The sequence below is a fragment of the Blastococcus sp. SYSU DS0619 genome (assembly GCF_054051035.1).
In genome coordinates, this window is record NZ_JBJHAM010000012.1 from 1 (window position 1) to 114149 (window position 114149).

Consider the following 114149-nt stretch of genomic DNA (forward strand, 5'->3'; position numbering starts at 1 on the left):
CCCCCCCCCCCCCCCCCCCCCCCCCCCCCCCCCCCCCCCCCCCCCCCCCCACCCCCCCCCCCCCCCCCCCCCCCCCCCCCCCCCCCCCCCCCCCCCAGGACCCGGAACGATCAGGTCACCTGATCATCATGGGGCGGGCAGGGACGCCACCCCGCGCGGCAGGAACCGGGAGCCGGTGACCTCCTCGGAGACCCCGGTGCGGTCCAGGTAGGCGGAGATGCCGCCCAGCCAGAACGGCCAGCCGGCGCCGAGGATCATGGCCAGGTCGATGTCCTGGACCGCCTGCACGACGCCCTCGTCCAGCATCAGCCGGATCTCCTGCGCCAGCGCCTCGACCGCGCGGTCGTGCACCTGCTGCTCGGTCAGCGGCTCCGCGCCGGTGAAGGCGTCCGCGAGCTCGGGGTCGACCACGCCCGGCTCGACGAACACGCTGGTCTTCCCCAGCTCGACGATGCGCCGGAGGCCCTCGCCGACGGCGAACCGGTCGGGGAACGCCTCGTGCATGCGCTCGGCCACGTGCAGGGCGACCGCAGGGCCGACGAGCGAGAGCAGCTCGAACGGCGTCATCGGCAGGCCCAGCGGGTCCAGCGCCTTCTCCGCGACGGCCACCGGGGTGCCCTGCTCGACGGCGGCGGTCACCTCACCCAGGAAGCGGGTGAGCAGCCGGTTGACGACGAACGCCGGGGCGTCGGCCACCAGCACGCACGACTTCTTCAGCGACTTGCCGACGGCGAAGGCGGTGGCCAGCGTGGCGTCGTCGGTCTGCTCGGCGCGCACGACCTCCAGCAGGGGGAGGACGGCGACCGGGTTGAAGAAGTGCAGGCCGACGACCCGCTCCGGGTGCTCGAGCTTCGAGGCCATCTCGGTCACCGACAGCGCCGAGGTGTTGGTCGCCAGCACGCACGTCTCGGACACCACCGCCTCGACTTCACGGAACACCTGCTGCTTGACCGACATCTCCTCGAACACGGCCTCGATGACGAGGTCGGCGTCGGCGAAGACGTCCTTGGACAGCGAGCCGGTGACCAGGCCCTTGAGCTGGTTGAGCTTGTCGGCGGTCAGCCGGCCGCGCTGCGCGAGCTTGTCCAGCTCGCCGTGCACGTAGGCCACGCCCTTGTCCACGCGCGCCTGGTCGATGTCGGTGAGGACCACCGGCACCTTCAGCTGGCGGACGAACAGCATCGCCAGCTGGCTGGCCATGAGCCCGGCGCCCACGACGCCGACCTTGGTGACCGTGCGGGCCAGCGACTTGTCCGGCGCGCCGGCCGGCCGCTTCGCCCGCTTGTTGACCAGGTCGAACGAGTAGAGCGAGGCCCGCAGCGGGTCGCTCATCAGCAGCTCGGTGAGGGCGTCGTCCTCGGCGGCGGTGCCGGCGGTGAACGCCTCGCCGTCGACACCGTTGCGCGCCAGGTCGAGCAGGTCCACCGAGCGGACGGCGCCGGGGGAGGCGTTCCGGGTGCGGGCGGCGACGACGCCGCGGGCCCGGGCGATCGCGTCGTCCCACGCCGCGCGGTCCACCTCGGGACGGGAGACCGGCACCGACCCGCCGAGCACGCCGACCGCCCACTCCAGCGAGCGCTCCAGGAAGTCGGCCGGCTCGAACAGCGCGTCGGCGATGCCGAGCGTCGCGGCCTTCGGCGCGGGCGTCATCTTGTTCTGCGCCAGGGCGTTCTCGACGACGACGGTGACCGCGGCGTCGATGCCGATCAGGTTCGGCAGCAGCTGCGTGCCGCCCCAGCCGGGAACCAGCCCGAGGAAGGCCTCGGGGAAGCCGACCGCGGCGCCGGCGCTGATCGTCCGGTAGTGGCAGTGCAGCGCCAGCTCCAGGCCGCCGCCCAGCGCGACGCCGTTGACGAACGCGAAGGTCGGGACGGTCGAGTCCTTGAGCCGCCGGAACACCCGGTGGCCGGTCTCGGCGATCTCCCGCGCGGCAGCGGCGTCGGTCACCGACGGGACGCCGGAGAGGTCGGCGCCCACCGCGAAGATGAACGGCTTGCCGGTCACCCCGATCGCCACGGGGGCGGGGGAGCGGGCGGCGATCTCGTCCAGGGCGGCGTCCAGCGACGCGAGCCCACCGGGGCCGAACGTCGACGGGCGGGTGTGGTCGTGCCCGTTGTCGATCGTGATCAGGGCGAACTCGCCCGAGAGGCCCGGCAGGGTCAGGAACCGCACCTTGGCGTCGGTCACGACCTCGTTCTCGAAGACCGCGCTCACTTGGCCACCCCTTCCCAGTTCGGGTTCTCCCAGATCACGGTGGCGCCCATGCCGAGGCCCACGCACATGGCGGTGAGGCCGTACCGGACGTCGGGTCGCTCGGCGAACTGCCGCGACAGCTGGGTCATCAGGCGGACGCCGGAGGAGGCCAGCGGGTGGCCGACGGCGATGGCGCCGCCCCACGGGTTGACGCGCTCGTCGTCGTCGGCGATGCCGAAGTGGTCGAGGAAGGCCAGGACCTGGATCGCGAAGGCCTCGTTCAGCTCGAACAGGCCGATGTCGGTGATGGACAGGCCGGTGCGGGCGAGCGCCTTCTCGGTGGAGGGCACCGGGCCGATGCCCATGACCTCCGGCTCCACGCCGGCGAAGCCGTAGCCGACCAGCCGCATGCCGACGTCCAGCCCGAGCTCCTCGGCGACGTCCTCGGCGGCGAGGAGGCAGCCGGTGGCCCCGTCGTTGAGCCCGGCTGCGTTGCCGGCGGTCACGTGGCCGTGCGGGCGGAACGGCGTCTTCAGCGTCCCCAGCCCCTCGAGGGTGGTCTGGGGGCGCGGCGGCTCGTCGACGGTGGCGACGCCCCAGCCGTGCTCGGCCGAGCGGGTGGCCACGGTGACCAGCTCCGGGCCGATCTGCCCGTTCGCGACGGCCTTGGCGTACTTCTGCTGGCTGGCCAGCGCGAAGGCGTCGGCGCGCTCCTTGGTCAGGTGCGGGAAGCGGTCGTGCAGGTTCTCGGCGGTGGAGCCCATGACCAGCGCGGAGGGGTCGACCAGCTTCTCGCTGACGATCCGCGGGTTGGGGTCGACGCCCTCGCCCATGGGGTGGTGGCCCATGTGCTCGACGCCGCCGGCGATCGCGACGTCGTAGGCGCCGAAGGCGATGCCGGACGCGGTGGTGGTCACCGCGGTCATCGCGCCGGCGCACATCCGGTCGATCGAGTACCCGGGGACGGTCTTCGGCAGCCCGGCCAGCAGCGCGGCGGTGCGGCCCAGCGTCAGGCCCTGGTCACCGATCTGGGTGGTGGCGGCGATGGCCACCTCGTCCACCCGGTCGGCGGGCAGCGCCGGGTTGCGGCGCAGCAGCTCGCGGATGCAGCGCACGACGAGGTCGTCGGCGCGCGTCTCGGCGTAGATGCCCTTCGGGCCGGCCTTGCCGAAGGGAGTGCGTACGCCGTCGACGAAGACGACCTCACGCAGCGAGCGGGACATGAGACCTCCGCAGAGTTCGGACCCGGACCCGGAAGGGGCCGGCAGGCATGAAGTTACCCGCCGGTAACCTCCTCGCCAAGCGCGCCACGGCACCCCATCGGGGGGTCCGTCGGTCACGGTCCGGCAACGGCATGGGCCTGTGCTTGCAGTCACAAGGGTCGTACGCGCAAGATGACCCGCCGGAATTTCTCTGTAACCCCAACGAAATAGAGGTCCCCCTCATGGCGCGACGGCGCACGGTGACGACGGCGATCGCGGCGGCTCTGGTCTTCGGCCTGGCCGCCTGTGGTGGCGGCGACGACGACAGCGGCAGCAACGGCGGCAGCAGCAGCGGTGGCGGTGAGGCTGCGGGCAAGATCGGCGTGATCCTCCCCGACACCGCGTCCTCGGCCCGCTGGGAGTCGGCCGACCGTCCGCTCCTCGAGGCGGCCTTCGAGGAGGCCGGTGTCGAGTACGAGATCGACAACGCGCAGGGCGACGCCCAGCGGATGGCGACCATCGCCGAGCAGATGATCACCGGTGGCGTGACCGTCCTGGCGATCACGAACCTCGACTCGGCGTCCGGCGCGGCGATCCAGCGCCAGGCCGAGCAGCAGGGCGTGCAGACCATCGACTACGACCGGCTGACCCTGGGCGGCGAGAGCGACTACTACGTCTCGTTCGACAACACCGAGGTCGGGCGCCTGCAGGGCGAGGGCCTGGCCCAGTGCCTCGGCGACGAGCCGGCGAACATCGCCTACCTGAACGGCTCGCCCGACGACAACAACGCCACGCTGTTCTCCTCGGGTGCCCACGAGGTCCTCGACCCGATGGACCAGTACACGGTCGTCGCCGAGCAGGCCGTCCCCGAGTGGGACAACCAGCAGGCCGCCACCATCTTCGAGCAGATGTACACCCAGGCCGGCGGTGACATCCAGGGCGTCGTGGCCGCCAACGACGGCCTGGCCAACGCGGTCGTGTCGATCCTCGGTCGCAACAACGCCGCGGGTCAGGTGCCCGTCACCGGCCAGGACGCGACCGTCGAGGGCCTGCAGAACATCCTCGCCGGCAACCAGTGCATGACGGTCTACAAGCCGATCGAGGAGGAGGCCAGCGCGCTGGCCGAGCTGGCCGTGGCGCTGGTCAACGGCGAGGAGCCCGAGGTCGACGGCTCGGTCGAGGACCCCGAGGGTGGCCGCGAGGTCCCGTCGGTGCTCCTGGAGCCGGTCTCGATCTTCCGGGACAACGTCTCGCAGGTCATCGAGGACGGCTACCAGTCCGCCGCCGACGTCTGCACCGGTGAGTTCGCCGCAGCCTGCACCGAGCTCGGCATCTCCTAGAGGCATCCGGCCGGGGCACCCGTTCGCGGGTGCCCCGGCCGCGTGCTCCCCGCCCTGCGGGTCCCGGGTCCACCGGGGCCCGCAGGGCGTCACACTGTCGCACCACGGTCCGCCCCGGGCCGATCCCATGCAGGAAGGACGCAGCGGTGTCCGCACCCGTAGAGAGCACGACCACCCCGACCCTGGAGCGACCCACGCTGAGCCTGCGGGGGGTCCAGAAGAGCTTCGGGGCCGTCCAGGTCCTGCACGACGTCCACCTGGACGTCTACCCCGGCAAGGTCACCGCGCTGGTCGGTGACAACGGCGCCGGCAAGAGCACGCTGATCAAGGCCATCGCCGGAATCCACCCGATCGACTCCGGCACCGTGGAGTTCGAGGGCGAGCCGGTGCAGCTGACCGGGCCCCGCGACGCCGCCCGGCTGGGCATCGAGGTCGTCTACCAGGACCTCGCGCTCGCCGACAACCTCGACGTCGTCCAGAACATGTTCCTGGGCCGTGAGCGCAAGCGCGGCATCGTCCTGGACGAGGCCTCGATGGAGGAGGCCGCGCGCGACACGCTGGCCAAGCTGTCGGTGCGCACGCTGAAGTCGGTCCGCCAGCTGGTGTCCAGCCTGTCCGGTGGCCAGCGGCAGACCGTCGCGATCGCCAAGGCGGTTCTCTGGGAGTCCAAGCTGGTCATCCTGGACGAGCCGACCGCGGCCCTGGGCGTCGCCCAGACCCGCCAGGTGCTCGACCTGGTCCGCCGGCTGGCCGACACCGGTCACGCCGTCGTCTTCATCACCCACAACATGGTCGACGTCTTCGAGGTGGCCGACCGCGTGGCCGCCCTGTACCTGGGCCGGATCGCCGCCGACGTCCCCATCTCCGAGGTCGACCGCACCCAGGTCATCGAGCTGATCACCTCCGGCCGTTCCGGTGAGCTCGGGCTCTCGCCGGACGCGCTCGAGGACTGAGAGGACTGCCATGTCGAGCAACACCCTGACCGCCGCCGAGGCGAGCGGGCCGCACAAGCCGGCCGCCGGCTTCGAGGGCGACCGCCAGGACAACACCGTCGGCGGCGCCGTCCGCGGCTACCTGAACAAGCTGCGGGCCGGTGACCTGGGCGCGCTGCCCGCCGTCCTGGGCATCGTCGTCCTGGGCATCCTCTTCACGGTGCTCCGGCCGGGGACGTTCCTGACGCCGCTGAACCTCTCCAACCTGCTGGTGCAGTCGACGCCGATCATCGTGCTCGCGATGGGCCTGGTCTTCGTCCTGCTGCTGGGCGAGATCGACCTGTCCGCGGGTGTGGTGAGCGGCGTCTGCTCGGCGGTGCTCGCCCAGCTGCTGGTGCAGGCCGGCGTCGCCTGGCCGATCGCCGTGCTGGCCGCGATCGCCACCGGTGCCGTGATCGGCGTGTTCACCGGCAGCCTCGTCGGGATGGTCGGCATCCCGTCGTTCGTCGTCACGCTGGCCCTGTTCCTCGGTTTCCAGGGCGTCACGCTGTGGATCATCGGGCAGGGCGGCACCGTGCCGGTGCGCGAGCCGGTCATCCGCGCCCTGACCAACGAGAACGTGCCGGTCACGCTGGGCTGGATCCTCGCCGCGGTCGTCGCGGTGGCCTACGCGGCGTTCGAGCTGTGGCGCTGGCGCTCGCAGAAGGCCCGCGGCCTGGCGCACCAGCCCCTCGTGCTGGTGCTCGCCCGCATCGCGCTCATCGCCGTGGTGGTGTTCGGCGTGACCGCCATCCTCAGCGTCGACCGGGCGCTGGCCGCCGCGATCGACCTCGCCGGCATCCCGTACGCGGTGCCGCTGGTCGTCATCCTGCTGCTGGTGCTCACCTTCGTGCTCTCGCGCACCACGTTCGGGCGGCACATCTACGCCGTCGGCGGCAACGCCGAGGCCGCGCGTCGGGCGGGCATCAACGTCACCCGGATCCGGGTGCTGGCGTTCGTGATCTCGTCCAGCCTGGCGGCGGTCAGCGGCATCCTGGCCACCTCGCGGCTGAGCTCGGTCACGCCGGACGCCGGTGCGGGCAACACGCTGCTCTACGCGGTCGGCGCCGCGGTCATCGGTGGCACCAGCCTCTTCGGCGGCCGGGGCAAGGCCCGGGACGCCGTCCTGGGTGGTCTGGTGATCGCGATCATCGCCAACGGGCTGGGCCTGCTGGGCGTGGCGGCCTACCTGAACTTCGTGATCACCGGTGGCGTGCTGCTGCTGGCGGCCAGCGTGGACGCGCTGGCCCGGCGCCGGGCGGCCACGGCCCGACGATGACCCCTGCCGCCCGCCGTGCTCAGCGCCGGCGGGCGGCAGGTGACCACGCCGACGCCGGCGTCCTCCGCTCCGTGCGGAGGGCGCCGGCGTTCGTCGTCCGTGGGCACCCGCGAGGCCGGCACGGGCCCGTGCGTCTCGTCACCGACGCCGGCTCCGGGGGTGCAACTCGCGCCAGGGGAGTCCGGCAGGCCCCTCGGAGCAGGAGGAACACCCCCCGGAGCGCCGTGTGGGCGCCTGAGGGTCAGGCGCGGGAGATCGCGTCGGTCAGCACGTCGAGGGTCAGCTCGACCTGCCACGCCCGCGCGCCCCCCGAGCGCAACGCCTCGGCGACCGACGCGGGCTCACGGGGCTCCGGCGGGCTCCACACGAGCCGCCGCACCAGGTCGGGGGAGAGGATGTTCTCCACCGGCACCGCGTGCTTCTCCGAGAGCTCGGCGAGCCCGGCCCGGGCGGCCTGCAGACGGGTGGCGGCGGCGGGGTCACGGTCGGCCCAGCGGTTCACCGGCGGCGGTCCGTCACCTGGCTTGCTGTGCAGCGGCAGCTCGTTCTCGGGCAGCGCCTTGCCCCGGGCCAGCGCGGTGAACCAGTGCGCGACCAGGCGCCGGTTGGCCCGGCCCCGGAAGACCGGAAGCTCCAGCAGCGCGCCCTCGTTCTTCGGGTCGGCCTGCACGGCGGCGACCATGGCGGAGTCGGGCAGCACCCGGCCGGGGGCGACGTCACGGCGCCGGGCCAGCTCGTCACGGGCCTCCCAGATGGCCTGCAGCATGCCCAGCTGGCGGCGGCTGCGCAGCCCGTGCACGCCCGACGTCCGCCGCCACGGGTCCTGCTTCGGGGCCGGCGGGCCGGCGGCGAGGATCGCCTCGAACTCCTGGCGGGCCCATTCGGTCTTGCCCTGCTCCTCGAGGATCGCGGCCAGGGCGTCGCGCAGGTCGACGAGCACCTCGACGTCGAGCGCCGCGTAGACCAGCCACTCCTCGGGCAGCGGGCGGGTGCTCCAGTCGGCGGCCGAGTGGCCCTTCTGCAGCGAGAAGCCCAGCAGCGACTCGACGACGGCGCCCAGGCCCACGCGCGGCAGCCCGGCCAGCCGGGCGGCCAGCTCGGTGTCGAACACGCGGGCCGGCGCGAGGCCGATCTCGGCGAGGCAGGGCAGGTCCTGGTTGGCGGCGTGCAGCACCCACTCGGCGTCGGCGATGGCCTCCTGGACCACCGACAGGTCCGGCAGCGGGATCGGGTCGAGCAGACCGGTGCCGGAGCCGTTGCGGCGCAGCTGCACCAGGTACGCGCGCTGCCCGTAGCGGTAGCCGGACGCACGCTCGGCGTCGACGGCGACCGGCCCGGTGCCGCCGCGCAGCGCCTCGGCGTACTCGACCAGCTGGGTCGAGGTCTCGATGACCGGCGGGAGCCCGTCGCGAGGGGCGAGGAGCGGGGTGGGCTCGGGAGCCGCGGCCGCTGCCACGTCCCCCGGCGCCTCGGGAGTGGGCTCGGTGCTCAGTTGCCGTCCACCTTCTTGCCGGTCCTCGTCTGGCGGTCCACCGGCGCCCGGCCGGGGTCCGCTGCGGCCGGCCGCGGGATCCAGGAGGAGGAGCACCGGCGCAACGAGCTCCGGGCCCGCTGTGCCGCACCGATGTTAGAGAGTCTCGCTACCGACCCGGTCGGAGGGACCCAGGAGGCGCACGCCCGGCGGCGGCAGACCGGCCGCGTTGCCCAGCACCTCGAGCCAGGCCAGCAGGTGGCGGCCGAGGTCGGTGCCCTCGGCGGTCCAGGAGGCGCGCATCTCGACGTCCACCGAGTGCTCGGGCCCGGCCAGCTCGCCGAACCGCGTGGAGGCGGTGCGGGTGACCGTGCCGCCGACCGTGTGGTGCGCCGCCCCGCAGTCGCCGAGCGCGTCGGTGAGCCAGCTCCACGCCACCTCGGAGAACATGGCGTCGTCGACCAGTTCCTCGTCGGTCTCCGCCGAGAGGTAGCCGACGCACCGCAGGGTGCCGTGCCAGGCCTCGTGCCCCTCGGGGTCGAACAGCACGATGAACCGGGCGCTGGCGATCTCGACGTCGTTCTCGTCGTCCGGGTCCGGTACCCGCGCGCCGATCGCGTGCGCGAACGGGGCCAGCCGCTGCGGGGCGGGGATGGAGCCGAGCTCGATCTCCGGGCGGGCGCGCACGCCGGCCAGGGACTCGAGGGCGGCGCGGAACACGGCAGGGACGGCGTCGGCGTCCCTGCTCTCGTTCCCGGCGCCGGCCAGGTTGCGTGGCTCCACGCCCGCAGCGTAGGCCGGTGACCGGGGCTGGCGTGCCGACGCGCCGCACACCGGCGGGACGCGCCGGGCCGGTCGTCGCCGGGCGTCTGGGAGGATCGACGCTCGTGAGTCCCGCTCCCGTGTCGGCGTCCCCGGCCGATTCCGATCTCGTCCGCGCCGCACGAGGCCTCCCGGTCGGTCGCACCCCGGTCTGGTTCATGCGCCAGGCCGGGCGTTCGCTCCCGGAATACCGGGCCCTGCGCGCCGGTACGGCGATGCTGGCGGCCTGCCAGGACCCCGACCTGGTCACCGAGATCACCCTGCAGCCGGTCCGCCGGCACCAGGTCGACGCGGCCATCCTGTTCTCCGACATCGTGCTGCCGCTGGTGGTGGCCGGCGTGGACATCGAGATCAAGCCCGGCATCGGCCCGGTCGTCGCGAACCCGGTCCGCACGGTCGCCGACGTGGACGCCCTGCCCGACCTGGCGCCCGAGCAGCTCGGCTTCCTGGAGACGGCGGTGCGCTCGCTGGTCGCCGAACTGGGCCCGACACCGCTCATCGGGTTCGCCGGCGCGCCGTTCACCCTGGCCACCTACCTGATCGAGGGCGGCCCCTCCAAGGAGCACGCCCGCACCAAGGCCTTCATGTACGCCGAGCCGGAGGCGTGGTCGCGGCTGCTGCAGCGGCTGTCCCTGTCGGCGGCGACGTTCCTGCGCGCCCAGGTCGACGCCGGCGCCTCCGCGGTGCAGCTGTTCGACTCGTGGGCCGGCGTGCTGTCGGCCGCCGACTACGCCGAGCGGGTGCTGCCGCACTCGCGGGCGGTCTTCGACGGGCTGGGGGAGCGGGACGTGCCGCGCATCCACTTCGGCGTGGGGACCGGCGAGCTGCTGCCGCTCATCGGCGACGCCGGCGCCGACGTCGTGGGCGTGGACTGGCGGCTGCCCCTGGACGAGGCCGCCCGCCGGGTGGGCCCCGGGCGCTCGCTGCAGGGCAACCTCGATCCGGCGGTCCTGCTCGCCGACCGCGACACCGTCGAGCGGGAGGTCCGCCGGGTCGTCCGCCAGGCGGAGGCCGCGCGCGGGCACATCTTCAACCTCGGCCACGGCGTGCTGCCCGACACCGACCCCGACGTGCTCACCCGCGTCGCCGCGCTGGTGCACGAGCTCACCGCGAAGTGAGCCAGTCCCGCCGGCTGGTGGTCGTCGGGGCCGGTATCACCGGCCTGGCCGCCGCCTTCGAGTGGCGCCGCCGCCGGCCCGACGACGAGATCGTCGTCCTGGAGGCCGGTGACCGGATCGGCGGGAAGCTGGACCGCGTCCAGCTCGCCGGCACCTGGTACGACACCGGCCCCGAGGCGCTGCTCGCCCGGGTTCCCGAAGCGGTGGCCCTGGTGGAGGCGCTCGGGTGGGGGGACCGGCTCGTCGCGCCGGCGACCACGCAGGCCTCCGTCGTGCTGCCCGACGGGCGGTACCCGCTGCCGGCCGGCACGGTTCTCGGCGTCCCCACCTCGGCCGACGGTCTGGACGGCGTCCTGACCCCGGCCGGTGTCGCCCGGGTCCGGGCGGAGGCCGAGCTGCCGCCGCTCGCGCTGCCCGACGGCGACGTCGCGGTCGGCGGTCTGCTCCGCGAGCGGCTCGGCGACGAGGTCGTCGACCGGCTGGTCGAACCGCTCCTCGGCGGCGTGTACGCGGGCCGGGCCGACGAGCTCTCGCTCGCCGCCACCATGCCGGCGCTGGCCGCCCGGGTCCGGGGTGCCCGGTCGGTGCTCGAGGCGGCCGCGGCCGCGCGCGACGCCGGGTCCCGCAGCCGCTTCGACGCCGACGGGCCGGTGTTCGTGACCGTCGACGTGGGGATCGGCGCGCTGCCGGCCGCGCTGGTCGAGGCGGCGGGCGCCCGGGTGCGGCTCCGCACGCCCGCGCACGGCCTGCGCCGGACCGCCGGGGGCTTCGAGATCTCGGTGGGGGCGGTGGCCGCCCCGGAGGTGCTGACCGCCGACGCGGTGATCGTCACCGCCCCGGCGCCCAAGGCCGCGCGGCTGCTCGGCGAGGCCGTCCCCGGCGCCGTCGCACCGCTGTCGGGCATCCCGTACGCGTCCATGGCGGTCGTCGCGATGGCGTTCCCGGCGCAGGACGTCCCGGCGGGCTCCGGCCTGCTGGTGCCGCCGGTGACCGGCCGGCTGGTCAAGGGCGTCACCGTCTCCTCGGCGAAGTGGCCGCACCTGGCCGGCGGGGAGGCGCTGCTCGTGCGTTCGTCGGTGGGGCGCTTCCGCGACGAGTCGCAGCTGCAGCGGCCCGATGACGAGCTGGCCGCCGACGTGGTCGCCGACGTCGCCGAGCTGCTGGGGCTGTCGCGCCCGGAACCGCTGGACACCCGCGTGGTGCGCTGGGGCGGTGGCCTGCCGCAGTACCTGGTGGGCCACCCCGGCCGGGTGGCGGCGGTCCGCGCGGCGGTGGGCGAGGTGCCCGGCCTGGCCGTGGCCGGCGCCGCCTACGAGGGGGTCGGCGTCCCCGCCTGCATCCGCGACGCGTACCGCGCGGTCGACGCCCTCGCCTGATCCGGCGCCGGCTCGGGTTGCCGGGAGCGGCCGGGATGCGCAGGGTCGGGACATGACCGGGTCCTTCGCACGTGGGCTGGCCGCCGGCGCGGCCGGCACCGTCGCGCTCAACACCGTCAGCTACCTCGACATGGTCCTGCGCGGCCGTCCGGCCAGCCGGGTGCCCGAGCGGCTGGTCGACGCCATGGCTGCGCAGGTGGGCCGGGACGTCCCCGGCACGCGGGCCGAACGCGACGCGCGACGGAGCGCGCTCGGTGCGCTGGCCGGCATCGCGAACGGCCTGGGCGTCGGCGTGCTGGCCAGCACGGTCCGCTCGCTGGGTGTCCGCTTCCCGGCGCCGGTGGGCGCGGTGCTGGCGGGCGCGGCCTCGGCGGCGGCGACCGACGGCGCGGTGGCGGCGCTGGGCATCGGGGATCCGCGGACCTGGTCGGCTGCGGACTGGGCGACCGACGCCGTGCCCCACCTCGCCTACGGCGCGGCCGTGCAGGGCGTGCTGGAGGCGGTGCCGACGCCCGCCGAGCGGACCACCCCCCGGGGCCCGGCCCGCGCCGGGCTCGTCGTCCGGTCGGCCGTCCTGGGGGTGGCTGCCGGCGGGCGCAGCTCCCTGGGCTTCGCCGGGCCGGTCCTCACCGCGCCGACGACGGCCGGGGCGCCGGGGCGGGTGTCCCGGAAGCACCAGGTGTTCAGCGCCCTGGGCGTCGTCGTCGAGCTGGTCGCCGACAAGCAGCCGGGGACGCCGCCGCGGACGGAGGGCGCCGTCCTGGTGCCACGGCTGCTGGCGGCAGCCGAAGGCGGCGGGCGGCTGGCCGTGCGGGAGCGCAGCAACGGCGCGCTCCCCGTGGTCGCGGGGTTCGCCGGGGCGCTGGCCGGCTCCTACGGGGGGCTGGGCTGGCGGCGCTGGGCTGCCGGGCGCATGCCCGACATCCGGGCCGCGCTGATCGAGGACGCCGTCGCGCTCGCGCTGGCCGCCCTCGCCTGCCTGCCGGGTCGCGACCGGGCGGGTGCGCCGGCCGGGCCGCCGCACCGCTGACCGGCCCGGGCTCCCCGTCCTCCGCCGCCCCGAGACGGGCGACACGGTCGGACCGGGGCATGGCCGGCCGGGTACCGCCGTTGCAGACGGTGTGACATCGGTGCACCACTCGACACGGAACCTCCCCGTCCACCCCCCGCCGTCCCGCTGCCTGCGCCACCACGTGTGGATGGCCGCCTGCGGCGACTGCCGCGCCGCGCACGGCGGCCGGCGGCGCGATCGCGAGGCGACGGCAAGCTGACAGAAAGGGCACGTCCGTGGCCGTCCCCGACCACGCCGAGGGCGCGATCGTGATCCCGCGCACCCGGCCGGAACCCGCCGCTCCCGCGGCGGGTCCCGGGAGGACAATGGCGGCATGAGCGAGCAGCAGGTCGAGGAACGCAGCATCGGCAAGCGCGCGAACGAGCTGAACTCCAGCATCCGCTACACGATGTGGTCGGTGTTCAAGCTGGCCCGGCCCTTCGGCGACGAGCAGCGCACCGCCGCGGCCGACGAGGCCGCCGCGCTGGTCGAGGAGCTGGCCGGCAAGGACGTCGTCGTCCGGGGGACCTACGACGTGAGCGGCCTGCGGGCCGACGCCGATCTCATGGTCTGGTGGCACTCCCCGTCGGCCGAGGCGCTGCAGGAGGCCTACACCCGCCTCCGCCGCACCGCGCTGGGCCGGCGGCTGGAGCCGGTGTGGTCGCAGATGGCGCTGCACCGGCCCGCGGAGTTCAACCGCAGCCACATCCCCGCGTTCCTGGCCGACGAGGAGCCGCGCCGGTTCGTCTGCGTCTACCCGTTCGTGCGGTCCTACGAGTGGTACCTGCTGCCCGACGACGAGCGGCGGGACATGCTCAAGGAGCACGGCATGCAGGCCCGGCCCTACCCCGACGTGCGGGCCAACACGGTCGCCTCGTTCGGGCTGGGCGACTACGAGTGGATGCTCGCCTTCGAGGCGGACGAGCTGCACCGCATCGTCGACCTGATGCGCGACCTGCGGGCCAGCCGGGCCCGGCGGCACGTGCGCGAGGAGGTGCCGTTCTACACCGGTACCCGCAAGCCGGTCGCGGAGCTGGTCCACGACCTGCCGTAGGGACGCCTCTGGGGTGTTCCTCGCGCTGCCGGGGTCCCGCAGGACACCCGGAGCACGAGGAACACCCCCAGAGCAGCGGGCTACTCGGCCGGGCTGAGCCGGATGCTGACGCTGTTGATGCAGTAGCGGTCGCCGGTTGGCGTCTGCGGGGCGTCGTCGAAGAGGTGGCCCAGGTGGCTGTGGCAGGTGCCGCACAGCACCTCGGTGCGGATCATGCCGAAGCTGCGGTCCTCGCGGAGGATCACGTTGTCCTCGGCGGCGGCCTCGTAGAACGACGGCCAGCCGCAGTGCGAGTCGAACTTGGTCTCCGAGCGGAACAGCTCGGCGCCGCAGGCACGGCACTCGTAGACGCCGACGGTCTTCGTGTCGACGTACTCGCCGGTCCACGCCCGCTCGGTCCCGGCCTGGCGGAGCACCGCGTACTCCTCCGGGGACAGCTGCGCCCGCCACTCCTCGTCGGTCTTGCTGACCTGGGGCTTCTGGGGAGAGGTCGTCATGCCACGGCCAACGAGCCGGAGCCGGCGGCGATTCCCGCCGCAGCGTCGCTCGGCGGAGCCGGGGCGCCGCCGTGCACGCGGGTACGGGGAGACTGGGGGCGTGACCTCCGCCCACCAGCCGCCCGACGGCCTCCTGCCCGACACCTGGTTCGCCCGCGACCTGCCCGTGCTGCGGGCGATCGCGCGGCTGGTCGACGAGCCGAAGCACGGCGGCGCCCCCTACCTGCTCGGCTCCGTGGTGCCCGGGAGCGGGCTGCCCAAGGCGGAGGTCATCGCCGCGGCGAAGGCGCTGGCGTCCGCCGGGTACATCGAGCCGCTGACCAACCACGCGGGGGACATCGTGCGCATCACGGCGATCTCGGCGGAGGCCCGGCGCCTGACCGGCCTCTGGCCGACCCCGCAGGGGGAGTGGGAACGGCTGCTGGAACAGCTGGCGGCGCGAGCCGAGAGAGCGCCCACCGACGTCGAGCGGCAGCGCTGGCGGGCCTTTGCCGACGCAGCGGCCTCGGTCGGCGAGCACGACGGGGCGCTGCTCATGTCGGCGCTGATCGGCGGGTACGTGCCCCGCGCCCGCTGACCGGCCGCACCGCAGGCGTCGTCAACGACAGCGCCTGAACGACAGCGCCTGAACGACAGCGCCCCCGCCCGGAGAACCGGGCGGGGGCGCTGTGCTGATCAGGCGATCAGAGCGGGGTGACGTTCGCAGCCTGCGGGCCCTTCTGGCCCTGCTCGATGTCGAACGCGATCCGCTGGCCTTCATCGAGCGAGCGGTACCCGCTGGACTGGATGGCCGAGTAGTGGACGAAGACGTCCGGTCCGCCGCCGTCGGGGGTGGCGAAGCCGAACCCCTTCTCCGCGTTGAACCACTTGACAGTTCCTTCGGGCATTGCTCGCTCCTAGCTGAGGTGCTGCATCGGGGTCCTGCCATAGCGCAGGGCCTTCCCGACGGCACAACCCTAGCCAAAGATCGCCAGAAGGGAACACAGGAGCAGCAGAACTGTGACCTGGGACTCTCCGGCAGAGCGCTCGGGCGCTCACAGCAGACGACCGGGCTCCTCCGGGAACGACGGTGCGACGCGGCGTCCTCGCCGGCCCCAGCCGGGCCCGTAGGCCCCCACCGCGTAGGGGCTGCGCGCCGGCGCCGCGGGCGGCAGGGCGAGCGGCGCCGCCCGCCACGAGCGCACCCCGAGGGGTGGCTCGACGGAGAACTGCGGCGGCGCCGGGGAGCGTGGCCGGACGGATCCGGCCGGCCCCCAGCGCCGCAGGCTCAGCTGGCCGGCGAGGAGGAGGGCCAGGCCGACCGAGACGGTGAGGAACGCGTCGGTGACCGCCGTCGCCACGTCGAGGGCGGTGATCTGCGGCCAGCCGATGGTCTCGAGCGAGTGGCCGACCAGCTCGATGACGACGTACAGCACGCCGTACGCCAGCAACCAGATCCTCACCCGTTCTCCTCCACCGTGGTCGACAGCTGCATCGACCACCGCTACCCGCGGCTGGAGCACCGGCCGGTGTGCGGGCCCTCGGCCTCACCCGTCCGGGGCAGCGGTGCGACCGTCCGGGGGAGCGAGGTGCCGGCGTCGTCACGCTGCGGTCGGCGTCGCGGGCGGTCTTGCGGATTTCCTGCGCTTGTCTCCGCAGCACCCTGCGGTGCGCCACCGACGGTGGGATCGAGCCGGACGGATCCGGCGTCCCACCCAGCCAGGAGAACCTCATGCAGCCGCTCGCCGCCTCGTCCACCCCCGCCGTCTTCCTGCGCGACATCGAGGACCTGCACGACGCCGACCTGGACCAGGTGCTCGCCGACCGGCTGGCCGAGTCGGCCGACGCCCTCCGCGCCGCGGTGGTGGCGGCGGAGCTGGCCCGTCAGGTCCGGCTGCCGGCCGCGCTGCGGGCGCACGCGCTGGGCGCATCCGCCCAGCGGCTGGCCGGCTGAGCCGCCGAGCACGCCTGCGAGGCGGTCCCACTCACCCCTCCGGGTGGCCGGTGGGCCCGCCGGGGTGCGGAGAACCCGCGCGGGTGCCGATCAGCTCCCCGCGTCATCGACGGCCCGGGTGGGCGGCCGATCGGCGGGACTCCCCATCGTGCCGTGCGGTCTCCGCAGGTCGGCGCGGTGACTCCGCCGGGACGCAGCGATGCCCACACGTCTCGTTCCCGCAGTGGAGGACCGTCATGACCGACCCGAAGGGCGACCGGCCCGAGGAGAGCACCCAGGCCGATGTCACGCTCGTGGCGCGCGGGCTGACCGTGGCGGCGCGGGTGGAGATCTCGAACGAGAACGCGATCGTGGTCAGCCCGCTCGGCGAGGGCGCCGGGTGGAAGCAGGCGGTCGAGCCCGGGAACCCGGTCGCGATCTACTGGGTGGACGGGTACGAAGAGCGCACCCTCCCCGCGAGGATCACCAGCGTCGAGGTCGCCGAGGAGCCGCTCTGGCACCTCGTCGCCACCGGACCGGCCGAGCGCAGCCAGCGCCGCCGGACGGTGCGGGCGCGCGTCGAGCTCCCGGTGGTCATGCCCTGGCTCGACGGGCTGCTCGTGGGCACCACCGTCGACCTCAGCGAGGCCGGCATGCGGGCGCTCGTAGACGGCTGGGGGCTGGCGCCGGAGGCGGGGACGCCCGCGCAGGTGAGCATCACGCTCGACGACGACACGGTCCACGTCCCCGGCCACATCGTCCGGCAGCAGGTGGCCGGTCCGCGCTGGCTGCTGTCGATGCAGTTCCACGAGCTGCCCGAGCGGGAGGCGGACCTGCTCCGTCGCCGGGTCTTCCGGGCGCTGCGCGAGGAGCGCGCGCTGGCCGACTAGGGCGGGCTCACTGCTCGCCGGCGTCGTGCTTCCGACCGCCACGGATCGAGGCGCACGCCATGACTGCATCCGGGCGCCCGGCAGGACCGGACCGGATGGCGGGTGCGTCTCCTCGGGAGGACGCGGCCCGGGTGTCCCGAGCCGGACAGGAGAAGTTCCACCAGAGGCCGACAGAGGTCTGCGAGCGCGTCGCCCGGTCGCGCAACCGTGCTCGGCCATGGGATTCACTCGCCGAACACTGACCCTGATCGTCGCCACCGCAGCCGCCCTCACGGCTCCTACCATCAGCCCGGCCGCTGCCGGGCCTCCCACATCCGCCGTCGAGCCCCTCGAGCGGGCTCACGCCCACAACGACTACGAGCACGACCGTCCACTGGCGGATGCGCTCGAGCACGGCTTCACCAGCGTGGAGGCCGATGTGTGGCTGGTGGACGGCGAGCTGCGGGTCGCACACGACCTCGAGGACACCCAGCCCGGGGTGACCCTGCAGTCGCTGTACCTGGACCCGTTGCGCGACCGCTACCGGGCGAACCGTGGCTCGATCCACCACCGCTGGGACGGGTCGCTGCAGCTGCTCATCGACATCAAGAGCGACGGCCCGGCCACGTACGCCGCCATCGACCGGGCGCTGCGCGCATATGCGCCACTGATGACCCGCTGGAGCAACGGGCGGATGAAGGAGGGGGCGGTGACCGCGGTGATCAGCGGTAACCGCCCCTTGGCGGACATGGCTGCGCAACGGATCAGGTTTGCCGGCTACGACGGCCGGCTGGCCGACCTGCACTCCGGCCTCCCGGCGGAGCTCATGCCGCTGGTCAGCGACAACTGGACGAATCACTTCACCTGGGCCGGCGTCGGCCCGATGCCGGAGGCGGAACGGCAGAAGCTGCACTCCATCGTGGCCACCGCGCACTCCCAGGGATACCGGGTCCGGTTCTGGGCGACCCCGGACACGGCCGGCACTGCGCGTGACGCCGTGTGGCGCGAGCTGATCGCCGCGGACGTCGACCACATCAACACCGACGACCTGGCCGGCCTCCAGGCGTTCCTGCTCGCCCACGACTCCCAGGAGCAGCAGGCCGCCGCCTGACCGACCCGGGCCTGCCTGGGGCGCCTCCCAGGCAGGCCCGCCGGCGGCACGGCGGCCGCATCCTCGCCCGCCCGCAGACGGCCTCGGGAGGACGACCTCAGGTCGTGGCGGCGGCTCGGCACATGCGCGGGTCATCCAGGGAATCGGCGCTGTGCTGCTGCCACGCTGACGACCCGATCACTGGTCTCCGCCGGTGGACCGCCTGGCGCGGCTGGGCTGCACCCGCATCGGCTCGCCCGGCATCTTGGGGTAGTCGGGCGGATAGGGCAGGTCCCCGAGGCCGTCGTCGGCCGCCTGCCGCTCGGCGAGCTCGAGCAGCGGCTCGATGCCGAAGGCGTGCTCGGCGAGGCCGGCGTGCCTGTCGCCGACCTTCGCGAACCGGGCCGGCATGGTCAGGACGTCGAAGTCGGTCGGGTGGACGTCGGGCAGCTCGTCCCAGTCCACCGGCGCGGAGACCGGGGCGTGCGGCTTCGGCCGGATCGAGTACGCCGAGGCGATCGTGCGGTCCCGGGCCATCTGGTTGTAGTCGACGAAGATCTTCTCACCGCGCTCCTCCTTCCACCACGACATGGTCACGCGGTCGGGCAGCCGGCGTTCCAGCTCGCGGCCGAACGCGATCACCGCCCGGCGCACCTCGGGGAAGGTCCAGCGCGGCTGGATCGGCACGTAGATGTGCACGCCGCGGCCGCCGGAGGTCTTCGGCCAGCCCTCCATGCCGAACTCGTGCAGCAGCTCGCGCACGTGCGGAGCCACCCACACGGCGTCGGAGAAGTCGGTGCCCGGCTGCGGGTCGAGGTCGATGCGGATCTGGTCGGGCTGCTCGACGTCGGCCCGGGTGACCGGCCACGGGTGGAAGGTGAGCGTGCCCAGGTTGGCCGCCCAGGCGACCACGGCCACCGAGTCGGGGGCGATCTCGTCCGCCGTCCGTCCGCTGGGGAACGTGATGTGCGCGGTGGGGATCCACCCGGGGGCGTTCTTCGGCACCCGCTTCTGGTAGAACGCGTCGCCGGTGTTGTCCGTCCGCGTGGAGATGCGGGCGCCCTCGAACACCCCGCCCGGCCAGCGCTCCAGCGTCGTCGGCCGGTCCCTCAGGGCGAAGAGGATCCCCTCGCCGACGGCCACGAAGTACTCGACGACGTCGATCTTGCGGATGCCCCGGTCGGGGAAGTACGGCTTCTCCGGGTTGGAGACCCGCACCTCGTGCCCGTCGACGTCCAGGACGACGGCGTCCTTGCTGCTGGCCATTGAGCTGCTCCGCTCGCTCCGGGGGCGCCGAGTGTCACGCGGGACAGGTCAGCGCGTCCACGGGTACCGCCAGGTCGATGAGGTAGGAGTTGACCGCGGCCGTCACGCACTCGGTCTTCGGGTAGGCGGTGTGCCCCTGCCCCTCCCAGGTGAGCAGGACGCCGCTGTCGAGGTCCTCGGCGAGGTCGACGGCGCCCGCCAGCGGGGTCACCGGGTCACCGACGTTGCCGATGACCAGGATCGGGTCGCTGCCCTCGGCGTCGCGCTCGGGGATGGGCGTGCGCTCGGCCTCCCACGCCGAGCACGTGTACAGACCGGCGGCCGAGCCGGCACCGAACAGCGGGTACGTGGCGCTCCACTCGGCGACCAGCTCCCGCACGCGCGTCTCCTCCACCGTCTCCTCGGTGTCGGCGCAGTTGATCGCCAGGTTCGCGTCGAACAGGTTGGAGTAGGTGCCGTCCTCGAGCCGGCCGCTGTAGTCGTCGGCCAGCGAGAACAGCGCCCGGGCGTCCCCGTTGCGGGCGGCCGCCAGGCCCTGTGCCAGCTGCGGCCAGGACGCGGTGTCGTACAGCGCGGCCTGCACCGCGGTGAGCACGACGCCGGGCGTGGCCTGCCGGGTCTCGCCGGGCTCGCTGCTCGGGATGGGCGTGGCCTGCGCCTGCGCGAGCAGCTCCTCGAGGAAGAGTCGGGGGTCGTCGCCCAGCGGGCAGCCGGCGATCAGGCCGCGGCAGTTCTCGGCGAAGGCGTCGAAGCCGGCCTCGAAGCCGGCGGCGCTGGCCTCGGCGTCGGCGATCGGGTCGGCGTCGGGGTCGACGGCGGCGTCGAGGACCATCGCGCGGACCCGGTCGGGGAAGAGCTCGGCGTAGGTGGAGCCGAGCGTGGTGCCGTAGGAGTAGCCGAGGTAGTTCAGCTGCTCCTCGCCGAGGGACTGGCGGATCTGCTCCATGTCCCGCGCGGTGTCCACGGTGTTGAAGGTGCCCAGCGCCTGGCCGTACTCCTCGGCGCAGCCCTCGGCCACCTCGTCGGTGAGTGCGAAGACGTCGTCGAGCTGCTCTGCGGTGGTGGGGCGTGGCTCCGCGGCGATCGCGCGGTCCTTGAGCTCCTTGGGGATGCACTCGACGGGGGTGGACAGCCCCACGCCGCGCGGGTCGAAGCCGACGATGTCGAAGCGGCGCAGCACGTCCTCGGGGAGGGTGAGCGCCAGCCCGATCGCGGCGTCCGCGCCGGAGCCGCCCGGCCCACCGGGGTTGACCATCAGCGAGCCGATGCGCTCGGTCTGGCCGGCCAGCACGGCGCGGACCAGGAACAGCGGCAGGGTCGCGCCGCCGGGCTCGTCGTAGTCGATGGGCACGTCGGTGCGGCCGCACTCGAACGCGATGTCGCGCTCGCTGCCCGGCTGCCCCTCGATCAGCGGCTGGATCTGCGCGTCGCAGTCGGTCCACTCGACGGGCGCTACCTCGGGCTCGGCCGGTGGCGTCGTCGTCGCGGCGGTCGGTTCCTCGGCGGTCTCGGCGAAGGAGGTGCAGCCGGTCAGTGCCAGCGGCAGGGCCAGCAGCAGGCCGGACGCGACGGCCGGGAGGCCACGGTGCAGACGCATGATCACGAGCGTAGGAGGCTCGCGCCACCGGTGCAGCGGTGCGCTCCCGATCGGGCGAACGGGTCGGCGGCGGAGGCGGTCCCGGTCACCGGTCCAGCACCTCGCCCAGGTCGTAGCGCACCGGCACGTCGAGCTGGTCGTACGTGCAGCTGAGCGGGTCCCGGTCGGGGCGCCAGCGCAGGAACTGGCCGGTGTGACGCAGTCGACGGCCCTCGAGCTGGTCGTACTTGATCTCCACCACCAGCTCCGGCCGCAGGGGCACCCAGGACAGGTCCTTCTTCGCGTTCCACCGGCTGACCGCACCGGGCATCCGGTTCTCCCCGTCCTGCTGCACCTGCGCGTTCGCCCAGTCCTGCCACGGGTGGCCGTCGAGCGCCTCCGCCCGGTAGGGCGCCAGCTCCTCGACGAGCTCGGCCCGGCGCTTCATGGGGAAGGACGCGGCCACGCCGATGTGCTGCAGCTGCCCCTCGTCGTAGAGCCCCAGGAGCAGCGAGCCGACGATCGGCCCGCTCTTGTGCCAGCGGAAGCCGGCGACCACGCAGTCCGCCGTCCGGACGTGCTTGACCTTGGTCATCAACCGCTGGTCGGGCCCGTAGGGCAGGTCGGCCGCCTTGGCGACGACGCCGTCGAGCCCCGCGCCCTCGAAGGTCTCGAACCAGCGCTGCGCGGTGGCCGGGTCACGGGTGACGCTCGTCAGGTGCACCGGCGGCCGGACGCCGTCCAGCGCGGCCTCGAGCCGGGCCCGCCGCTCCGCGAAGGGGACCTCGAGCAGCGACTCGTCCCCGAGGGCGAGCAGGTCGAAGGCGACGAACGAGGCCGGGGTCTGCTCGGCCAGCAGCCGCACCCGGGAGTCGGCGGGGTGGATGCGCTGCAGGAGCGCCTCGAAGTGCAGCCGGTCGCCGGCCGGGACGACGATCTCCCCGTCCACGACGCACCGCTCCGGCAGCGCTGCCCTGACCGCCTCGACCACCTCGGGGAAGTAGCGGGTCAGCGGCCGCTCGTTGCGGCTGCCCAGCTCGACCTCGTCGCCGTCGCGGAAGACGACGCAGCGGAAGCCGTCCCACTTGGGCTCGTAGAACATGCCGTCGCCGACCGGCAGCTTGGTCGCGGGCTTGGCCAGCATGGGCTTCACCGGCGGCATCACGGGCAGGTCCATGCCGGTCAGTCAAGCAGCAGGGGACGTCGTGCGGACGCCGGCCGACCGCACTGCGTGGCAGGGTGCGGGCATGTCCACCGTCTTCGCCACCACCATGGCACCCACCAAGCTCGAGCTCCTCGCCGGCTGGCTGCCCCGGCAGCCCTGGTACCGCGGCACGGGGACGCCGGAGCTGTCCCGCGCGGGCGGTTTCCGCCTGGACGACCCGGCCGGCGAGGTCGGCATCGAGCTGATGCTGGTCACCGACGGCACCGGGGCGGAGGCGACCACCTACTTCGTGCCGCTGACCTACCGGGCCGCGGCCCTGGACGAGGCGGCCGAGGGGCTGCTGGGCACCTCGGAGCACGGCGTCCTCGGCACCCGGTGGATCTACGACGCGGCGCACGACCCGGTCGCGGTGGCCCAGCTGCTCGCGTTCGTGGCCGGCGCGGTCGAGGCGCAGCACCAGAGCGAGAGCGACACCCTCGACCCCACCGTCGGCCGCTCCTGGGCCGGGACCGGGGAGCCGACCGCCGTCGAGCTGGTCCGGGTGCCCGGGCCCGGGACGCCCGGCACCGGTCCGGGGGCGGTCGAGGTGGACTGGACGCGGCCCGACGGGAGCACCGCGCGGGGCGTCGTCGCCGTCGTCCGGTAGCTAGCGCGCTGCCCCGACGCCGTACCGGGTGAACAGCACGCCGTCCTCCTCCAGCACCTGGCGCAGGTGCAGGGGGAGGACGTCGGCCAGCTCCTCGCCGAGCAGCCGGCTGCCGGCCGCCCCCACCAGCGCCGGCGCGAGGGAGAGGGCCAGGTCGTCGACGACCCCGGCCCGCAGCGCGGCACGGAACAGCTGCGGCCCGCCCTCGCACAGCACCTGCTCGAGGCCCTGCTCTGCCAGCCGGTCGAGGGCCAGCGGCAGGTCGACGTCGTCCTCCCCGCAGGTGAGCACCGTGACACCCGCCGCGGTCAGTGCCGCGCGGCGCCCCGGATCGGCCGCCTCGCAGGTGACCAGCACGGTGGGGGACACCGCGCCGGTCACCAGGGAGGCCCCCGGGTCCAGCGACGCCCGGCGGGAGACCACGACGACCGGCGCGGTCGCGGGCCGCCCGAGCGCGCTGCGCAGCCGGCCGACGGCGGAGTCGGCGGTGACCGGCCCGTACCCCTCGGCGGCCGTGGTGCCGTGCCCGACGAGGACCGCGTCGGCGAGCGCCCGCAGCAGCCGGAAGATGCGCCGGTCCCCGGGGGAGCCGAGGCCCCCGCTGCGCCCGTCCACGGTGACCGCGCCGTCGAGCGCGACGACGAAGTTGATCCGCAGCGAGCGGCCCGGGGGCAGCCGGTAGGCCTCCACCAACCCGGCGTCGTCCAGCTCGGCCGGGTCGGGCAGGAGGCGCCGCATCAGCGGGTGCTGACGACGGCTGCGCTCTCGGCCGGCAGCGTGATCGTGTCCCCGTCGACCGTCGGCAGCTCGTCGGTGCAGAAGAGGACGTCGGCCACCTGGCGGTCGAGGTCGATCTCCCGCGGCTCCCCGGCGAGGTTCGCCACCACCCGCAGCGAGCCCCGGTGCACCACCAGCCAGCGGTCGGCGTCGTCCCAGGAGACCTGCACGGCGGAGAGGTCGGGATCGACCAGGTCGGGGTGCGCGCGGCGCAGCGCCAGCAGCGACCGGTGCACGGCCAGCAGCCGCTCGTGCGGCTCCTGGGACAGCTCCGACCAGTCCAGCTTGGATCGGGTGAAGGTCTCCGGGTCCTGCGGGTCGGGGACGACGGCGGGGTCCCAGCCGTGCTCGGCGAACTCACCGATCCGGCCCTCGGCCGTGGCCCTGCCCAGCTCCGGCTCCGGGTGGCTGGTGAAGAACTGCCACGGCGTGGTCGCGCCCCACTCCTCGCCCATGAAGAGCATCGGCGTGAACGGGCCGGTGAGCACCAGGGTGGCGCCCACGGCGAGCAGGCCGGGGGAGAGGGTGGCCGAGATGCGGTCGCCGACGGCGCGGTTGCCGATCTGGTCGTGGTCCTGCAGGTAGGCGAGGAACTTCCAGCCGGGCAACCGGCTGGTGTCCACCGGCCGGCCGTGCGAGCGCCGCCGGAAGCTCGACCAGCTGCCGTCGTGGAAGAAGGCGCCGGTCAGCGTCTTCGCCAGCCCGGGCAGCCCGGCGTCGGCGAAGTCGGCGTAGTAGCCCTGGCCCTCCCCGGTCAGCGTGGTGTGCAGCGCGTGGTGGAAGTCGTCGCTCCACTGGGCGGCCAGCCCGGTGCCCCCGGCCGCGCGCGGGGTGACCATGCGCGGGTCGTTGAGGTCGCTCTCGGCGATGAGGGTGAGCGGCCGGCCGACGGCGACCGACAGGCTGTCCACCTCGACCGCCATCTGCTCGAGGATCGGCACGGCGCGCTCGTCGACGAGGGCGTGCACCGCGTCCAGGCGCAGGCCGTCGACGTGCATGTCGCGCAGCCACATCTGCACGTTGTCGAGGATGTAGCGGCGCACCTCGTCGGAGTCGGGCCCCGAGAGGTTGATCGACTCGCCCCAGGTGTTGGACCCGCCCTCGGCGAAGACGGGGAAGAACTCGGGCAGGTAGTTCCCCGAGGGCCCGAGGTGGTTGTAGACGACGTCCTGGATGACGCCGATGCCCTGCTGGTGGCAGGCGTCGACGAACCGCTGGTAGGCCTCGGGGCCGCCGTACTGCTCCTGCACCGTGTACCAGAGGACGCCGTCGTAGCCCCAGTTGTGCGTGCCGTTGAAGCCGTTCACCGGCAGCAGCTCGACGAAGTCGACGCCGAGGCGCACGAGGTGCCCCAGCCGGCCGATCGCGGCGTCGAGGGTGCCCTCGGGCGTGAACGTGCCGATGTGCATCTCGTAGACCACGCCGCCGGCCAGCTGCCGCCCGGTCCAGGCCCGGTCGCCCCACTCGTACGCGGACGGGTCGAAGAGGCGGGACAGGCCGTGCACGCCCTCGGGCTGCCGGCGCGAGCGTGGGTCGGGGCGCGGCGTGTCGCCGTCGTCCAGCAGGAAGCCGTAGTCGGCGTCGGGCCGGGCGTCGACCTCGGTGCGCCACCAGCCTCCGCCGTCCCGGCGCATGTCGTGGACGGCGCCGTCGACCTGCACGCGCACGCGCTCGGGCAGCGGGGCCCAGACGGCGAACTCGACGGGAGCGGGCATGCGGGGGCCTCCAGGGACGGTGCAGACGGGACACGCTGCTCATGCCCGTACGGCGGTCGGCCAACCGCCGACCAGGACACACCCCCCGCACGGACCTGCAGCCGCCGGCGTGCGCCCGGGCGGTCGCCGCATCAGACGTACCCACCCTGCCACGGCGAGCCGCGTCGCTCGCCCGGGCCCGGGTGGGAGCAGGCTGCCCCGGCTACAGTCGCCGGGCAGAGGGAGACCCCGTCCGTTCCCCGGCCAGACGGTTGCCGGACATGCAGGCGTTCCCCGCAGGAGGACTTCCCGATGCCCCGTAGCCGGCTGAACGCCGTCGTGCGTTCCCACCTGCAACCCGCGCACCGCCGGGTCGCCGGTCTGCTGCCACCGACCGCCCGGCGGCGGTACCTGTACCTGGCCGGGCACCGTCGCCTGCCCCGGCTGCGGGACCCGCGGACGTTCACCGAGAAGGTCAACTGGCGCATCCTGCGGGACCGCCGGCCGGAGCTGGCGTGGACCTGCGACAAGCTGGCGATGAAGGACCACGCCTACCGCTGCCAGCAGGAGGCCGGCCTGGCCGTGCCCGAGACGCTGTGGTCGGGGGACGACCTGGGCGCGGTGGCCGGCCGGGCGTTCGACCGGGCCTGGGTGCTCAAGCCCAACCACCGGAGCGGCCTGGTGCGGTTGGGGGGCGCCGCGCGCTCGATCGACACCTCGACGGTCCAGGCGACGCAGGAGTGGCTGCGGGACGACGAGAGCGTCCTGCTGGGGGAGTGGGCGTACAGCCGGGCCCGGCAGCTGTTCCTCGTCGAGGAGGACATCGCCGGGACCGGGCCGCTGGACGACTACAAGTTCTTCGTCTTCCACGGCGAGGTGGCCGCCATCCAGGTCGATCGAGGCCGGTTCACCAAGCAGCACGCACGCAACTACTACACACCCGAGTGGGAGCCCATCTCCGTCCAGAAGACGGTGCGGAGCGGCTCGCCGACCGCGGCACCGGGGAACCTGGCCGCCATGCTGCACGCGGCGGAGGTCCTCGGACGCTCCTTCGACTTCATGCGGGTCGACCTGTACAGCACCGGCGACGCGGTCTGGTTCGGCGAGCTCACGCCCTACCCGGGCGGGGGCGTCACGCGGTTCGAGCCCCCCGAGTTCGACTCGTGGCTCGGGGAGCGGTGGTCCCTGCCGACGCTGTCCCGCTGAGCTGTGGTGCGGAGGCGCCGCCGTGGCCCCACCGCTCGACGTCAGCGCCGCCGCAGCACGGCCAGCGCCGCGGCCGGCTCCCGCAGCGCCTTCCCGGTCTTGCGCACGAGATCGCGGACCGCGACCAGGACGGGGTTGGCGAACCGGACCCCCTCGCGGTGCGTCAGCCGGCAGGGCCGGCAGCGGCCGCACGGCCGGCCGTTCAGGGGACGGAAGCAGAACCAGCGCAGCAGCAGCAGGTCCAGGAAACCGGCGGACCGGGCGATCTCCCGCATCTCGTCCTTGGTCAGGTGGATGACGGGGAACGACCAGAACCGGAAGAGCTCCGACTCCGGTGAGCCGTCGAGCCGGCCCGGCTCGGCGAAGATCCGGCGCTGCCAGTCGCTGAGGCCGGACTCGTAGCGCTCGATGCAGAGCTCGACGCCCGACCACCCGAGCGACCGGGCCGGGCCGCTGAGCCACACGTACTGGGTGCCCATCGTCGTCTCCCGGCGCAGGCGTTCCCCGATCGCCGCGTCCTGCGGTCCCGGCGGGTGATCGCTCGCCAGCACCAGCCAGGTCGGGGCCAGCAGGGACGGGTCCGGCAGCCGGGCGAGCAGTCCCGCGCGCATGGCCTCCATGGCGCGCAGCTCGAACAGCGTGCTGGGCCGGCCGGTGTCGATCACGTAGATCGGCTGCACCGAGCGCCGCTCGACGAGCACGAGCTGCATCAACCGGAACGACGAGTCCCAGCCGCCCGTCCACAGGAGCTGCACCCGTTCGGTGTCAGGTCGTCCGGTCATGCGGCGCGATGCTACCCAGGTGAGCCGGTCCGGACCGGTCGACGGCGACGGTGCGACCAGGGCCGTCCGGGTCGGGAACCCGCAGCTGAGCAGTCCCGGACCCCTGGAGTTCAGCTACGGTTGGTCTATTGAGGCCTACCCAAAAGGACTCGCGAGGGGTAGGAGACGGTTCCGATGGTGCCGATCGGCAACACCCGGCGATTGATCATCGCGCTCAGCGCAGCTGCGATCGTCATCAATCTCGTGAGCCTCGTGCTGCGGCTGATCGCCACCGACCCGGCGAACGCGGCCGAGCTCGAGAGCGGTGCGCGGCAGCCGGTGTTCTTCGGGTACCAGGGGCTCCTGCGGATCTTCAGCGTCGACCAGGAGGCCAACCTGGCGTCCTGGTTGTCCGCGACGCTCCTGCTGCTCTCCGCCCTCGTCGTCTGGGGCATCGCGGCGGACCGGCGGGCCGCGGGGGACAGGTGGTGGCGGCACTGGGGGTTCCTCGCCGTCACCTTCGCCTACCTCTCCGCGGACGAGGCGGCCCGGCTGCACGAGTCGGCCGAGGTGGTGGTCGACTCCGTGATCGACGCAGGCGGGATCTTCTCGTTCGGCTGGATCCTGGTCGCGGCGCCGGTCGTCGTCGCGTTCGCGGTGACCTACCTCGGCTTCCTGCGGGCGCTGCCCCCGTCCATCGGTCGGCTCGTCGTGATCGCGGCCGTGCTCTACGTCGGCGGGGCGATGGGCGTGGAAGCCATCGGCGGCCTCGCCTACGACCTCAACGGGGGCGAGAAGGGCAGCCTGGCGTTCGTCCTGGCCTCCTCGGTCGAGGAGTCGCTGGAGATGGCCGGCGCGATCGTCTTCCTGGCAGCCATGATCTCGATGTCCCGCCGGACCGTCGGGTCCGCCGGACGACCGGCCGGTCTGGCGGAGCAGCGACCGGGCCCCTCCCCGTCCTGACCTCCTGAGCGGTGCCGGTGGGTCCACCCGGAGCTCACGTGCACGGCGCCGCGCGTCGCGGACCAGCAGCGCCACCAGCCGCGTGAGCCGTTGCCGAGCCGTCCGGATCACCTGATCGGTGGTGGGTGTCCCTCCGCGGAGGGGTTACGGAACGCGTCGTGCCACGTAGTCTCGCCGCGGCCGCGGCACGTCTGCGTCCGTTCCCCGGCCAGACGGTTGCCGGACATGTTCGCGTTCCCCGCAGGAGGACTTCCCGATGCCCCGTAGCCGGCTGAACGCCGTCGTGCGTTCCCACCTGCAGCCCGCGCACCGCCGGGTCGCCGGTCTGCTGCCGCCGACCGCCCGGCGGCGGTACCTGTACCTGGCCGGACAGCGGCGCCTGCCCCGGCTGCGGGACCCGCGGACGTTCACCGAGAAGGTCAACTGGCGCATCCTGCGGGACCGCCGGCCGGAGCTGGCGTGGACCTGCGACAAGCTGGCGATGAAGGACCACGCCTACCGCTGCCAGCAGGAGGCCGGCCTGGCCGTGCCCGAGACGCTGTGGTCGGGGGACGACCTGGGCGCGGTGGCCGGCCGGGCGTTCGACCGGGCCTGGGTGCTCAAGCCCAACCACCGGAGCGGCCTCGTGCGGTTCGGGGCGGCCTCGGACGTCATCGACGCGTCGATCGTGGCGGAGACGCGGGAGTGGCTGCGGAACGACCAGAGCGCGCTGCTGGGGGAGTGGGCCTACTGCAAGGCCCGGAACCTGTTCCTCGTCGAGGAGGACATCGCCTGCGGCGGCGGCCCGCTGGACGACTACAAGTTCCTGGTCTTCGACGGCAGGGTCGCCGCGATCCAGGTGGACCGGGGCAGGTTCACGGCCGACCAGACCCGGCGCTACTACACCCCCGACTGGGAGCCGGTCCCGGTCCAGCTCGTCGTGCCGAGCGGACCGCCGATCGCGGCGCCGGCGAACCTGACCGCCATGCTGCACGCGGCGGAGGTGCTCGCCCGCCCCTTCGACTTCATGCGGGTCGACCTGTACAGCACGGGTGACACGGTCTGGTTCGGCGAGCTGACGCCGTATCCCAGCGGGGGCGTCATGCGGTACGAGCCGCGGGCGTTCGACGTGTGGCTCGGGGAACAGTGGTCCCTGCCGACGTCGGTCGGCCCGACGCCGAGCGACCAGTACGCGCCCAGCGTGGTTCCGGAGGCACCGGGACCACGCTGAGCGCGCACTCGACGTGCGGCGGCGCGGCTCCTCAGTCGCGGACGAGCAGCGCCACCGGCAGCCGGGTGAGCAGGGCGTCGAGGGCGATCCCGGCGACGTCGGAGACCACGCGCTCGCCGGTGAGCAGGTCGCGCCAGGCGCCGTTGGGCAGCTGGAGCGCCGTGTCACCCCAGCCGTCGGCGGCCAGGCGGGCCGGCAGCCGGGTCGCCACGACGACGACGCTCCCGCGGTCGTAGGCGATCACCTGCTCCGCGGCCGACCCGGTCACCCCGACGGGCTCGTAGCCGGTGAACCACTCGGCGTGGTCCCGCCGGGCCCGCAGCGTGCGTGAGGTCACGAGCAGCTTGGCCGCACCGGTCTCGTCGACGGCCGGCACCTCGCCGTCGTCCAGGGCGGCCAGCAGCTTGCGGCGCAGCGCGTAGTCGACCGGCCGGCGGTTGTCCGGGTCGACCAGGGAGAAGTCCCACAGCTCGGTGCCCTGGTAGACGTCGGGGACGCCCGGCATCGTCAGCTGCAGCAGCTTCTGGGTGAGCGAGTTCGACCAGCCCAGCGGCGCGATCCGGGTGACGAAGGCGTCGAGCTCCGCCGTCGTCGCCGGGTCGTCGAACGCGGCGTCGACCAGCGCGTGCAGCTGCTCCTCGAACTCCTGGACCGGGTTCGTCCAGGTGGTCGAGGTGCCCGCCTCGCGGGCCGCCTTCTCCGCGTAGGCGTGCGCCCGCTCCCGCGACAGCGGCCACGCCCCGACGAGGTTCTGCCACACCAGGTGGGCCAGCGGGCGGTCGGCCAGCGGGTGCCGGGCCTGCCAGCCCCGCACCAGCTGCGCCCACTCGGTCGGGATCTCGGCCAGCACCGCGAGGCGGGCGCGCACGTCCTCGCTGCGCTTGGTGTCGTGGGTGGAGAGCGTCGTCATGCCCTGCGGGTACCGCGCCAGCCGGCGGACCTGCGCCTCGTGGAACTCGCCGACCGTGCTGCCGAAGCGCGCCGGGTCGCCGCCCACCTCGTTGAGCGCGACGAACCGCGCCCACCGGTAGTAGGCGCTGTCCTCCACCCCCTTGGCCATGACCGGGCCGCTGGTCTGCTCGAACCGGGTGGCCGCCTCGCTGCCAGCCTGCGACAGCACCGGGTGCAGCGCGTCGAGGGCGGGGACGAGGTCCGGCCGGCGTTCGCGCACGGCCGACACCGTGGCGTCGAGGTGCTCCCGGCCGTCGGGCAGGTAGCTGCGGTAGACCCCGAAGGTGGCGAGCAGCTCGGCCAGCGCCTCGGTCTGCTGCGCGCGGTCGATGCCGGGCAGCTCGCCGATGACGCGGACCAGCCGGGCCACCTCGGAGCCGAGCATCCCGTCGGTGACCTCGCGCTTGCAGTCGTGCACCAGCTGCGCGTAGTCCACGGCGTGGCCGGCGAGCTCGGTGTCCAGTGCGGTGAGCGCGGCCTCGCCGGCGGGGTCGACGAGCACCTCGTCGACCTCGGCGAGCGCGTCGTACCCGGTGGTCCCCGCCGTCGCCCAGCCGTCGGGGAGGTCCTCGCCCGGCTCCAGGATCTTCTCGACGACGGTCCAGCGGTTCTCCGATGCCTCGGCGAGGCGGTCGAGGTAGCCCTTCGGATCGGCCAGGCCGTCCGGGTGGTCGATCCGCAGCCCGTCGACGGCGCCGTCGCGCACGAACCGCAGCACCAGCTCGTGGGTCGCGTCGAAGACCGCGGGGTCCTCCACCCGCAGCCCGGCGAGCGTGTTGATCGCGAAGAACCGGCGGTAGTTCAGGTCGGAGTCGGCACGCCGCCAGTCGACCAGCTCGTAGTGCTGCCGGGCGTGCACCTCCTGCGGGCTGCCGCTCCCGGTCCCGGGCGCGATCGGGAAGCGGTTGTCGTAGTACCGCAGCTCCCCGTCTGCGCCGTCCCCACCCTCCCGGCCGACCACCTCCAGCTTCTCGACGTCGTCGGCGGAACCCAGCACGGGGATGCGGACCTTGCCGCCGCCGAACTCCCAGTCGATGTCGAAGGCCGCGGCGTGCACGCTGTCCCGCCCGTGCTTGAGCACGTCCCACCACCACGGCGCCGCCGACGGGTCGTCGACGCCCATGTGGTTGGGCACCAGGTCCAGCACCAGGCCGAGGCCGTGCTCGTGCAGCGCGGCGACGAACCGGTCGAAGCCGGCCTGCCCGCCGCGGGCCTCGTCGACGTGCGCGTGGTCGACGGTGTCGTAGCCGTGCGTGCTGCCCTCCGCCGACCGGAGCAGGGGAGAGGAGTAGGCGTGGGTCACGCCGAGGTCGGCGAGGTACCCGGCGACGTCCGCGGCGTCCTGCAGCGGGAAGCCGGCGTGCACCTGCAGCCGGTACGTCGCCGCGGGGGGCTCGCGACGGCGTTCGCTCCCGGGCACCTGGATCGGCTGCGTCACTGGGCGGGACCCGTCAGGACGATGAGCGAGCGGCCCTGGACGGTGACGGTCTCGCCGGGCTTGACCTCGACCGGCTCCACCTCGTTCATCTCGGCGGTGTCGAGCACCGTCGTCCAGCTGCGCGAGTAGTCGTCGCTGGGCAGCGTGAAGTCGATGGGCTCGGCCGAGGCGTTGAACGCCAGGTAGAAGTGGTCGTCGGAGAGGTACTCGCCCCGCTCGTCGGTCTCCCGGATCCCGACGCCGTTGAGGTAGACCGCCACGGACTTGGCGTAGCCGACGTCCCAGTCCTCGTCGGCCATCTGCTCACCGGACGGGGCCAGCCAGGCGAGGTCGGGCACCGGGTCGCCCAGCCCGCGGCGCACCGGCCGGCCGTGGAAGAAGCGGCGACGGCGGAACGTCGGGTGGTCGCTGCGGAGCTTGGTCACCTTCTTGGTGAACTCCAGCAGCCCCTCGTCGACGTTCTCCCAGTCGATCCAGGTCAGCTCGGAGTCCTGGCAGTAGCCGTTGTTGTTGCCGCCCTGGCTGCGGCCCAGCTCGTCGCCGTGCAGCAGCATCGGCACGCCCTGGCTCAGCATCATCGTGGCGATGAAGTTGCGCCGCTGCTGCGCCCGCAGCTGGAGGATCTCCGGGTCGTCGGTGGGCCCCTCCACGCCGTGGTTCCAGCTGCGGTTGTGGCTCTCGCCGTCGTTGTTGCCCTCGCCGTTGGCCTCGTTGTGCTTCTCGTTGTACGAGACGAGGTCGTTGAGCGTGAAGCCGTCGTGCGCGGTGACGAAGTTGATGCTGGCGAACGGACGTCGTCCCGAGTGCTGGTAGAGGTCGGACGAGCCGGAGATCCGGTCGGCGAACTCGCCGACGGTCCCGCCCTCGCCGCGCCAGAAGTCGCGGACGGTGTCGCGGTACTTGCCGTTCCACTCGGTCCACAGCGCCGGGAAGTTGCCGACCTGGTAGCCGCCCTCGCCGACATCCCAGGGCTCGGCGATCAGTTTCACCTGGCTGACCACCGGGTCCTGGTGCACGAGGTCGAAGAAGGTGGCCAGCCGGTCGACGGCGTGCAGCTCACGGGCCAGGGCGGAGGCGAGGTCGAAGCGGAAGCCGTCGACGTGCATCTCGGTGACCCAGTACCGGAGCGAGTCCATGATCAACTGGAGCGACTGCGGCGTCCGGACGTTGAGCGTGTTCCCGGTGCCGGTGAAGTCCATGTAGTAGCGCTCGTCGCCCTCGACGAGCTTGTAGTACGTCCGGTTGTCGATCCCCCGGAACGACAGCGTCGGGCCGTTGTGGTTGCCCTCGGCGGTGTGGTTGTAGACGACGTCGAGGATCACCTCGATACCCGCCTCGTGCAGCGCCCGGACCATGCCCTTGAACTCCTGCACGTGCTGCCCGGCGGTGGTGTCGCTGGCGTACTCGTTGTGCGGGGCGAAGAAGCCGATCGTGTTGTAGCCCCAGTAGTTGCGCAGGCCCTTCTGCTGCAGGGTGTCGTCCTGGACGAACTGGTGCACCGGCAGCAGCTCGATCGCGGTGATGCCCAGGTCCTGCAGGTGCTCGATGGTCGCGGGGTGCGCCACGCCGGCGTACGTGCCGCGCAGCTCCTCGGGGATCCGCGGGTTGGTCATCGTGAGGCCCTTGACGTGGGCCTCGTAGATGACCGTCTTGTTGTAGGGGGTCTTCGGCGGCCGGTCCACGCCCCAGTCGAAGAACGGGTTGACGACGACGGACTTCGGCATGTGCGCCGCCGAGTCCTCGTCGTTGCGCTCCTTGGTCTCGAAGTCGTAGCCGAACACCGACGGATCCCAGTCGATCTGCCCGTCGATCGCCTTGGCGTACGGGTCGAGCAGCAGCTTGTTCGGGTTGCAGCGCAGGCCCTGGGCCGGGTCGTAGGGACCGTGCACGCGGAAGCCGTACTTCTGGCCCGGGTGGATGCCGGGGAGGAAGGCGTGCCACACGTAGCCGTCCATCTCCGGCAGCCGGATGCGCTCCTCGTTCCCCTGCTCGTCGAACAGGCAGAGCTCCACCTTCTCGGCGACCTCGCTGAAGATGGCGAAGTTGGTGCCGGTGCCGTCGTACGTGGCGCCGAGCGGGTAGGCAATTCCGGGCCACACCTGGGTCATGTTGGGGAGTTCCTCCTGCGCAGGGCGCCCCGTGGCTGGGGGCGGGTGACCCGGTACATGCTCGCGCAACCGGATCGGGACGGGCGTCGGGACCCCGTTGCCCGCGCGGGGGGCCCGCCACACCTCGGCGGCGTGTGAGACGTGCCGGGAACCCGCCGCGCACCGGCCGCACCCGTCGGAGCACCGCCCCAGGGGCCGACGACGCCCCCCGCGGCGGGCCGCGGGGGGCGTCGTGCGCAGGTCCGGCCTCGGTGCCACCGGTCGCCCGGCCGGAGGCCTGCGGGCGTCGCACCCCTCCAGGGGCCGGGACCGGCGCGCCGGGTCCGACCTCGCCCGGGCCTCCCCGGGTGGCGCTGGTCCTCGGCGCGGACCGCTCCTGCGACCCGGGACGCTAGGGCGGTCACGGGCCGGAGACAAGTACCCCGCCCCGCCGCTCCCGCCCCCGGTGCCCCAGCGGTCGCCGGGCGGCGCTCGCGACGCGTCCTGTCACACCCGCGACGTACCTTCGGAGGCGTGCGCACGACCACCGATCTCCGGCCCACCCAGGGGCGCTTCCGCGTCGTCAGCGAGTTCGAGCCCTCGGGCGACCAGCCGGCGGCGATCAAGGCGCTCGCCGAACGGGTGGACGCGGGGGAGAAGGACGTCGTCCTGCTGGGCGCCACCGGTACCGGGAAGTCGGCGACGACGGCCTGGCTGATCGAGCAGGTGCAACGCCCGACGCTGGTGATGGCGCCGAACAAGACCCTCGCCGCGCAGCTGGCCAACGAGTTCAAGGAACTCATGCCCGATGCGGCGGTCGAGTACTTCGTGTCGTACTACGACTACTACCAGCCCGAGGCGTACGTCCCGCAGACCGACACCTACATCGAGAAGGACTCCTCGATCAACGAGGAGGTCGAGCGGCTGCGGCACTCGGCCACCAACAGCCTGCTCACCCGCCGCGACGTCATCGTGGTCTCCACCGTCTCGTGCATCTACGGCCTGGGCACGCCCCAGGAGTACGTCGAGCGGGCGCTCAAGATCGGGGTGGGGGAGGAGCGCGACCGCGACGAGCTGCTGCGCACGCTGGTCACCGAGCAGTACACCCGCAACGACCTCTCCTTCACCCGCGGCACGTTCCGCGTGCGCGGCGACACGATCGAGATCTTCCCGGTCTACGAGGAGCTGGCCGTCCGGATCGAGATGTTCGGCGACGAGGTGGAGCGGCTCTACTACCTGCACCCGCTCACCGGCGAGGTCGTCCGCGAGGTCGAGGAGCTGTTCGTCTTCCCGGCCAGCCACTACGTCGCCGGTCCCGACCGCATGGAGCGGGCGATCAGCTCCATCGAGGCGGAGCTGGAGGTGCGGCTGGCGGAGCTGGACAAGCAGGGCAAGCTCCTGGAGGCCCAGCGGCTGCGCATGCGCACCACCTACGACATCGAGATGATGCGCCAGGTCGGCTTCTGCTCCGGCATCGAGAACTACTCCCGGCACATCGACGGGCGCAGCCCCGGCTCGGCCGGCGCCTGCCTCATCGACTACTTCCCGGACGACTTCCTCCTGGTGATCGACGAGTCGCACGTGACCGTGCCGCAGATCGGCGGCATGTACGAGGGCGACATGAGCCGCAAGCGCACGCTGGTCGAGCACGGCTTCCGGCTGCCGTCGGCCATGGACAACCGCCCGCTGAAGTGGGAGGAGTTCACCGACCGGATCGGCCAGACGGTCTACCTCTCGGCGACGCCGGGGAACTACGAGCTCGGCCGCACCCAGGGCGAGTTCGTCGAGCAGGTGATCCGGCCGACCGGCCTGATCGACCCGGAGGTCGTCGTCAAGCCGACCAAGGGCCAGATCGACGACCTGGTCCACGAGATCCGGCTGCGCACGGAGAAGGACGAGCGCATCCTCGTCACCACCCTGACCAAGAAGATGGCCGAGGACCTCACCGACTACCTGCTCGAGCTGGGCATCAAGGTGCGGTACCTGCACTCGGAGGTCGACACCCTCCGGCGGGTGGAGCTGCTCCGGGAGCTGCGGCAGGGCGAGTACGACGTGCTGGTCGGCATCAACCTGCTCCGCGAGGGCCTCGACCTGCCCGAGGTCTCGCTGGTCGCCATCCTCGACGCCGACAAGGAGGGCTTCCTCCGGTCAGGCACCTCGCTGATCCAGACGATCGGCCGCGCGGCACGCAACGTCTCCGGCCAGGTGCACATGTACGCCGACAAGATCACCCCGTCCATGGCGCTGGCCATCGACGAGACGAGCCGCCGGCGCGAGAAGCAGATCGCCTACAACACCGAGCGCGGCATCGACCCCCAGCCGCTGCGGAAGAAGATCGTCGACATCCTCGACGGCATCTACCGCGACGCCGAGGAGGCCGAGGGCGCCACCGAGCTGCTCGGCGGCTCCGGGCGGCAGCAGTCGCGGGGCAAGTCGCCGGTGCCCGGGCTGTCGTCGAAGGGCAAGGCGAAGGCCGGGTCGATCGACGTCCAGGGGCTGCCCCGCGCGGAGCTGGCCGACCTGATCACGCAGATGAACGAGCAGATGCTCGCCGCCGCCCGCGAGCTGCAGTTCGAGGTGGCCGCCCGTCTGCGGGACGAGCTGAACGAGCTGAAGAAGGAGCTGCGCCAGTTCGACGCGGCGCACGCCTGATCCCGGAGAGCGACGTACGTCACAGCTGACGTACGTTCGCGGCACACCCCACCCCGGCGAGAGGCTCCCGCGTGCCCCCGTTGCGTGTCCGGCGTCCGAGCGGTGGCCCGACGGCCGCCACGATCGCGCTCACCGCTGCCCTGTCCCTGACCGCCGCACCGGCGCTGGCCGGTCCCGGCGGCCCCTCGCTGCCCACCGAGGCGCCCGGTCCCGACGGCTCATCGCTGTCCTCGGCCATCACCGCCGTCGAGGCGACGACCAGCCCGCTGCGCGTCGGTGACGAGACGTGGGAGCGCACCACCGGCGTGGTGCACGGCGTGGTCGACCCGGGCGAGCAGGTCGCCGGTCTCGACGCCCTCGTCATGGACGACGAGGGCTACCGCTACAGCGCGGAGTTCGAGGTCATCGCGCCCCCCGGCGGCGGCGTCCAGGACGTCGTCCTCGTCGAGGCGGAGAACCGCGGCCGGCCCGCCGTCCTGCTCACCCTGGAGCAGTTCGCCCTCGCGTCGACGGCGAGCAACCCGACCGCCGCCGTCTACCCCGAGGGCCTCGGGATCGGGTTCCTGGCCGAGCAGGACGTGTCCTACGCCCGCGTGCAGTGGGAGACCGGCATCGCCGCCGGCGTGCCCGCCACCGCCCAGGGCGTCGGCGAGGTCATCGTGCGCGACTTCGGCCGCCTGCTCGAGCAGTCGGCGCCCCGGCCCACCGGCGCCGCAGCCCTGCCGTCCTACCGGTCCTCGGTCCTGGCCGGCATCAGCCAGAGCGCGTGGTTCGTCGACACGTTCGTGGCCGAGGGCTTCAACGTCGACGACCGCACCGGCCGGGGTGTCTACGACGCCGCCCTCGCGGTGTCCGGGGCCGGCAACTGGCTGGCGATCAACCAGCTCGCCGGCGACGCGCCCCAGCGGCCCTACGCCCTGGAGGACGGCGTCCCGCTCCGCCGCGACGAGATCCTCACGCGCCGGACCAGCGATCCGCTCTTCGTCGACGTCGCCACCTACACCGACTACTACCGCCTGCGCGCCAGCCTGACGGCCGAGCGGGGACATGCCCGTGGCGGTGTCCGCTACGACTGGCCGGCGCCGCACGCGGGCCTCAACTACGCCGACGCGCTGGTGTTCGGCGCCCTCGGGTGCAACGGCGGGGCCGTCGTGGGGCGCAACCCGCTGACCTACGACCCGTACCTGCGCACCCTGGTGGCCGACCTCGCGGCGATCGTTACCCCCGGCGGCGCGAACCGCGGCCTGCTGCCCGAGCCTGCGGTGTTCCAGCTCCGGCCCGCCCCGGCCGACGACCCGGCCGTGTTCAACGGCCTGCCCGGCGTGCAGCTCGCCGTCCCCGTGGTCGACCGGGACACCGCCCAGCCGCGCGGCGGCGTCCGGTTCCCCGACGCCGTCGTCCCCCTGGGTCGGCCGGTGCCCGTCGCGCTGTCGCCGGTCGGCACGTCGTCGATCACCGACGTGTGCGGCAACTGGGGCGGATGGCAGCCGTTCACCGCCGAGGAGCTGCAGGCCCGGTACGGGACGGTCGAGGGCTACCTGACCCGCTACGCCGCCGCCGTCGACCAGCAGATCCGGGCCGGCTACCTCGCCGCCGCCGAGCGCGAGCGGATGCTGGCCGGCGCCCGCGCGGCATACCTGGCCGCGACCTCCTGAGACGCCGTCCAGGTCCGGCGCTCCGCCGGGCCCGGGAGGCGCCGGGAACAAGGACGGCGCGCTCCTCGTTGAGCGCGAAGACCCGGGGGGCCGGTACACGGCTGCCCGGGGTTCCTGCCGCCGTGGTGGCGGGGACCGCGGAGGGGAGTATCCCGCTGCGGTGGCGTCGTCATCACGGGCCTCCCGGCCCCGGCGCCACCGGCCGACCGGCATCCCGGGCGGTGGGAGAGACCTCCGGTACTGACGACTGCCAGTGACCGGAGGAATCCTTGGACGTCCCCTTCTGGGTGTGGGCCGTGACGATCGGCGTGATCGTGGCCATGCTCGCCTTCGACTTCGTGGGCCACGTGCGCACGCCGCACGCGCCCACCCTGCGCGAATCAGCCATCTGGTCGGGGGTGTACGTCGGCATCGCCGTCGTCTTCGGCGGCCTCATCTTCTGGTTCTACGGCGCCCGGTACGGCGGTGAGTACTTCGCCGGCTACATCACCGAGAAGAGCCTCTCGGTCGACAACCTGTTCGTCTTCGTGCTGATCATGGCCAGCTTCGGCGTCCCGCGGCAGCTGCAGCAGAAGGTGCTGCTGTTCGGCATCGCCTTCGCACTGGCGCTGCGCACCGTCTTCATCCTGGTCGGCGCCGCCGCGATCGAGAACTTCAGCTGGGTCTTCTACCTCTTCGGCGCGATCCTCATCTACACCGCCTGGGTCCAGGCGCGCAGCGGCGGGCACAACAAGGAGGAGGACTACGAGGAGAACGCCGTCCTCCGGCTGACCCGCCGGGTGCTCCCGACCACGGAGGAGTACCACTCCGACCGACTGTCGGTCCGGCTCGACGGCAAGCGCTTCATCACGCCGCTGGCCATCGCCCTCATCGCCATCGGCACCGCCGACGTGATCTTCGCCGTCGACTCGATCCCGGCGATCTTCGGGCTGACCCAGGAGACGTACCTCGTCTTCACGGCCAACGCCTTCTCGCTGCTGGGGCTGCGGCAGCTGTTCTTCCTCATCGACGGGCTGCTCGACCGGCTGGTGTACCTGGCCTACGGGCTGGCCGTGATCCTCGGCTTCATCGGGTACAAGCTCGTCGTCCACGCCCTGCACACCAACGAGCTGTCCTTCATCAACTCCGGTGAGCACGTCACGTTCATCCCCGAGGTGCCGACCTGGCTCTCCCTCGCGGTCATCCTGGTCACCCTGACGGTGACGACGGTGGCCAGCCTGGCCCGGAGCCGCCGGGACCGGGAGGAGCACGCCCGCCTGCGGGCGGAGACCGCCATCCCGGAGGCGCCGGCCGGGCTGGCCGCCGAGGAGCGGCCCGCGGGTGCCGACCCGGCGGTCCGGACGGACGCCACCCCCGACCCGCTCGGCCGCGGCGTGGGGGACGGCCACCCGTCGGACGGTCCGGACGCGGACGGCAGGACGGCGCGCCGGGCGGACGGATCGCTCCGGCGGTAGACAGCGGAGCGCCGGGGTACGGTGTGCGCCACGTACCCCGGTGCTCGCAGTCGAAGGCGCCTGCACGGCGACGGGGTCGCACGATGGAGGGGAGTATCCCCCCGCGGCAGTGTCGTCATCACGAGATCCCACGATCTCCGGTGCTGCCGGTCGTCGGCCCTGGGCCGGCGATGGGAGAGACCTCCGGTGCCGACGCCTGTCTCCGGAGGAACTCGCCCGCATGGAACTCCCCGTCTGGTTCGAGGTCGCGACGTTCGTGGGGCTCACCGTCCTGCTGCTCGCCGACCTCGCGATCGTCGCCCGCCGCCCGCACGAGCCCTCCATCAAGGAGGCGAGTCTCTGGGTGAGCTTCTACGTCAGCCTGGCGCTGATCTTCGGCGTCCTCATGCTGGCGTTCACCAACGGCACGTACGCCACGGAGTTCTACGCGGGCTGGCTGACCGAGTACTCGCTCTCGGTCGACAACCTCTTCGTCTTCGTGATCATCATGGCCCGCTTCCAGGTGCCGCGGAAGTTCCAGCAGGAAGCGCTGATGATCGGCATCATCATCGCCCTCGTCCTGCGCGGGATCTTCATCCTGATCGGTGCCGTGGTCATCGAGCGGTTCGTGTGGGTCTTCTACATCTTCGGTGTCTTCCTGATCTACACGGCGATCAACCTCGTCAAGCACCGCGGTGAGGACGAGGACTACGAGGAGAACGCCTTCATCCGGCGGATGCGCAAGATCCTGCCGATCACGAAGGACTACCACGGCGCGAAGATCCGGGTGACCGAGAACGGCAAGAAGATGTGGACGCCGATGATCGTGGTGATCCTGGCGCTCGGCACGACGGACCTGATCTTCGCCCTCGACAGCATCCCGGCGATCTTCGGGCTCACCCGCGAGCCGTTCATCGTCTTCACGGCCAACGTCTTCGCCCTCATGGGGCTGCGGCAGCTCTACTTCCTGCTCGGTGGCCTGCTGAAGCGGCTGGTGTACCTCTCGCTGGGGCTCGCCGTCATCCTGGCCTTCATCGGCGTCAAGCTGATCCTGGAGGCCCTGCACGAGAACCAGCTGCCGTTCGCCGGCGAGCGCGAGCCCCTCGAGAACATCCCCGAGATCCCGATCTGGCTCTCGCTCTCGATCATCCTGGGCGTGCTCGTCATCGCCACGGTGGCCAGCCTGGTGAAGACCCGTGGTCAGTTCGCCACCGCCGGGCCGCCGGACGTCGACCCCGAGGTGGCGAAGTCCGTGCCGACCGGCGGTCCCGAGGCCGCGGCGGCGGCCGAGGCGCGGCTCGCCGAGCAGGACGACCCCGGCGAGGGCTCCGGCCGGCGCTGAGGACCGCCGCCCCCGCACGGGGGCGGCGGCCCCGCCGGGCAGCTCGGCTAGCGTCGCCGGCATGCGGCCGACCGACCTCGCGCTCCTGCGCGTCCCCGGGACGCCGGCGGTGTCCCCGGACGGTCGGATGGCGGTGGTGGCCGTCGGCCGGCCCGACCTGGACGCCGACGAGTACCGCAGCCAGCTGTGGGCGGTCCCGACCGACGGCTCGGCCCCGGCCCGGCCCCTGACCTCCGGTCACCGCGACACCGACCCGGTGTTCTCCCCGGACGGGCGGTGGCTGGCCTACCGGGGTGCGGAGGCCGGCGGCCCCCCGCAGCTGCGGGTGCTGCCCGCCGCCGGCGGTGCGCCGCGCCGGCTGACCGACCATCCCCTCGGCGCCGGTGCGCCGGTGTGGTCCCCGGACTCGCGCCGGCTGGCCTACGTCGCACGGGTCCCCGAGCACGGCCGCTACGGCACCGTGCCCGGGGTCGACGCGGCCGCCGAGCCACCCCGCCTGATCACGACGCTGGCGTACCGCGTGGACGGCGTGGGATACCTCCGCGACCGGCCCAGCCAGGTCTTCGTCGTCGCGCTGCCGGCCGACTTCGCCGACGACACCACTCCGCGGCCGCGGCCGGTCCAGGTGACCACGGGTGACGCCGACTGCACCGACGTCACCTGGCGGCCCGACGGCGCGGAGCTGGCGTTCGTGTCGGCGCGCCACGAGCGGGCCGGCCGCGACCTGGTCCGCGACGTGCACGCCGTCCGGCCCGACGGCACGGGCTTGCGCCGGCTCACGGAGTCCCGCGCCGACTGCGCGCACCCCGCCTACACCGCCGACGGTGCGTCGCTCGTCGTCACCGCCGTCCCCGACCTCGGCCCCGACGGCCTCGACGTCGTCGCCCGGCAGGCGGTGCCCTGCCGGCTGCCCGCCGGGGGCGGTCCGCTCGTGCCGTTGCTCGACCCGGCGCTGCACCAGCGGGGGGACGCCACCGCGGCGACCGTGCTGACCGACGACGCCGTGCTGGTGGGCGTGGAGCGACGGGGCTCGGTCGAGCTGCTCCGCGTGCCCCTGGACGGCGGGGCGCCCGAGACCCTGGTCGAGGGGCCGTTCGTGGTCCGGGGCATCGCGGCGGCCGCGGGGGTCGTCGTGGCCACCGTCGCGCACGACCGGTCCGCGGGGGAGCTCCTGGCCCTGACCGGTGGTGGGCGCCGGCTGCTCACCGGGTTCGGCCGCGAGCTGGGTGCCACCGGCCGGCTGCACCGGGCGCAGGAGCACACCGCCACCGCGCGGGACGGCTACCCGGTGCACGGCTGGGTCACCACGCCCCCGGGGCCCGGCCCGCACCCGGTGCTCCTGACCATCCACGGCGGGCCGTTCCGCCAGTACGACCGGGCGCTGCTCGACGAGACGCAGGTGTACGTAACGGCGGGGTATGCGGTGGTGCAGTGCAACCCCCGCGGGTCGTCCGGCTACGGCGCGGAGCACGGCCGCGTCCTCCGCGGCGCGTGGGGCGGTCCGGACGCCGACGACGTCCTGGCGTTCCTCGACCAGGCGCTGACCGATCCGGCGCTCGACGCGGACCGGGTGGGGATCGCGGGGGGCTCCTACGGCGGGTACCTGACCGCCCTGCTGATCGGCCGCACCGACCGGTTCGCCGCCGCGGTGGTGGAGCGGGCGGTCACCGATCCGGCCGGCTTCACCGGCTCCTCCGACGTCGGCTGGTACCTGGTCGACCAGTACCTCGGCACCGATCCCGGCCGGGTCGCCGCGCACAGCGCGCTCGCCTCCGCGGGATCGATCAGCACACCGACCCTGGTCGTCCACGCGGAGGACGACTGGCGGACGCCCCTGGAGCAGGGCCAGCGGCTGTACGTGGAGCTGGCGCGGCGGGGTGTCCCGACGGAGCTGCTGCTGTTCCCGGGCGAGGGTCACGACCTGCCGCGCACCGGTCGGCCGAAGCACCGGCTGGCGCGCCTGGAACACCTCCTGCGGTGGTGGGCGCGGTGGCTCCCCGGAACGGGGGGAGGGAGCCGGGCGGCCGACCCCGCGGAGGCCGTCGCCACCGGTGCGTCGGCGGTCCGGTCGCGCTGACGGTCGGTCAGCTCCGGCAACCGTCCGTGACAGGGCGTCGCCCAGCGTGTCGTGACCTGGCACACAGAGAATGCGCAGGTCAGCAACGGTGATCCGCTGGCTCGGCGGACGACGGCCGGCTCCCGGGGACGGCCCCGGCCGCTCCGTCGGCGTGAGCGCCCCCTATGCAACAGGGGTCGCGGAGGCGAAGGTCCCGGTGTCGACAACGGTGTCGACTGCCGGCGGCCACCCCGCCGGCGAGCACCGATCGAAGGGATCGAGCGTGAGCCAACGACGGACCGCGTCCGCACGACGGACGGCGGCTCGCACCACCGCCCTGGGCAGCAGCGCACTGCTGTTCACCCTGGCGCTGCCCACCACCGCCATCGCCGCACCGCGCGACTCGTGCGACCGCCGGCACAACATCACCTACGAGAAGCTGCTGGAGTGCGTGGACCTCGAGGACGTGCTCGAGCACGAGCGCGCCTTCCAGGCGATCGCCGACAACAGCGACGACCCGGACTACCCGGGCAGCCGCGCGGCGGGCACGGACGGCTACGCCGACAGCGTGGAGTACGTCGCCGGCATGCTGCGGGACGCCCGCATGGACGTCACGCTGGACCCCGTCGAGGTCACGGTCAACTTCCCCGCCGAGCTGCGGCAGCTCACCCCGGTGGCGGCCGAGTACGAGACCGGGGTCTTCACCGGGAGCGGCTCGGGCGAGGTGGAAGGGGCCGTGGTCCCCGTCGACATCGCGCTGACGGATCCGGCCGCCTCGACGAGCGGCTGCGAGGCGGAGGACTTCACCGGTCTGAACTTCTCCGGTCCGAGTGACATCGCGCTGGTCCAGCGAGGCTTCTGCAACTTCGGGGACAAGGCCCGCAACGCCGAGAACGCCGGAGCGGAGGCCGTGGTCATCTTCAACCAGGGCAACGGCGAGGACCGGATGGAGCTGATCGTCGCCAACGCGGCCACCCTGGGCGACGGCAGCACGGTGACCCACGGCATCCCCGTGGTCGGCGCCAGCTTCCCGCAGGGCGAGGCCCTCGCCGTCGAGGGTGCGACCGCCTACGTGAACGTGCTCCCGGCGGAGACGCGCACCGACTACAACGTGATCGCGGAGGTGCGGGGCCGGGACAAGAACAACGTCGTCATGGCCGGCGCCCACCTGGACAGCGTCGAGGTGGGGTCGGGCATCAACGACAACGGTTCGGGCTCGGCGGCGCTGCTCGAGACAGCGCTGTCGATGGCCAGCATGAAGCCGCACAACACGCTGCGGTTCGCCTGGTGGGCGGCCGAGGAGCAGGGGCTGGTCGGCTCGACCAGTTACGTGGAGAAGCTGTCGCAGGCCGAGCGTGACCGGATCGCCCTCTACCTGAACTACGACATGATCGGCTCGCCGAACTACGTCCAGATGGTCTACGACGCCGACCAGTCGACGTGGGAGGCGCCGGTGCCGATCCCCGAGGGCTCCACGGCCATCGAGGACCTCTTCGAGTCGTACTACACCAAGATCGGTGTGCCGTACGACGACGCCGAGTACTCCGGGCGCAGCGACTACCAGGCGTTCATCAACGCCGGGATCCCGTCCGGTGGTCTCTTCACCGGCGCGGAGGTCGTGAAGACCCCGGAGCAGGAGGCGATCTGGGGTGGCACCGCGGGTGAGTCGTTCGACCCGTGCTACCACCAGGCCTGCGACGACATCGACAACCTCGCCCTGGACGCGCTGGACGTCAACAGCGACCTCATGGCCTTCGCCATGCTCACCTACGCCTTCTCCACGGAGTCGGTGAACGGCGTCCGGGGCCGGCCGGTCCCCGGGCCGGCGTTCGAGCTGCCCGCTCCGGCAGGCGCGGAGGGCACGTTCGTCGAGGCCGCCGGCGGCGGTGGCCTCGAGCACGACCACGGTCACGGCCACGACACCACGGGCTGACCGCTGACGGTGGCGCGGCCGCACCGGCCGCGCCACCGTCGGTCCACCGAGCCGCCGCCGGCGTCCCGCGGGGACGTCGGCGGCGGCTCGTCGGCTACCGGGCCTCGTCCAGGCGGCGGACGACACGGGCGGGGTTGCCCACCGCGACCACGTCGGCCGGCAGGTCGCGGGTGACGACGGCGCCCGCCCCCACGACGGTGTTCGCGCCGATGGTCACGCCGGCCAGCACGATGGCGCCGCCGCCCAGCCAGACGTTGTCGCCGATGACGATGGGCAGCGCGGCCTCCCACTTCTGCCGCCGCGGCTCCGCCTCGACCGGATGGGTGGGTGTCAGCAGCTGGACGTTGGGCCCGATCTGCACGTCGTCGCCGATGGTGATGGGCGCGACGTCGAGGGCCACCAGGCCGAAGTTCGCGAAGCAGCGGGCGCCGATCGAGAGGTGGCGGCCGTAGTCGACCCGCAGGGGCGGCCGGAGCTCGGTGCCCTCGCCGATCGAGGCCAGCAGCTGCTCCAGCAGCCGGCGGCGCAGCGGGCCCTGGCGCACCGACGTCGCGTTGTAGGCGTCGGCGAGGTCCAGCGCCCGGGAGCTGAGCTCGCCGAGCTCAGGATCGTCGGCGAGGTACGGCTCGCCGGCCAGCATCCGCTCCCGCATCGAGCGGCCGTCGTCCTCCGGTGCGGTCGTCATGCGGCGAACCTACGCAGCCGCGCGCGGCCCACGTGCCCACGGGAACGCCGTCCCGCTCCCGGACGAGGTGTCAGACCGGCCGGGTGGGCCTAGCGTGCGCAGGATGGCGCTCATCTACCCGGTCCGCATCGACTCCCCGGAACCCGACGACGACGCACCCCCGGAGTTTTCCGAGCTCGCGTCGGACCTGTCGGACAACTGGCTGGTCGAGGTGGATCTCGGCGAGGACGGCGACGACGCGTGCTTCGGCCCCATGACACCCCGGGCCGCCTGGGACCTGGCGCTGGGCGTCGACGAGCGGCAGCCGGAGTGGACAGTCTCGGTGCTGCCGCTGCACGTGCCCGGCACCGCCGACGAGCTGGTCGCCCTCTTCACCGAGGACTGACGCCGGCAGGTCACCAGCCGCGCTCGCGCCACTCCGGGAGCTGCGGGCGCTCGGCGCCGATCGTCGTGTCGCTGCCGTGCCCGGGGTAGACCCACGCGTCGTCGGGCAGGACGGCGAACAGCCGCTGCTCGACGTCGTCGACCAGGCTGGTGAAGCGGGCGGCGTCCTGCTGGGTGTTGCCCACCCCGCCCGGGAAGAGGCTGTCCCCGGTGAAGACGTGGACGCCGGCGTCGCCGGGGCCGCGCCACACCAGCGCGATGCTGCCCGGCGTGTGCCCGCGCAGGTGCACCACCTCGAGCGCCTGCTCGCCGACGCCGACGGTGTCGCCGTGCCCGACGGGCCGCTGCACCGGCACCGGCAGGTCGGGGGCGTCCGCCGGATGGGCGACGGTGACCGCGCCGGTGTCCCGGACGACGTCGGGCAGGGCCCGGTGGTGGTCCCAGTGGCCGTGGGTGGTGACGACGGTGCGCAGGTCGGCGTCCCCGATCAGCGCCCGCAGGGTGTCGGGCTCCGCCGCGGCGTCGACCAGCAGCGCCTCGCCGGTGGCGGTGCAGCGCAGCAGGTAGGCGTTGTTCGCCATCTCGCTCACCGCCACCTTGCTGATCGTCAGCCCGGGCAGCTCGCGCACGTCGGCGGGGCCACCCACCACGACGTCACCGGTGTAGGTCGGGGTGCTCATCCGGACTCCGTTCGGAAAGTGTCGGCGGCCGCCGTTACGGTCCAGGTATGGACGCTAGCGGAGGTGTCGGCACTGCTCAGGGCGGCGCCGGGGACGGTGCGCGGGCCGGGGGGCCGATCGTCGGCCTGACGGCCACGGAGATCGCCACCCGGGTCCGGGCGGGGGAGCTGACGGCGGTCGAGGTGGTGCGGGCCCACCTCGACCACATCGACGCGGTCGACGCCCGCGTCGGGGCCTTCCGAGTCGTCCGGCGCGAGGCCGCGCTGGCCGAGGCCGCGGCGGTGGACGCCAGCCTGACCCGGTTCGCGTTGCCGCTGGCCGGCGTCCCGGTGGCGGTGAAGGACAACATCCCGGTGGCGGGGGAGGTCTGCACCGACGGCTCGCCCGCCCGGCGGTCGGAGCCGGAGCGGAAGGACCACGCGGTGGTCACCCGGCTGCGCAAGGCCGGGGCGGTCGTCGTCGGGATCACCCGCGCGCCCGAGCTCTGCCTCTACGCCGCCACCGACGGGCCCGGCACGGTCACCCGCAACCCCTGGGACACCGCGCTCTCGCCCGCGGGCAGCTCCGGCGGCAGCGCCGCGGCCGTCGCCTCCGGGTCGGTGCCGGTGGCCCACGGCAACGACGGGATGGGCTCGCTCCGGCTCCCCGCCGCGGCCTGCGGGCTGGTCACCCTCAAGCCCGGCCTCGGCGTCACCCCTGGTGGCATCGGCGCGAACGACTGGTCGGGCATGGCGGTCAACGGCGCGCTGGCCACCACGGTGGCCGACCTGGCCGTCGCCCACGCCGTCCTCGCCGGTGAGCAGCCCGCCCCGCCGGCCGACCCCGGCCGCCCGCTGCGCATCGCGGTGAGCACCCGCTCGCCCGTCCCCGGCCTGGGCGGCGACGCCCCGGTCCGCGCCGCGGTCGACGCCGTGGTGGCGCAGCTGCGCGCCGCCGGGCACACGGTCGTCCGCCGGACGCCGCCGATCACCCCGGCGGACGCCTTCGGCGCGGTGGTGCGCTGGATGGCGGGCGCCGAGGACGACGCCGAGTTCCTCGGCATCCCGCGGGCCGAGCTGCAGCCGCGCAGCCGCACCCACGCGCGGGTCGGCCGGGTGGTGCGCCGCCTCGGGCTCGTGCGGCCGCGCACCCAGGAGCGCTTCCGCGAGCGCATGGTCCGCTTCTTCGCCGACGACGTCGACCTGCTCCTCACGCCGGTCACCACCGGCCCGCCGCTGCCGGCCCGGCCCTGGCACGAGCGGTCCTTCCTGGCCAACATCACGGCCAACGCCCGGTGGGCGCCCTGGACGGCCGCCTGGAACCTGGCCGGGCTCCCGGCCGCGGTGCTCCCGGCCGGCACCCGGCCGGGCGGGCTGCCGGTGCCGGTCCAGTTCGTCGGCCCGCCCGGCGCCGAGGGGCTACTACTCTGGATCGCCGGGGAGCTGGAGGCCCGGCAGCCGTGGCGGCGCTACGCGCCCGTCTTCGACCCGACCGAGCCGGCGGCCACGACCACCGCCTGATCGGTCCCGATGGCGGCCACGCCACCCGCCCTGACCGGGCGCAGCTCACACCGCCCGGCGGACGACCCGGGGTCGCGGGGGCGTTGCACGGGGTGACCGCGACCGGGGCAGGACGGCCGCCGACAACGCACCACCCGCACATCCACCCGGTGACATCCACCAGCGACCGACAGGGATCACATGGACCGGCTCGTCGTCCGCGGCGCCCGTGAGCACAACCTCAAGGACGTCCACATCGACCTACCCCGTGACGCGCTCATCGTCTTCACGGGGTTGTCGGGGTCGGGCAAGTCCAGCCTCGCCTTCGACACGATCTTCGCCGAGGGGCAGCGCCGCTACGTCGAGTCGCTGTCGGCCTACGCCCGCCAGTTCCTGGGCCAGATGGACAAGCCCGACGTCGACTTCATCGAGGGCCTCTCGCCCGCGGTGTCGATCGACCAGAAGTCGACCAACCGCAACCCGCGGTCGACCGTCGGCACCATCACCGAGGTCTACGACTACCTGCGCCTGCTCTACGCCCGCGCCGGCCAGCCGCACTGCCCCAACTGCGGCAAGCCGATCTCGCGGCAGACCCCGCAGCAGATCGTCGACCAGGTGCTCGCCATGGCGGAGGGCACCCGCTTCCAGGTGCTCGCCCCCGTCGTCCGCGCGCGCAAGGGCGAGTACGTCGACCTCTTCAGCTCGCTGCAGACCCAGGGCTTCTCCCGTGTCCGCGTCGACGGCACCGTGCACCCGCTGACCGAGCCGCCGACGCTCAAGAAGCAGGAGAAGCACAGCATCGAGGTCATCGTCGACCGCCTGACGGTCAAGGAGAGCGCCAAGCGGCGGCTCACCGACTCGGTGGAGACCGCGCTCGGCCTTGCCGGCGGCCTGGTGGTCCTCGACTTCGTCGACCTCCCCGAGGACGACCCGGAGCGGGAGCGCACCTTCTCCGAGCACCTCGCCTGCGTCGACGACGGGCTGTCGTTCGAGGCGCTGGAGCCGCGCTCGTTCTCCTTCAACTCGCCCTTCGGCGCGTGCGGCGAGTGCACCGGCATCGGCACCCGCAAGGAGGTCGACCCGGAGCTGGTGGTCCCCGACCCCGGGAAGAGCCTCTCCCAGGGCGCCATCGCGCCGTGGGCCAGCTCGATGAGCAACGAGTACTTCACCCGGCTGCTCACCGGTCTGTCCCAGCAGATCGGCTTCTCGATGGACGACCCGTGGGAGCGGCTGCCGGCCAAGGTGCAGAAGGCGATCCTGCACGGCTCGCCCGACCAGGTGCACGTCCGCTACAAGAACCGCTACGGCCGCGAGCGCAGCTACTACGCGGCGTTCGAGGGCGTGCTGCCGTTCCTGGAGCGGCGCCACGACGACACCGACAGCGAGTACATGCGGGACAAGTACGAGGGCTACATGCGCGACGTGCCCTGCCCCGTCTGCCACGGCACCCGGCTCAAGCCGGAGATCCTCGCCGTCAAGCTCAGCGGCCGGTCGATCGCCGAGGTCACCAACCTGTCGATCGGCGAGGCCTCGCAGTGGCTGGGCGCCCTGGAGCTGGGGGAGCGGGCGAAGGCGATCGCCGACCGCGTGCTCCGCGAGATCCAGGCCCGGCTCTCCTTCCTCGTCGACGTCGGCCTCGACTACCTGTCGCTGGACCGCCCGGCTGCCACCCTGGCCGGGGGCGAGGCGCAGCGCATCCGGCTGGCCACCCAGATCGGCTCCGGCCTCGTCGGGGTGCTGTACGTGCTCGACGAGCCGTCGATCGGGCTGCACCAGCGCGACAACACCAAGCTGATCGAGACGCTCGTGCGGCTGCGCGACATGGGGAACACGCTCATCGTCGTCGAGCACGACGAGGACACCATCAAGACCGCCGACTGGGTGGTCGACATCGGGCCCGGCGCCGGCGAGCACGGCGGCGAGGTCGTCGTCAGCGGCACGGTGGAGGACCTGCTGGCCAGCGAGCGGTCGATCACCGGCGCCTACCTCTCGGGCCGGATGGAGATCACCGTCCCGGCGGTGCGCCGCCGGCCGGAGCCGGGTCGCGAGCTGGTCGTGAAGGGCGCCCGCGAGAACAACCTGCGCGGGATCGACGTCACCTTCCCGCTCGGCTGCCTGGTCGCGGTCACCGGTGTCTCGGGCTCGGGCAAGTCCACCCTGGTCAACGACATCCTGTACACGACCCTGGCCAACCAGCTGAACCGGGCGCGGCAGGTCGCCGGCCGGCACCGCACCGTCACCGGGCTGGAGCACCTGGACAAGGTCGTGCACGTCGACCAGTCGCCGATCGGCCGCACGCCACGGTCGAACCCGGCGACGTACACCGGGGTCTGGGACCACGTCCGCAAGCTGTTCGCCCAGACGTCGGAGGCCAAGGTCCGCGGCTACCTGCCCGGCCGGTTCTCCTTCAACGTGAAGGGCGGGCGCTGCGAGGCCTGCTCCGGCGACGGCACGCTGAAGATCGAGATGAACTTCCTGCCCGACGTCTACGTCCCCTGCGAGGTGTGCAAGGGCGCCCGGTTCAACCGGGAGACCCTCGAGGTGCACTACAAGGGCAAGACGGTGTCCGAGGTCCTCGACATGCCGATCGAGGAGGCGGCGGACTTCTTCGCCGCCATCCCGGCCATCGCCCGGTACCTGCGCACGCTCACCGACGTCGGGCTCGGCTACGTCCGCCTCGGCCAGCCGGCGACGACGCTCTCCGGCGGTGAGGCCCAGCGGGTCAAGCTGGCCAGCGAGCTGCAGAAGCGGTCCAACGGGCGCAGCATCTACGTCCTCGACGAGCCGACCACCGGTCTGCACTTCGAGGACATCCGCAAGCTGCTGCTGGTGCTGCAGGGGCTGGTCGACAAGGGCAACTCGGTGCTGGTCATCGAGCACAACCTCGACGTCATCAAGAGCGCCGACTGGCTCGTCGACATGGGGCCCGAGGGCGGCTTCCGCGGCGGCATGGTCGTCGCGGAGGGCTCGCCTGAGTTCGTCGCGTCGGTGCCGGAGAGCCACACCGGTCGCTACCTGGTGCCGCTGCTCGACGCCGACGCGATCGCCGCCGCCGCGGCCGGCCCGGTGAAGAAGCGGACCCGCAAGAAGGCCAGCTGACCGACCGCCCGACCCGACGGCCCGCGCCCCACCGGGGGACGCGGGCCGTCGCCGTCGAGGGGACGGCTCAGCCGGCTGCCGGCGCCGCCCCCGTCAGCGGCCGGACGTCGGAGATCACGAACCGGGAGGCCGGCAGGGTGGGCAGCCGGCGCAGGCTGATGCTGAGGTCCTGCACCCCGACCCGGTAACGCATCGACCGGGTCAGCTGCCGGATCGCCTCCGCGATCAGCAGCCGCGTCATCGGTTCACCGGGGCACCGGTGGTCGTCCCGGTACTCGCCGGCGCCCTGCGGGACCAGCGTGTAGAAATCGCCGTCCCAGTCGTGGAACCGCTCGGGGCGGAATGCCTCGGGTTCCCGCCACAGCCGCGGATCGTGGTTGGTGCCGTACAGGTCGAGGAGCACCCGCTCGCCGACGGGGAAGTCGTACCCCTGCCAGCTGAACGGCCGGCGCACCCGCCCGCCGATCAGCGGGAAGAAGGGGTAGTACCGGCGGACCTCGTCGACGAACGCCATCAGGTCGGCGTCGTCGCCCGCGGCGAACGTCTCGTGCCAGGACGGGTGCCGCAGCAGCGCCAGTGCCGCGAAGACGACGTACCGGCTGACGGCGACGATCGGCCGCAGCACGTTGAGCAGCTCCACCCCGGCAGCCGGCAGGGTGAGCGGCTCCCCAGCGGTGTCGCGGTGGCCGGCGATCACGGCCAGCGCGCTGCCGGGCGGTGGCTGCAGGACGCCGGTGCGGGTGCGCTCGACGAGCTCGCGCGCCCACCGCTCCGAGCGGTTGCGCAGCACCCTGGCCGCCCAGTTCCGTGGCCCCACCTCGCCGGCTCGGTCCACCATCGCCGACAGCTCGCGGGTCCGCAGCCGCACGTCGCGCTCGCTCATCGGCACGCCCGCCCAGGCCGTGGCGGCTCGGGTCAGCACCTCGTTCACCGCGTCGTACAGCGCGACGCGACCGGCTCGCTGCCAGCGTGGCAGCGCGCGCCCCCACTCCTCGGCCAGCCGCTCGGTGACGGCCTCGCTGCCGGTGCCCTGCAGCACGGTGAGGAACATGTCCTTGCGGTGCCGGTGCGGCTCGCCGTCCAGCGCCTGCACGCTGCCCTCGTCCTGGAGCAGGTGCAGCACCGATGACGGGAACGCCGCCGTCCGGGTGAAGCGCTCGCCGCTGTAGAAGATCCGCGCCGCCTCGGCTCCGCGCAGGCAGACCGCCGGCTCCAGCAGCAGACGGGTGCGGAAGGCGTCCGTGCCGAGCCGGTCGCAGCGCTGGGAGATGAACGCGTAGCCGTCGCGCAGCAGCGCCAGGGAGCTGTCGGGCACGGCGAGGGTGGGAATCATCGGTCACCTCTTCCGATCGTCGTTCCGGAGGGTGCCCGAACGCCTGCCCGGTACCCGGATCGTCGAACCATGCGGCCCACCGGGGTGTCGCGGGCCGAGTACCCCAGCTGCAGGTCGAGCGCGTCGCCGCGGTGCGGGATGTCGTCCCCGGCGAGGACGTCCGCGCCCTCGTCGAGGCGGCGACCTGATCGGGGAGCCGTGAGGGAACGTCCTCGAGCTGAACGTGGCGCTGGACGTGGAGCTCGGTCCGGCGCGCTGAGACCGCCGCAGCCGGGGGCGGCCGCCGGAGCACTTGAGTTTCCGGTGGCCGCCGCCGTATGGTCTCTGTGACCGATGTCACGTACAGGCCTGCGGGCGGCGTGACGGAGTCCCTCGGAGGAGGACAGCGATGAGCGCGCTCACGCCTGACTGCGACCCCGACCTCTCCAACTGCGGCTCGCCCACGGGCAGCGGTACCGGCAGCATCCGCTCCAACGTCGTCGTGCTGGCCCTGCTGGCCGCCTCGCTGTCCTTCGCCACCGGTGGCGAGTCGGGCACCGTGGCGTTCATGTCCGGTGGCGTCGCCCTCGCGTCCGCCCTGGTGCTCGGGCGGCGGTGCCTCCGGCTGGGCCAGCGGCTCGCGTCCAGCGCGGGCGCGCACGCGCCCTGGGCGCTGCACCGCTCGCGACCGATCGGCTGACGCGGCCGCATCGGATCGACTGCGTCGTCCCTGGGGACGCCCGGTGCGCCGGGCGTCCCCGTGGCACGCCCGGGACGGCTCGGGCGGGTGGGACGGCTGGGGCGGACGGGTCCCGGCGGCTGACGGCGTGTCGGTGGGCCGACCTAGGGTGGAGACATGGCCGATCCGTCCACGTACCGCCCGGCGGTCGGCTCCATCCCGGAGAGCCCCGGGGTCTACCGGTTCCGCGATCCGAACGGCCGGGTCATCTACGTCGGCAAGGCCAAGAGCCTCCGCCAGCGCCTGAACAGCTACTTCGCCGACGTCGCGGGCCTGCACCCGCGCACCCGCCAGATGGTGACCACGGCGTCGAGCGTCGAGTGGACCGTCGTCGGCACCGAGGTCGAGGCCCTCCAGCTCGAGTACAACTGGATCAAGGAGTTCGATCCGCGCTTCAACGTCCGCTACCGCGACGACAAGAGCTACCCGTCGCTGGCCGTGACGCTGAACGAGGAGTACCCCCGGCTGCAGGTCATGCGCGGTCCCAAGAAGAAGGGCGTGCGCTACTTCGGCCCCTACGCCCACGCGTGGGCGATCCGGGAGACCCTCGACACGCTGACCCGCGTCTTCCCGGCCCGCACCTGCTCCACCGGCGTCTTCAAGCGCGCCGGTCAGATCGGTCGGCCCTGCCTGCTCGGTTACATCGGCAAGTGCGCCGCCCCGTGCGTGGGCCGGGTCAGCGCCGAGGAGCACCGCGGCATCGTCGACGACTTCTGCGACTTCATGGCCGGCCGGACCGACTCGATGATCCGGCGCCTCGAGCGGGAGATGGCCGAGGCCGCCCAGGCGATGGAGTACGAGAAAGCCGCGCGGCTGCGCGACGACATCGGTGCCCTCAAGCGGGCGATGGAGAAGCAGGCCGTCGTCCTGGGCGACGGCACCGACGCCGACGTCGTCGCCTTCGCGCAGGACGACCTGGAGGCGGCCGTCCAGGTCTTCCACGTCCGCGGCGGGCGGGTGCGCGGTCAGCGCGGCTGGATCATCGACAAGGTCGAGGAGGTCACCACCGGCGAGCTGGTGGAGCAGTTCCTCCTGCAGGTGTACGGCGGTGTGGACGAGCAGACCGGCACGGGGGAGGCCGGTGAGGCGGTGCCCCGTGAGGTGCTCGTCCCCGAGCTGCCCGACGACGCCGACGTCTACGTCGAGCTGCTGGAGGAGCTGCGCGGCGGCCGGGTGTCGCTGCGGGTGCCGCAGCGCGGTGACAAGCGCAGCCTGATGGAGACCGTGGAGCGGAACGCGAAGGAGGCGTTCGCCCGGCACCGGGTGAAGCGGTCCAGCGACCTCACCGCCCGCTCCCTGGCGCTCGCGGAGCTCCAGGAGGCGCTCGAGCTGCCGGACGCGCCGCTGCGGATCGAGTGCATGGACGTCAGTCACGTCCAGGGCACCAACGTGGTGGCGTCGATGGTCGTCTTCGAGGACGGCCTGCCGAAGAAGTCCGACTACCGCCGGTTCTCCGTCACGGAGGGCACCGACGACACCGCCGCCATGGCGGAGGTGGTGCGGCGCCGGTTCGCCCGCCACCTGAAGGACGAGGCCGATCGCAGGGACGAGCAGGGCATCGCCGCGGAGGAGGGGCGGCCGCGCAGGTTCGCCTACCCGCCGAACCTGCTCGTCGTCGACGGTGGCGCCCCGCAGGTGGCCGCGGCCGCCCGGGCGCTGGACGAGCTCGGCATCGTCGACGTCGCCGTCTGCGGGCTGGCCAAGCGCATGGAGGAGGTGTGGCTGCCGGGGGAGAGCGACCCGGTGATCCTGCCGCGCACCTCGGAGGCGCTGTACCTGCTGCAGCGCGTGCGCGACGAGGCCCACCGCTTCGCCATCACCTACCACCGGCAGAAGCGCTCCACCGGCATGCTGGTCTCGTTGCTGGACGACGTCCCCGGGCTCGGGGAGGCACGGCGGAAGGCGCTGATGAAGCAGTTCGGGTCGCTCAAGCGACTGCGCGCAGCGACAGTGGAGGAGCTCATGGCGGTGCCAGGGATCGGGCGGCGGACGGCAGAGGCGGTGCAGATGGCGGTCGCCGAACCGGCTCGCGCACCGCAGGACGTGCCGTCGACGGCGGAGGACACCTCCCTGGCGCCGCAGGGGCCGGCCGAGCAGGGCAGCCCGCGGCCCGGGTCCGGCGACACCGCCGAGGTCGGCCGGGTGGCCTCGTGACGGCCGGCGCCGACCTGGACGCCGACGCCGGTACCACCGGCCACGTCCAGGGCGCCGAACCCACGCCGGGAGCCGAGCCGACCGCCGTCGCCGGGCCGCAGAACGGGGTCTCCCCGGCCCTCGACCCCGCGAGCACGGAGACCCAGCCGCTGGAGGTCGTCGTCGTCACCGGGCTCTCCGGGGCCGGCAAGAACAGCGCCGGCCGGGTGCTCGAGGACCTCGGCTGGTTCGTCGTCGACAACCTGCCGCCGGCGCTGCTGCTGCCGATGGTGGAGCTGGGGGCCCGGGGCGACCTGCGCCGGTTCGCCGCGGTCGTCGACGTCCGCAGCCGCGCCTTCTCCAGCGACCTGGAGGAGGCCATCCGCGTCCTGTCCGCGGCCGGGCACCGCCCCCGCGTGGTCTACGTGCACGCCCGGGACGAGGTCCTGGTCCGCCGGTACGAGTCGAACCGCCGGGAGCACCCCCTCCAGGGCAGCGGAACCCTCACCGACGGGATCACCGAGGAGCGCGCGCTGCTCACCGGCATCGCCGGTGAGGCGGACCTGTGGGTCGACACCAGCGATCTGAACGTCCACCAGCTGCGGGCCACGCTGGAGAACGCCTTCGCGCGCGAAGGGCGCACCCCGCCGCTCACCGCGACGGTCATGAGCTTCGGCTTCAAGTACGGCCTGCCGCTGGACGCCGACCTGGTCGTCGACGCGCGCTTCCTGCCCAATCCGCACTGGGTCCCGGAGCTGCGGGAGCACACCGGCCGGGACGCCGACGTCCGCGACTACGTGCTGGGGCAGGACGACGCCGCCGACTTCCTCGACCGCTACTCCGAGGTGCTGCGGCTGCTGCTGCCCGGGTACCGGCGGGAGGGCAAGCGCTACCTGACGCTGGCGGTCGGCTGCACGGGCGGCAAGCACCGCAGCGTCGCGATCGCCGAGGAGTTCGCCCGGCGGCTGGACGCCGAGGGCATCGCCGCCGTCGCGCGGCACCGCGATCTGGGCCGCGAGTAGTGGGCGGCACGACGTTCCCGGGGCGGGCGCCCCGGGTGGTCGCCTTCGGTGGCGGCCACGGCCTCGCCGCGGCGCTGGCCGCCTGGCGCCGGATCACCCCCGAGCTGACCGCCGTGGTGACGGTCGCCGACGACGGCGGCTCGTCGGGGCGGATCCGGCGCGAGATGCCGGTCCTGCCGCCGGGCGACCTGCGGATGGCCCTCGCGGCGCTCGCCGGCGATGCTGACCGGGAGCAGACCCTGGCCGAGCTGTTCCAGCACCGCCTCGGCGGCAGCGGCGTCCTGGCCGGACACCCGGTCGGCAACCTGCTGCTCACCGGGCTGGCCGAGATGCACGGCGGGGACACGGTGCGCGCCCTCGACGAGCTCGGCGCGCTGCTCGGGGCCAGGGGGCGGGTGCTGCCCATGGCCGACGAGCCGCTGGACCTCGTGGCGCGCGTGGAGACCGCCGACCCCGACGACCCCGCCCGGGTGCGCACCATCCGGGGGCAGGTGGCCATCGCCGCGACGCCGGGGCGGGTCCGGGCCATCCGGCTCGCGCCGGCCGACCCGGTGGTGCACCCGGCCGTGCTCGAGGCGATCGCGGCGGCCGACGTGGTCTCGCTCGGTCCGGGTTCCTGGTACACCTCGGTGCTGCCGCACCTGCTCGTGCCCCGGCTGCGGGCCGCCCTGGCCTCGGCGCGCGCGCGGGTCGTGGTGGTGCTCAACCTGGAACCGCAGCCCGGCGAGACGGACGGGTTCTCCCCGGAGGAGCACCTGGCCGTGCTGCAGGCGCATCTGGACGGAGTGGCGTTGCACACCGTGATCGCGGACGTGGAATCGGTGGTTGACCGCCGTGGTCTCCTTGACGCAGTCCGCGGGTGCGGCGCCGAGCTCCTGCTGGCGCCGGTCGCCGAGCCGGACGGCGCGCCGCGGCACGACCCCGTGCGGCTGTCCGCGGCGTTGGCCTCCGTGGTCGGGATGCGGTGAACGAGTAGAGGTGTGCGAGCGGGTACCGGGCGTACGGCCGGCTGGCCGGCACGAGGGGGAAAGGGGACGGCGTACATGACGCTGACCCGAACTGCGGTGGCGGGTTACCGCGGGGGAACGTGGGGGTGGACGGCATGGCGATGACCGCCATGGTGAAGGACGAGCTCTCCCGGGTGGAGTGCACGAAGACCTCCGAGCGCAAGGCGGAGGTGACCGCGCTGCTGCGCTTCTCCGGTGGCCTGCACATCGTCGGTGGACGCGTGGTCATCGAGGCCGAGCTCGACACCGGCTCGGTGGCCCGGCGGCTGCGCCGGGACATCAGCGAGGTCTACGGCTACACCAGCGGGGTGAGCGTGCTCGCCGGAGGCAACATCCGCCGCGGCGTGCGCTACCTGGTCCGGATCGCCAAGCACGGCGAGGGCCTGGCGCGGCAGACCGGTCTGGTCGACCAGCGCGGGCGCCCGGTGCGTGGTCTGCCGCCGGCCGTGGTGTCCGGCAGCATCAACGACGCCGAGGCCGCCTGGCGGGGTGCCTTCCTCGCCCACGGCTCGCTCACCGAGCCCGGCCGGTCCTCGTCGCTCGAGGTCACCTGCCCCGGCCCGGAGGCGGCCATGGCGCTCGTCGGCGCCGCCCGCCGCCTCGGTATCGCCGCGAAGGCGCGCGAAGTCCGGGGCGCCGACCGGGTCGTCGTCCGGGACGGCGACGCGATCAGCGCCCTGCTGACCCGGATGGGCGCCCACGACGCGGTGATGGCGTGGGAGGAGCGGCGGATGCGCCGCGAGGTGCGGGCCACCGCCAACCGGCTCGCCAACTTCGACGACGCCAACCTGCGCCGCTCCGCCCGGGCCGCCGTGGCGGCCAGCGCGCGGGTCGAGCGGGCGCTGGAGATCCTCGGCGAGGACGCGCCGGAGCACCTGCTGGTGGCCGGCCGGCTGCGGCTGGAGTTCGGCCAGGCCTCGCTCGAGGAGCTCGGCCAGCGCGCCGACCCCCCGATGACCAAGGACGCCGTCGCCGGTCGGATAAGGCGTCTGCTCGCCATGGCCGACAAGCGCGCCAAGGACCTGGGGATCCCGGACACGGAGTCCGTCGTCACCGACGACATGCTGGCGCAGTAGCGGCGTGGCCCGGGCCTCCTCCTGACGGGGGAGTGCCCGGGCGCTCTTCCTCCAGCGGCACGGCCCGCCGGCCGATGTCCGTGCCAGCGATCGGGACGGACCGATCGGCGACGGAGGAGCCTGGATGACCCCACAGGGGTGGGCGCTGCTGTTCGCCTGTGCGGCCGTCATCTCGTTGGTCACCGCCGGGCTGGCCTGGCGGCGTCGCGCCGGCAACGCGGCGGCCACGGCGCTCGCCGTCACCATGGTCGGCGTGTCGGCGTGGTCGGCCGCCGACGCCGTGCTCCACGGGGTGGGCTCGCAGGTCGTGCGCGCGGTGTACCCGCCGGTGCTGCTGGCCTCCGTGGGCGTCGCCGTGGCGGGCATCCACGCCCTGTCCTGCGCCGTCGCGGATCCCTCGTGGCGGCTGGGTCCGCGCGGGTTCGCCCTGCTGGCCGTCGAGCCGGTGCTCATGGTGCTCGCCGCGTCCCTCCCGGCGACGCGTCACCTGGTCATGGTGGGTCACGAGGCGGCGGGTTCGGAGACCCTCGAGCAGGTCACCCTCGGCCCGCTGTTCCTCGCCCACACGCTGTACTCCTACGGGCTCGTGGGAGTGGCCTACTGGCGTCTCCTGCGGCGATGGCGGGTCGCCGCCGGCGTCTTCCGCCGCCAGATCACCGTCCTCCTGGCTGCCGCCGCCGCGCCCACCGTCGGGAACGTCCTCGCCCTCGGGCTGCAGGAATCCGGTCACGGCGTCGACGTCACGCCGCTGTTCTTCCTCGTCACCGGGCTGGTCGACTGCTGGGCCCTGCTCCGGCTGGGTCTGCTGCGGCTGATACCCGTCGCCCGCGAGCAGGTCGTCGACACGCTGCCCGACGCCGTCCTGGTCGTGGACCCGGCCGGCATCCTCATCGACCTGAACCCGGCCGCCCGCCGGATGCTCCACCGGTTGCGGCCCGATCTCGAGGGCCTCGACCTGGTCGGACGGCAGCTGGCGGCGATCGCCGGCGAGCGCGCCCTCGCCGTCCTGGACCGGACGGAGCGGCTGGACGGGCATCGGGTGGCCGAGGTGGCGCCGGGCCTGTGGCTCGACGTCCGGGACACCCCGGTGAGCGACCCCCGCGGTCGCGCACTGGGCCGGATCGTGGTCGCCCGGGACGTCAGCGATCAGGAACGCAGGCAGGCGGCGATGGAGTCGCTCAACCGTCGGCTCGCCGAGCAGGTGGACGAGAACGAGCGGCTCCGCGCCGAGCTGGCGGAGGAGGCGGTCCGTGATCCGCTGACCGGGCTGCACAACCGGCGCCAGCTGGACCGCGCCCTCGCCGCGGACGGCCGCCGGCGCGGCGGCGACGCGGGGACTGCGGTGGTCGTGGTGGACATCGACCACTTCAAGTCCGTGAACGACCGCTTCGGGCACGCGGCCGGGGACGTCGTCCTCACCGCCGTCGCCGACGTCCTGCGGCTCGCCACCCGGGACGGCGACACGGTGGCGCGCATGGGCGGGGAGGAGTTCGTCCTGGTGCTCCCCGGCATGACGGGGGCCCAGGCCGTGGCACGCGCCGAGCGCGTCCGGCAGGAGTGCGGTGCCCTCCGCCACGAACTGGGCGGCGAGATCGTCCAGGTGACCGTCAGTGCCGGCGTCGCCGCGGGCCCGGTGGGCGGCGAGGCGGCGGACGCGCTCCTCGCCGCCGCCGACCAGGCGCTCTACCGGGCCAAGGCGACGGGCCGGAACCGGGTGGTGGCCGCGTCCGGCGTGGACGACCGACCGCCGGTTCCCGGGCGCGTGCCCGTGGACGAGCTGGTCCCCGGCGGCTGATCCGCCCACGGGGCGGCCCGCGCCGGGCGGTCGCACGAACGGGGCGATCGGGAGCCGCGCCCCACCGCGACCGATAGGGTCTGCACGGAGCGAGGTCGCGCGGTCCGCGCGGCAGCCAACGTGACGGTTCCCATGGGAGGTCTGCAGTGACGGTCCGGGTAGGCATCAACGGATTCGGCCGGATCGGCCGCAACTTCTGGCGGGCCGCCGCGGCCAGCGGCCAGGACATCGAGATCGTCGCGGTCAACGACCTGACCAGCAACGAGGCGCTGGCCCACCTGCTCAAGTACGACAGCATCCTGGGGGTCCTCAAGGAGGACGTCTCGGCGGACGGCGACGGCATCACCATCGGCGGGAAGACCATGAAGGTCCTCTCCGAGCGCGACCCGGCCAACCTGCCGTGGGGCGACCTGGGCGTCGACGTCGTCGTCGAGTCCACCGGCTTCTTCACCAAGGCCGCCGACGCGCGCAAGCACGTCGACGCCGGCGGGGCGAAGAAGGTCATCATCTCGGCGCCGGCCACCGACGACGACATCACCATCGTCATGGGCGTCAACGACAACCTGTACGACGGCTCGCAGACGATCATCAGCAACGCCTCGTGCACCACCAACTGCCTGGCCCCCCTGGCCAAGGTCCTCAACGACGCGTTCGGCATCGAGCGCGGCCTGATGACGACCATCCACGCCTACACGGCCGACCAGAACCTGCAGGACGGTCCGCACAAGGACCTCCGCCGCGCCCGGGCCGCCGCGCTCAACATGGTGCCCACCTCGACCGGCGCCGCGAAGGCGATCGGGCTGGTGCTGCCCGAGCTCAAGGGCAAGCTCGACGGCTACGCCATCCGCGTGCCCGTCCCCACCGGCTCGGCCACCGACCTGACCGTGCAGGTGGGCAAGGAGGCCTCGGCCGACGAGATCGACGCCGCCTACCGGGAGGCCGCCGCCGGCCCGCTGGGCAAGTACCTGACCTACACCGACGCGCCGATCGTCTCCTCCGACATCGTCACCGACCCGTCGTCGTGCATCTACGACGCCAAGCTGACCAAGGTCTTCGGCCCCATGGTCAAGGTGCTGGGCTGGTACGACAACGAGTGGGGCTACTCGAACCGCCTCGTGGACCTGACCACGCTGGTGGGCAAGTCCCTCTGACGATGCGCTCTCTCGACGACCTCCTCGCCGAGGGCGTCTCGGGTCGGCGCGTGCTGCTGCGCGCCGACCTGAACGTCCCGCTGGACAAGACGACCGGCACCATCACCGACGACGGCCGGATCCGCGCCAGCCTGCCCACGCTGCAGGCCCTGCGCGACGCCGGCGCCCGCGTGGTCGTGGCCGCCCACCTGGGCCGGCCCAAGGGCACGCCCGACCCGCAGTTCTCCCTCGCGCCGGTCGCCGCGCGCCTGGGCGAGCTGCTCGGCACCACCGTCCCGCTGGCGGCCGACGTCGCCGGCGACGACGCGCGCGCGAAGGCCGCCGCCCTCGGTGACGGCGACGTCCTCCTGCTGGAGAACGTCCGCTTCGAGGCCGCGGAGACGTCGAAGGACGACGCCGAGCGGGCCGGGCTGGCCGAGCGGCTGGCCGCCCTCGCCGACGTCTACGTCGACGACGCCTTCGGCGCGGTGCACCGCGCCCACGCCTCGGTGTTCGACGTCGCCGAGCGGCTCCCGCACGTTGCCGGGCGGCTGGTCGCCCGGGAGCTGGAGGTGCTCACCCGGCTGACCACCGAGCCCGCGCGGCCCTACGTGGTCGTGCTCGGCGGCTCGAAGGTGAGCGACAAGCTCGCGGTCATCGAGGCGCTGCTGCCGAAGGTGGACCGGCTGCTCGTCGGCGGCGGCATGTGCTTCACCTTCCTGGCCGCCCAGGGCCACGGGGTGGGCAACTCGCTGCTCGAGGCCGACCAGGTGGACACCTGCCGGCGGCTGCTGGCCGAGGCCGGCGACCGGATCGTGCTGCCGGTCGACGTCGTCTGCGCGCCCGAGTTCAGCGCGGACGTGGAGACCACGGTCGTCGACGCGGACGGGATCCCCGACGGGCAGATGGGGCTCGACGTCGGCCCGCGCACCGTCGAGGTCTTCGGGTCGATCCTCGGCGAGGCCCGCACCGTGTTCTGGAACGGTCCCATGGGCGTCTTCGAGCTGGCTCCCTTCCAGGCCGGCACCCGCGGTGTCGCGCAGGCGGTCGGCGCGGTCGACGGCCTGTCGGTCGTCGGCGGCGGCGACTCGGCGGCGGCGGTCCGGGTCCTGGGGCTCGACGAGGACGCCTACGGCCACATCAGCACCGGTGGCGGTGCGTCGCTCGAGTACCTCGAGGGCCGGGACCTGCCGGGCCTCGCGGTCCTGGCCGACTGAGCGAGGGAGTCGACATGGCACGCACCCGTCCCGTCCCCGCCCGCGAGGGCCGCCGGCCGCTGATCGCCGGCAACTGGAAGATGCACATGACCCACCTGGAGGCCATCGGGCTGGTCCAGAAGGTGGTGTTCTCCCTCAAGAAGGACGAGCTCGAGACCGCCGAGGTCGTCGTCCTCCCGCCGTTCACGGCGCTGCGCAGCGTGCAGACGCTCGTCGCCGGCGACAAGCTCGCCATCGGCTACGGCGCGCAGGACCTCTCGGTGCAGGACTCCGGTGCCTACACCGGTGAGGTCAGCGGCGGGATGCTCAGCGCGCTCGCGTGCGAGTACGTCGCGGTGGGCCACTCCGAGCGGCGGGCCCTGCACGGCGAGGACGACGGCGTCGTCGCCGCCAAGGTGCAGGCCGCGCTGCGGCACGGCATCGTGCCGATCCTGTGCGTGGGGGAGGGGCTCGACGTCCGCAGGGCCGGCAGCCACGTCGCGCACTGCACCGCCCAGCTGGACGCGGCTCTCGGGGACCTGACCGCCGAGCAGGTCGCCGGCCTGGTCCTCGCGTACGAGCCGGTGTGGGCCATCGGCACCGGTGAGGTGGCCACCCCCGAGGATGCGCAGGAGGTCTGTGGTGCGCTGCGGGCGCGGCTCGCCGAGCGCTTCGGCGACGAGACGGCCGCCCGCGTCCGTATCCTCTACGGCGGGTCGGTGAAGGCCGCGAACACGGCCGGGATCCTGGCCGGGGCGGACATCGACGGTGCGCTCGTCGGCGGTGCCAGCCTGGACGCCGACGAGTTCGCGCAGATCTGTCGGATCGCCGCCGGCGGTAGCTGAAGCCTGCTGCCCGCCCGGCCGGACACGGGGAGGGCGGGCAGCGGGTGGAGCAGCAGACGCGGGAGCGGCCGGCGGACCGGCTGCCGCCGTGGGCGCGGGACTGGCCGAAGAAGCGCATCCTCGCCTCCGCGGCCGCCGTCGTGCTGGTGCTCGTCGTCGCGGTCAGCTGCCTGGGCAGCGGTGGCGGGCGCGCCGACGTCCCGGTGCTCGCGGACGGCCCCGACGCCGGCATCGACGGTGTCCGTTCCCCGTCGGACGAGCGTGGTGGCACGCTGCGCGTCGTCGCCCCGGCCATCGACAGCCTGGACCCGCAGCGTTCCTACCTGCCCGGGGTCTGGAACCTGCTGCGCCTCTACACCCGCACGCTCGTCACGTTCGCCGCGGAGCCCGGCTCCACCGGTGAGCTCGTGCCGGACCTCGCGACCGACCTGGGCACCGTGTCGGAGGACGGCCTCAGCTGGACCTACACCCTGCGCGAGGGCGTCCGCTTCGAGAACGGCCGGCCGATCACCAGCGGCGACGTGAAGTACGGCATCCAGCGGTCGTTCGCCTCGGACGTCATCGTCGGCGGCCCGACGTACCTGGTGAACATCCTGGACGACCCGGCCAACCCCTACCCGGGGCCGTACTCGACCGAGGAGGACGACCCCGTCCTCAACTCGATCGAGACGCCGGACGACCGGACGATCGTGTTCCGGCTGCGCACCCCGCAGTCGGACCTGCCCTACGTCCTCGCGCTGCCGTCCAGCAGCCCGGTGCCGGCGGAGGCCGACACCCGCGGCGAGTACGGCGCGGACCCGGTGTCCTCCGGCCCCTACGCGATCACCTCGGTCGACCCGGAGACCGGCATCCTGCTCGAGCGGAACCCGCAGTGGGACCCGGCGACCGATGACGTCCGGACCGCGCTGCCCGACCGGGTGGAGGTCCGCACCGGTCTCTCCGGCCTGGCCCGCGACCAGGCGCTGCTGGCCGGCTCCGCCGACCTGGACATCTCGGGCACGGGCGTGCAGCCGGCGACGACGGCCCGGCTGGCCGGGGACGACGGCGGCCCGCTGCTGGACCGGGTGGACGACGTGACGACAGGTGCGGTGCGCCTGCTCGCGCTGCCGACCGACGTGGCACCGATGGACGACCCCGCCTGCCGGGCGGCCGTGGCCGCCGCCATCGACCGGCGGGCGGTGCAGTCGGCCCTGGGCGGCGCGGTCGACGCGGTCCGGAGCACGCAGCTGTGGCCCCGCTCGCTCGCCGGCGCTCCTGAGGAGGTCGAGACGGACCCGGATCCCGATGCGGCCCGGGCCGCACTCGGGGAGTGCGGCCGACCGGAGGGCTTCGCGACCGTCCTGGCGGTGCCCGACGTGCGCAGCAGCGTCGACGTCGCCGAGGAGATCGCCGGCCAGCTCGCGGCGGTCGGCATCGACGTCGAGGTGCGTCCGCTCGATCCCGCCACCTTCTACGCCACCGACGTGGGCAATCCGGACAGCGTCGCCGCCAACGGCTACGGGCTCGTGCTCGCCACCCGCACCGCCGACTTCCCGACGGCCGGGTCGTTCCTGGAGCCGCTGGTGGACGGCCGCAGCATCGCCCGCGTGGGCAACCCGAACTACGCGCGGTTGAGCGACCCGGAGATCAACGCCCTGGTCGACCAGGCCCGGGCCGGCGGCGCCGACTGGGCGCAGGTCGCCGAGGCGGCCCGGGAGAGCGGGGCCTACATCCCGCTGGCGGAGACCCGCATCCAGCTCATCTCGGGGCAGCGGCTGCGCAACGGCGTGGTGATGCGTCCCTACGACGGGTACGACGTCGCCACCGCCGGGGTCCGCTGACAGCTCCGGGAGCATTGCAGCGAGGAACGAGCGAGGAGCGGACCGGGGCGCGGAAGCGGACGGGTCACGGGGTTCGCTGACGGCTCCGGGAGCATTGCAGCGAGGAACGAGCGAGGAGCGGACCGGGGCGCGGAAGCGGACAGGTCACAGGGTCCGCTGAGGGGTATCGCCGGGGGCGTCGGCTAGGCTCGGAACGAGAGCTGGCGTCCGTCGCCGGTCGTCGAGCCTTCCGGAGAGGTCAATGGAGCTGGTGCTCAACGTGCTGCTGGTCCTCAGCAGCCTGCTCCTCATCGTGCTCATCCTGCTGCACCGCGGCAAGGGTGGCGGTCTGTCGTCGATGTTCGGCGGCGCGGCGTCCTCGTCGCTGTCCGGATCGTCGGTGGTCGAGAAGAACCTCAACCGCCTGACCGTCTTCACCGCGATGATCTGGACGGTGTGCATCGTGGCCCTGGGCATCCTGATCAAGGTCCAGGCCTGAGCCCGGCTCGGCCTGCCCGCGCATCCGGCGCTCAATCGTGACCGGAGCGCGCCCCTTTTCGCCCTAGACTGCCCGCGCGGCGGTCAGCGCTGCCGTGACCTGGACCGATGATCAGGGGGCACACGTGGCTGGTGGGAACGCGATCCGGGGAAGCCGGGTCGGTGCGGGGCCGATAGGCGAGGCCGAGCGCGGCGAGACCGCACCCCGGCGGCGCATCCCGTTCTGGTGCGCCAACGGGCACGAGACCCGCGTGGTCCTCGCCAGCGAGGCCGAGGTCCCGGAGTTCTGGGACTGCCCCAGGTGCGGGCTGCCGGCCGGGCAGGACGAGACCGCTCCGCCCCCGGCGCCGCGCATCGAGCCCTACAAGACGCACCTGGCGTACGTGCGCGAGCGGCGCACCGACGCCGACGGCGACGCGCTCCTCCAGGAGGCGCTCGACCGGCTCCGCGTCCGCCGCGGCGGCTGAGGCGTCAGCTCCCGGAGCGGGGCAGCTCGGCGGCCGCGCCGGCGTCGAGCAGCCATCGCGTCGCCCGGGTGCCCCGCACGCCGGCGACCGGCAGCTGCTCCGGTGCGGCGCCGGCCAGCGCCTGAGCGACGGCGGGGGCCTTGCCCTCGCCCGAGACCAGCAGCCAGATCTCCTCGGCGCTGTTGATCGCGCGGAACCCGAGGCTGATGCGGGTCGGGGGCGGCTTGGGGCAGTCGCGGACCGCGAGCACGGGTCGCTCGTCGCGTACGGCGGGGGAGTCCGGGAAGATCGAGGCGGTGTGTCCTTCCGGGCCCATGCCGAGCAGCAGCAGGTCCAGCCGGGGCAGGTCGTGCCCGTCCGGAGCCGCTGCGGCGAGCTGCTCGGCGTACCAGGCCGCCGCCTCCTCGGGTTCGGCGAAGGCGCCGTCCGAGGGCGGCATCGCGTGCACCCGCTCCGCCGGCACGCCCACGGCGTCCAGCAGCGCCTCCCGGGCCTGCCGCTCGTTGCGCTCGGCGTCGTCGGCCGGGACGAAGCGCTCGTCGCCCCACCAGACGTCCACCGCGGTCCAGTCGACGGTCTCCCGCACCGGCTCGGCGGCGAGGCCGGCGACCCGCTCGAGGACGGCGATGCCGATGCCTCCGCCGGTCAGGACGACGGAGGCGGTGCCGTGCACGGCCTGCGCGGCGGCGAGCCGGGCGACGAGCGCCTCGGCGGCCGCGCGGGCCAGGCGGTCGGCATCGGGCTCGATCACGACGTCGGGGACGGGCGCCGCGCCGTCGGCGAGTTCGGCGGAGGCGCGGTCGCCGGGGGAGAGGCTCACGGGGTCTCGGCTCCTTCGCCGGTGGTCGGATCCTGGTCGTCGTCGTGCTCGCCGCTCTCGGCGACCTCGTCGGCGCCCACCGAGTCCCCCGGCACCGTGGGCGCCGGGGTCGGCCGCTGCGCGCCGTCGCCGTCGGGGGCGGCGGGGTCGAACCACACGAGCTCGCGGACCGCGGACCGGTCCGACAGGCCGGTCAGCCCGGTGGCAGCCTCCAGCGCATCGCTGTAGGGCTCGTCGGGGTCCAGTCGGCGCAGCTCCTCGCTCAGCAGGTCGCCGAGCGGCCGTTCGGTGAGGGCGACGGTCGAATCGGGCCGGAAGGGCTGGGAGATCACCGCGCCGCCCCGGCGGTCGGCCCGGATCTCCACCTCTTCGTCCTGGTCCAGCGACAGCCTGACCGCGGCCACGCCGCTCGGGCCCGGGTTGCGCGAGGCCTCGGTGATGTCGACCGCGCAGCCGGAGCGGGAGGACAGCCACCCGGCGAGCAGTCGTGCGGTCGCGTTGTGCGGGTCGCCCTCGATCGTGCTCCCGAGCACGCGGACGGAGTCGCCGCGCCGGCCGGACACCGAGTCCAGGGTGGAGGCGAGCGCCGAGCGCCAGCCGGTGCTGCGGGTCCAGGCCAGGTCGGTGTCGCCCGGGGCGTAATCGTCGGCGCGCACCCGGAGGCAGGCCAGCGGGTCGTCGGCGAGGGAGGTGTCGGTGATCCGCCGGTCGGCGAAGACCCCGAGGGCGTCCCGGGCGATGCGTTCCGGCGGAGACCCGTGCCACCAGGTGACGACGGGTGCGTCGGCGGCCAGCAGCGGCAGCACGACGGACTCGGCGTGCAGGGCCAGCCGGCCGTACATCCGCATGACGACGGCCTCGCCGGGGCCCAGCCGGCCACCGATCTGCACCTCCGCGTCCAGCCGCGGGCCGGGGGCGTCGATCTGCCGGCGCACCACGACGAGCACCCGGCAGGGGTGCATCTCCGCGGCGTGCGTGGCCGCCTCCTCCGCCTCGGTCACCCGGCTCTCCTCGGCGACGACGACGAGCGTCAGCGCCACCCCGGAGAGCACCGCGCCCCCGGTGCGCCGCTGGGCGGCCAGTTCCTTCACCACGGCTGAACCGGTGGTGTCCCACAGCGTGGTCACGATTCCTCCTCGCCGGCGCTCGTCGGTACCGCGCCCACCGGTGTTCTGCTCGTGGATGATCTCGCGAGCTCGGTCATCGGCGTCTCCTCCGATCGACGGGGGCGCGCGGGTGCGGGCCTCACGGGCGCCGCCAACGACGGCCTTCGGCCGCGAGCATCTCGTCGGCGGCCCGTGGCCCCCACTCGCCGGCCCGGTAGGGGTGCGGCTCGGAGCCCTGCCAGAACTCCTCCAGGGGATCGATGACCGCCCAGGACGCCTCGACCTCGGCGTTGCGGGGGAACAGGGTCGCGTCGCCCAGGAGGACGTCGAGCAGCAGGCGCTCGTAGGCCTCCGGGCTCGACTCGGTGAACTGCTCGCCGTAGAGGAAGTCCATCGAGACGTCGCGGACCTCCATGACGCTGCCGGGCACCTTCGACCCGAACTTGAGGGTGACCCCCTCGTCGGGCTGCACCCGGACGACCAGCTGGTTGTTGCCCAGCTCCTCGGTGTCGGTGTCGGCGAAGGGCAGGTGCGGGGCGCGTTTGAACACCAGCGCGATCTCGGTGACCCGGCGGGGGAGCCGCTTGCCGGTGCGCAGGTAGAACGGCACCCCGGCCCAGCGGCGGGTCTCGACGCCCAGGCGCACCGCGGCGTAGGTCTCGGTCGTCGACGCGGGGTCGACGCCCTCCTCCTGCCGGTACCCCTGGGCCCGCTGCCCGGCGAGCCAGCCCTGCTGGTACTGCCCGCGGACGGCGTAGGAGCCCAGGTCCTCGGGCAGCGAGATCGCCCGGAGCACCTTCAGCTTCTCGGTCCGGATCTCCTCTGCCGAGAACTCGACCGGCTCCTCCATGGCAGTCAGTGCCAGCAGTTGCAGCAGGTGGTTCTGCAGGACGTCGCGAGCAGCCCCGGTCTCCTCGTAGAAGCCGGCGCGGCCGCCGATGCCGACGTCCTCGGCCATGGTGATCTGGACCGAGTCGACGTGGTGGCCGTTCCAGACCGGCTCGAACAGCTCGTTGGCGAACCGCAGCGCCATCAGGTTCTGGACGGTCTCCTTGCCCAGGTAGTGGTCGATGCGGAAGACGTCCTCGGCGCTGAACACCGAGTCGACCAGCTCGTTGAGCTCCCGGCTCGAGGCCAGGTCGGTGCCGAACGGCTTCTCCACCACGACCCGGCGCCAGCGGCCAGGGGTGTTCTCCGCCATGCCGGTCCGCTGCATCTGCTTGAGCACGGTCGGGAACATGGCCGGCGGGATCGAGAGGTAGAACGCGGCGTTGCCGCCGATGCCGTGGCTGCCCTCGAGCTCGGAGAGCGCGGCGGCGAGCTCGTCGAAGGCGTCGTCGTCGTCGAAGGAGCCCTGCACGAAGTGCACGCTGCCGGCCAGCCGCTCCCAGACCTCCTCCCGCCACGGGGTGCGCGCGTGCTGGCGGGCCGCGTCGCGGGCCAGCTCGGCGAACTCGGTGTCGCCCCAGTCGCGGCGGGCGAAGCCGAGCAGGGCGAAGTTGGTCGGCAGCAGGCCGCGGTTGGCGAGGTCGTAGACCGCCGGCAGGAGCTTCTTGCGGGCCAGGTCACCGGTGATGCCGAAGACCACCAGGGCGCAGGGTTCGGGCACCCGGGGGAGTCGCCGGTCCCGCGGGTCGCGCAGCGGGTTGGGGATCATCGCGGGCCGCGCAGCGGGGAAGGGATCATCGTCCGTCCTCGTGGTCGGGGTGGGGCAGGCGCGGATCGAGCCCCGGCAGGGGTGTGCCGGGGGTCAGCCCAGTGCGGTGAGCAGCTGGCCGATGCCCGCCGCCCGGTCGGTGAGGTGCAGGTGGAGCAGCGGCCGGTCCCGGTCGGCGAGCGCCTTCCGGTCGCCCGCCGCCTGTGCGGACTGGAGGGTGCCGAAGGTGTACGTCTGGTCCGGCACGGGGAGGTCCTCGTCGACCGCCCCGGTGATCTGCAGGAAGGCGCCGACCTGCGGACCGCCCTTGTGGTACTGGCCGGTGGAGTGCAGGAAGCGCGGCCCCCACCCGAAGGTCACCGCGTGCTCGGTCCGCCGGGCGAACGCCGCCCGCACGTCCGCGGCGCGGGCGTCGCCGAGCCGGTCGAGGTACGCCATGACGGCCAGGTAGCCGCGGGGCGGGATCGACGCCAGCAGTGCGTCGAGCGCCAGCGAGAGCCCGTCGTGCGAGGAGAGGTCCACCCCGTGGAGCACCGGCGCGGTGCCGCGGATCTCGACCGCGCCGATCGTCGCGACCGGCTGCTCGTCGGGCAGCCCGGCGGCGAGGATCGCCGCGGTGTTCTCCTTGCTCTCGGTCACGTTCGGCTGGTCGAAGGGGTTGATCCCCAGCACCCGACCGGCGACGGCGGTGGCGTACTCCCATCCGAGGAACTGGGCACCCAGCGGGCCGGTCACGCAGATGGCGGCCGGCTGCGCGGGCGCCTGGGCACCCACGAGGGCGAACAGCACGTCGGGCCCGGCGGCCCCGGGCGCCTCCGGCGACTCCAGCACCACGGGCAGGATGCCGCGGCCCTCCTTGCCGGTGGACTCGGCGATCAGCTGCTCGGCCCAGTCGCCGAAGCCCTGGATGGACGTGTCGCCGGCGTCGGCCAGGGCGAGCTTGTCCCGGCCGGTGCGGAAGCCCGCGCCCAGGGCGATGCCCAGCTCCATGGCGGCGTTCCCGGGGTCGGCGAGCCGCTCGGCCAGCGCCTCGGCGTCGTCGACCAGCGCGGCGACGTCGGCCCCGGCCAGCGCGGAAGGCACCAGCCCGAACGCGGAGAGGGCGCTGTACCGGCCGCCGACCGTCGGGTCGGCCAGGAACACCGCGCGGGCGCCCATGGCCATGGCGGTCTCGGCCAGCGGCGACCCGGGATCGGTGACCACCACGAACCGCGCGCCGATCTGGGCCTCGTCGAGGCCTTCCCGGGCGAACGCCGCGATGAAGGCGCGGCGCTGGCTCTCGGTCTCGACGGTGCCGCCCGACTTGGAGCTGACCACCACGACGGTGCGTCCCAGGTCGGTCATGGCCGCCATGAGCTGGCCGGGGTCGGTGGTGTCCAGGACGACCAGGGGCACGCCGGCCGTGCGGCAGATGACCTCCGGGGCCAGGGAGGAGCCGCCCATGCCGCAGAGCACGATCCGGTCCAGCCCCTCGGCGGCGAGCTGCGCGCGGAGGTCGGCCAGCTGGGTGACCAGTGACCGCGAGGTGGCCGGCAGGTCCAGCCAGCCCAGCCGGACGGCGGCCTCGCTCTCGGCTTCGGCACCCCACAGGGTCGGGTCCTTGCGGACCAGCCGCGCGGTGACGTCGTCCTGCCGGAGCTGGACCCGTACCGGCTCGGGGACCTCCAGCCCCGTGCAGCTGAACCCTAGGGTCACGCCTTGTCCTCCAGCTCGGTGCGCACCGACTCGGTCAGCTCGTCCCAGGAGTCGACGAACTTCTGCACGCCCTCGGTCTCGAGCACGCGGAAGACGTCGTCGAGGTCGACCCCGGCGTCGGCGACGGCCTTCATGACGGCCGCGGCGTCCTCGTAGGACTTCTGGACCGGCGTGCCCGGGGTGCCGTGGTCGGCGTAGGCCATGAGCGTCTTCTCCGGCATGGTGTTGACCGTGCCGGGGGCGATCAGCTCGCTGATGTACAGCGTGTCGGAGTAGTCCGGGTTCTTGACGCCCGTGGAGGCCCACAGCGGCCGCTGCCGCCGGGCCCCCTTCGCCTCCAGCGCCTGCCACCGGTCGGAGGAGAAGACCTCCTCGTAGGCCTGGTACGCCAGCTGGGCGTTGGCCACGCCCGCCTTCCCCTTCAGCGACGCGTCGGCGCCGGCCGCGTCGAGGCGCGCGTCGATCTCGCTGTCCACGCGGGACACGAAGAACGAGGCCACCGACTCCAGGCCCGACAGGTCGGCCTCCGGGTCGTCGGCCAGCCGCTGCTCGATGCCGGAGAGGTAGGCGTCCATGACCGCGCGGTAGCGCTCGAGGCTGAAGATGAGGGTGACGTTGACACTGATCCCGCGGGCGATCGACGTGGTGATCGCCGGCAGCCCGGCCTCGGTCGCCGGGATCTTGATGAAGAGGTTCGGCCGGTCGACCAGCCACCACAGGTGGGCGGCCTCCGCCGCCGTGGCGTCGGTGTCGTCGGCCAGGTTCGGCGCCACCTCGAGGGAGACCCGCCCGTCGCCGGGCTGCCGCTCGGCCAGCGGCCGCAGCAGGTCGCAGGCGTCGCGGACGTCGGCGGCGGTGATGGTGCGCAGCGCCTCCTCCACGCTCACCTTGCGGGTCGCCATGGCGTGCAGCTGGTCGTCGTAGGACTTCGAGCCGCTGATCGCCGCGGCGAAGATGCTGGGGTTCGTGGTGACGCCGACGACGGAGTGCTCGTCGACCAGGGACTGCAGGTTCCCGCTGCGGATGCGGTCACGCGACAGGTCGTCGAGCCAGACGGCGACCCCTGCGGACGACAGTTCGGCGAGGTTCTCGTTCTGTGCCATGACGGATGCCTTTCGGGCTGGAGGGATGGTCAGGACGGCGCCGGTCAGCGGTCGCCGGTCGCCTGGGGCAGGCCGCCGGTGGCCGCGACCGGACCGGCGGGGACGGCGGTGCCGTTGCGGGCCGCCTCGAGGCTCTCGCGCGCGGCGGTCACGACGGCCTCGTCGGTCAGGCCGAACTCTTCGTAGAGCACGGAGTAGGACGCGCTGGCGCCGTAGTGGGTCAGGCCGACGATCCGGCCGGCGTCGCCGACGAACTCGCGCCACCCCATGGGCACGCCCGCCTCGACGCTGACCCGGGCGCGGACCGAGGGCGGGAGCACCTCGTCCTTGTAGGACTGCTCCTGGTCGGCGAACCACTCGACGCACGGCACGGAGACGACCCGGGTCGGGACGCCCTCGGCCTCCAGGCGGTCGCGGGCGGCCATGGCGATCTGCACCTCGGAACCGGTGCCGAGCAGGATCACGTCGGGGCTGCCGTTCGACGCCTCGGCGAGGACGTAGGCGCCGCGGGCGACGCCGTCGGCCGAGCCGAACTCCGCGCGGTCGAACACCGGCAGGTTCTGCCGGGACAGCAGCAGGCCGGCCGGGCGGTCGTTGTTCTCCAGGATCGTCCGCCAGGCTGCGGTCACCTCGTTGGCGTCCGCCGGCCGCACGACGTCGAGCCCCGGGATCGCGCGCAGCGCGGCGAAGTGCTCGATCGGCTGGTGGGTCGGGCCGTCCTCACCCAGGCCGATGGAGTCGTGGGTCCAGACGTAGGTGACCGGCAGCTGCATGAGCGCAGCCAGCCGGACGGCGCCGCGCATGTAGTCGGAGAACGTGAGGAAGGTGCCGCCGTACACGCGGGTGCCGCCGTGCAGGGCGATGCCGTTCATCACCGCGCCCATGGCGTGCTCGCGGACGCCGAAGTGGATGGTGCGCCCGAACGGGCCACCGGACCACATCTTCGTCTGCCGGTCGGCGGGCAGGAACGACGGTTCGCCCTCCACCGCGGTGTTGTTGCTCTCCGCGAGGTCGGCGGAGCCGCCCCAGAGCTCGGGCAGCCGCGGGTAGAGCTCGGCGAGCACCTTCCCGGAGGCCTTGCGGGTGGCCACGCCCTTCTCGTCGGCAGGGAAGGAGGGCAGGTCCTCGGCCCAGCCCTCCGGCAGCCGGCGCTCGCGCATCCGGGCCAGCAGGGCGGCGCCCTCGGGGTTCGCCTGCTCCCAGGCGGCGAACCGCTCCTCCCACTCCGCGCGGTCGGCACGGCCCTTGTCCACGACCGAGCGGGCGTGGGTGAGCACGTCGTCGTCGACCTGGAAGGTGCGCTCGGGGTCGAAGCCGAGGATCTCCTTGGTGGCGCGGACCTCGTCCTCGCCGAGCGCCGAGCCGTGGGACGCACCGGTGTTCTGCTTCGTGGGGGCCGGCCAGGCGATGACCGTCCGCAGCACGATCAGGGACGGCCGGGTGGTCTCGGCCTTCGCGGCGGCGAACGCGGCGTCGACGGCGGCGAGGTCCTCACCGTCGTCGACGTGCTGCACGTGCCAGCCGTAGGCCTCGTAGCGCTTGCCGACGTCCTCGGTGAAGGCGACCGTCGTGTCGTCCTCGATGGAGATCTTGTTGTCGTCGTAGACCAGCGTCAGGTTGCCGAGCTTCTGCGTGCCGGCCAGCGACGACGCCTCACCGCTGACGCCCTCCTCCATGTCGCCGTCGGAGGCGAAGCACCAGATGGAGTGGTCGAAGAGGCTCTCGCCCTCGGGGGCGTCCGGGTCCAGCATGCCGCGCTCGCGGCGGGCGGCCATCGCCATGCCGACCGCGTTGCCGACGCCCTGGCCCAGCGGCCCGGTGGTCGTCTCGACGCCCGGGGTGTGGTTGACCTCGGGGTGGCCCGGCGTCTTCGAGCCCCAGGTCCGCAGCGCCTTCAGGTCGTCGAGCTCCAGGCCGTAGCCGGAGAGGAACAGCTGCACGTACAGCGTGAGGCTGGAGTGCCCCATCGAGAGGATGAAGCGGTCGCGGGCGACCCAGTTCGGCTGGGTGGGGTCGTGCCGCAGCCACTTGTGGAACAGCAGGTACGCGGTCGGGGCCATGCTCATGGCCGTGCCCGGGTGGCCGTTGCCCACCTTCTGGACGGCGTCCATCGCGAGCACGCGGGCGGTGTCGATGGCCCGGCGGTCCAGGTCCCCGAAGTCCGCGGGGAGCGTCGGCTGCGGCTGCGACGGGTTGCCGGTCGGCGTGTCGGTCGCCGCCTCGGCCGGGGCCTCCGCGTGCGTGCTTCGCGTGTCCATCTGGTGGGTTCTCCCTCGAGGTAGGCCTGACGTCGTGCCGGGCAGGCGGTCGGGCGCCCGGAGGCGGCCCGGGACCGGGGGCGTGACGACGTCGTCGGCGTCGCCCCTACCCGCTCCACCCCCGGCAGCAACGTGATCAACCCTAGTCATCGCAGGTCATGCCGTGCGGTCGCCCGCGAACCGCCCGGGGCTACAGTGGGGGAGTTCCGCCCCCCGGTTCGAAGGGATCCCGTGGTGCCCTGCTGCCCGCGCGCGACCGCGCACGAGGGCACCCGGTGACGGCGCTCTCCGAGCGCCCCGCTGCCTCCGCTGCTCGTCTCACCACCCGGTTGCGTGCCCGGGTCGGGGCCTACGTCGGCCTCACCAAGCCCCGCATCATCGAGCTGCTGCTCATCACCACCCTCCCGGCGATGATCGTGGCGGCGCGCGGGTGGCCCTCGTGGGGGCTGCTGGTCGCCACGATGGTCGGCGGCACGCTCGCCGCCGGTGCGGCCAACGTCTTCAACTGCTGGTACGACCGCGACATCGACCGGCTGATGCGCCGGACCGAGCGCCGGGCCCTCGTGACCGGCGAGGTCAGCGCCCGGAACGCCTTCACGTTCGGCGTCGTCCTCACGGTGCTCGCGATCGGCCTGCTGGCGCTCACGACGACGCCGCTGGCCGCCGCCCTCGCCGCGGGGGCGATCTTCTACTACGCCGTCATCTACACGGCGGTGCTGAAGCGGCGCACCCGGCACAGCACCCTGTTCGGCGGGGTGCCCGGTGCCGCGCCGGTGCTCATCGGCTGGGCCGCCGTCACCGGTTCGCTCGCCTGGCCGGCCTGGATCTTCTTCGGCGTCGTCTTCTGCTGGCAGTTGCCGCACTTCTGGGCGCTGGCGATGCGGTTCCGCGAGGACTACGCGCGCGCCGACGTCCCGATGCTCCCCGTCGTCGCCTCCGAGCTGTCCGTGGGCCGGCAGACCGTCGTCTGGACCTGGCTGACGGTGGCGGTCTCGCTGCTGCTGGCGCCGCTGGGCGGCGAGTACGGCATCGGCTGGGTGTACACGGTGCCGGCCGCGGCCCTCGGCGCGTGGTTCCTGGTCGAGGCGCACCGGCTGCACTCCCGGATCCGGCGCGGGGCCGAGACCAGGCCGATGCAGCTGTTCCACGTCTCGATCTCCTACATGGCGCTGCTGTCGGTCGCGATCATCGTCGACGTCTTCGTCTGAGCGGCACGCCGTGCGGCGGGAGCTCCCCGACGGGGACTGGAGCGTCTTCGGGATGGGGACACTGGCGGGACCCGACGGGCGGACCTACCGGCGCCGTGCGACCCGCTTGACGCGCCGCGAGATCGAGCCGCTGGTGGAGTCCGGCTGCCCGGTCGTGGCGTACCTGCCCGGCGGGCGGGTCGTCTGGCACGACGAGGACGACGCCTGGCCGGCCTGGGCCGACGCCCGCACCGCGCTCACCACCGATGTCCCGCACGCCGCCGACGGGGAGTCGGTCACCGCGGGCCGGTGGGAGTGCGCGTCGGGAGCGACCGCCGTCGTCCTGGTCTGGCACACCTGACGTCGGGGGCCGCGCTGCTGCGGCGCCCGCAGGTCAGCGGGTGGCGGCCGCCGGCTGCGGCGAGCTGCTCAGCGGCAGGTCCGAGGCCGGCCCGCGGACGGCCCACACCAGCCGCGCGGTGAACGCGGCGATCAGCACGGCGCCCAGCATGTGCAGCAGCACCAGCACGATCGGCAGGCCGGTGAAGTACTGCACGTACCCGATGACGCCCTGCGCCAGCTCGATGATCAGCAGATCGCGGGCCGCCCGCCGGATGCGCCCGGGGGCATCGGTCGCGTGGAGGGCCACCAGCAGCGCGATGGTCAGGCCGACGAGCAGGAAGACGGCGTCCGCGTGCAGTTGGCTGATCAGCTCCAGGTCGAAGCCCATGCGGTCACCGGTGGGCACGTCGTTGTCGTCGACGTCGCCGCTGTGCGGGCCGCTGCCGGTCACCAGCGTGCCCAGCACGAGCGTCAGCGCGCTGACGGCGGCGAGCCCGCGCACCAGGAGCGCCAGCGGGCGCCGCACCAGCGGCCGGCCCACCCCGGGCTCGCGCGAGCGCAGCCAGAGCACCGTCGCGACCGCCACGAGCGCCATGGAGATGAGGAAGTGCGCGGCCACCGTCCACGGGTTGAGCCCGGTGAGGACGGTGATGCCGCCCAGCCCGGCCTGGGCCGGGATGCCCAGGAAGAGGAGCACCGCCAGCGGGCGCAGGTCGCGCCGGGGGGAGCGCCACACCGCCACCAGCACCGCCAGGGCGATGGCGGCCAGCAGGAAGGTGAGCGTGCGGTTGCCGAACTCGATGACCCCGCGGACGCCCATCTCCGGCGTGGTCACGAGGCTGTCCTCGGTGCACGTCGGGAAGGTCGGGCAGCCCAGACCGGAGCCGGTCAGGCGGACGGCGCCGCCGGTGACCACGATCAGGCCGTTGGCGACCAGGTTGGCGAACGCCAGGCGCGAGACGGTGGCGGGGGAGAAGGCGGTGGGCAGTACCGGCACGACCCGATGCTAGGCGGTCGCGCCGGTGGATCCGGCCCTCGCGGCAGGCCGGGCCGAGAGCGTGGTCACGGGAAGGTGGTGAGCCTGGTCACGGCTGGTCCCTCAGGCGGCCCTTCTTAGGTCGACCTTGCTTGCAGCGTGCTCGAAATAGGACACACTCGTGTTGTGGAATCCCTCGCGGCACACCCCCGGCCGTCGGCGCCCGCCGACGACGGGCGCACCCGCGACCGCGTCTCCGCCCTCCTCCTCGAGCACGGGCCGCAGTCGGCCACCGAGCTGGCCGGCCGGCTGGGCATCTCCCCGGCCGCTGTCCGCCGGCACCTCGACGCCCTGCTGGCCACCGGCCGGGTGCAGGAGCGCGCAGGTGACCTCGGTGGGTCCGGGGCGCACCGCGGGCGTGGCCGCCCGGCCCGGCGCTTCCACCTCACCGACGCCGGCCGCTCGGCCTTCCCGCACGCCTACGACGACCTGGCGCTGACCGCCCTGCGGTACGTCGCCGCCGCCGGTGGCCCCGCCGCCGTCCGGGCCGTCGCCGAGCAGCAGCTGGCCGGCCTCGAGCAGCGGGCCTCCACAGCCGTCGAGGAGACGGTCCGGGCGCGGCCCGGGCAGCCGGTCGACCGGGCGCAGGCCCTCGCCGCCGCGCTGACCGCCGAGGGCTACGCTGCCACCGCCTCGGCGCTCTCCGGCGGTGGGCAGCTGTGCCAGCACCACTGCCCGGTGGCGCACGTCGCGGCGGAGTTCCCGCAGCTGTGCGAGGCCGAGACCGCGGTGATCGGCCGGCTCGTGGGCACCCACGTGCAGCGGCTGGCCACCATCGCCCACGGCGACGGGATCTGCACCACCCACATCCCGGGGCCGCTGGTGCCCGGGACCCGTCCCGGCGGCAGCCGGGAGCACACCCGCGCGGGGAACAGAACGGGCCCCGCGCGCCCTGTACCCGGTGAGCGAGGAGCGTCCCGGCCCGTCCGGGAGCGCACCGCACCGTCGAGCACCACCACCCCCACGAACGACCGGGAGAGGACGCCCGCATGACCAGCACGCAGCAGCCGGTGACCACGCCGCTGACGCAGGACGAGCAGATCGACCAGCTCGGCCGGTACGAGTACGGCTGGGCGGACGCCGACGTCGCCGGTGCCTCCGCCCGTCGCGGCGTCGACGAGGACGTCGTCCGCGACATCTCGCGCCGCAAGAGCGAGCCCGAGTGGATGCTCGAGCGCCGGCTCAAGGCCCTCAAGCTCTTCGGCCGCAAGCCGATGCCCGACTGGGGCTCGGACCTCTCCGGCATCGACTTCGACAACATCAAGTACTTCGTGCGCTCCACCGAGGCCCAGGCCGCCTCGTGGGAGGACCTGCCCGACGACATCAAGAACACCTACGATCGCCTGGGCATCCCGGAGGCGGAGAAGCAGCGTCTCGTCTCCGGCGTCGCCGCCCAGTACGAGTCCGAGGTCGTCTACCACCAGATCCAGAAGGAGCTCGAGGACCAGGGAGTGCTCTTCCTGGACACCGACTCGGCCCTCAAGGAGCACCCGGAGATCTTCCAGGAGTACTTCGGCTCGGTGATCCCGTCCGGCGACAACAAGTTCGCCGCGCTGAACACCGCCGTCTGGTCGGGTGGCTCGTTCATCTACGTGCCGCCGGGCGTGCACGTCGAGATCCCGCTGCAGGCCTACTTCCGGATCAACACCGAGAACATGGGCCAGTTCGAGCGGACGCTGATCATCGTCGACGAGGGCGCCTACGTGCACTACGTCGAGGGCTGCACGGCGCCGATCTACAAGAGCGACTCCCTGCACTCCGCGGTCGTCGAGATCATCGTCAAGAAGAACGCGCGCTGCCGGTACACGACCATCCAGAACTGGTCGAACAACGTCTACAACCTGGTCACCAAGCGGGCCGTGGCCCACGAGGGCGCGACCATGGAGTGGGTGGACGGCAACCTCGGCTCCAAGGTGACGATGAAGTACCCGGCCGTCTGGATGACCGGCGAGCACGCCAAGGGCGAGGTCCTCTCGATCGCCTTCGCGGGCGAGGGCCAGCACCAGGACGCCGGCGCCAAGATGGTGCACGCCGCCCCGCACACCTCCTCGACCATCGTGTCGAAGTCGGTGGCCCGCGGCGGTGGCCGTACCTCCTACCGCGGCCTGGTCCAGGTCGACGAGGGCGCCTACGGCTCGAAGTCCACGGTGAAGTGCGACGCGCTGCTGGTCGACACCATCAGCCGCTCGGACACCTACCCCTACGTCGACGTCCGCGAGGACGACGTCTCCATGGGGCACGAGGCCACGGTCTCCCGCGTGAGCGAGGACCAGCTCTTCTACCTGATGAGCCGCGGCCTCTCCGAGGACGAGGCCATGGCGATGGTGGTGCGCGGGTTCGTCGAGCCGATCGCCCGCGAGCTGCCCATGGAGTACGCCCTCGAGCTCAACCGGCTCATCGAACTGCAGATGGAAGGTGCCGTCGGCTGATGACCAGCGACTCCACCAGCACGACCGATCTCACCACCCAGCCGGCCACCCTCGCCTCGGAGCTGTTCGCTCCGGGCGTGGGTGCGCAGGCGGGCCCGCCGACCACCCCGGCCGCCGACACCGGCAGCGCCGGGGAGGCCGCCCCGGGCGCGCACTCGCACGGTGGCCCGGCGCCGACCGGCTCGCCGGCCGAGCGGTTCACCTCCACCGACCCGGACGCCTTCGGCGTGCCCACCGGCCGCGAGGAGACCTGGCGGTTCACGCCGATGAAGCGGATCAAGCCGCTGCTCGACGGCGGTGCGTCCGATGCATCCCTCTCCTGGACGACCGACCTCCCCGAGGGCGTCGAGCTGACCAGCGTCGAGGCCGGCGACCCGCTGCTCAAGAGCCTGCCCGACCCGGTCGACCGGCTCGCCGCCCTCGCCCGGCAACGCAGCGGCGGCGCCGCCGTCGTCCGGGTGGCGCAGGAGGCACAGGTCGACCGCCCGGTCACGCTCGGCCTGGCCGGCACCGGCTCCGAGGACGTCGTCTGGGGCCAGCTGGTCGTCGAGGTCGGCGCGTTCGCCAAGGCGACCGTCGTCCTGGACCACACCGGCCTGGCCCGCTACGCCGGCGGCGTCACCGTGCTCGTCGGCGACGGCGCGCAGGTCACCCTCGTGTCCGTGCAGGACTGGGCCCCGGGTGCGATCCACGGCGGTCAGTACGACGCCGTCGTCGGCCGGGACGCCACGTTCAAGCAGATCGTGGTGACCCTCGGCGGCGACCTCGTCCGCCTGGTCAGCAACGTGCAGTACGCGGGCCCCGGCGGCTCCGCGGAGCTGTTCGGCGTCTACTTCTCCGACGAGACGCAGCACCAGGAGCACCGCCTGTGGGTCGACCACGCGGTGCCCAACTGCACCAGCAACGTGCTCTACAAGGGCGCGCTGCAGGGCGAGGGTGCGCGCACGGTCTGGATCGGCGACGTCCGCATCCGCCCCGCCGCGACCGGCACCGAGACCTACGAGCTCAACCGGAACCTGGTGCTCACCGACGGCGCCCGCGCCGACTCGGTGCCCAACCTGGAGATCGAGACCGGCGAGATCGTCGGCGCCGGCCACGCCAGCGCCACCGGCCGGTTCGACGACGAGCAGCTGTTCTACCTGTGCTCGCGGGGCATCGACGCCGAGACCGCCCGCCGGCTGGTCGTGCGCGGCTTCTTCGCCGACGTCGTCCAGCACATCGGCGTGAACGAGCTGCAGGACCGGCTGATGGCCACCATCGACGCCCGTCTGGGCGCCCTGCCCGGCCTGGACGAGCAGCCGGTCGAGGTGGCCTGACCATGGCGTTCGAGCGGGTCTGCGCGCTGGCCGACGTCCCGGAGGACGGCTCCCTGCGGGTCGAGCTCGCGGACGTCGACGTCGCCGTCGTCCGCTTCGAGGGGCAGGTCTACGCCCTGGAGGACCGGTGCTCGCACGCCGACGTCCCCCTGACCGACGGCGACGTCGAGACCTTCGACGGCGCCCCCACCATCGAGTGCTTCCTGCACGGGTCGTGCTTCGACCTGCGCACCGGTGAACCCACCAACCTGCCGGCCACCGAGCCGGTCGACGTCTACCCCGTGCGCGTGGAAGGAGAGGACGTGCTCGTCGACACCGAAGCCGACGGCCGCCTCCCCCTCGCGTCCGGCAACTGAGGAGCGAGAAGAGAAGTGTCCGTTCTGGAGATCCGCGACCTGCACGTCACGGTCGGCGAGGGAGACGACACCAAGGAGATCCTCCGTGGCGTCGACCTGACCGTCCGCTCGGGCGAGACCCACGCGATCATGGGCCCCAACGGGTCGGGCAAGTCCACCCTGGCCTACTCGATCGCCGGCCACCCCAAGTACACGATCACCGGGGGCACCGTCACCCTCGACGGCGAGGACGTCCTCGCCATGAGCGTCGACGAGCGCGCCCGCGCCGGCCTGTTCCTCGCCATGCAGTACCCGGTCGAGGTCCCCGGCGTCTCGGTGTCGAACTTCCTGCGCACCGCGGCCACCGCCATCAAGGGCGAGGCCCCCAAGCTGCGCACCTGGGTCAAGGACGTCAAGACCGAGATGACCGGCCTGGAGATGGACTCGGCGTTCGCCGAGCGCAACGTCAACGAGGGCTTCTCCGGCGGTGAGAAGAAGCGCCACGAGATCCTGCAGATGCGGCTGCTCAAGCCGAAGATCGCGATCCTCGACGAGACCGACTCCGGCCTCGACGTCGACGCGCTGCGCGTGGTCTCCGAGGGCGTCAACCGCTCCCGCGCGGAGGGTGACATCGGCGTCCTGCTGATCACGCACTACACGCGGATCCTGCGCTACATCAAGCCGGACTTCGTGCACGTCTTCGTCAACGGCAAGGTCGTCGAGGAAGGCGGCTCCGAGCTGGCCGACAAGCTGGAGAACGAGGGCTACGCGTCCTACCTCAAGGCGTCCGCGGAGGTCAGCCCGTCATGACCCAGACCGTCTCGCGTCCCGGAGCCCGGGCGCAGCAGGTGCCCCTGCCCCTGGACGTCGAGGCGATCCGGGCGGACTTCCCGATCCTGACGCGCACCGTCCGGGACGGGAAGCGGCTGGTCTACCTCGACTCCGGGGCGACGTCGCAGAAGCCGCGCTCGGTGCTCGACGCCGAGCGGTGGTTCTACGAGAACATCAACGCCGCGCCGCACCGGGGAGCCCACCAGCTCGCCGAGGAGGCGACCGCCGCCTACGAGGAGGCCCGGGCGAAGATCGGCGCGTTCCTCGGTGCCCCCGAGAACGAGATCGTCTTCACCCGGAACACCACCGAGGCGATCAACCTGGTGGCGTACGCGCTCTCCAACGCCGTCACGGCGAAGGAGCCGGAGTTCCGCACCTACGCCGTCGGCCAGGGTGACGAGATCGTGGTCACCGAGATGGAGCACCACGCCGACCTCCTGCCGTGGCAGCAGCTGTGCGAGCGCACCGGGGCGACCCTGCGCTGGCTCGGGCTGACCGACGACGGGCGGCTGGACCTCTCGGACCTCGAGACCGTGGTCAACGAGCGCACCAAGCTGGTCGCGGTCACCCAGCAGTCGAACATCCTCGGCACGATCAACCCGCTCGAGGAGATCGTGGCCCGCGCCCACGCGGTGGGCGCGCTCGTGCTGGTCGACGGCGCGCAGTCGGTGCCGCACCAGCCGGTCGACGTCACCACGCTCGGTGCGGACTTCCTGGTGTTCTCCGGCCACAAGATGCTCGGGCCCACCGGCGTCGGCGTCCTCTGGGGCCGCTACGAGGTGCTCGACAAGCTGCCGCCCTTCCTCACCGGTGGCTCGATGATCGAGGTCGTGCGGATGGAGGGCAGCACCTTCATGCCCCCGCCGCAGCGCTTCGAGGCCGGCGTGCCCATGACCGCCCAGGTGGTCGGGCTCGGCGCCGCCGTCGACTACCTGCAGGCCCTGGGCATGGACAAGGTCGAGCAGCACGAGAAGGTGCTCACCGGTTACGCGCTGGGGAAGCTGGCCGAGATCCCCGGCGTCACCGTGATCGGCCCGCCCGACACCGTCGCCCGCGGGGGAGCGATCTCCTTCACCGTCGAGGGCATCCACCCGCACGACGTCGGCCAGGTGCTCGACGACCTCGGCATCGCCGTCCGCGTGGGGCACCACTGCGCCTGGCCGGTGGTGCGCCGCTACGGCGTCCCGGCGACGACCCGCGCCACGTTCTACGTGCACACGGGCTACGACGACGTCGACGCGCTCGCCGACGGCATCCGGGAAGCTCAGCGCTTCTTCGGTGTTGCACCCTCTGAAGACAGCGAGGGAGCAGCGAGCTGATGCAGCTGGAGTCGATGTACCAGGAGATCATCCTGGACCACTACAAGAACCCGCACGGGCGCGGTCTGCGCGACCCGTTCGACGCCGAGGTGCACCACGTCAACCCGACGTGCGGTGACGAGGTGACCCTGCGGGTCAAGCTCGACGGGGACACGGTCGCCGACGTGTCCTACGAGGGCATGGGCTGCTCGATCAGCCAGGCATCGGTCTCCGCGATGTACGACCTGGTGGTCGGCAAGCGGGTGACCGAGGCGCTGGAGACCGGCGAGCACTTCATGACCCTGATGCAGGCCAAGGGTGACCCCGCGGTGGCCGAGAAGCTCGAGGACGAGCTGGAGGACGCCGTGGCGTTCGCCGGGGTGTCCAAGTACCCGGCGCGGATCAAGTGCGCGCTGATGAGCTGGATGGCCCTCAAGGACGCGTCCGCCCGGGCCATGTCCACCACCGCGACGCCGGCCACCCTCCCCACCGCCCCGACCGGAGGAACCCCATGACCGAGAGCAGCACAGAGAACGCCACCCCCGCGACCGACGGCGCCCCGGGCGACCTGCCGGCCTACAAGTCGGCGCTGCTCGAGGACCTCGAAGAGGCCATGCGCGACGTCGTCGACCCCGAGCTCGGCGTGAACGTCGTCGACCTCGGCCTCGTCTACGGCCTGGACGTCGACGACAGCAACGGGGACAACAGCGTCGCCATCATCGACATGACGCTGACCTCGGCGGCCTGCCCGCTGACCGACGTCATCGAGGACCAGGCGCGCCAGGCGCTCACCGGCGGCCCCGGCCCCGGCCTGGTCGACGACATCCGGATCAACTGGGTCTGGATGCCGCCGTGGGGCCCGGACAAGATCACCGACGACGGCCGCGAGCAGCTGCGCGCCCTGGGCTTCCGCGTCTGAGTCGTCCCCCTGCCTCGCGCGGGGGAGCACCATCACGACGTCCCCGAGACGGCCGTCCCGCACCCGGGACGCCCGCCTCGGGGACGTCGTCGTTCCCGGGCCGGACCCAGCGGTGCCGGCGTCAGCCGTCGAGCAGCCGGTCGAGGGCCGCGACACCTCGCACGAGGGCCCGGGACCGGTCGTCGATGCTCGTGCCCCGGGCGGCGAGCGCGGCCTCGACGTCCTGCCCCCGGCCGGTGCGGCGGAGCTGGTCGAGCAGTGCCCGCAGCGGCCCGATGCGGTGACCGGCCCGGCGGAGCTGGTGCGTGATCCGGGCGTCGCGCACCGCGTCCGGGGGATACGTGCGGGTGCTCCGCGGCCCCGAGCGCCGGGCGGGCACCAGTTCCTCCGCGTCCCAGTGCCGCAAGGTCGACGGGCGGACCCCGAGCGCCGCCGCCAGCTCGGAGATGGTCATCGCGTCCGAGGGCAGGGGGTCCGCGATGGGCTCGGCGGCGATCGCCCCGGCGGCTTCCCGGGCCAGCCGGAGCTCCCCCGCTCGGCGTGCAGCCGGGCGTGGGCCTCGTCCAGGAGTACGAGCACGTCCGGTCCGCCGCGCTGGGCCGCCCGCAGCACCCGCTTGGCCTCGACGGGGCCGATCCCGGCGGCGAACCCCCGGTACGCCAGGGCGGCGTGCACGTGCCGCTCGGTGTACCTCCGGTAGCCCGCCGGGGTCCGGTCGGCCGGGGGCAGCACGCCGGCGTGCTCGAGGTCGCGGACCTGCTGGACGGAGTACCCGGCCCGCCGTGCGACGTCGACGGTCCGCAGCCCCGACTTGCGACCTGTGGGCTCCGCTACGCGTCGATCGTCGGCCGAAGTCTCCACAAGTACGTGAATGTAACGCTGGAACGCATGCGCATCGAGGAGATCATCGACTTCGTGCAGGGCCTCGGCGGCGTCCTCACGTTGCAGCCACGGCCCGGGGACGGCTCACCGGAGATCAGCTGGGGCGACAGCTTCTTCTACTACGCGCCCGACGGCGTCGTGCCGCGGACGCAGCCGTTCGCGACCATCGTGACCGGGGACCAGCCCGGCGACCGGGGTTCACGGCTCGACCGGCCGCACGCCTTCCGGCTCAACATCGCCGCCGGGACGGCGGAGTTCTCCCGGATCACCGGCTCCGCCCCCCGGGAGCCGGCCGCCCCGGTCGTCGATCCGAGCGCCGCGGACGTCCTCTTCCCGCACCCGGTCTACGGGGAGCTGGGCTGGCTGTCCGTCGTCGAGCCCGGCCCCCGGACGGATCCGACCGCCCGCGAGCTCCTCCGCGCAGCGCACCGGCAGGCGCGCGGGCGTTCCGAACGCCGCGCGGAGGCGGGTCCGGCCGGCTGACGCGCCGCCGGGCGGTCAGCGCAGGTCGGCGAGGCGGGTGGCGAAGCCGGCGACCGGGAAGCGCTCGCGTCGCATGCCGATGAGCAGCAGCAGCGTGCCGACGACGAGTGCGGTGCCCACCGGCCACGGCAGCGCGCGCACCGCGAGGCCCACGGCCACGACCAGCGCGGCCACGGCCCCGACCACGAGCGGCGCGCGGATGCCGGCCCGGGCACCGGCCACCATCGCCACCGCAGCCGCGGCGAGCACGAGCACAGCGCGGGGGGCGTCGGGGGAGAGGACGGCGAGGGCGGTGGACGGCGCCGCCGCCGTGACCAGGCCCGGCCCCCAGGACGGCCAGGACGCCTCGCGCACCAGCCCGCGGCCGGCCGCCAGCAGCAACCCCGCCGCCGCCGGCAGGGTGTAGGCCTCGACCGTCCCGATGCCGCCGAGCGCCGACGCGGACCAGGCGGCGAGCACCAGCTGCATCGCGCCGACCCGCCAGGCGGTCGACGCGTCGTCCTCGGTGCCGGCGTCCCGGCGCGCCTCGCGGCCGGTCCACCACGCCCACGCCAGCGTCGTCGTCCCGTGCACCGCCAGGTGGATCAGCACCTGCGCCCGGTCGCCCTCGGCCACGAGCAGCAGCACGGCCAGGGCGGCGACGGCCGCGGCGGCGCTCACGGTGGCCCGCCGGGAGGCGCGCTCGAGCAGTGCGGCCATGCCGAGCGCGACCACGTAGAGGCCGGTCAGGACGACGGCGACCCCGGCGGGGGAGGCCCAGCCGTCGGGCAGGCCCAGCAGGGCCGCGCCGGCCAGGCAGCCGACCGCCGTCGGGGCCGCCACCGGCCGGTCGTCGGGGCGCAGCGCCGCCACCCACACCGTCGGCGCCGCGGTGAGCAGGAGCAGCAGCGCCAGCGCCGACCAGTGGGCGCCCGCTACCAGCCGGAGGACCGACAGGGCGGCCAGCAGCACGCCACCGGACAGCGCCACGGGCAGGAGCAGCCCGCGGCGCCACCCCGAGAGCCCGCCGGCGGCGAGCGCGGCGACGAGGACACCGGCGAAGCCGGCCACCGCGACGACCACCGGACCGCCGGCGGACGAGGCCCCGGCGACGGCCGCTCCGGTCACGGCGCCGGAGACGACGGGCACCAGCCGGGGCGGGCCGAGCAGCACGTCGAGCGGCTCGCGCAGGCGCGCCAGCAGCAGCCCGCCGGCGGCTCCCGCCATCAGCACGACGGCCAGCCACCGCTCACCCGCCCCCGCCGTCCAGGCCTCCCCGGACCCGGCGAGCACCCCGGCGGCGAACCACGGGGCGGTCGTCGCCATCGCCACCCGCGCCACCAGCGGGCGGCCGACCAGCGCGACCGCGAGCCCGACCAGTGCGACGCCCAGGAGGAACTCGGTGCGCAGCGCCTCGGGCACCGCGCCGAGCACGCGCAGCACCGCCACCTGGAGGCCGGCCCACGCCGCGAGTGGCCAGGCCGCGGTGGCGGGGGAGATGCGGTGCAGGGTCAGGAAGACGCCGGCCAGCGCCAGTGGCAGCAGGGGGTCGCCGGTCCGGAGGGCGCCACCGACGTCGCTCGCCGCCAGCGCCAGGCCCGCGGCGCTGGCGGCGAAGGTCTCGGCCGAGCTGCGCAGCCCGGACCGGGCGCCCCGGACCGAGCCGGCGGCGGCCGCGACGGCGAGCAGCAGGAGCGCGGTCCGCACCACCGGGCCGCCGGAGGCCGAGGCCAGGGTCGCTCCGGCGCTCACCAGCAGCACGGCGCCCACGGCGAGCAGGACCTGCGGCGGGCGGGCGCGGTAGGGCAGCGGAGGCACGGGTGCGGGAGGCGCCGGTCGAGTCATGGCCGCCTCCCCTCCCGTCCGCCGAGGCGGTCCCACCCTAGGGCGGCGCCGGACCACCCGCGCGCCGCCGTCCGCGCGGCTGTGCGACTCGGTCGCGGTGTCGCCTCGACGGTGCTGCCGATGTCACCGTGAACGGGTTCGTGGTATCGGCCGGGGAGCGCCTACCCTGGGTTCAGTGATCACGACGACGGGCCTGGAGCTGCGCGCCGGCGCCCGCATCCTCCTCAGCGAGGTCGACCTGCGGGTGCAGCCGGGTGACCGCATCGGTCTGGTGGGGCGCAACGGTGCGGGCAAGACGACCACGCTGACCACCCTCGCCGGGGAGCGGCTGCCGCACACGGGCAAGGTCGAGGTCACCGGCGAGATCGGCTACCTCCCGCAGGACCCGCGCAGCGGCGACCTCGACATCACGGCCAGCGACCGGGTGCTGTCCGGCCGCGGGCTCGACGTGATCCGGGCGCAGATGGTCAAGGCGCAGGTCGCCATGGCCGAGCCGGCCGACGACGCGGAGCGGGACAAGGCGGTCCGGCGCTACGGGCGCCTGGAGGACCAGTTCGCCGCGCTCGGCGGCTACGCCGCGGAGAGCGACGCCGCCCGCATCTGCAGCAACCTGGGGCTGCCCGACCGCGTGCTCGCGCAGCCGCTGCGCACCCTCTCCGGCGGGCAGCGCCGCCGGGTCGAGCTCGCCCGCATCCTCTTCTCCGACGCCGAGACCCTGCTCCTCGACGAGCCCACCAACCACCTGGACGGCGACTCGATCACCTGGCTGAAGGGCTTCCTCTCCAGCCACCGCGGCGGGCTCATCGTGATCAGCCACGACGTCGAGCTGCTCGAGGCCGTCGTCAACAAGGTGTGGCACCTCGACGCCAACCGGGCGACCGTCGACGTCTACAACCTCGGCTGGAAGCCCTACCTCGCCCAGCGGGAGACCGACGAGCGGCGGCGCAAGCAGGAGCGCGCCAACACCGAGCGCAAGATCGACACGCTCACCGCCCAGGCGGACAAGATGCGCGCCAAGGCCACCAAGGCCAAGGCCGCCAAGAGCATGGACAAGCGGGCCGAGCGGCTCGCCTCCGGGCTCGCCGACGTGCGGGTGCAGGACAAGGTGGCCAAGCTGCGCTTCCCGACGCCGGCGCAGTGCGGCCGCACCCCGCTGACGGCCGAGGGCCTGTCGAAGAGCTACGGCTCGCTGGAGATCTTCACCGACGTCGACCTGGCCGTGGACAAGGGCTCGCGCGTCGTCGTCCTCGGCCTCAACGGCGCCGGCAAGACCACCCTGCTGCGGATGCTGGCCGGCACCGAGAGCCCCGACACCGGTGCGGTGAAGCCCGGGCACGGGCTGCGGATCGGCTACTACGCGCAGGAGCACGAGACCATCGACATGGACCGGTCGCTGCTGGAGAACATGCGCTCCGCGGCCCCGGACAGCACCGACACCGAACTGCGCCGCATCCTCGGGGCGTTCCTCTTCTCCGGCGACGCCGTCGACCAGCGCTCGGGCACGCTCTCCGGTGGCGAGCGGACCCGGCTGGCGATGGCCACGCTCGTCGTCTCCGGCGCCAACGTGCTGCTGCTCGACGAGCCGACGAACAACCTCGACCCGGCCAGCCGGGAGCAGGTGCTCGAGGCGCTGCGCACCTACGCCGGCGCGATCGTCCTGGTCACCCACGACGAGGGCGCGGTGCGCGCGCTGAACCCCGACAAGGTCATCATGCTGCCCGACGGCACCGAGGACGCCTGGAGCGAGGACCTCGCCGACCTGGTGGAGCTCGCTTAGCACTCCGTCGGCCTCCGGCCGACACCGCGGCCAGGTGCCGTGCCCCTGCCGCGACGAGCGCGTCCCTGGCGCTCGTGGGGGAGCCTCCGGCCCCCGCTCCCCGCGCCGCCTCGCGGGGGCGGCTCGCCGGGGCGCCGCGGCTCCGTGCCGCCCCCGGCCCCCGCGCCGCGCATCCGCGACCTTCCTCGGGGACCCTCCGGGCCCCGCTCGGAAGGTCCCCATTCATATGGCCGACGCCGGAACGTTGGGTGATCATGGGTTCGAGGGAGCCGTGGTCGACGGGACGGCGGCACCAGGGCGACAGCCAACAACTGGCCACCGCGCGGCCGGCAACTCCGGTGCCGGTGGGCCGGTGGCTGACACGGAGGGGAGCCATGGCCGACACGAGCACTGCGGACCTCGGCAAGGGCAAGCGGATCACCGGCGGGGACCGGTCCACGCTCGCCGACGAGCTGCGCAAGCGGTACGACGAGGGCGAGAGCATCCGGTCGCTGGCCACCTCGACGAACCGGTCCTACGGCTTCGTGCACCGGCTCCTGTCGGAGTCCGGGGCCTCGCTGCGCAGCCGCGGCGGGGCCAACCGGAATAGTAAGAAGAGTGAGTGACCTCGGGAACGAACCAGTCGGCCCAGCACCGCGCGGTCCGCGCCTGACGAGCATCAGCGAGGCAGGGGCGTGACCGCAGACCTCTCCAGCGCCTCCTCCGGCTACGTGCGGACGAGCCGTGACGGCGCCGTCCTCACCGTCACGCTCGACCGCCCGGACCAGCTGAACGCCCAGACGCCGGCCACCTGGTCGGCGCTGGCCGACGTCGGGGCCGCGCTCGACGACGACGTCCGCGTCGTCGTCGTGCGCGGCGAGGGCCGGGCCTTCTCGGCCGGCCTCGACCGCAGCATGTTCGACACCTCCTCCACCACGGGCGGCGGGCTCGGCGAGCTCGTCCGCCTGCCGGTGGCCGAGGCGCAGGAGCGCATCCGGGCCTACCAGGCCGGCTTCCGCTGGCTCCGGTCGCCGGGGGTCGTCTCGATCGCCGCGGTGCAGGGCCATGCCATCGGCGCGGGTGCCCAGCTGGCGCTCGCCTGCGACCTGCGGGTGTTCACCGAGGACGCGCAGCTGCGGCTGCCGGAGGTCACCCTCGGCCTGGTGCCCGACCTGACCGGGACGAGCACGCTCGTCGAGCTCGTCGGGTACTCGCGGGCGCTGGAGCTGTGCCTGACCGGGCGCGCGGTGGGGGCGGCGGAGGCGCGGGCGATCGGGCTGGCCACCGCCGTCGTGCCGGGTGCGGAGCTGGACGACGCCGTCGGTGACCTGACCGCGGCGCTGCTGGCCCCGCCGGCCGGGGCCAGCCGGGCGACCGCGGCGCTGGTGCGCTCCGCGGTGCGCAACGACTTCCCGACCCAGGACGCCGCCGAGCGGGCCGCCCAGGTGCAGCGCCTGCACGACCTCACCGGCGGCCGCTGATCGGTCGGCGGAACAACCGCCGTCGCGCCCCGGTTGGACGATCAGCCGGGGCGCGACCGGCGACGGAGGAGGTTCGGTGGACAGTCCCATGACCTCCATGGCGGCGATGCGGTCGTTCAAGCGCGACCCGTCGGTGACCGCACGGCGGCTGCCGAAGGGGACCGTCCGGCGGATCCTCGGCATCGCCCGGCCCTACCGGCGCGAGCTGACCAAGTTCCTGGTCCTGGTCGTCGGGTCCTCGATCATCGGGGTGATCACCCCCCTGCTGGCCGGGAACATCGTCAACCGGATCGCCGGGCTCGAGGGCACCGCAGCCGGCATCGTGCGGATCGCGCTGCTCATCGCCGGCCTCGCGGTCGTCGACGCCGGCATCTCGCTCGGCACCCGCTGGTACTCCGCCCGGATCGGCGAAGGCGTCATCTACGACCTCCGCAGCCAGGTGTTCGAGCACGTGCAGCGGATGCCGGTCGCCTTCTTCACCCGCACCCAGACCGGTGCCCTGGTCAGCCGGCTCAACAACGACGTCATCGGTGCCCAGCAGGCGTTCACCTCCACGCTCTCCGGCGTCGTCTCCAACGTCATCGGCCTGGTGCTCACCGCCGGCGTGATGCTCACGCTGTCCTGGCAGATCACCCTGCTGTCGCTGCTGCTGGTGCCGCTGTTCGTCCTGCCCGCCCGGCGCATCGGCAGCCGGCTGCAGGAGATCACCCGGGAGTCCTACTCCCTCAACGCCTCCATGAACGCGACGATGACCGAGCGGTTCAACGTCGCCGGCGCGCTGCTGGTCAAGCTCTTCGGCCGGCCCACCGCCGAGGCGGAGTCCTTCCGCGGCCGGGCCGCCCGGGTGCGGGACATCGGCGTGCTGTCGGCCATGTACGGCCGGACGTTCTTCACCGCCCTCACGCTGGTCGCCGCGCTGGCCACCGCGCTGGTCTACGGCCTCGGTGGCTGGCTGGCCTTCACCGGCACGCTGACCGCGGGCGACGTCGTCGCGCTGGCCCTGCTGCTGTCCCGCCTGTACGGACCGCTCACCGCGCTGGCGAACGTGCGGGTCGACGTCATGAGCGCGATGGTCAGCTTCGACCGCGTCTTCGAGGTCCTCGACCTGCCGCCGATGATCCGGCAGGCGCCCGACGCCGTCCCGGTGCCGGCCGACGACCGCTCGGTCGAGTTCGACGCCGTCTCGTTCAGCTACCCGGCGGGCGCGGACGTGTCGTTGCCGTCGCTGGAGGAGGTGTCGCTGCCCGAGCACGGCGGTCCGGTCGACGTCCTGCACGAGGTCAGCTTCCGGATCGAGCCCGGCCAGCTGGTGGCGCTGGTCGGTCACTCGGGTGCGGGCAAGTCGACCATCGCCAACCTCGTACCGCGGCTGTACGACGCCACCGGCGGCACGGTGCGGGTCGGGGGAGTGGACGTCCGGCAGGCGACCCTGGCCTCGCTCCGGGACGCGATCGGCGTGGTCAGCCAGGACGCGCACCTGTTCCACGACACCATCCGCGCCAACCTGCTCTACGCCCGCCCGGAGGCCTCGGACGAGCAGCTGTGGGACGCGCTGACCGGCGCCCGCATCGGCGACCTGGTGCGCTCGCTCCCCGAGGGGCTGGACACCGTGGTGGGCGACCGGGGGCACCGGCTCTCCGGCGGGGAGAAGCAGCGGCTAGCGATCGCCCGGGTGCTGCTCAAGGCGCCCGGGATCGTGATCCTGGACGAGGCGACCGCCCACCTGGACAGCGAGTCCGAGGCCGCGGTCCAGCACGCGCTGGACACCGCGCTGGCCGGCCGCACCTCGCTGGTCATCGCCCACCGGCTGTCCACCATCCGCAGCGCCGACCAGATCCTGGTGGTCGACGGCGGGCGGATCGTGCAGTCCGGGACGCACGAGGAGCTGCTCGCGCGGGGCGGCCGCTACGCCGACCTGTACCGCACCCAGTTCGCGCAGGAGGCGCGCGGTGCGGTCGTCGTCGGGTGACCGCACCGGAAACCGTGGCGCTGCGCTCATGGCCGGGCACGGGCTGTCGTGGGCGCTCGGGGGAGCGGTGAACGAGCAGTTGAGACGGCGTGTGACTCCGGCGGGTGGCGGACGAGCCGGGCCTTCCGACCACTAGCGTCACTCCTGTCCCAGGCGACCGCAGCCCGGGACACGTGACCGGGCTGGCGCGGTCACGAAGGAGCACAGCAGGCGTCGGACGAACCGGCGAACGCCAGCGAGGAGGAGACGTGACCGCAGCGCACCCGCAGGACTCCCAGATCCGTTCGCTCTACGCCCAGTTCATCGACGGGTGGAACCGGCGCAGCGGCGCGGCGGTGGCGGCCGGGTTCGCCGACGACGGGGACATCATCGGGTTCGACGGCACCCACCACCGCGGCCGGCTCTCCATCGCCGCCGACCTCCGCCAGGTCTTCGGTTCCCACCAGACCCCCGCCTACGTCGCGGTGGTGCGCTCGGTGCGTCCGGTCGGCGACGGGGTCGCGATGCTCACCGCGCACGCCGGGATGATCCCGGCCGGCGGCAGCGACCTCGACCCGGAACTGAACGCCGTCCACACCATGGTCGCCGTCGACGAGGGGCGGGGCCGTTGGCGGATCTCGCTGTTCCAGGCGACCCCCGCGGCCTGGCACCAGCACCCGGAGGCCCGCGAGGAGCTCACCGAGGAACTGCGCGGGCTGCTCATCCCGCAGTGAGCGGGGTCAGGGGACGGTGGCGTCGACCGTGACGACGTCGACCTGCTCCACGACCGCCTTGCCGCCCACCCGGCTGACGTCGGCGACGATCCCGCCGGAGACCTCCAGCGCGACGGCCATCGCCGCCGGCGGGCCGACGGCGCGGACGTCGTAGGGGGCGCTCAGGGGCTGCCCGTCGATGCGCAGGTCGCCCGGGGTCCCCGTGACCGCGCTCGACGCGATCACCCGGACGCCGTCGACCTGCAGGGCCTCCGCGCCGGCGCCGCGCAGCTCCTGGATGGCGCCGAGGATCACCGACGCCGGTACCGCCCCGTCGGTGTCCTGGATCGTGATCCGCAGGCCCGGACCGGTGGCCGGGAGGGTGCCGGCGAGGATGCCGATCGCCTCGGCTCGGGACCGGGCCTCCTCGAGCGCGCTGCCGGACTGCTCCTGGCCGCTGCTCAGGTCCTCGAAGGTCTGGCGCGTCGCGCCGATCTGCCGCCGCAGCGCCTCCTCGCGGGCGTTCAGGTCGTCGAGGATGAGCACGAGCTCCTCCTCGCGCAGCACGTCCTGGTCCTCCGGCTCGGCGGTGCTCCGGATCTGGACGGTGAGCGCGAAACCCAGCGCGACGGTCAGCCCGGCGGTGGCCAGCGCGGCGACGGGGCGTCTCCACCGACGGCGGGACCCTGACCCTCCAGTGGAGGTCGAGGGTTCTGTGGCGGTAGGCGGTGCGTCCGGGCCAGTGACGGGCTGCGGTGCCTGCGCCGTCGGCTCCGACGACCGACGGGCTGCCGGCTCGGATGCCGGGTCCGGCACCGCGTCGGTCGTCGGCTCGCGCTCCATCGGCTCCACAGTAGGTCAGCTGCCCGGAGGGGGTGACCCGCTCGCCGTCGCGTCGCGGCGCAGCTCTTCGTGGTGGGTGCGGAGGGCGTGCAGCACGGCCCGGTTGACGACCCAGTAGAGCGCGACCAGGAGCAGCGCGACGAGGAGCAGGGGCAGGACCAGACCGACCAGGGAGATCACCGCGGTCACGCTAGCGGTCGGTCAGGCGCCCGGGTGGGTGGCGTCGTACCGGTCGAGCAGGATGGCGGCGATCCGGTCGTCGGGCAGCAGGGGAGCGGTGACGACGTCGGCCCCCGCTCCGCCCAGCTTGTCGTGGAAGTGCCCGGGCGCCAGCAGGTAGGACGCGACCACCACGGTGGTGGCGCCCGCGGCCCGGGCCGCTGCGACGGCGTCGGGGACCGCCGGGCGGGCCGCGGAGCCGTAGCCGGTCGTGACCGGCCCGCCCCACGACTCCTGGACCAGCGCCGCGGTGCGCTCCACGTCGGCGACCGAGCGCGGGTCGCTGGAGCCGGCCGCGGCGAGCACGACGGCGGTCCGCGGGTCGTCGGGGTCCGCACCGGCCTGCACGAGCCGGTCGCTCAGCACCGCCGCCAGCCGGGGGTCGGGGCCGAGCGGCCGGGCCGCGACGGTCCCGGGCGCCGACGCCACGGCCTGGGCGATGTCCACGTGCACGTGGTAGCCGCCGGACAGCAGCAGCGGGACGACGACCGCCGGCCGCCCGTCGGCCGACAGCCCGGCGACGACGTCGACGACGGTGGGTGGCTGCACGTCGACGAAGGCCGCGGTGGTCACCAGCCCCGGGCGCTGGGCACGGGCGGCGAGGGCCAGCTCGGCGATCAGCCGTCGCCCGGTGGGGTTGCGGGTGCCGTGCGCGCAGGCGACCAGGACGGGCTCGGTCACGGCGCCCACGTGGTCACAGGCTGCGCATCCGGCCACCGTCGATGGCCACCATCGTCCCGGTGACGTAGGAGGCGGCGGGGGAGAGCAGGAAGGCCGCGACCCGGCCGAACTCCTCGGGGGTCCCGGGCCGCCCCAGGGGGATGCCGGCAGCGCGCTCCGCCTGCGCCTCGGCCGACCGGGCGGCGTCCCCCTGCGGCTCCTCCGTGGCGATCGTCCCCGGCAGCAGCCCGACGACCCGGACGCCCCGGGGCCCGAGTTCGTCCGCCAGCGCCTTCGCCGTCATGGCCAGGCCCGGCCGGAGACCGTTCGAGATGCCCAGGCGTCTCTTGGGCTCGCGCACCGAGGTCGAGAGCACCAGGCCGATCGCCGCGCCCGGACCGAGGACGGGGACGAGGGCGCGGACCAGCCGGATCGTGCCCAGCAGCAGGGACTCGACCGCATCGCGCCAGTCGTCCTCGGCCACCTCCAGCACGCTGCCCTGGGTGGGGCGGCCGACGGAGACGAGCGCGCCGTCGAGCCGGCCCAGCCGGGTGGTGCCCTCCGCCACGAGCGCGTCCGCCGACCCCGGGTCGCCGAGGTCGGCCTGCGTCCCGTGGGCGCGTGGCGGCCCACCCAGCTGGTCGACGGCACGTGCCACGCCGTCGGCCGACCTGGCGCTGACCAGGACCCGGGCCCCCTCGTCGACGAGGGCCCGGGCGGCCGCGAACCCCAGCCCCCGGCTCGCGCCGGTGAGCAGGAATCCGCGACCACCCAGGCCCAGGTCCATCAGCGGGTCCTCAGCCGTCCGTCGGTCAGGCGGCCGAGCCGCGCAGCGACCGGAGGACGTACTGCATGATCCCGCCGTTGCGGTAGTAGTTCGCCTCGCCGGGGGTGTCGATCCGGACGCGCGCGTCGAACTCCACGTCGCCGGCCTTCACCTTCACCGTCCGGGGCACCGAGCCGTCGTTCAGCGCGGTGATCCCGGTGATGGTGAACTCCTCGTCGCCGGAGAGGCCGAGCGACTCCCGGTTCTCGCCCTCGGGGAACTGCAGCGGCAGCACGCCCATGCCGATGAGGTTGGAGCGGTGGATGCGCTCGTAGCTCTCGGCGATGACGGCCTTGACGCCCAGCAGCGCCGTGCCCTTGGCGGCCCAGTCGCGCGAGGACCCGGAGCCGTACTCCTTGCCGGCCAGCACGACCAGCGGGATGCCGGCGTCGATGTAGGCGCGCGAGGCGTCGTAGATCGTCGTCGTCTCGCCGGTCAGGTGGTTCTTGGTGACGCCACCCTCCGTGCCGGGCACCAGCTGGTTGCGCAGCCGGATGTTGGCGAAGGTGCCGCGGATCATGACCTCGTGGTTCCCGCGGCGCGAGCCGTAGGAGTTGAAGTCGCGACGGTCCACACCGTGCTCGCGCAGGTACTTCCCGGCGGGGCTGTCGGCCTTGATGGAGCCGGCCGGCGAGATGTGGTCGGTCGTCACCGAGTCGCCGAGCACCGCGAGGGTGCGGGCGCCGGAGATGTCCTCGACCGGGGCCGGCTCGGCCGGCATGCCCTCGAAGTACGGAGGACGCCGCACGTAGGTGCTGTCCTCGGCCCACTCGAAGGTGTCACCGGTGGGCGTGGGCAGGTTCTGCCACTGCTCGGTGCCGGCGAACACGTCCTCGTAGCTGCGGCCGAACTGCTCCGCGGAGACGGCGTGGTCGATGACCCGCTGGACCTCCTGCGGCGAGGGCCAGATGTCGCGCAGAAAGACGTCGTTGCCGTCCTGGTCCTGACCGAGCGGGTCGTTGTTCAGGTCGACGTCCATGGAGCCGGCCAGCGCGTAGGCGATGACCAGCGGCGGGGACGCCAGGTAGTTCATCTTGACGTCGGGGTTGATCCGGCCCTCGAAGTTGCGGTTGCCCGAGAGCACCGAGACGACGGCGAGGTCGGCCTCGTTCACCGCGGCCGAGACCGGCTCCGGGAGCGGGCCGGAGTTGCCGATGCAGGTGGTGCAGCCGTAGCCGACCAGGTAGAAGCCCAGCTTCTCCAGGTACGGGGTGAGCTCGGCCTTCTCGTAGTAGTCCATGACGACCTTTGACCCGGGGGCCAGCGTCGTCTTCACCCACGGCTTGCTGGTCAGGCCCCGCTCGACGGCGTTCTTGGCCAGCATGGCCGCGCCGATCATCACCTGCGGGTTGGAGGTGTTGGTGCAGGAGGTGATCGCGGCGATCACGACGGAGCCGTGGTCGACCTCGGTCTCCGTGCCGTCCTCCATGACGACCTTGGTGGGCTTCCGCGGCCGCTCGGCCACGGCGTGCCCGTCGACGTGGTGCGGCTGGCCTTCGGCGCCGTTGCCGCTCGTCGACGGGGCCGCCGGGTCGGAGGCCGGGAAGGACTCCGCCGAGGCCTCGTCGACCGCGGAGATCACGCCGTAGGGCTGCTCGTTCCCCGGGACGCCGGGCTTGCGGTCCTCGCCACCGGTCTCGTCGGCGGCCACGTAGTCGATCAGCGCCTCGCGGAAGGCGGGCTTGGCGTCGGTGATCGCGACGCGGTCCTGCGGGCGCTTGGGGCCGGCGATCGAGGGGACGACGGTCGCCAGGTCCAGCTCGAGGTACTCGGAGAAGACCGGCTCGCGGGACGGGTCGTGCCAGAGGCCCTGCTCCTTGGCGTAGGCCTCGACGAGGGCGACCTGCTCCGTGGAACGGCCGGTGAGCTGGAGGTAGGTGATGGTCTCCTCGTCGATGGGGAACATCGCCGCGGTGGAGCCGAACTCCGGGCTCATGTTGCCGATCGTGGCGCGGTTGGCCAGCGGCACCGCGGAGACGCCCTCGCCGTAGAACTCGACGAACTTCCCGACCACGCCGTGCTGGCGCAGCATCTCGGTGATGGTGAGGACGAGGTCGGTCGCGGTGGCGCCGTCCGGGAGCTGCCCGGAGAGCTTGAAGCCGACGACGCGCGGGATGAGCATCGACACCGGCTGGCCGAGCATCGCGGCCTCGGCCTCGATGCCGCCGACGCCCCAGCCCAGGACGCCCAGGCCGTTGACCATCGTGGTGTGCGAGTCGGTGCCCACGCAGGTGTCGGGGTAGGCGACGACGCGGTCGCCCTCCGGGCGGGGGAAGACCACGCGGGCCAGGTGCTCGATGTTGACCTGGTGGACGATGCCGGTGCCGGGCGGGACGACCTTGAAGTCGCTGAAGGCGCCCTGGCCCCAGCGCAGGAACTGGTAGCGCTCGCCGTTGCGCTCGTACTCGATCTCGACGTTGCGCTGGAACGAGTCCTCGGTGCCGAAGATGTCGGCGATCACCGAGTGGTCGATGACCAGCTCGGCCGGGGCGAGCGGGTTGATCTTCTGCGGGTCGCCGCCGAGCTCCGCCATGGCCTCGCGCATGGTGGCGAGGTCGACGATGCAGGGGACGCCGGTGAAGTCCTGCATGACCACGCGGGCCGGGGTGAACTGGATCTCCTGGTCGGGCTCGGCCGACGGGTCCCAGTTCGCGATCGCCCGGATGTGGTCGGCGGTGATGTCCGCGCCGTCCTCGGTGCGCAGGAGGTTCTCGAGGAGGACCTTCAGGCTGAAGGGCAGCTTCTCGGAGCCCTCGACCGCGTCGAGCCGGTAGATGTCGTAGTCGGTGCCGTCGACGCTGAGCGTCGACCGGGCTCCGAAGCTGTCCTTGCTGGCTGCCACTTGTCTGCGCCTACCCCTCGTGGTTCATCACGCTTCGTTGACCACCCCCCATCATCCCAGCTCGCGCGCGGGAGCACCGAGTCAGGCGACCCTTCCCTCACCCGGTGACCTGTGTCACCCCCGGGGAACGCCGCTGGTGCTGGTCCGTTCCGGCGAGCACTACGTCGTCGACACGCTGCTCGGGTGCGGCGTGCGCCTGCGCCGTCGTCCTGCTCCTCCCGCCGGCCGGGCGGCCGGTGCGCGCGGGCACCCGCCGCGCGGCCCTACCGTGGCGGGCGTGACCGGCGCCGTCCCCGAACCCCTGCCCGGCTGGCTGACCGCCGCCTCCCGGATCACCGCGCTCACCGGCGCGGGCATCTCCACCGACAGCGGCATCCCCGACTACCGGGGGCCGAACGGGGTCTGGACCCGCGATCCGGACGCCGAGAAGCTCGTCACGCTGTCGTACTACGTGCGCGACCCCGACATCCGGCGCCGGGCCTGGCTCATGCGCCGGGACATGGGCGCGCTGGACGTGCGCCCCAACGCCGGTCACGCGGCGCTGGTGGACCTGGAGCGCCAGGGCCGGCTGCGCACGCTGATCACCCAGAACGTCGACGGGCTGCACCAGGCCGCCGGGTCGGACCCGGAGCGGGTGCTGGAGATCCACGGCACCGTGCACGAGGTGGAGTGCCTGGGGTGCCGCGATCGGACCCCGATGCAGGAGGCGCTGGACCGGGTGGCGGCGGGCGAGCCCGACCCCGCCTGCCGGGTCTGCGGCGGCATCCTCAAGTCGGCGACGATCAGCTTCGGGCAGCTGCTCGACCCGGCGGTGATCGACGCCGCCGCGGCGGCCGCCACCGACTGCGACGTCCTCCTCGCCGTCGGCACCTCCCTGACCGTGCACCCCGCGGCCGGCCTCGTCGACGTCGCGGTGCGGTCCGGCGCCCGCGTCGTCGTGGTGAACGCGCAGCCCACGCCCTACGACGACGTCGCCGACCTCGTCGTCCGCGAGCCGATCGGCACCGCGCTCCCGCGGCTGGTCGCGGCCGGCTGACGCCGTCCTGGCTCACCGCAGCGGGTCCTGGCTCACCACCGACCGTGAGCCAGGACCCGTGATGATCAGGTGACCTGATCGTCGCCGGGCGACGGCTCGTCCTCACCACTGCCGACCGATAGCGTGACGGGGACCACCTCTTCGGCCGGCCCGGTGCCGGCCCAGCACCTCCGGGAGCCGGCATGCGCGTCCCCCTCACCAGTCGCGACTTCCTCGACCGGGCCGAGCTGGTCTACGGCGACCGCGTCGGCATCGTCGACGAGCCGGCGCAGCCCGCGCCGTCGCTCGGCGACGTCACCTACCGCGAGGTGGCCCGGCGGGGCCGCGCCCTGCAGGCCGGCCTCGACGCCCTGGGCATCGGCGAGGGGGAGCGGGTGGCGATCGTCAGCCACAACTCGGCCCGGCTGCTCGAGCTGCTCCTGTCCGTGCCGTCGTCGGGCCGGGTCGCGGTGCCGATCAACTTCCGGCTGCAGCCCGAGGAGGTCGAGTACATCGTCGGGCACTCCGGCGCCCGGGTGCTGCTGGTCGACCCCGAGCTGGAGGCCTCGCTCAAGGGCGTGCGCGCCGAGCACCGGTTCGGGACGGGGGAGGAGTACGAGCAGCTGCTCCGCTTCGACACCGAGCCGCGGCCGTGGTCCGAGCCGGACGAGGACGCCACGGCCACCATCAACTACACCAGCGGGACGACGGCGCGGCCCAAGGGCGTGCAGATGACCCACCGCAACATCTGGGTCAACGCGGTCACCTTCGGCATGCACATGCAGGTCAGCGACCGCGACGTCTACATGCACACCCTGCCGATGTTCCACTGCAACGGCTGGGGCCTGCCCTACGCCATGGCCGGGGTCGGCGCCCGCCAGGTGGTGATCCGCAAGGTCGACGGCGCGGAGATCCTGCGACGGGTCGACCAGCACGGCGTGACGCTGATGGCCGGGGCCCCGGCGGTCTGGAACGCCGTCCTCGAGGCCGCCGCGGACTGGGACGGCGAGATCCCCGGGCGCGACCGGGTGCGGATCATCGTCGCCGGTGCGCCGCCGCCGTCCCGGACGATCGCCCGCGTCGAGGCCGAGCTCGGGTGGGAGTTCAACCAGATCTACGGCCTGACCGAGACCGCGCCCCTGCTCACCATCAACCGGCCGCGCGCCGAGTACGACGACCTCGACGCCGAGGAGCGCGCCAAGCGGCTGTCCCGCGCGGGTGCGCCGTCGATCGGCACCCGGATGTCGGTGAGCGACACCGGTGAGGTGCTGGCGCGCAGCAACACCGTGCTCGCCGGCTACTGGGAGAACCCGGACGCCTCGGCGGAGGCGCTGGAGGACGGCTGGTTCCACACCGGGGACGGGGGGAGCATCGACGACGAGGGCTACGTCGCCATCTCCGACCGCAAGAAGGACGTGATCATCACCGGTGGGGAGAACGTCTCCTCGATCGAGGTGGAGGACGTCGTCTTCGGTCACCCGGCGGTCGCGGAGGTCGCCGTCATCGGGATCCCCGACGAGAAGTGGGGGGAGATGGTGACCGCGATCGTCGTCCTGGCCGAGGGGGAGCAGGCCACGGAGGCCGACATCATCGCCCACTGCAAGGCCCGCCTCGCCGGGTACAAGGCCCCCAAGCGCGTCGAGTTCCGCGACGAGCTCGCCCGCACCGCCACCGGCAAGATCCAGAAGTTCAAGCTGCGGCAGGACTTCTGGGCCGGCTCGGAACGCCAGGTCAACTGAGCCCGCGGATCCCACCGCGACCTGCCCGCGGCGTCCGCGAGGGGAGGGTTCACCCGCTCGGGCGTTCCCACCCTTCGGGGTGAGGCGTCCTCAACGGTCCCGCCCCGCCGTCCGATGCCTCCACGGGGCGCCCGTCCGGGCGTCCCGTGGACGTCGGGAAGAGGCAGGTCGTGGGCAGCGGAACGCGGACGAGCACGGTGCGGGGCGGTACCGGCTCCCTCTCCGGGGCGATCGGGCGCGGCAGCGGCCGGGCAGCGCTGCGGGCGGCCGCCACGGTCCTCGTCGCCGCGGTGGCGATCGGGTTCACCCCGTCGACCGCCGGCGCCGCGCCGCGGAGCCCCAGCGACGCCGAGCTGAGCGCGGCCGAGCAGGCGAAGGCCGAGGCCGCCGACCGGGTCGGGGCCATCAGCGCGCAGCTGGCGCAGGCGCGGGCCGGCGTCGAGACCGCCCACCAGGCGGCGCTGATCGCGCTGCAGGACTACGAGGACAAGCAGGCCGCGTACGACACTGCCCGGAACGAGGCCGACGCCGCCGCCGCTGCGGCGGCCCAGGCGGCCGCCGACCTGCAGCAGGGCCGCGACGACGTCGCCTCGTTCGCGCGGGTCAGCTACATGCAGGGCTCCACCGCTCCGGGCATCACCGCGCTGCTCAGCTCCGGCGGGCCGGCCGAGCTGATCGAGCGCTCCGCGCTGCTCGACGCCGCGGGCGTGAACCGCATCGAGGTCGTCGCCGAGCTCACCGTCCTGGGGGTGCAGGCGGAGACCGCCGAGACGCTCGCCCGGGAGACCGCCGAGCAGGCCGCCACCGTGCACCGGGAGGCGGCCGACCTGCTGGCGAGCGCGCAGTCCCAGGAGGTCTCCGCGCGCAGTCAGGCGGCCGCGCTCGACGCCCAGGAGGACGGTCTCCAGGCCGAGCTCCAGCAGGCGCAGCAGGTCCTGTCCGGCCTCGCGGAGGCCCGGACCGCCGCAGAGGAGGCCGCCGCACTGGAGGTCGCCGCACGGGTCGCCGCGGCCCGGCAGGCCGCCGCGCCGGTGCCGGCGCCAACCGCTGCCCGGCCCGCACCCGCACCGGCGCCGGTCACGCCCAAGCCCACGCCCGTCCGTCCCACCGGCGGCACGGCCGGCGCGCCCTCGACGTCGGCGGCCGCGACCGCCATCGCCGCGGCGCGGACGCAGATCGGCGTGGCCTACTCGTGGGGCGGCGGCGGGAGTAACGGCCCGAGCTACGGGATCGCGCCGGACACCCAGGTCTTCGGCTTCGACTGCTCGGGGCTCACCCAGTACGCCTACGCCCGCGCCGGGATCGCCATCGGCGGGACCAGCCGCGACCAGTGGTGGCTCAACCGCAGCAAGCAGGTGGCGACCGGCGACCTGCAGCCCGGCGACCTGCTGTTCTGGGGCGGCGACCGGAGCGACTACATGTCCATCACGCACGTCGCGATCTACATCGGCGGCGGGCAGGTGATCGAGGCGCCGGACCGCGGCAAGCAGGTGACCATCGCGACCGCGCGCACCTCGAGCAGCACGTACTTCGGCGCGGTGCGACCGAGCGCGTGAGCCTCCGGCGCTGACGAACGGGCACGGGAGGCACGAAGAGGCGTCGGGCAGCCACGGGGGGAGCTGCCCGACGCAGTCGAGAGGCTAGCAGCCCGGAGCCCCCGCGGGCAGGGGTCACGACGCCGCTGCTCAGTCGGCGATCGCGGCGGCCGCGCGCCGCCTGTGTCGCCGGGACGTGGTCCCGCCGGATTCGTGTAGGACACTGGGCAGGGGCCGGCACGACACCGCCCCGTCGACGGCAGCCCGAGCCGGGCAGTCGCGGCCCGGCACGACCAGGGAGCCACGTGTCCAGCGCTGCCAGCACTCCGATCGAGAGCGCACCCGCCCACCCGCAGGGGCCCGTGCCGCCCTCGGTCGACGCCGCCCGGCTGGAACGGGTCCTCTTCGAGATCAAGCGCGTGATCGTCGGTCAGGACCGGCTGGTGGAGCGGATGCTCGTCGCGCTGCTCGCCCGGGGCCACGTGCTGCTGGAGGGCGTGCCCGGCGTCGCGAAGACCCTGGCGGTCGAGACGCTGGCGAGGGTGGTGGGCGGCAGCTTCGCCCGCCTGCAGTTCACCCCCGACCTGGTGCCCGCCGACATCCTCGGCACCCGCATCTACAAGGCCGGCCAGGACGCCTTCGACACCGAGCTCGGCCCGGTGTTCGCCAACTTCGTGCTCACCGACGAGATCAACCGTGCGCCGGCCAAGGTGCAGTCGGCGTTGCTGGAGGTCATGGCCGAGCGGCAGGTCTCCATCGGCGGCGTCACGCACAAGTTGCCCGACCCGTTCCTCGTGCTGGCCACGCAGAACCCGATCGAGAGCGAGGGCGTCTACCCGCTGCCCGAGGCGCAGCGCGACCGCTTCCTCATGAAGGTGCTGGTCGACTACCCCTCCGCCGAGGAGGAGCGCGAGATCATCTACCGGATGGGCGCCGAGCCGCCGGTGCCCGAGACGGTGCTCGCGCCCGGCGAGCTGCGCCGGCTGCAGCGGACCGCCTCCCAGGTCTTCGTGCACCACGCGCTGGTCGACTACGTCGTCCGGCTGGTGGTGGCCACCCGCTCGCCGCGGGAGCACGGCATGGACGACGTCGCCGGCTGGGTGTCCTACGGGGCCAGCCCGCGCGCCTCGCTCGGCCTGATCGCCGCCAGCCGCGCGCTCGCCCTGGTGCGGGGCCGCGACTACGTGCTGCCGCAGGACGTCCTCGACGTCACCGCGGACGTGCTGCGCCACCGCCTCGTGCTCTCCTACGACGCGCTGGCCGACGGCGTGCCGGCCGACCACATCGTCAAGCGGATCGTGCAGACGGTCCCGCTGCCGCAGGTGGCGCCCCGGCAGGGCGCCTCCGGTGGCGGCCCCGGGGTCCCGGGTGGGCCCTCGGTGCCGCCCGGTCAGGGCGGCCCGTTCTTCGGCCCGCCGCAGGGCATGCCCAACGGCGGTGCGTGGGGGCAGGGTGGTCCGCAGGCCCCGGGTGGTCGGCAGTACGGCCCCGGCCCGCAGCACGCCGGTCCGCAGGGCCCGCATCAGCAGGGGCCGGGCGGTCCGGATGCCGGCCACCACGGCGGCGCCTCGGCCGCCGGCGGCTCGAACGGCTCCGGGCCCGGGTCGCAGCAGACGTGATCCGACGCCGTCGCCGCGAGGAACCGCCTCCGGCCGCGCCCGAGCACCCCGGCCTGCTGCTGCACCCGGCGACGCCCGGCTCGACGCCCGGCTCGGCGGCCGACGGGGGCGGCGACGACGGCGCGCCACCGCGGTTCACCGACGGCCCGGCCGACGTGCTGCTCCGCCGGCTGGAGCTCACCGTGCGCCGCCGGCTCGACGGCCTGCTGCAGGGCGACCACCTGGGCCTGGTGCCCGGCTCCGGCAGCGAGGCCGGCGACTCGCGGACCTACCACGCCGGCGACGACGTCCGGCGGATGGACTGGCCGGTGACCGCCCGCACGCAGGTGGCCCACGTCCGCGAGACGATCGCCGACCGCGAGCTCGAGACCTGGGCGGTGGTCGACCTGTCGGCCAGCCTCGACTTCGGCACCGCGAACTGCCAGAAGCGCGACCTGGCGATCGCCGGGCTCGCCGCCGTCGGCCACCTCACCGTGCACGGCGGCAACCGGCTCGGCGCCGTCGTCACCACGGGGGAGCGGGTCGACCGCTACCCGGCGATGCCCGGCCGGCTGGCCGCCGAGCGGCTGCTCCGCTCGGTGGTGGCCACCCCGCGGGCCCAGAGCGGCCGCCGTGGCGACCTCGCGGCGGCGCTGGAGACGCTGCGCCGGCCGCTGCGCCGGCGCGGGCTGGTCGTGGTGATCTCCGACTTCCTCGGCGACAGCGACTGGGAGCGGCCGCTGCGCGGCCTGGGCACCCGCCACGAGCTGCTCGCCGTCGAGGTCGTCGACCCCCGGGAGCTGGAGCTGCCCGACGTCGGGCTGCTCACCGTGGTGGACCCCGAGACCGGTCAGACGCTCGAGGTGCCGACCGGGGACGCCGAGTTCCGCGCCCGCTACGCCGAGGGCGCCGCCGCCCAGCGCGAGCGGGTGGCCGCGGCGCTGCGCCGGGCGGGCGCCGGGCACCTGCAACTGCGGACCGACCGTGACTGGCTCATGGACGTCGTCCGCTTCGTCGCCGAACGCCGGCGTGCCGGCAACGGAGGGGCCTCCCGATGACCTTCCAGTCCCCGTGGTGGCTGCTGGCCCTGCTGGTGGTCGCCCTGCTGGTGGCCGTCTACGTGGTGATGCAGCTGCGGCGCAAGGCCTACGCGGCCCGGTTCACCAACGTGTCGCTGCTGAGCTCGCTGGTGCCCAAGCGGCCCGGCTGGAAGCGGCACCTGGCGTTCGGGGTGGTCGCGCTGGGCCTGGCCACCCTGGTCGTGTCCCTGGCCGTGCCGAGCACCGAGGTGCGGGTGCCGCGGGAGCGGGCGACCGTGGTGATGGCCGTCGACGTGTCGCTGTCCATGGAGGCCGAGGACGTCGAGCCCACCCGGTTCCGGGCGATGCAGCGGGCGGCCACCGAGTTCGTCGACGTGCTCCCCGAGCGGATCAACCTGGGCCTGGTGACCTTCGCCGGGACGGCCACCACCGTGGTCCCGCCGACGACGGACCGCGCGCAGGTGGCGACCGCGATCGAGAACCTCGACCTCGCCGAGGCCACCGCGATCGGCGAGGCGGTGTTCACCTCGCTGGCGGCCATCGAGAACTTCCAGACGTCGCTGGAGAGCAACGGCCAGGAGCCGCCGCCGGCGCGGATCGTGCTGCTGTCCGACGGCACCAACACCGTCGGCCGGGACAACACCCAGGCCGTCGAAGCCGCCCGTGCGGCGGGGGTGCCGGTCTCCACCATCGCGTTCGGCACCGACTACGGGACGCTCGACATCGACGGCGAGCAGGTGCCGGTGCCGGTGGACCGGGGGGCGCTCGAGGAGATCGCCGACCAGACCGGCGGCAGTTTCAGCGAGGCCGCCAGCGCCGCGGAGCTGGAGCAGGTCTACTCCGACCTGGGCAGCCAGATCGGCTACACCACCGAGCCCAAGGACATCAGCCCGTGGTTCGTGCGGGCCGGCGTCCTGGCCGTGCTCGTCGGCGCGGTCCTCAGCCTGTTCTGGACCAACCGCCTGATCTGAGCCGCGCGGTACCGCAGCAGTCCGCGCCGTCGACGGCGAGGACGGCTGCGACACCGCGGGGACGAGCCGCCGTGCGCGACCCGGTTCAGTGGGCCGGGTCGAGGACGAGCTTCCCGGTGGTGCGGCGGGCCAGCAGGTCCTGGTGGGCGTCCGCGACGCGCGACAGCGGGTAGCGGCCGCCGATCACCGGGTGCAGCTGCCCGTCGGCGACCTGCTGCAGCAGGTCGGTCATGGCCGCGTCCATCATCTGCGGCCGGGCCATGCAGTGCGCCAGCCAGAAGCCGATGACCGCACGGCTCTTCTGCATGAGCATGCCGGGGGGCACCGAGGGGGTCTGCTGGCGCGCGGCCATGCCGTAGGTGACCAGCCGGCCGAACGGCGCCAGGGCGGACAGCGAGCCGGAGAAGACGTTGCCGCCGGTCATCTCGAGCACGATGTCGACCGGCTTGCCGCCGTTGGCCTCCCGCAGGGCCCCGGTGAACTGCTTCGGGTCGTCGTCGGCGAGCGCGGGGTCGACGGTGGCGTGCGCGCCGAGCTCCTCGGCGAGCGTCCGCTTCTCCGGGCTGGAGGCGGTGGCGATGACCCGGCCGGCGCCCCAACGGCGGGCGAGCTGGATGGCCAGCGAGCCGACCCCGCCGGCCCCGGCGATGACGACGACGCTCTCGCCCTCGGCCAGGTGCGCGCTGGTGCGCAGCAGGTGCCAGGCGGTGCTGCCCTGCAGCACCAGCGACAGGGCCTGCTCGTCGCTGACGCCGTCGGGCACCGGCCAGGTGAGGACGTCGTGCGCGGCCACCTTCTCGGCGTACCCGCCGCCGTCGAGCAGGCCGACGACCCGCTGACCGCCCCCGACCGGGGTGCCGACGAACTCCGCGCCCGGGACGAGCGGCAGCTTCTGCTCGGCCAGGTAGGAGTTCTCGATCTGGTGGGTGTCGGCGAAGTTCACGCCGGCGGCGGAGACGTCGTAGAGCTTCTGGCCGGGGCCGGCCTCCGGCTCCGGGATGTCGACGACGTCCAGGACCTCGGGCCCGCCGAAGCGGGTGATCTGCACAGCACGCATGCCCGGAGGCTAGAGCAGCCACCCTGCGGGCGATCGGCGGTGGGAGAGTGGCCGACGGACCGCGACCCGACGAGGGTCAGGTTTCGCGGCGGATGCCGGGGCAGGAGGCCCGTGGCTCCTTGCCCCGGGGTGGCGATCAGCCGTTGTAGGACGGGAGGACGTCGAGGACCCAGGTCACGCCGACGCGGTCGGTGGCCATCCCGTACAGCGGCGCGTAGCCGGCGGGAGCGAGCCGTGCGCGGACCGTCCCGGCTCGACGAGCGCCGTCCAGTACGCGGTGATCTCCTCGGTGTCGGTGCCGCGCACCGAGATGTAGAAGTCCAGTGCCTCGCGGGCCTGCTGCGACCGGGTCAGCCCCCGCACTCCGACGGGCCCACGCTTCACGCCCCGACCGCTGCCGGGCGGCGACCTCGCCACCTTCGTGGGCGCCACCTTCAAGGGCAGCGCCAGGGGGATGGGCGCCTGGCCGTGCACCGGCACCGTCGAACTCGGGCTGCCGGCCGCCCGGGTGGCACCGTTCGCCTACGACGGCCTCGTCGAGCCACTGGACACCGGCCGCTGCCGGCTCACACTCGGCGCCTGGTCCTGGGTCGGCATCGCCGCTGCCGTCGCCCGCTACGACACCGACGTCCTCGCTCCCAGGCCGCCGGCCCGCGCAGAGGCCTTCCGGACGTTGTCCGACCGATTCGCCGCGGCCGCCTCCGACGGCACTCCGCCCTGGGCGACCCGGCCGCCCCCGACCGTCGGTCCGCGCCGCCTCCTGGTCGCTGCTGACGGGTCGCCCGTACCAGCGTCACGGGGACCGCCGGACGGGTCCGGTCCGCCTGCGACGGCTCCGCGCCGATGTCAGTCGGACGACTCCCGGTGGTGGGGTCGGCATGGACCACGCCCGGCCGAGTCGTCGTGGAGCGCCTGGCCACCACCGGCCCCAGGCTCGGGGACGTCGATGACGTCAGGGCCTCGGGCACGCCGACCGGTTCATCGGCTGATGGGGCGCTGCGACAGCACGCGAGGGGTGGGCGACCCGTCGGGGGCGCCCACCCCTCGCAGCAGTGCACGCTGTCGCGGGCTCGCAGACCTCAGGCGGTCTGCGCCTCGCGGCGCGGCAACACCCAGCCGGGCCGCACGAAGTGGCACGTGTAGCCGTACGGGTACTTCTGCAGGTAGTCCTGGTGCTCATCCTCGGCCTCCCAGAACGGGCCGGCCGCCGTCACCTCGGTGACCACCTTGCCGGGCCACAGCCCAGAGGCGTCGACGTCGGCGATGGTGTCCTCGGCGACGCGCTTCTGCTCGTCGCTCAGGTAGAAGACGGCGGAGCGGTAGCTGCGTCCCACGTCGTTGCCCTGCCGGTCCAGCGTCGACGGGTCGTGGATCTGGAAGAAGAACTCGAGCAGCTCCCGGAACGAGATCACGTCGGGGTCGAAGACGATCTCGACCGCCTCCGCGTGGTCTCCGTGGTTCCGGTAGGTGGCGTTCGGGGTGTCACCTCCCGAGTAGCCGACGCGGGTGCTGATCACTCCCGGGCGCTTGCGCAGCAGGTCCTGCGCACCCCAGAAGCAGCCGCCGGCCAGGATCGCCGTCTCAGTGGTCATGGTTGCCCCTCTTCCCTTGCGATGGACGCGGCAGGAGAACACCGCGACGGGCCCGTGTGTTTCCGCGCGAGTCCCCACCGCCGGGTGGGCTCGTGGGCGGCGGGGAAGGTCCGGTTCAGCGAGCGTCCGCCGTGGTGATCACACCGGACACACCCGGCGCGCGAGGGCCCTGGCGGGGCACTGGACGGACCGGCGTGACGTCAGTCGGACGACAGCCGGTGGTGGGTGTCGGCGAAGTTCACGCCGGCGGCGGAGACGTCGTAGAGCTGCTGGCCGGGGCCGGCCTCCGGCTCGGGTACGTCGACGACGTCGAGGACCTCGCGGCCACCGAAGCGGGTGATCCGCACGGCACGCATGCAAGAAGGTCATGGCTTCGCCCGCCAGGAGCACCTGAGGGCCGTCCACGTCGGCGCCGCGACGCATCGACGCGTAGGTCGGTGCCCTGGTCGCCACCATGGCCGGACGGGCTGACCGCTCAGCGCGGGGCCATCCGGAAGACCGGCCAGCCGATCTCGGTGCGCCAGGCGTCCGGGTCCGGTGTGTCGCGTGGGCCGACCAGGTAGGTCTCCCGCACCGGGCCGGCCACGGCCAGTGCGTTGGCCACCACCCAGGTGCCGAGTTCGCCGTAGGTGACGTCGATGTCGTCGTGCTCGCCGGCGTGGGTGGTGACGGCGAGCTCGACGGCCGGCAGGGTCACCGGGTGCACCCGACCGCTGCGCGGCGGCTCCGCCGTCGGCCGGTACACGAGAACGTGCCCGTGGCCGTCCTCGAACAGCGCGTTGTCGTAGAGCCCGCCCGGAGCACCGGTCGGCTCGTGGACGACCGCGTCCAGCTCGGCCATGGCGCCGGCGTACCAGGCGAGGACGGAGTCGAGGTCCACGTCGTCCTCCACGGCGGCCACCGTCGTCGCCGGGACCGCGCGGAGCTCGACCTCCAACGGGGCCGGCTCCGGTCGGAGCAGCCGGCGCAGCGACACCACCGCGGCGCGGGTCCGGTCCAGCTCCGACTCGAGTCGCTGCAGATGGTCGGCGACGAGAGCGGCACGGGTGCTCGGGTCGGGGGAGCGCAGGATGCGCTGGACGTCGGACAGCGGGACGTCGAGCTCCCGCAGCCGGTGGATGACCTGGGCGATCGGGATCTGATCCGCGCTGTAGTAGCGGTAGCCGGTCATGGCGTCCACGGTCGCGGGCTCGAGCAGCCCGGCGTCGTGGTAGCGGCGCAGCGTGCGCACGCTGAGGTGGGTCAGCCGGGAGAACTCGCCGATCGCCAGCATGCGTGCACTGTGCACCCTCTCCCCGGGGGAGAGTCCAGCGCTTGACCTTCCCGGTCCGGGAGCCCGCACCGTGGGGCCATGACCACACCGACCAGCATCCAGCCCGACCAGCTCCCCGCCACGATCCGGGACTACCTCGCTGCGCACGACGCCGGCGACGTGGATACCGCGCTGCGGGCCTTCACGCCGACCGCCGTGGTGGTCGACGACGGCGTCACCTACCGCGGGACCGAGGAGCTCCGCCGCTTCCTGGCCAAGGCCGGGGCCGAGTTCACGTACACCAGCACGCTCGTCGCTGCCGAGCGTTCCGACGACGCGCACTGGGTCGCCACCAAGCACCTGGAGGGGAACTTCCCCGGTGGCGTCGTCGACCTCCACTACCGCTTCGCGATGGACGGCGACCTCATCGCGGAGCTGGTCATCGCGCCATGACGACCGCGGCCTCGTCATCGTCGGCGTGCGCTGGGACGGGCCGCGCTGCGGGTGCCGGATGAGGTCGACGACCGGTCATCTGACGGATGTGCGTGGCCCGGTGCCCGGCGAGCATTCCGGCATGGCCTCGGACCAGGACGACCCGTCCACGACACCGCAGAGCAGGGAGCCGGCCTCGCTCATCGCCGTCCGCCAGCTGGCCGCGGAGCGACGGCAGCTCCGCGACTGCGACGACCGCCTCGTCTCGGCCGCCCGTATCCGTGCCGCCCGACGGCGAGGCCCGGTCGGGCAGGGCGGGACGAGGCAGTGACCGGCCGGACGGGCGGCCGCGAGCGCCCCGCCGTATCTGGAGCAGAGACCTCGTATCGGACCTCTACCTGGTGGGCCGGGACGCGGAGATCGACGCGCTCGATCGGCTGCTCCTCGATGTGCACCACCGCGGTGACCGACGCCCCTGGAAGAGGACGGGACGGCTCGGGGTGTCCCTGCCGGTAACGGTGACGAGGGCGATGCTCATCGCAGGCTGTCGCGGGCGAGGTCGAGCACGTCCTGCCGGCCCAGCCGAGTTCCGGTGGTGAACAGCTCGCCGAACCGTTCGGACCCTGTCGCCTCGCGGACGGCGGCCGCGAGCTCGTCGTCCCTGCGCATCGACGCCCACACCCGCAGGGCCGCGCGGCGGCGCAAGCCCTCGGACGCACCGACCAGCACGGCGGCCCGCTCGGAGTCCCGCTGGGCGAGGGCCAGTGACACAGCGCCGTCCAGGACCATGCACAGGCAGTGCGTGCTGCGCCCGGACACGGCCAGCGCGAGCGCCTCGCTCAGCTCGGCGCGGGCGGCGTCGAGGTCGTGCCGACCCAGCGCGAGGAGGCCCAGCACCACGCGCGAGACCGTCGCCAGCCACGGGTTGTCGAACCGGCCGGCCAGCCGCCTGGCCTCGGTGACGTGTCCCCGGGCCTCGTCGAGGTCGCCCCCGGCCGCGGCCACGGAGCCGGAGGTGACCAGCGCCAGCGCCGTCCACATCGGCTCGTCGAGCCGACGCAGCCGGTCGACGGCGTCGGCCAGCCACCGACGGGCGCCGTCCACGTCCCGCACCAGCGCGGCGACCCACGCCACCAGCAGCCGCGACACGGCCGCCAGGTACGGGTCGTCGAGGTCGTCGAGCAGCGCAGCCAGTCGCCGGCCGGAGGCCTCCGCGGCGGCCGAGTCACCCACCTCGAGGGCGGAGACGACGGCCGTGCCCAGCAGCTCCGCCCGTTCGGCCGGCGGGAGCGCGTCGACGTCGGGCAGCAGCTCGCTCACCCAGGACCGGGCCTCGCCGATGATGACGTCTCCGAGCCCCAGGAACGGCCAGAGGAGGCGGAACGGCGACAGCACCCGGAACAGGTGAGGGAGCGGGGCCGGGTCGTGCGCGAGGTGCCAGCGGACCGCGACGCCGATGTTCTCGTGCTCCGCGGCGAGGATCTCGGCGCAGGCGAGCTGGCGGAAGCCGCGCAGCGGCTGGTCGCAGCTCTCGGCGAGCAGGCGGTAGTGCTGGGCGTGGCGGCGTCGGACCTCGTCGCCGTCGGGGCGGGCGTCCAGCCGCTCGCCGACGAACGCGCGGACCGTGTGCAGCATCCGCGGCCGCGGACCGGCCGGGGTCTCGTCCAGGTGGATCAGGCTGTGCCGGGCCAGGCTCTCGATCAGGTCCAGCGCCCGGTCCTCGTCGAGGCCGGCGACCTGCGCGGCGGCCTCGACGGTCCAGCCGTCGGCGAACACGGCCAGCACCTCGAGCAGTGACCCTTCGGCGTGGTTGAGCATGCCGATGCTCCACTCGACCGTGGCGCGGAGGGTGCGTTGCCGCTCCGGGAGGTCTGCCATCCCGGTGCCGAGCGTGTCGAGCGACCGGGACAGCCGGCGCAGGACGGCGGCCGGGTCGAGGAGCCGGACGCGGGCGGCCGCCAACTCGATGGCGAGCGGCAGGCCCTCCAGGCGACGGCAGATCTCCACCACGGCCGAGGCGTCGTCCGCCGTCAACGCGAAGCCCGGGCGGACCGCCCGGGCGCGGTCCAGGAACAGGCGCACGGCCGGGTTCTCCACCAGGTCCGGGAGCGCGGTCGAGTCCTGGACGTCCGGCACGGGCAGCGGACGGACCGGGTATGCGTGCTCGGCCCGCACCCCGAGGACGGTCGTGCTGGTGGCCAGCACCGCGACGCCGGGACTGCGGGCCAGCAGCTCGGCCACCTCGGGACCGGCGGCGACGAGCCGCTCCAGGTTGTCGAGGACGAGCAGCCACCGCTCGTGGTCGAGGAGGTCGGCGAGCGCGGTCAGCGGCGACGGCGCGCCGGCGAGGTCGGCCCCGAGCGCCCAGCCGACGCGCGGGACGACGGCCGCGGGGTCGGTGACCTCGGCGAAGGAGACGAACACGGTTCCGGCGTCGAACCGGTCGCTGAGCCGCTCGGCGGCAGCCATGGCCAGCCGGGTCTTGCCGATCCCGCCCGGGCCGGTGAGGGTGACCAGCCGCCGGTCCCCGTCCGAGAGCAGGGCCACCACCTCGTCGATCGCCTCGTCCCGGCCGACGAGCGACGTCGTGTGCACCGGCAGCGGGGGGGGGGGGGGGGGGGGGGGGGGGGGGGGGGGGGGGGGGGGGGGGGGGGGGCGGGGGGGGGGGGGGGGCGGCCCGCGGGGCTGTGGGGGGGCGGGGGGGGGGG

99 protein-coding genes are annotated in these 114149 nt (G+C 73.6%); 60 read left to right on the forward strand and 39 right to left on the reverse strand.

What is annotated here, in order from left to right; all coding sequences use genetic code 11:
* Positions 1 to 126 precede the first annotated feature (126 nt).
* The gene (locus tag ACI79T_RS13885; protein WP_456610658.1) at positions 127 to 2214 is read right to left on the reverse strand and encodes a 3-hydroxyacyl-CoA dehydrogenase NAD-binding domain-containing protein; all 2088 of its coding nucleotides are present in this window, start codon (positions 2212 to 2214) and stop codon (positions 127 to 129) included.
* Entirely contained in the window at positions 2211 to 3416 is a 1206-nt protein-coding gene (locus ACI79T_RS13890; protein ID WP_456610659.1) for a thiolase family protein, read from the reverse strand. Before ACI79T_RS13890 ends, ACI79T_RS13885 begins: the two co-directional genes overlap by 4 nt.
* 221 nt (positions 3417 to 3637) lie before the next feature.
* Between ACI79T_RS13890 and ACI79T_RS13895 the strand changes: the two genes are divergently transcribed.
* The 3 genes from ACI79T_RS13895 to ACI79T_RS13905 all read left to right on the forward strand — a co-directional run bounded on the left by ACI79T_RS13895 (position 3638) and on the right by ACI79T_RS13905 (position 6985).
* Positions 3638 to 4735 carry a sugar ABC transporter substrate-binding protein gene (locus ACI79T_RS13895; RefSeq protein WP_456610660.1) on the forward strand — a complete coding sequence of 366 codons (1098 nt, stop codon included), beginning with the start codon at positions 3638 to 3640 and terminating at the stop codon, positions 4733 to 4735.
* Between the two features lie 146 nt (positions 4736 to 4881).
* Entirely contained in the window at positions 4882 to 5688 is an 807-nt protein-coding gene (locus ACI79T_RS13900; RefSeq protein WP_456610661.1) for an ATP-binding cassette domain-containing protein, read from the forward strand.
* 10 nt (positions 5689 to 5698) lie between these two features.
* Positions 5699 to 6985, forward strand: a complete 1287-nt coding sequence (locus ACI79T_RS13905) for a sugar ABC transporter permease (RefSeq protein WP_456610662.1) — start codon at positions 5699 to 5701, stop codon at positions 6983 to 6985.
* Positions 6986 to 7226: 241 nt separating this feature from the next.
* Here the strand turns inward: ACI79T_RS13905 and ACI79T_RS13910 are convergent, their stop codons facing one another.
* Complete coding sequence (locus tag ACI79T_RS13910; protein ID WP_456610663.1) at positions 7227 to 8441, reverse strand: HRDC domain-containing protein; 1215 nt, start codon at positions 8439 to 8441, stop codon at positions 7227 to 7229.
* Between the two features lie 171 nt (positions 8442 to 8612).
* Positions 8613 to 9239, reverse strand: coding sequence for a DUF3000 domain-containing protein (locus tag ACI79T_RS13915; RefSeq protein WP_456610664.1), 627 nt, complete (start codon positions 9237 to 9239; stop codon positions 8613 to 8615).
* A gap of 104 nt (positions 9240 to 9343) precedes the next feature.
* Between ACI79T_RS13915 and hemE the strand changes: the two genes are divergently transcribed.
* The 4 genes from hemE (at position 9344) to hemQ (ending at position 13877) form a co-directional block, all read left to right on the forward strand.
* Entirely contained in the window at positions 9344 to 10396 is a 1053-nt protein-coding gene (gene hemE / locus ACI79T_RS13920; protein ID WP_456610665.1) for a uroporphyrinogen decarboxylase, read from the forward strand.
* A complete protein-coding gene (gene hemG / locus ACI79T_RS13925; protein WP_456610666.1) occupies positions 10393 to 11772 on the forward strand; it encodes a protoporphyrinogen oxidase in 1380 nt (459 codons plus the stop codon). Before hemE ends, hemG begins: the two co-directional genes overlap by 4 nt.
* Before the next feature lie 52 nt (positions 11773 to 11824).
* Positions 11825 to 12802, forward strand: a complete 978-nt coding sequence (locus ACI79T_RS13930) for a hypothetical protein (RefSeq protein ID WP_456610667.1) — start codon at positions 11825 to 11827, stop codon at positions 12800 to 12802.
* A 355-nt stretch (positions 12803 to 13157) separates the two neighbouring features.
* Positions 13158 to 13877 carry a hydrogen peroxide-dependent heme synthase gene (hemQ, locus tag ACI79T_RS13935; RefSeq protein WP_456610668.1) on the forward strand — a complete coding sequence of 240 codons (720 nt, stop codon included), beginning with the start codon at positions 13158 to 13160 and terminating at the stop codon, positions 13875 to 13877.
* An 80-nt stretch (positions 13878 to 13957) separates the two neighbouring features.
* On the opposite strand, the gene msrB is transcribed toward hemQ, so the two are convergent.
* On the reverse strand, positions 13958 to 14374 hold the full coding sequence (gene msrB, locus ACI79T_RS13940) for a peptide-methionine (R)-S-oxide reductase MsrB (protein WP_456610669.1): 417 nt from the start codon (positions 14372 to 14374) through the stop codon (positions 13958 to 13960).
* A gap of 100 nt (positions 14375 to 14474) precedes the next feature.
* On the opposite strand from msrB, the gene ACI79T_RS13945 reads away from it, so the two are divergent.
* Positions 14475 to 14951, forward strand: coding sequence for a hypothetical protein (locus ACI79T_RS13945; RefSeq protein WP_456610670.1), 477 nt, complete (start codon positions 14475 to 14477; stop codon positions 14949 to 14951).
* A gap of 106 nt (positions 14952 to 15057) precedes the next feature.
* On the opposite strand, the gene ACI79T_RS13950 is transcribed toward ACI79T_RS13945, so the two are convergent.
* Together ACI79T_RS13950 and ACI79T_RS13955 are read right to left on the reverse strand one after the other, a co-directional pair.
* Positions 15058 to 15261 (reverse strand): cold-shock protein, encoded by a 204-nt coding sequence (locus ACI79T_RS13950; protein ID WP_014377016.1) that lies wholly within the window; start codon positions 15259 to 15261, stop codon positions 15058 to 15060.
* Positions 15262 to 15408: 147 nt separating this feature from the next.
* Positions 15409 to 15816 carry a hypothetical protein gene (locus tag ACI79T_RS13955; RefSeq protein ID WP_456610671.1) on the reverse strand — a complete coding sequence of 136 codons (408 nt, stop codon included), beginning with the start codon at positions 15814 to 15816 and terminating at the stop codon, positions 15409 to 15411.
* Between the two features lie 269 nt (positions 15817 to 16085).
* Here ACI79T_RS13955 and ACI79T_RS13960 point away from each other — a divergent pair, with 269 nt between their 5' ends.
* From ACI79T_RS13960 to ACI79T_RS13970, 3 genes are all read left to right on the forward strand, one after another.
* Positions 16086 to 16307, forward strand: a complete 222-nt coding sequence (locus ACI79T_RS13960; RefSeq protein WP_456610672.1) for a hypothetical protein — start codon at positions 16086 to 16088, stop codon at positions 16305 to 16307.
* A 236-nt stretch (positions 16308 to 16543) separates the two neighbouring features.
* The gene (locus ACI79T_RS13965) at positions 16544 to 17176 is read left to right on the forward strand and encodes a PilZ domain-containing protein (protein WP_456610673.1); all 633 of its coding nucleotides are present in this window, start codon (positions 16544 to 16546) and stop codon (positions 17174 to 17176) included.
* A 217-nt stretch (positions 17177 to 17393) separates the two neighbouring features.
* Positions 17394 to 18266 carry a phosphatidylinositol-specific phospholipase C/glycerophosphodiester phosphodiesterase family protein gene (locus tag ACI79T_RS13970; RefSeq protein WP_456610674.1) on the forward strand — a complete coding sequence of 291 codons (873 nt, stop codon included), beginning with the start codon at positions 17394 to 17396 and terminating at the stop codon, positions 18264 to 18266.
* 177 nt (positions 18267 to 18443) lie between these two features.
* On the opposite strand, the gene ACI79T_RS13975 is transcribed toward ACI79T_RS13970, so the two are convergent.
* The 3 genes from ACI79T_RS13975 to ACI79T_RS13985 all read right to left on the reverse strand — a co-directional run bounded on the left by ACI79T_RS13975 (position 18444) and on the right by ACI79T_RS13985 (position 22264).
* Positions 18444 to 19511 (reverse strand): DNA polymerase domain-containing protein, encoded by a 1068-nt coding sequence (locus tag ACI79T_RS13975; protein ID WP_456610675.1) that lies wholly within the window; start codon positions 19509 to 19511, stop codon positions 18444 to 18446.
* Positions 19512 to 19545: 34 nt separating this feature from the next.
* Positions 19546 to 21108 (reverse strand): alpha/beta hydrolase, encoded by a 1563-nt coding sequence (locus ACI79T_RS13980; RefSeq protein ID WP_456610676.1) that lies wholly within the window; start codon positions 21106 to 21108, stop codon positions 19546 to 19548.
* A gap of 85 nt (positions 21109 to 21193) precedes the next feature.
* On the reverse strand, positions 21194 to 22264 hold the full coding sequence (locus ACI79T_RS13985; protein ID WP_456610677.1) for an ATP-dependent DNA ligase: 1071 nt from the start codon (positions 22262 to 22264) through the stop codon (positions 21194 to 21196).
* A gap of 70 nt (positions 22265 to 22334) precedes the next feature.
* On the opposite strand from ACI79T_RS13985, the gene ACI79T_RS13990 reads away from it, so the two are divergent.
* Complete coding sequence (locus tag ACI79T_RS13990) at positions 22335 to 22898, forward strand: maltokinase N-terminal cap-like domain-containing protein (RefSeq protein ID WP_456610678.1); 564 nt, start codon at positions 22335 to 22337, stop codon at positions 22896 to 22898.
* Here ACI79T_RS13990 and ACI79T_RS13995 read toward each other — a convergent pair whose 3' ends face one another.
* Entirely contained in the window at positions 22899 to 23636 is a 738-nt protein-coding gene (locus ACI79T_RS13995) for a dihydrofolate reductase family protein (RefSeq protein ID WP_456610679.1), read from the reverse strand.
* Positions 23636 to 25390 (reverse strand): malto-oligosyltrehalose trehalohydrolase, encoded by a 1755-nt coding sequence (treZ, locus tag ACI79T_RS14000; protein ID WP_456610680.1) that lies wholly within the window; start codon positions 25388 to 25390, stop codon positions 23636 to 23638. The genes ACI79T_RS13995 and treZ overlap by 1 nt, the downstream gene beginning before the upstream one ends.
* A 291-nt stretch (positions 25391 to 25681) precedes the next feature.
* On the opposite strand from treZ, the gene ACI79T_RS14005 reads away from it, so the two are divergent.
* Positions 25682 to 26575: an ATP-grasp fold amidoligase family protein gene (locus tag ACI79T_RS14005; RefSeq protein ID WP_456610681.1), complete on the forward strand. Its 894-nt coding sequence runs from the start codon at positions 25682 to 25684 to the stop codon at positions 26573 to 26575.
* Between the two features lie 41 nt (positions 26576 to 26616).
* Here ACI79T_RS14005 and ACI79T_RS14010 read toward each other — a convergent pair whose 3' ends face one another.
* Positions 26617 to 27357 carry a hypothetical protein gene (locus ACI79T_RS14010; RefSeq protein WP_456610682.1) on the reverse strand — a complete coding sequence of 247 codons (741 nt, stop codon included), beginning with the start codon at positions 27355 to 27357 and terminating at the stop codon, positions 26617 to 26619.
* A 174-nt stretch (positions 27358 to 27531) separates the two neighbouring features.
* Between ACI79T_RS14010 and ACI79T_RS14015 the strand changes: the two genes are divergently transcribed.
* Both ACI79T_RS14015 and ACI79T_RS14020 read left to right on the forward strand, forming a co-directional pair.
* Positions 27532 to 28299: a hypothetical protein gene (locus tag ACI79T_RS14015; protein WP_456610683.1), complete on the forward strand. Its 768-nt coding sequence runs from the start codon at positions 27532 to 27534 to the stop codon at positions 28297 to 28299.
* Between the two features lie 256 nt (positions 28300 to 28555).
* A complete protein-coding gene (locus ACI79T_RS14020; protein WP_456610684.1) occupies positions 28556 to 29509 on the forward strand; it encodes an ATP-grasp fold amidoligase family protein in 954 nt (317 codons plus the stop codon).
* A gap of 31 nt (positions 29510 to 29540) precedes the next feature.
* On the opposite strand, the gene treY is transcribed toward ACI79T_RS14020, so the two are convergent.
* On the reverse strand, positions 29541 to 31898 hold the full coding sequence (gene treY, locus ACI79T_RS14025; protein WP_456610685.1) for a malto-oligosyltrehalose synthase: 2358 nt from the start codon (positions 31896 to 31898) through the stop codon (positions 29541 to 29543).
* On the reverse strand, positions 31895 to 34006 hold the full coding sequence (gene glgX / locus ACI79T_RS14030) for a glycogen debranching protein GlgX (protein WP_456610686.1): 2112 nt from the start codon (positions 34004 to 34006) through the stop codon (positions 31895 to 31897). Before glgX ends, treY begins: the two co-directional genes overlap by 4 nt.
* Positions 34007 to 34519: 513 nt before the next feature.
* On the opposite strand from glgX, the gene uvrB reads away from it, so the two are divergent.
* The 6 genes from uvrB (at position 34520) to ACI79T_RS14060 (ending at position 45056) form a co-directional block, all read left to right on the forward strand.
* Positions 34520 to 36637 (forward strand): excinuclease ABC subunit UvrB, encoded by a 2118-nt coding sequence (gene uvrB, locus ACI79T_RS14035; protein ID WP_456610687.1) that lies wholly within the window; start codon positions 34520 to 34522, stop codon positions 36635 to 36637.
* A gap of 71 nt (positions 36638 to 36708) precedes the next feature.
* Complete coding sequence (locus tag ACI79T_RS14040; protein WP_456610688.1) at positions 36709 to 38292, forward strand: alpha/beta hydrolase domain-containing protein; 1584 nt, start codon at positions 36709 to 36711, stop codon at positions 38290 to 38292.
* Positions 38293 to 38561: 269 nt separating this feature from the next.
* Positions 38562 to 39746, forward strand: a complete 1185-nt coding sequence (locus ACI79T_RS14045; protein WP_456610689.1) for a TerC/Alx family metal homeostasis membrane protein — start codon at positions 38562 to 38564, stop codon at positions 39744 to 39746.
* 220 nt (positions 39747 to 39966) lie between these two features.
* Entirely contained in the window at positions 39967 to 41067 is a 1101-nt protein-coding gene (locus tag ACI79T_RS14050) for a TerC family protein (RefSeq protein ID WP_456610690.1), read from the forward strand.
* A 61-nt stretch (positions 41068 to 41128) separates the two neighbouring features.
* Positions 41129 to 43144 (forward strand): S9 family peptidase, encoded by a 2016-nt coding sequence (locus ACI79T_RS14055; RefSeq protein ID WP_456610691.1) that lies wholly within the window; start codon positions 41129 to 41131, stop codon positions 43142 to 43144.
* A 262-nt stretch (positions 43145 to 43406) separates the two neighbouring features.
* Positions 43407 to 45056 carry a M28 family metallopeptidase gene (locus ACI79T_RS14060; protein ID WP_456610692.1) on the forward strand — a complete coding sequence of 550 codons (1650 nt, stop codon included), beginning with the start codon at positions 43407 to 43409 and terminating at the stop codon, positions 45054 to 45056.
* Positions 45057 to 45150: 94 nt separating this feature from the next.
* Here ACI79T_RS14060 and ACI79T_RS14065 read toward each other — a convergent pair whose 3' ends face one another.
* Positions 45151 to 45741, reverse strand: coding sequence for a sugar O-acetyltransferase (locus ACI79T_RS14065; RefSeq protein ID WP_456610693.1), 591 nt, complete (start codon positions 45739 to 45741; stop codon positions 45151 to 45153).
* Positions 45742 to 45844: 103 nt separating this feature from the next.
* On the opposite strand from ACI79T_RS14065, the gene ACI79T_RS14070 reads away from it, so the two are divergent.
* Entirely contained in the window at positions 45845 to 46126 is a 282-nt protein-coding gene (locus ACI79T_RS14070; protein WP_456610694.1) for a hypothetical protein, read from the forward strand.
* A 10-nt stretch (positions 46127 to 46136) separates the two neighbouring features.
* On the opposite strand, the gene ACI79T_RS14075 is transcribed toward ACI79T_RS14070, so the two are convergent.
* A complete protein-coding gene (locus tag ACI79T_RS14075) occupies positions 46137 to 46805 on the reverse strand; it encodes an MBL fold metallo-hydrolase (RefSeq protein WP_456610695.1) in 669 nt (222 codons plus the stop codon).
* A 47-nt stretch (positions 46806 to 46852) separates the two neighbouring features.
* Between ACI79T_RS14075 and ACI79T_RS14080 the strand changes: the two genes are divergently transcribed.
* Together ACI79T_RS14080 and uvrA are read left to right on the forward strand one after the other, a co-directional pair.
* On the forward strand, positions 46853 to 48304 hold the full coding sequence (locus tag ACI79T_RS14080; protein ID WP_456610696.1) for an amidase: 1452 nt from the start codon (positions 46853 to 46855) through the stop codon (positions 48302 to 48304).
* A gap of 180 nt (positions 48305 to 48484) precedes the next feature.
* Positions 48485 to 51382: an excinuclease ABC subunit UvrA gene (gene uvrA, locus ACI79T_RS14085; protein ID WP_456610697.1), complete on the forward strand. Its 2898-nt coding sequence runs from the start codon at positions 48485 to 48487 to the stop codon at positions 51380 to 51382.
* Between the two features lie 67 nt (positions 51383 to 51449).
* On the opposite strand, the gene ACI79T_RS14090 is transcribed toward uvrA, so the two are convergent.
* The gene (locus tag ACI79T_RS14090) at positions 51450 to 52715 is read right to left on the reverse strand and encodes a cytochrome P450 (RefSeq protein WP_456610698.1); all 1266 of its coding nucleotides are present in this window, start codon (positions 52713 to 52715) and stop codon (positions 51450 to 51452) included.
* A gap of 388 nt (positions 52716 to 53103) precedes the next feature.
* Between ACI79T_RS14090 and ACI79T_RS14095 the strand changes: the two genes are divergently transcribed.
* The 12 genes from ACI79T_RS14095 to ACI79T_RS14150 all read left to right on the forward strand — a co-directional run bounded on the left by ACI79T_RS14095 (position 53104) and on the right by ACI79T_RS14150 (position 66401).
* A complete protein-coding gene (locus ACI79T_RS14095) occupies positions 53104 to 53394 on the forward strand; it encodes a hypothetical protein (protein WP_456610699.1) in 291 nt (96 codons plus the stop codon).
* 156 nt (positions 53395 to 53550) lie between these two features.
* Positions 53551 to 55587, forward strand: coding sequence for an excinuclease ABC subunit UvrC (gene uvrC, locus ACI79T_RS14100; protein WP_456610700.1), 2037 nt, complete (start codon positions 53551 to 53553; stop codon positions 55585 to 55587).
* Positions 55584 to 56588: an RNase adapter RapZ gene (gene rapZ / locus ACI79T_RS14105; protein WP_456610701.1), complete on the forward strand. Its 1005-nt coding sequence runs from the start codon at positions 55584 to 55586 to the stop codon at positions 56586 to 56588. Before uvrC ends, rapZ begins: the two co-directional genes overlap by 4 nt.
* On the forward strand, positions 56588 to 57556 hold the full coding sequence (locus ACI79T_RS14110) for a gluconeogenesis factor YvcK family protein (protein WP_456610702.1): 969 nt from the start codon (positions 56588 to 56590) through the stop codon (positions 57554 to 57556). Before rapZ ends, ACI79T_RS14110 begins: the two co-directional genes overlap by 1 nt.
* Positions 57557 to 57690: 134 nt before the next feature.
* A complete protein-coding gene (whiA, locus tag ACI79T_RS14115; RefSeq protein WP_269193619.1) occupies positions 57691 to 58671 on the forward strand; it encodes a DNA-binding protein WhiA in 981 nt (326 codons plus the stop codon).
* A 124-nt stretch (positions 58672 to 58795) separates the two neighbouring features.
* A complete protein-coding gene (locus ACI79T_RS14120; protein WP_456610703.1) occupies positions 58796 to 60466 on the forward strand; it encodes a histidine kinase N-terminal 7TM domain-containing diguanylate cyclase in 1671 nt (556 codons plus the stop codon).
* Between the two features lie 146 nt (positions 60467 to 60612).
* Positions 60613 to 61617 carry a type I glyceraldehyde-3-phosphate dehydrogenase gene (gene gap / locus ACI79T_RS14125; protein ID WP_456610704.1) on the forward strand — a complete coding sequence of 335 codons (1005 nt, stop codon included), beginning with the start codon at positions 60613 to 60615 and terminating at the stop codon, positions 61615 to 61617.
* 2 nt (positions 61618 to 61619) lie between these two features.
* The gene (locus ACI79T_RS14130; protein ID WP_456610705.1) at positions 61620 to 62813 is read left to right on the forward strand and encodes a phosphoglycerate kinase; all 1194 of its coding nucleotides are present in this window, start codon (positions 61620 to 61622) and stop codon (positions 62811 to 62813) included.
* 14 nt (positions 62814 to 62827) lie between these two features.
* Complete coding sequence (gene tpiA / locus ACI79T_RS14135; RefSeq protein WP_456610706.1) at positions 62828 to 63637, forward strand: triose-phosphate isomerase; 810 nt, start codon at positions 62828 to 62830, stop codon at positions 63635 to 63637.
* Positions 63638 to 63681: 44 nt separating this feature from the next.
* Complete coding sequence (locus ACI79T_RS14140) at positions 63682 to 65457, forward strand: ABC transporter substrate-binding protein (protein ID WP_456610707.1); 1776 nt, start codon at positions 63682 to 63684, stop codon at positions 65455 to 65457.
* Between the two features lie 241 nt (positions 65458 to 65698).
* Positions 65699 to 65935, forward strand: coding sequence for a preprotein translocase subunit SecG (gene secG, locus ACI79T_RS14145; protein WP_456610708.1), 237 nt, complete (start codon positions 65699 to 65701; stop codon positions 65933 to 65935).
* A 124-nt stretch (positions 65936 to 66059) separates the two neighbouring features.
* Positions 66060 to 66401 (forward strand): RNA polymerase-binding protein RbpA, encoded by a 342-nt coding sequence (locus ACI79T_RS14150; RefSeq protein ID WP_456610709.1) that lies wholly within the window; start codon positions 66060 to 66062, stop codon positions 66399 to 66401.
* Between the two features lie 4 nt (positions 66402 to 66405).
* On the opposite strand, the gene pgl is transcribed toward ACI79T_RS14150, so the two are convergent.
* The 6 genes from pgl to tkt form a co-directional block, all read right to left on the reverse strand.
* Entirely contained in the window at positions 66406 to 67221 is an 816-nt protein-coding gene (gene pgl, locus ACI79T_RS14155) for a 6-phosphogluconolactonase (RefSeq protein WP_456610710.1), read from the reverse strand.
* Entirely contained in the window at positions 67218 to 68348 is a 1131-nt protein-coding gene (locus ACI79T_RS14160) for a glucose-6-phosphate dehydrogenase assembly protein OpcA (protein ID WP_456610711.1), read from the reverse strand. Before ACI79T_RS14160 ends, pgl begins: the two co-directional genes overlap by 4 nt.
* Positions 68349 to 68466: 118 nt before the next feature.
* Positions 68467 to 69984: a glucose-6-phosphate dehydrogenase gene (zwf, locus tag ACI79T_RS14165; RefSeq protein ID WP_456610712.1), complete on the reverse strand. Its 1518-nt coding sequence runs from the start codon at positions 69982 to 69984 to the stop codon at positions 68467 to 68469.
* Positions 69985 to 70077: 93 nt separating this feature from the next.
* A complete protein-coding gene (locus ACI79T_RS14170) occupies positions 70078 to 71679 on the reverse strand; it encodes a glucose-6-phosphate isomerase (protein WP_456610713.1) in 1602 nt (533 codons plus the stop codon).
* A complete protein-coding gene (tal, locus tag ACI79T_RS14175; protein WP_456610714.1) occupies positions 71676 to 72782 on the reverse strand; it encodes a transaldolase in 1107 nt (368 codons plus the stop codon). Before tal ends, ACI79T_RS14170 begins: the two co-directional genes overlap by 4 nt.
* A gap of 44 nt (positions 72783 to 72826) precedes the next feature.
* The gene (gene tkt / locus ACI79T_RS14180) at positions 72827 to 75040 is read right to left on the reverse strand and encodes a transketolase (RefSeq protein ID WP_456610715.1); all 2214 of its coding nucleotides are present in this window, start codon (positions 75038 to 75040) and stop codon (positions 72827 to 72829) included.
* 275 nt (positions 75041 to 75315) lie between these two features.
* On the opposite strand from tkt, the gene ACI79T_RS14185 reads away from it, so the two are divergent.
* The gene (locus ACI79T_RS14185) at positions 75316 to 76248 is read left to right on the forward strand and encodes a heme o synthase (protein WP_456610716.1); all 933 of its coding nucleotides are present in this window, start codon (positions 75316 to 75318) and stop codon (positions 76246 to 76248) included.
* Between the two features lie 106 nt (positions 76249 to 76354).
* Positions 76355 to 76588: a hypothetical protein gene (locus tag ACI79T_RS14190; protein WP_456610717.1), complete on the forward strand. Its 234-nt coding sequence runs from the start codon at positions 76355 to 76357 to the stop codon at positions 76586 to 76588.
* Positions 76589 to 76621: 33 nt separating this feature from the next.
* Here ACI79T_RS14190 and ACI79T_RS14195 read toward each other — a convergent pair whose 3' ends face one another.
* Positions 76622 to 77566, reverse strand: a complete 945-nt coding sequence (locus ACI79T_RS14195) for a COX15/CtaA family protein (RefSeq protein ID WP_456610718.1) — start codon at positions 77564 to 77566, stop codon at positions 76622 to 76624.
* A gap of 165 nt (positions 77567 to 77731) precedes the next feature.
* Between ACI79T_RS14195 and ACI79T_RS14200 the strand changes: the two genes are divergently transcribed.
* From ACI79T_RS14200 to ACI79T_RS14235, 8 genes are read left to right on the forward strand one after another with little or no spacing between them, the layout of a single operon-like run.
* Complete coding sequence (locus ACI79T_RS14200; protein ID WP_456610719.1) at positions 77732 to 78598, forward strand: helix-turn-helix transcriptional regulator; 867 nt, start codon at positions 77732 to 77734, stop codon at positions 78596 to 78598.
* On the forward strand, positions 78595 to 80034 hold the full coding sequence (gene sufB / locus ACI79T_RS14205; RefSeq protein WP_456610720.1) for a Fe-S cluster assembly protein SufB: 1440 nt from the start codon (positions 78595 to 78597) through the stop codon (positions 80032 to 80034). Before ACI79T_RS14200 ends, sufB begins: the two co-directional genes overlap by 4 nt.
* Positions 80034 to 81350, forward strand: a complete 1317-nt coding sequence (sufD, locus tag ACI79T_RS14210) for a Fe-S cluster assembly protein SufD (RefSeq protein WP_456610721.1) — start codon at positions 80034 to 80036, stop codon at positions 81348 to 81350. The genes sufB and sufD overlap by 1 nt, the downstream gene beginning before the upstream one ends.
* A gap of 2 nt (positions 81351 to 81352) precedes the next feature.
* Complete coding sequence (locus ACI79T_RS14215) at positions 81353 to 81706, forward strand: Rieske (2Fe-2S) protein (protein ID WP_456610722.1); 354 nt, start codon at positions 81353 to 81355, stop codon at positions 81704 to 81706.
* 15 nt (positions 81707 to 81721) lie between these two features.
* A complete protein-coding gene (sufC, locus tag ACI79T_RS14220) occupies positions 81722 to 82495 on the forward strand; it encodes a Fe-S cluster assembly ATPase SufC (RefSeq protein WP_456610723.1) in 774 nt (257 codons plus the stop codon).
* Complete coding sequence (locus tag ACI79T_RS14225; RefSeq protein ID WP_456610724.1) at positions 82492 to 83835, forward strand: cysteine desulfurase; 1344 nt, start codon at positions 82492 to 82494, stop codon at positions 83833 to 83835. The genes sufC and ACI79T_RS14225 overlap by 4 nt, the downstream gene beginning before the upstream one ends.
* Positions 83835 to 84329, forward strand: coding sequence for a Fe-S cluster assembly sulfur transfer protein SufU (sufU, locus tag ACI79T_RS14230; RefSeq protein WP_456610725.1), 495 nt, complete (start codon positions 83835 to 83837; stop codon positions 84327 to 84329). Before ACI79T_RS14225 ends, sufU begins: the two co-directional genes overlap by 1 nt.
* Entirely contained in the window at positions 84326 to 84733 is a 408-nt protein-coding gene (locus ACI79T_RS14235; RefSeq protein WP_456610726.1) for a metal-sulfur cluster assembly factor, read from the forward strand. Before sufU ends, ACI79T_RS14235 begins: the two co-directional genes overlap by 4 nt.
* A 121-nt stretch (positions 84734 to 84854) precedes the next feature.
* Here ACI79T_RS14235 and ACI79T_RS14240 read toward each other — a convergent pair whose 3' ends face one another.
* Both ACI79T_RS14240 and ACI79T_RS14245 read right to left on the reverse strand, forming a co-directional pair.
* Entirely contained in the window at positions 84855 to 85187 is a 333-nt protein-coding gene (locus tag ACI79T_RS14240; protein WP_456610727.1) for a MerR family transcriptional regulator, read from the reverse strand.
* Positions 85184 to 85594 (reverse strand): MerR family DNA-binding transcriptional regulator, encoded by a 411-nt coding sequence (locus ACI79T_RS14245; RefSeq protein ID WP_456610728.1) that lies wholly within the window; start codon positions 85592 to 85594, stop codon positions 85184 to 85186. Before ACI79T_RS14245 ends, ACI79T_RS14240 begins: the two co-directional genes overlap by 4 nt.
* Positions 85595 to 85621: 27 nt before the next feature.
* Here ACI79T_RS14245 and ACI79T_RS14250 point away from each other — a divergent pair, with 27 nt between their 5' ends.
* The gene (locus ACI79T_RS14250) at positions 85622 to 86098 is read left to right on the forward strand and encodes a DUF6194 family protein (RefSeq protein ID WP_456610729.1); all 477 of its coding nucleotides are present in this window, start codon (positions 85622 to 85624) and stop codon (positions 86096 to 86098) included.
* 15 nt (positions 86099 to 86113) lie between these two features.
* On the opposite strand, the gene ACI79T_RS14255 is transcribed toward ACI79T_RS14250, so the two are convergent.
* The gene (locus ACI79T_RS14255) at positions 86114 to 87922 is read right to left on the reverse strand and encodes an SCO7613 C-terminal domain-containing membrane protein (protein WP_456610730.1); all 1809 of its coding nucleotides are present in this window, start codon (positions 87920 to 87922) and stop codon (positions 86114 to 86116) included.
* Between the two features lie 175 nt (positions 87923 to 88097).
* On the opposite strand from ACI79T_RS14255, the gene ACI79T_RS14260 reads away from it, so the two are divergent.
* The 5 genes from ACI79T_RS14260 to ACI79T_RS14280 all read left to right on the forward strand — a co-directional run bounded on the left by ACI79T_RS14260 (position 88098) and on the right by ACI79T_RS14280 (position 93841).
* Entirely contained in the window at positions 88098 to 89699 is a 1602-nt protein-coding gene (locus ACI79T_RS14260) for an ABC-F family ATP-binding cassette domain-containing protein (RefSeq protein ID WP_456610731.1), read from the forward strand.
* Positions 89700 to 90073: 374 nt separating this feature from the next.
* Positions 90074 to 90304 carry a helix-turn-helix domain-containing protein gene (locus ACI79T_RS14265; RefSeq protein WP_166531313.1) on the forward strand — a complete coding sequence of 77 codons (231 nt, stop codon included), beginning with the start codon at positions 90074 to 90076 and terminating at the stop codon, positions 90302 to 90304.
* A 69-nt stretch (positions 90305 to 90373) separates the two neighbouring features.
* Positions 90374 to 91159, forward strand: a complete 786-nt coding sequence (locus ACI79T_RS14270) for an enoyl-CoA hydratase/isomerase family protein (protein ID WP_456610732.1) — start codon at positions 90374 to 90376, stop codon at positions 91157 to 91159.
* A gap of 76 nt (positions 91160 to 91235) precedes the next feature.
* Positions 91236 to 93128 carry an ABC transporter ATP-binding protein gene (locus tag ACI79T_RS14275; protein WP_456610733.1) on the forward strand — a complete coding sequence of 631 codons (1893 nt, stop codon included), beginning with the start codon at positions 91236 to 91238 and terminating at the stop codon, positions 93126 to 93128.
* Positions 93129 to 93376: 248 nt separating this feature from the next.
* Positions 93377 to 93841, forward strand: coding sequence for an SgcJ/EcaC family oxidoreductase (locus tag ACI79T_RS14280; protein ID WP_456610734.1), 465 nt, complete (start codon positions 93377 to 93379; stop codon positions 93839 to 93841).
* Between the two features lie 6 nt (positions 93842 to 93847).
* Here ACI79T_RS14280 and ACI79T_RS14285 read toward each other — a convergent pair whose 3' ends face one another.
* From ACI79T_RS14285 to ACI79T_RS14305, 5 genes are all read right to left on the reverse strand, one after another.
* Positions 93848 to 94387 (reverse strand): DUF881 domain-containing protein, encoded by a 540-nt coding sequence (locus ACI79T_RS14285; protein ID WP_456610735.1) that lies wholly within the window; start codon positions 94385 to 94387, stop codon positions 93848 to 93850.
* A gap of 291 nt (positions 94388 to 94678) precedes the next feature.
* Entirely contained in the window at positions 94679 to 94843 is a 165-nt protein-coding gene (locus ACI79T_RS14290; protein ID WP_456610736.1) for a hypothetical protein, read from the reverse strand.
* 21 nt (positions 94844 to 94864) lie between these two features.
* The gene (locus ACI79T_RS14295) at positions 94865 to 95563 is read right to left on the reverse strand and encodes a sirohydrochlorin chelatase (protein ID WP_456610737.1); all 699 of its coding nucleotides are present in this window, start codon (positions 95561 to 95563) and stop codon (positions 94865 to 94867) included.
* Positions 95564 to 95576: 13 nt separating this feature from the next.
* Entirely contained in the window at positions 95577 to 96329 is a 753-nt protein-coding gene (locus tag ACI79T_RS14300) for an SDR family oxidoreductase (RefSeq protein ID WP_456610738.1), read from the reverse strand.
* A gap of 25 nt (positions 96330 to 96354) precedes the next feature.
* Entirely contained in the window at positions 96355 to 99210 is a 2856-nt protein-coding gene (locus ACI79T_RS14305; protein WP_456610739.1) for an aconitate hydratase, read from the reverse strand.
* A gap of 277 nt (positions 99211 to 99487) precedes the next feature.
* On the opposite strand from ACI79T_RS14305, the gene ACI79T_RS14310 reads away from it, so the two are divergent.
* The 6 genes from ACI79T_RS14310 to ACI79T_RS14335 all read left to right on the forward strand — a co-directional run bounded on the left by ACI79T_RS14310 (position 99488) and on the right by ACI79T_RS14335 (position 107108).
* Positions 99488 to 100246, forward strand: a complete 759-nt coding sequence (locus tag ACI79T_RS14310) for an SIR2 family NAD-dependent protein deacylase (protein WP_456610740.1) — start codon at positions 99488 to 99490, stop codon at positions 100244 to 100246.
* Positions 100247 to 100428: 182 nt separating this feature from the next.
* Complete coding sequence (locus tag ACI79T_RS14315) at positions 100429 to 101964, forward strand: AMP-binding protein (RefSeq protein WP_456610741.1); 1536 nt, start codon at positions 100429 to 100431, stop codon at positions 101962 to 101964.
* Between the two features lie 170 nt (positions 101965 to 102134).
* On the forward strand, positions 102135 to 103520 hold the full coding sequence (locus ACI79T_RS14320) for an NlpC/P60 family protein (protein ID WP_456610742.1): 1386 nt from the start codon (positions 102135 to 102137) through the stop codon (positions 103518 to 103520).
* A gap of 284 nt (positions 103521 to 103804) precedes the next feature.
* Positions 103805 to 105118, forward strand: coding sequence for an AAA family ATPase (locus tag ACI79T_RS14325; RefSeq protein WP_456610743.1), 1314 nt, complete (start codon positions 103805 to 103807; stop codon positions 105116 to 105118).
* Positions 105115 to 106155: a DUF58 domain-containing protein gene (locus ACI79T_RS14330; protein WP_456610744.1), complete on the forward strand. Its 1041-nt coding sequence runs from the start codon at positions 105115 to 105117 to the stop codon at positions 106153 to 106155. Before ACI79T_RS14325 ends, ACI79T_RS14330 begins: the two co-directional genes overlap by 4 nt.
* A complete protein-coding gene (locus ACI79T_RS14335) occupies positions 106152 to 107108 on the forward strand; it encodes a VWA domain-containing protein (protein ID WP_456610745.1) in 957 nt (318 codons plus the stop codon). The genes ACI79T_RS14330 and ACI79T_RS14335 overlap by 4 nt, the downstream gene beginning before the upstream one ends.
* A gap of 85 nt (positions 107109 to 107193) precedes the next feature.
* Here ACI79T_RS14335 and ACI79T_RS14340 read toward each other — a convergent pair whose 3' ends face one another.
* From ACI79T_RS14340 to ACI79T_RS14360, 5 genes are all read right to left on the reverse strand, one after another.
* On the reverse strand, positions 107194 to 108165 hold the full coding sequence (locus ACI79T_RS14340; protein WP_456610746.1) for a quinone oxidoreductase family protein: 972 nt from the start codon (positions 108163 to 108165) through the stop codon (positions 107194 to 107196).
* Positions 108166 to 108339: 174 nt separating this feature from the next.
* A complete protein-coding gene (locus ACI79T_RS14345; protein ID WP_456610747.1) occupies positions 108340 to 108549 on the reverse strand; it encodes a hypothetical protein in 210 nt (69 codons plus the stop codon).
* Positions 108550 to 109244: 695 nt separating this feature from the next.
* Positions 109245 to 109757 (reverse strand): peptide-methionine (S)-S-oxide reductase MsrA, encoded by a 513-nt coding sequence (gene msrA, locus ACI79T_RS14350; protein ID WP_456610748.1) that lies wholly within the window; start codon positions 109755 to 109757, stop codon positions 109245 to 109247.
* Positions 109758 to 109957: 200 nt separating this feature from the next.
* Positions 109958 to 110113, reverse strand: coding sequence for a Zn-dependent oxidoreductase (locus ACI79T_RS14355; protein ID WP_456610749.1), 156 nt, complete (start codon positions 110111 to 110113; stop codon positions 109958 to 109960).
* A 119-nt stretch (positions 110114 to 110232) separates the two neighbouring features.
* Positions 110233 to 111030, reverse strand: coding sequence for a MerR family transcriptional regulator (locus ACI79T_RS14360; RefSeq protein WP_456610750.1), 798 nt, complete (start codon positions 111028 to 111030; stop codon positions 110233 to 110235).
* Between the two features lie 78 nt (positions 111031 to 111108).
* On the opposite strand from ACI79T_RS14360, the gene ACI79T_RS14365 reads away from it, so the two are divergent.
* Together ACI79T_RS14365 and ACI79T_RS14370 are read left to right on the forward strand one after the other, a co-directional pair.
* Complete coding sequence (locus ACI79T_RS14365) at positions 111109 to 111462, forward strand: nuclear transport factor 2 family protein (RefSeq protein WP_456610751.1); 354 nt, start codon at positions 111109 to 111111, stop codon at positions 111460 to 111462.
* A 121-nt stretch (positions 111463 to 111583) separates the two neighbouring features.
* Entirely contained in the window at positions 111584 to 111772 is a 189-nt protein-coding gene (locus tag ACI79T_RS14370) for a hypothetical protein (protein WP_456610752.1), read from the forward strand.
* A 203-nt stretch (positions 111773 to 111975) separates the two neighbouring features.
* On the opposite strand, the gene ACI79T_RS14375 is transcribed toward ACI79T_RS14370, so the two are convergent.
* Entirely contained in the window at positions 111976 to 114036 is a 2061-nt protein-coding gene (locus ACI79T_RS14375; protein WP_456610753.1) for an ATP-binding protein, read from the reverse strand.
* Between the last annotated feature and the right edge of the window lie 113 nt (positions 114037 to 114149).

What these genes read in the sequence shown, in the direction of transcription:
- ACI79T_RS13890 (WP_456610659.1), bottom strand. Translation starts at nt 3,416, where the DNA reads ATGTCCCGCTCGCTGCGTGAGGTCGTCTTCGTCGACGGCGTACGCACT.
- ACI79T_RS13895 (WP_456610660.1), top strand. Translation starts at nt 3,638, where the DNA reads ATGGCGCGACGGCGCACGGTGACGACGGCGATCGCGGCGGCTCTGGTC.
- ACI79T_RS13905 (WP_456610662.1), top strand. Translation starts at nt 5,699, where the DNA reads ATGTCGAGCAACACCCTGACCGCCGCCGAGGCGAGCGGGCCGCACAAG.
- ACI79T_RS13930 (WP_456610667.1), top strand. Translation starts at nt 11,825, where the DNA reads ATGACCGGGTCCTTCGCACGTGGGCTGGCCGCCGGCGCGGCCGGCACC.
- hemQ (WP_456610668.1), top strand. Translation starts at nt 13,158, where the DNA reads ATGAGCGAGCAGCAGGTCGAGGAACGCAGCATCGGCAAGCGCGCGAAC.
- msrB (WP_456610669.1), bottom strand. Translation starts at nt 14,374, where the DNA reads ATGACGACCTCTCCCCAGAAGCCCCAGGTCAGCAAGACCGACGAGGAG.
- ACI79T_RS13950 (WP_014377016.1), bottom strand. Translation starts at nt 15,261, where the DNA reads ATGCCCGAAGGAACTGTCAAGTGGTTCAACGCGGAGAAGGGGTTCGGC.
- ACI79T_RS13960 (WP_456610672.1), top strand. Translation starts at nt 16,086, where the DNA reads ATGCAGCCGCTCGCCGCCTCGTCCACCCCCGCCGTCTTCCTGCGCGAC.
- ACI79T_RS13965 (WP_456610673.1), top strand. Translation starts at nt 16,544, where the DNA reads ATGACCGACCCGAAGGGCGACCGGCCCGAGGAGAGCACCCAGGCCGAT.
- ACI79T_RS13970 (WP_456610674.1), top strand. Translation starts at nt 17,394, where the DNA reads ATGGGATTCACTCGCCGAACACTGACCCTGATCGTCGCCACCGCAGCC.
- ACI79T_RS13975 (WP_456610675.1), bottom strand. Translation starts at nt 19,511, where the DNA reads ATGGCCAGCAGCAAGGACGCCGTCGTCCTGGACGTCGACGGGCACGAG.
- ACI79T_RS13980 (WP_456610676.1), bottom strand. Translation starts at nt 21,108, where the DNA reads ATGCGTCTGCACCGTGGCCTCCCGGCCGTCGCGTCCGGCCTGCTGCTG.
- ACI79T_RS13985 (WP_456610677.1), bottom strand. Translation starts at nt 22,264, where the DNA reads ATGGACCTGCCCGTGATGCCGCCGGTGAAGCCCATGCTGGCCAAGCCC.
- ACI79T_RS13990 (WP_456610678.1), top strand. Translation starts at nt 22,335, where the DNA reads ATGTCCACCGTCTTCGCCACCACCATGGCACCCACCAAGCTCGAGCTC.
- ACI79T_RS13995 (WP_456610679.1), bottom strand. Translation starts at nt 23,636, where the DNA reads ATGCGGCGCCTCCTGCCCGACCCGGCCGAGCTGGACGACGCCGGGTTG.
- treZ (WP_456610680.1), bottom strand. Translation starts at nt 25,390, where the DNA reads ATGCCCGCTCCCGTCGAGTTCGCCGTCTGGGCCCCGCTGCCCGAGCGC.
- ACI79T_RS14005 (WP_456610681.1), top strand. Translation starts at nt 25,682, where the DNA reads ATGCCCCGTAGCCGGCTGAACGCCGTCGTGCGTTCCCACCTGCAACCC.
- ACI79T_RS14010 (WP_456610682.1), bottom strand. Translation starts at nt 27,357, where the DNA reads ATGACCGGACGACCTGACACCGAACGGGTGCAGCTCCTGTGGACGGGC.
- ACI79T_RS14015 (WP_456610683.1), top strand. Translation starts at nt 27,532, where the DNA reads ATGGTGCCGATCGGCAACACCCGGCGATTGATCATCGCGCTCAGCGCA.
- ACI79T_RS14020 (WP_456610684.1), top strand. Translation starts at nt 28,556, where the DNA reads ATGCCCCGTAGCCGGCTGAACGCCGTCGTGCGTTCCCACCTGCAGCCC.
- glgX (WP_456610686.1), bottom strand. Translation starts at nt 34,006, where the DNA reads ATGACCCAGGTGTGGCCCGGAATTGCCTACCCGCTCGGCGCCACGTAC.
- ACI79T_RS14050 (WP_456610690.1), top strand. Translation starts at nt 39,967, where the DNA reads ATGGAACTCCCCGTCTGGTTCGAGGTCGCGACGTTCGTGGGGCTCACC.
- ACI79T_RS14055 (WP_456610691.1), top strand. Translation starts at nt 41,129, where the DNA reads ATGCGGCCGACCGACCTCGCGCTCCTGCGCGTCCCCGGGACGCCGGCG.
- ACI79T_RS14065 (WP_456610693.1), bottom strand. Translation starts at nt 45,741, where the DNA reads ATGACGACCGCACCGGAGGACGACGGCCGCTCGATGCGGGAGCGGATG.
- ACI79T_RS14070 (WP_456610694.1), top strand. Translation starts at nt 45,845, where the DNA reads ATGGCGCTCATCTACCCGGTCCGCATCGACTCCCCGGAACCCGACGAC.
- ACI79T_RS14075 (WP_456610695.1), bottom strand. Translation starts at nt 46,805, where the DNA reads ATGAGCACCCCGACCTACACCGGTGACGTCGTGGTGGGTGGCCCCGCC.
- ACI79T_RS14080 (WP_456610696.1), top strand. Translation starts at nt 46,853, where the DNA reads ATGGACGCTAGCGGAGGTGTCGGCACTGCTCAGGGCGGCGCCGGGGAC.
- uvrA (WP_456610697.1), top strand. Translation starts at nt 48,485, where the DNA reads ATGGACCGGCTCGTCGTCCGCGGCGCCCGTGAGCACAACCTCAAGGAC.
- ACI79T_RS14090 (WP_456610698.1), bottom strand. Translation starts at nt 52,715, where the DNA reads ATGATTCCCACCCTCGCCGTGCCCGACAGCTCCCTGGCGCTGCTGCGC.
- ACI79T_RS14095 (WP_456610699.1), top strand. Translation starts at nt 53,104, where the DNA reads ATGAGCGCGCTCACGCCTGACTGCGACCCCGACCTCTCCAACTGCGGC.
- uvrC (WP_456610700.1), top strand. Translation starts at nt 53,551, where the DNA reads ATGGCCGATCCGTCCACGTACCGCCCGGCGGTCGGCTCCATCCCGGAG.
- whiA (WP_269193619.1), top strand. Translation starts at nt 57,691, where the DNA reads ATGGCGATGACCGCCATGGTGAAGGACGAGCTCTCCCGGGTGGAGTGC.
- ACI79T_RS14120 (WP_456610703.1), top strand. Translation starts at nt 58,796, where the DNA reads ATGACCCCACAGGGGTGGGCGCTGCTGTTCGCCTGTGCGGCCGTCATC.
- ACI79T_RS14130 (WP_456610705.1), top strand. Translation starts at nt 61,620, where the DNA reads ATGCGCTCTCTCGACGACCTCCTCGCCGAGGGCGTCTCGGGTCGGCGC.
- tpiA (WP_456610706.1), top strand. Translation starts at nt 62,828, where the DNA reads ATGGCACGCACCCGTCCCGTCCCCGCCCGCGAGGGCCGCCGGCCGCTG.
- secG (WP_456610708.1), top strand. Translation starts at nt 65,699, where the DNA reads ATGGAGCTGGTGCTCAACGTGCTGCTGGTCCTCAGCAGCCTGCTCCTC.
- zwf (WP_456610712.1), bottom strand. Translation starts at nt 69,984, where the DNA reads ATGATCCCCAACCCGCTGCGCGACCCGCGGGACCGGCGACTCCCCCGG.
- tal (WP_456610714.1), bottom strand. Translation starts at nt 72,782, where the DNA reads ATGGCACAGAACGAGAACCTCGCCGAACTGTCGTCCGCAGGGGTCGCC.
- tkt (WP_456610715.1), bottom strand. Translation starts at nt 75,040, where the DNA reads ATGGACACGCGAAGCACGCACGCGGAGGCCCCGGCCGAGGCGGCGACC.
- sufB (WP_456610720.1), top strand. Translation starts at nt 78,595, where the DNA reads ATGACCAGCACGCAGCAGCCGGTGACCACGCCGCTGACGCAGGACGAG.
- sufD (WP_456610721.1), top strand. Translation starts at nt 80,034, where the DNA reads ATGACCAGCGACTCCACCAGCACGACCGATCTCACCACCCAGCCGGCC.
- ACI79T_RS14215 (WP_456610722.1), top strand. Translation starts at nt 81,353, where the DNA reads ATGGCGTTCGAGCGGGTCTGCGCGCTGGCCGACGTCCCGGAGGACGGC.
- ACI79T_RS14225 (WP_456610724.1), top strand. Translation starts at nt 82,492, where the DNA reads ATGACCCAGACCGTCTCGCGTCCCGGAGCCCGGGCGCAGCAGGTGCCC.
- sufU (WP_456610725.1), top strand. Translation starts at nt 83,835, where the DNA reads ATGCAGCTGGAGTCGATGTACCAGGAGATCATCCTGGACCACTACAAG.
- ACI79T_RS14235 (WP_456610726.1), top strand. Translation starts at nt 84,326, where the DNA reads ATGACCGAGAGCAGCACAGAGAACGCCACCCCCGCGACCGACGGCGCC.
- ACI79T_RS14240 (WP_456610727.1), bottom strand. Translation starts at nt 85,187, where the DNA reads ATGACCATCTCCGAGCTGGCGGCGGCGCTCGGGGTCCGCCCGTCGACC.
- ACI79T_RS14250 (WP_456610729.1), top strand. Translation starts at nt 85,622, where the DNA reads ATGCGCATCGAGGAGATCATCGACTTCGTGCAGGGCCTCGGCGGCGTC.
- ACI79T_RS14255 (WP_456610730.1), bottom strand. Translation starts at nt 87,922, where the DNA reads ATGACTCGACCGGCGCCTCCCGCACCCGTGCCTCCGCTGCCCTACCGC.
- ACI79T_RS14265 (WP_166531313.1), top strand. Translation starts at nt 90,074, where the DNA reads ATGGCCGACACGAGCACTGCGGACCTCGGCAAGGGCAAGCGGATCACC.
- ACI79T_RS14300 (WP_456610738.1), bottom strand. Translation starts at nt 96,329, where the DNA reads ATGGACCTGGGCCTGGGTGGTCGCGGATTCCTGCTCACCGGCGCGAGC.
- ACI79T_RS14315 (WP_456610741.1), top strand. Translation starts at nt 100,429, where the DNA reads ATGCGCGTCCCCCTCACCAGTCGCGACTTCCTCGACCGGGCCGAGCTG.
- ACI79T_RS14335 (WP_456610745.1), top strand. Translation starts at nt 106,152, where the DNA reads ATGACCTTCCAGTCCCCGTGGTGGCTGCTGGCCCTGCTGGTGGTCGCC.
- ACI79T_RS14340 (WP_456610746.1), bottom strand. Translation starts at nt 108,165, where the DNA reads ATGCGTGCTGTGCAGATCACCCGCTTCGGCGGGCCCGAGGTCCTGGAC.
- msrA (WP_456610748.1), bottom strand. Translation starts at nt 109,757, where the DNA reads ATGACCACTGAGACGGCGATCCTGGCCGGCGGCTGCTTCTGGGGTGCG.
- ACI79T_RS14355 (WP_456610749.1), bottom strand. Translation starts at nt 110,113, where the DNA reads ATGCGTGCCGTGCGGATCACCCGCTTCGGTGGCCGCGAGGTCCTCGAC.
- ACI79T_RS14360 (WP_456610750.1), bottom strand. Translation starts at nt 111,030, where the DNA reads ATGCTGGCGATCGGCGAGTTCTCCCGGCTGACCCACCTCAGCGTGCGC.
- ACI79T_RS14365 (WP_456610751.1), top strand. Translation starts at nt 111,109, where the DNA reads ATGACCACACCGACCAGCATCCAGCCCGACCAGCTCCCCGCCACGATC.
- ACI79T_RS14370 (WP_456610752.1), top strand. Translation starts at nt 111,584, where the DNA reads ATGGCCTCGGACCAGGACGACCCGTCCACGACACCGCAGAGCAGGGAG.